Annotated in this window: 104 protein-coding genes (1 of these 104 cut by a window edge); 55 read left to right on the top strand and 49 right to left on the bottom strand. The window is 46.3% G+C overall.

Features of this window, described 5'->3' with window-relative positions; all coding sequences use genetic code 11:
- The first annotated feature begins 286 nt into the window (after positions 1-286).
- A complete protein-coding gene (locus tag K1Y79_RS26410) occupies positions 287-2,437 on the top strand; it encodes a carbohydrate-binding protein (RefSeq protein WP_220253214.1) in 2,151 nt (716 codons plus the stop codon).
- Between the two features lie 135 nt (positions 2,438-2,572).
- On the opposite strand, the gene K1Y79_RS26405 is transcribed toward K1Y79_RS26410, so the two are convergent.
- Positions 2,573-4,126, bottom strand: coding sequence for a S41 family peptidase (locus K1Y79_RS26405; RefSeq protein ID WP_220253213.1), 1,554 nt, complete (start codon positions 4,124-4,126; stop codon positions 2,573-2,575).
- 228 nt (positions 4,127-4,354) lie between these two features.
- Between K1Y79_RS26405 and K1Y79_RS26400 the strand changes: the two genes are divergently transcribed.
- From K1Y79_RS26400 to K1Y79_RS26390, 3 genes are all read left to right on the top strand, one after another.
- Positions 4,355-4,945 (top strand): Crp/Fnr family transcriptional regulator, encoded by a 591-nt coding sequence (locus tag K1Y79_RS26400; protein ID WP_220253212.1) that lies wholly within the window; start codon positions 4,355-4,357, stop codon positions 4,943-4,945.
- A gap of 133 nt (positions 4,946-5,078) precedes the next feature.
- Positions 5,079-6,248 carry an MFS transporter gene (locus K1Y79_RS26395; protein ID WP_220253211.1) on the top strand — a complete coding sequence of 390 codons (1,170 nt, stop codon included), beginning with the start codon at positions 5,079-5,081 and terminating at the stop codon, positions 6,246-6,248.
- A gap of 2 nt (positions 6,249-6,250) precedes the next feature.
- Positions 6,251-7,369: an FAD binding domain-containing protein gene (locus K1Y79_RS26390; RefSeq protein ID WP_220253210.1), complete on the top strand. Its 1,119-nt coding sequence runs from the start codon at positions 6,251-6,253 to the stop codon at positions 7,367-7,369.
- Positions 7,370-7,517: 148 nt separating this feature from the next.
- Here the strand turns inward: K1Y79_RS26390 and K1Y79_RS26385 are convergent, their stop codons facing one another.
- Both K1Y79_RS26385 and K1Y79_RS26380 read right to left on the bottom strand, forming a co-directional pair.
- Entirely contained in the window at positions 7,518-8,918 is a 1,401-nt protein-coding gene (locus tag K1Y79_RS26385) for a right-handed parallel beta-helix repeat-containing protein (protein ID WP_220253209.1), read from the bottom strand.
- Between the two features lie 493 nt (positions 8,919-9,411).
- On the bottom strand, positions 9,412-9,699 hold the full coding sequence (locus K1Y79_RS26380; RefSeq protein WP_220253208.1) for a putative quinol monooxygenase: 288 nt from the start codon (positions 9,697-9,699) through the stop codon (positions 9,412-9,414).
- Between the two features lie 201 nt (positions 9,700-9,900).
- Here K1Y79_RS26380 and K1Y79_RS26375 point away from each other — a divergent pair, with 201 nt between their 5' ends.
- Positions 9,901-12,342, top strand: coding sequence for a sensor histidine kinase (locus K1Y79_RS26375; RefSeq protein ID WP_220253207.1), 2,442 nt, complete (start codon positions 9,901-9,903; stop codon positions 12,340-12,342).
- Positions 12,343-12,390: 48 nt separating this feature from the next.
- Here the strand turns inward: K1Y79_RS26375 and K1Y79_RS26370 are convergent, their stop codons facing one another.
- A complete protein-coding gene (locus K1Y79_RS26370; protein WP_220253206.1) occupies positions 12,391-13,227 on the bottom strand; it encodes a DKNYY domain-containing protein in 837 nt (278 codons plus the stop codon).
- An 83-nt stretch (positions 13,228-13,310) separates the two neighbouring features.
- Positions 13,311-14,069: an MBL fold metallo-hydrolase gene (locus tag K1Y79_RS26365; RefSeq protein WP_220253205.1), complete on the bottom strand. Its 759-nt coding sequence runs from the start codon at positions 14,067-14,069 to the stop codon at positions 13,311-13,313.
- Positions 14,070-14,165: 96 nt separating this feature from the next.
- On the opposite strand from K1Y79_RS26365, the gene K1Y79_RS26360 reads away from it, so the two are divergent.
- Positions 14,166-14,528, top strand: a complete 363-nt coding sequence (locus tag K1Y79_RS26360; RefSeq protein ID WP_220253204.1) for a winged helix-turn-helix transcriptional regulator — start codon at positions 14,166-14,168, stop codon at positions 14,526-14,528.
- A gap of 31 nt (positions 14,529-14,559) precedes the next feature.
- On the opposite strand, the gene K1Y79_RS26355 is transcribed toward K1Y79_RS26360, so the two are convergent.
- Positions 14,560-14,766, bottom strand: a complete 207-nt coding sequence (locus tag K1Y79_RS26355) for a DUF3606 domain-containing protein (RefSeq protein WP_220253203.1) — start codon at positions 14,764-14,766, stop codon at positions 14,560-14,562.
- Positions 14,767-14,958: 192 nt separating this feature from the next.
- On the opposite strand from K1Y79_RS26355, the gene K1Y79_RS26350 reads away from it, so the two are divergent.
- The gene (locus tag K1Y79_RS26350; RefSeq protein ID WP_220253202.1) at positions 14,959-15,510 is read left to right on the top strand and encodes a DNA-3-methyladenine glycosylase I; all 552 of its coding nucleotides are present in this window, start codon (positions 14,959-14,961) and stop codon (positions 15,508-15,510) included.
- 232 nt (positions 15,511-15,742) lie between these two features.
- Here K1Y79_RS26350 and K1Y79_RS26345 read toward each other — a convergent pair whose 3' ends face one another.
- The 9 genes from K1Y79_RS26345 to K1Y79_RS26305 form a co-directional block, all read right to left on the bottom strand.
- Entirely contained in the window at positions 15,743-15,919 is a 177-nt protein-coding gene (locus K1Y79_RS26345) for a hypothetical protein (protein WP_220253201.1), read from the bottom strand.
- A gap of 264 nt (positions 15,920-16,183) precedes the next feature.
- Positions 16,184-17,440, bottom strand: coding sequence for an NAD-dependent dihydropyrimidine dehydrogenase subunit PreA (gene preA / locus K1Y79_RS26340; RefSeq protein ID WP_220253200.1), 1,257 nt, complete (start codon positions 17,438-17,440; stop codon positions 16,184-16,186).
- Positions 17,441-17,450: 10 nt separating this feature from the next.
- Positions 17,451-18,812 (bottom strand): NAD(P)-dependent oxidoreductase, encoded by a 1,362-nt coding sequence (locus K1Y79_RS26335; RefSeq protein ID WP_220253199.1) that lies wholly within the window; start codon positions 18,810-18,812, stop codon positions 17,451-17,453.
- A 20-nt stretch (positions 18,813-18,832) separates the two neighbouring features.
- Positions 18,833-19,699 (bottom strand): nitrilase-related carbon-nitrogen hydrolase, encoded by an 867-nt coding sequence (locus K1Y79_RS26330; RefSeq protein ID WP_220253198.1) that lies wholly within the window; start codon positions 19,697-19,699, stop codon positions 18,833-18,835.
- 38 nt (positions 19,700-19,737) lie between these two features.
- Positions 19,738-21,120, bottom strand: coding sequence for a dihydropyrimidinase (hydA, locus tag K1Y79_RS26325; protein WP_220253197.1), 1,383 nt, complete (start codon positions 21,118-21,120; stop codon positions 19,738-19,740).
- A complete protein-coding gene (locus K1Y79_RS26320) occupies positions 21,104-22,627 on the bottom strand; it encodes an NCS1 family nucleobase:cation symporter-1 (protein WP_220253196.1) in 1,524 nt (507 codons plus the stop codon). The genes hydA and K1Y79_RS26320 overlap by 17 nt, the downstream gene beginning before the upstream one ends.
- A 247-nt stretch (positions 22,628-22,874) precedes the next feature.
- On the bottom strand, positions 22,875-24,227 hold the full coding sequence (locus K1Y79_RS26315; RefSeq protein ID WP_220253195.1) for an aminotransferase class III-fold pyridoxal phosphate-dependent enzyme: 1,353 nt from the start codon (positions 24,225-24,227) through the stop codon (positions 22,875-22,877).
- Between the two features lie 27 nt (positions 24,228-24,254).
- On the bottom strand, positions 24,255-25,712 hold the full coding sequence (locus tag K1Y79_RS26310) for a CoA-acylating methylmalonate-semialdehyde dehydrogenase (RefSeq protein WP_220253194.1): 1,458 nt from the start codon (positions 25,710-25,712) through the stop codon (positions 24,255-24,257).
- 124 nt (positions 25,713-25,836) lie between these two features.
- Complete coding sequence (locus K1Y79_RS26305) at positions 25,837-26,874, bottom strand: S1 family peptidase (RefSeq protein WP_220253193.1); 1,038 nt, start codon at positions 26,872-26,874, stop codon at positions 25,837-25,839.
- Positions 26,875-27,333: 459 nt separating this feature from the next.
- Between K1Y79_RS26305 and K1Y79_RS26300 the strand changes: the two genes are divergently transcribed.
- The 6 genes from K1Y79_RS26300 to K1Y79_RS26275 all read left to right on the top strand — a co-directional run bounded on the left by K1Y79_RS26300 (position 27,334) and on the right by K1Y79_RS26275 (position 36,908).
- On the top strand, positions 27,334-28,434 hold the full coding sequence (locus K1Y79_RS26300; protein ID WP_220253192.1) for an NADH:flavin oxidoreductase: 1,101 nt from the start codon (positions 27,334-27,336) through the stop codon (positions 28,432-28,434).
- Between the two features lie 126 nt (positions 28,435-28,560).
- Entirely contained in the window at positions 28,561-29,580 is a 1,020-nt protein-coding gene (locus K1Y79_RS26295; protein ID WP_236059854.1) for a glycoside hydrolase family 43 protein, read from the top strand.
- 37 nt (positions 29,581-29,617) lie between these two features.
- On the top strand, positions 29,618-32,527 hold the full coding sequence (locus tag K1Y79_RS26290; RefSeq protein WP_236059853.1) for an exo-beta-1,4-galactosidase: 2,910 nt from the start codon (positions 29,618-29,620) through the stop codon (positions 32,525-32,527).
- Between the two features lie 346 nt (positions 32,528-32,873).
- Positions 32,874-33,782 carry an NAD(P)/FAD-dependent oxidoreductase gene (locus tag K1Y79_RS26285; protein WP_220253191.1) on the top strand — a complete coding sequence of 303 codons (909 nt, stop codon included), beginning with the start codon at positions 32,874-32,876 and terminating at the stop codon, positions 33,780-33,782.
- Positions 33,783-34,196: 414 nt separating this feature from the next.
- Positions 34,197-35,171 (top strand): ribonucleotide-diphosphate reductase subunit beta, encoded by a 975-nt coding sequence (locus K1Y79_RS26280; RefSeq protein ID WP_220253190.1) that lies wholly within the window; start codon positions 34,197-34,199, stop codon positions 35,169-35,171.
- A 39-nt stretch (positions 35,172-35,210) separates the two neighbouring features.
- Positions 35,211-36,908, top strand: coding sequence for a ribonucleoside-diphosphate reductase subunit alpha (locus tag K1Y79_RS26275; RefSeq protein WP_236059852.1), 1,698 nt, complete (start codon positions 35,211-35,213; stop codon positions 36,906-36,908).
- Between the two features lie 110 nt (positions 36,909-37,018).
- Here K1Y79_RS26275 and K1Y79_RS26270 read toward each other — a convergent pair whose 3' ends face one another.
- From K1Y79_RS26270 to K1Y79_RS26250, 5 genes are all read right to left on the bottom strand, one after another.
- The gene (locus K1Y79_RS26270) at positions 37,019-38,203 is read right to left on the bottom strand and encodes a zinc-dependent alcohol dehydrogenase (RefSeq protein WP_220253189.1); all 1,185 of its coding nucleotides are present in this window, start codon (positions 38,201-38,203) and stop codon (positions 37,019-37,021) included.
- Between the two features lie 40 nt (positions 38,204-38,243).
- A complete protein-coding gene (locus K1Y79_RS26265; RefSeq protein WP_220253188.1) occupies positions 38,244-38,957 on the bottom strand; it encodes a YgaP-like transmembrane domain in 714 nt (237 codons plus the stop codon).
- Between the two features lie 43 nt (positions 38,958-39,000).
- On the bottom strand, positions 39,001-39,549 hold the full coding sequence (locus K1Y79_RS26260; protein ID WP_220253187.1) for a hypothetical protein: 549 nt from the start codon (positions 39,547-39,549) through the stop codon (positions 39,001-39,003).
- A 125-nt stretch (positions 39,550-39,674) separates the two neighbouring features.
- Positions 39,675-41,090: a DHA2 family efflux MFS transporter permease subunit gene (locus K1Y79_RS26255; protein WP_220253186.1), complete on the bottom strand. Its 1,416-nt coding sequence runs from the start codon at positions 41,088-41,090 to the stop codon at positions 39,675-39,677.
- Positions 41,091-41,215: 125 nt separating this feature from the next.
- On the bottom strand, positions 41,216-41,833 hold the full coding sequence (locus tag K1Y79_RS26250) for a hypothetical protein (RefSeq protein ID WP_220253185.1): 618 nt from the start codon (positions 41,831-41,833) through the stop codon (positions 41,216-41,218).
- Positions 41,834-42,194: 361 nt separating this feature from the next.
- Between K1Y79_RS26250 and K1Y79_RS26245 the strand changes: the two genes are divergently transcribed.
- From K1Y79_RS26245 to K1Y79_RS26210, 8 genes are all read left to right on the top strand, one after another.
- Positions 42,195-43,973 carry an amidohydrolase gene (locus tag K1Y79_RS26245; protein ID WP_220253184.1) on the top strand — a complete coding sequence of 593 codons (1,779 nt, stop codon included), beginning with the start codon at positions 42,195-42,197 and terminating at the stop codon, positions 43,971-43,973.
- Positions 43,974-44,170: 197 nt separating this feature from the next.
- Positions 44,171-44,878, top strand: a complete 708-nt coding sequence (locus K1Y79_RS26240; RefSeq protein WP_236059851.1) for an SDR family NAD(P)-dependent oxidoreductase — start codon at positions 44,171-44,173, stop codon at positions 44,876-44,878.
- A 193-nt stretch (positions 44,879-45,071) separates the two neighbouring features.
- Positions 45,072-45,869 (top strand): helix-turn-helix domain-containing protein, encoded by a 798-nt coding sequence (locus K1Y79_RS26235; protein ID WP_220253183.1) that lies wholly within the window; start codon positions 45,072-45,074, stop codon positions 45,867-45,869.
- Positions 45,870-45,983: 114 nt separating this feature from the next.
- Positions 45,984-46,718, top strand: a complete 735-nt coding sequence (locus tag K1Y79_RS26230; protein WP_220253182.1) for an ImuA family protein — start codon at positions 45,984-45,986, stop codon at positions 46,716-46,718.
- Between the two features lies 1 nt (position 46,719).
- A complete protein-coding gene (locus K1Y79_RS26225) occupies positions 46,720-48,219 on the top strand; it encodes a Y-family DNA polymerase (RefSeq protein WP_220253181.1) in 1,500 nt (499 codons plus the stop codon).
- A gap of 13 nt (positions 48,220-48,232) precedes the next feature.
- Positions 48,233-51,379: an error-prone DNA polymerase gene (locus K1Y79_RS26220; protein WP_220253180.1), complete on the top strand. Its 3,147-nt coding sequence runs from the start codon at positions 48,233-48,235 to the stop codon at positions 51,377-51,379.
- Between the two features lie 130 nt (positions 51,380-51,509).
- Positions 51,510-51,893 carry a VOC family protein gene (locus tag K1Y79_RS26215; RefSeq protein WP_236059849.1) on the top strand — a complete coding sequence of 128 codons (384 nt, stop codon included), beginning with the start codon at positions 51,510-51,512 and terminating at the stop codon, positions 51,891-51,893.
- Positions 51,894-52,009: 116 nt separating this feature from the next.
- Complete coding sequence (locus tag K1Y79_RS26210) at positions 52,010-52,405, top strand: hypothetical protein (protein WP_220253178.1); 396 nt, start codon at positions 52,010-52,012, stop codon at positions 52,403-52,405.
- Here K1Y79_RS26210 and xth read toward each other — a convergent pair whose 3' ends face one another.
- Together xth and K1Y79_RS26200 are read right to left on the bottom strand one after the other, a co-directional pair.
- Positions 52,406-53,185 carry an exodeoxyribonuclease III gene (gene xth, locus K1Y79_RS26205; RefSeq protein WP_220253177.1) on the bottom strand — a complete coding sequence of 260 codons (780 nt, stop codon included), beginning with the start codon at positions 53,183-53,185 and terminating at the stop codon, positions 52,406-52,408.
- Between the two features lie 150 nt (positions 53,186-53,335).
- Positions 53,336-53,941 (bottom strand): hypothetical protein, encoded by a 606-nt coding sequence (locus K1Y79_RS26200; RefSeq protein WP_220253176.1) that lies wholly within the window; start codon positions 53,939-53,941, stop codon positions 53,336-53,338.
- 154 nt (positions 53,942-54,095) lie between these two features.
- On the opposite strand from K1Y79_RS26200, the gene K1Y79_RS26195 reads away from it, so the two are divergent.
- From K1Y79_RS26195 to K1Y79_RS26185, 3 genes are all read left to right on the top strand, one after another.
- Positions 54,096-54,944 (top strand): helix-turn-helix domain-containing protein, encoded by an 849-nt coding sequence (locus K1Y79_RS26195; RefSeq protein WP_220253175.1) that lies wholly within the window; start codon positions 54,096-54,098, stop codon positions 54,942-54,944.
- An 82-nt stretch (positions 54,945-55,026) separates the two neighbouring features.
- Positions 55,027-56,058, top strand: coding sequence for an alpha/beta hydrolase (locus K1Y79_RS26190; RefSeq protein ID WP_220253174.1), 1,032 nt, complete (start codon positions 55,027-55,029; stop codon positions 56,056-56,058).
- A gap of 127 nt (positions 56,059-56,185) precedes the next feature.
- A complete protein-coding gene (locus K1Y79_RS26185; RefSeq protein WP_220253173.1) occupies positions 56,186-57,388 on the top strand; it encodes an NAD(P)-dependent oxidoreductase in 1,203 nt (400 codons plus the stop codon).
- 655 nt (positions 57,389-58,043) lie between these two features.
- On the opposite strand, the gene K1Y79_RS26180 is transcribed toward K1Y79_RS26185, so the two are convergent.
- Genes K1Y79_RS26180 through K1Y79_RS26170 form a run of 3 tightly spaced genes read right to left on the bottom strand, consistent with a single transcriptional unit; the run spans position 58,044 to position 61,036 of the window.
- Positions 58,044-58,769 carry a tRNA1(Val) (adenine(37)-N6)-methyltransferase gene (locus K1Y79_RS26180; RefSeq protein ID WP_220253172.1) on the bottom strand — a complete coding sequence of 242 codons (726 nt, stop codon included), beginning with the start codon at positions 58,767-58,769 and terminating at the stop codon, positions 58,044-58,046.
- A 6-nt stretch (positions 58,770-58,775) separates the two neighbouring features.
- Positions 58,776-59,789, bottom strand: a complete 1,014-nt coding sequence (tsaD, locus tag K1Y79_RS26175) for a tRNA (adenosine(37)-N6)-threonylcarbamoyltransferase complex transferase subunit TsaD (protein WP_220253171.1) — start codon at positions 59,787-59,789, stop codon at positions 58,776-58,778.
- 32 nt (positions 59,790-59,821) lie between these two features.
- Positions 59,822-61,036, bottom strand: a complete 1,215-nt coding sequence (locus K1Y79_RS26170) for an ABC transporter permease (RefSeq protein ID WP_220253170.1) — start codon at positions 61,034-61,036, stop codon at positions 59,822-59,824.
- Positions 61,037-61,146: 110 nt separating this feature from the next.
- Between K1Y79_RS26170 and K1Y79_RS26165 the strand changes: the two genes are divergently transcribed.
- A complete protein-coding gene (locus tag K1Y79_RS26165) occupies positions 61,147-62,730 on the top strand; it encodes a peptide chain release factor 3 (RefSeq protein ID WP_220253169.1) in 1,584 nt (527 codons plus the stop codon).
- 190 nt (positions 62,731-62,920) lie between these two features.
- Here K1Y79_RS26165 and K1Y79_RS26160 read toward each other — a convergent pair whose 3' ends face one another.
- From K1Y79_RS26160 to porG, 4 genes are all read right to left on the bottom strand, one after another.
- Positions 62,921-63,412 carry a DUF6265 family protein gene (locus K1Y79_RS26160; RefSeq protein ID WP_220253168.1) on the bottom strand — a complete coding sequence of 164 codons (492 nt, stop codon included), beginning with the start codon at positions 63,410-63,412 and terminating at the stop codon, positions 62,921-62,923.
- The gene (locus K1Y79_RS26155; protein WP_220253167.1) at positions 63,384-65,309 is read right to left on the bottom strand and encodes a menaquinone biosynthesis decarboxylase; all 1,926 of its coding nucleotides are present in this window, start codon (positions 65,307-65,309) and stop codon (positions 63,384-63,386) included. The genes K1Y79_RS26160 and K1Y79_RS26155 overlap by 29 nt, the downstream gene beginning before the upstream one ends.
- Before the next feature lie 154 nt (positions 65,310-65,463).
- Positions 65,464-65,787 carry a hypothetical protein gene (locus K1Y79_RS26150; protein ID WP_220253166.1) on the bottom strand — a complete coding sequence of 108 codons (324 nt, stop codon included), beginning with the start codon at positions 65,785-65,787 and terminating at the stop codon, positions 65,464-65,466.
- Positions 65,788-66,106: 319 nt separating this feature from the next.
- The gene (gene porG, locus K1Y79_RS26145; protein ID WP_220253165.1) at positions 66,107-67,018 is read right to left on the bottom strand and encodes a type IX secretion system protein PorG; all 912 of its coding nucleotides are present in this window, start codon (positions 67,016-67,018) and stop codon (positions 66,107-66,109) included.
- Between the two features lie 375 nt (positions 67,019-67,393).
- Between porG and K1Y79_RS26140 the strand changes: the two genes are divergently transcribed.
- The 5 genes from K1Y79_RS26140 (at position 67,394) to K1Y79_RS26120 (ending at position 71,081) form a co-directional block, all read left to right on the top strand.
- Positions 67,394-68,320: a helix-turn-helix transcriptional regulator gene (locus K1Y79_RS26140; RefSeq protein ID WP_220253164.1), complete on the top strand. Its 927-nt coding sequence runs from the start codon at positions 67,394-67,396 to the stop codon at positions 68,318-68,320.
- Between the two features lie 56 nt (positions 68,321-68,376).
- The gene (locus K1Y79_RS26135) at positions 68,377-69,480 is read left to right on the top strand and encodes an AI-2E family transporter (protein ID WP_220253163.1); all 1,104 of its coding nucleotides are present in this window, start codon (positions 68,377-68,379) and stop codon (positions 69,478-69,480) included.
- 9 nt (positions 69,481-69,489) lie between these two features.
- Positions 69,490-70,044, top strand: a complete 555-nt coding sequence (locus tag K1Y79_RS26130; protein WP_220253162.1) for a GNAT family N-acetyltransferase — start codon at positions 69,490-69,492, stop codon at positions 70,042-70,044.
- 129 nt (positions 70,045-70,173) lie between these two features.
- Positions 70,174-70,665 (top strand): GNAT family N-acetyltransferase, encoded by a 492-nt coding sequence (locus tag K1Y79_RS26125; RefSeq protein WP_220253161.1) that lies wholly within the window; start codon positions 70,174-70,176, stop codon positions 70,663-70,665.
- Positions 70,666-70,667: 2 nt separating this feature from the next.
- Positions 70,668-71,081, top strand: coding sequence for an EamA family transporter (locus tag K1Y79_RS26120; RefSeq protein WP_220253160.1), 414 nt, complete (start codon positions 70,668-70,670; stop codon positions 71,079-71,081).
- Positions 71,082-71,407: 326 nt separating this feature from the next.
- On the opposite strand, the gene K1Y79_RS26115 is transcribed toward K1Y79_RS26120, so the two are convergent.
- On the bottom strand, positions 71,408-72,070 hold the full coding sequence (locus K1Y79_RS26115) for a helix-turn-helix transcriptional regulator (protein ID WP_220253159.1): 663 nt from the start codon (positions 72,068-72,070) through the stop codon (positions 71,408-71,410).
- Positions 72,071-72,162: 92 nt separating this feature from the next.
- On the opposite strand from K1Y79_RS26115, the gene K1Y79_RS26110 reads away from it, so the two are divergent.
- The 11 genes from K1Y79_RS26110 (at position 72,163) to K1Y79_RS26060 (ending at position 80,762) form a co-directional block, all read left to right on the top strand.
- On the top strand, positions 72,163-72,744 hold the full coding sequence (locus K1Y79_RS26110; RefSeq protein ID WP_220253158.1) for an NADPH-dependent FMN reductase: 582 nt from the start codon (positions 72,163-72,165) through the stop codon (positions 72,742-72,744).
- 56 nt (positions 72,745-72,800) lie between these two features.
- On the top strand, positions 72,801-73,130 hold the full coding sequence (locus K1Y79_RS26105) for a HesB/IscA family protein (RefSeq protein ID WP_220253157.1): 330 nt from the start codon (positions 72,801-72,803) through the stop codon (positions 73,128-73,130).
- Positions 73,131-73,176: 46 nt separating this feature from the next.
- Positions 73,177-74,622 (top strand): Fe-S cluster assembly protein SufB, encoded by a 1,446-nt coding sequence (gene sufB / locus K1Y79_RS26100; protein WP_220253156.1) that lies wholly within the window; start codon positions 73,177-73,179, stop codon positions 74,620-74,622.
- Between the two features lie 43 nt (positions 74,623-74,665).
- Entirely contained in the window at positions 74,666-75,430 is a 765-nt protein-coding gene (gene sufC, locus K1Y79_RS26095) for a Fe-S cluster assembly ATPase SufC (RefSeq protein ID WP_089814446.1), read from the top strand.
- A 14-nt stretch (positions 75,431-75,444) separates the two neighbouring features.
- Positions 75,445-76,764 (top strand): Fe-S cluster assembly protein SufD, encoded by a 1,320-nt coding sequence (gene sufD, locus K1Y79_RS26090; RefSeq protein WP_220253155.1) that lies wholly within the window; start codon positions 75,445-75,447, stop codon positions 76,762-76,764.
- Between the two features lie 95 nt (positions 76,765-76,859).
- Complete coding sequence (locus K1Y79_RS26085; RefSeq protein ID WP_220253154.1) at positions 76,860-78,107, top strand: aminotransferase class V-fold PLP-dependent enzyme; 1,248 nt, start codon at positions 76,860-76,862, stop codon at positions 78,105-78,107.
- A gap of 8 nt (positions 78,108-78,115) precedes the next feature.
- Positions 78,116-78,562, top strand: a complete 447-nt coding sequence (locus tag K1Y79_RS26080; protein ID WP_220253153.1) for a SufE family protein — start codon at positions 78,116-78,118, stop codon at positions 78,560-78,562.
- Positions 78,559-78,876 carry an iron-sulfur cluster assembly protein gene (locus K1Y79_RS26075; RefSeq protein WP_220253152.1) on the top strand — a complete coding sequence of 106 codons (318 nt, stop codon included), beginning with the start codon at positions 78,559-78,561 and terminating at the stop codon, positions 78,874-78,876. The genes K1Y79_RS26080 and K1Y79_RS26075 overlap by 4 nt, the downstream gene beginning before the upstream one ends.
- 374 nt (positions 78,877-79,250) lie before the next feature.
- Complete coding sequence (locus K1Y79_RS26070; RefSeq protein WP_220253151.1) at positions 79,251-79,772, top strand: hypothetical protein; 522 nt, start codon at positions 79,251-79,253, stop codon at positions 79,770-79,772.
- A 42-nt stretch (positions 79,773-79,814) separates the two neighbouring features.
- Positions 79,815-80,321, top strand: coding sequence for a BON domain-containing protein (locus K1Y79_RS26065; RefSeq protein WP_220253150.1), 507 nt, complete (start codon positions 79,815-79,817; stop codon positions 80,319-80,321).
- A gap of 18 nt (positions 80,322-80,339) precedes the next feature.
- Positions 80,340-80,762, top strand: a complete 423-nt coding sequence (locus K1Y79_RS26060) for an SH3 domain-containing protein (protein ID WP_220253149.1) — start codon at positions 80,340-80,342, stop codon at positions 80,760-80,762.
- Between the two features lie 78 nt (positions 80,763-80,840).
- On the opposite strand, the gene K1Y79_RS26055 is transcribed toward K1Y79_RS26060, so the two are convergent.
- Positions 80,841-81,362: a hypothetical protein gene (locus tag K1Y79_RS26055; RefSeq protein WP_220253148.1), complete on the bottom strand. Its 522-nt coding sequence runs from the start codon at positions 81,360-81,362 to the stop codon at positions 80,841-80,843.
- Between the two features lie 45 nt (positions 81,363-81,407).
- Entirely contained in the window at positions 81,408-82,115 is a 708-nt protein-coding gene (locus K1Y79_RS26050; RefSeq protein ID WP_220253147.1) for a hypothetical protein, read from the bottom strand.
- A 283-nt stretch (positions 82,116-82,398) separates the two neighbouring features.
- Here K1Y79_RS26050 and K1Y79_RS26045 point away from each other — a divergent pair, with 283 nt between their 5' ends.
- The 4 genes from K1Y79_RS26045 (at position 82,399) to K1Y79_RS26030 (ending at position 90,589) form a co-directional block, all read left to right on the top strand.
- A complete protein-coding gene (locus K1Y79_RS26045; protein ID WP_220253146.1) occupies positions 82,399-82,824 on the top strand; it encodes a hypothetical protein in 426 nt (141 codons plus the stop codon).
- A 157-nt stretch (positions 82,825-82,981) separates the two neighbouring features.
- Complete coding sequence (locus tag K1Y79_RS26040) at positions 82,982-84,097, top strand: efflux RND transporter periplasmic adaptor subunit (protein ID WP_220253145.1); 1,116 nt, start codon at positions 82,982-82,984, stop codon at positions 84,095-84,097.
- Between the two features lie 135 nt (positions 84,098-84,232).
- Entirely contained in the window at positions 84,233-88,852 is a 4,620-nt protein-coding gene (locus K1Y79_RS26035; RefSeq protein WP_220253144.1) for an efflux RND transporter permease subunit, read from the top strand.
- 156 nt (positions 88,853-89,008) lie between these two features.
- Positions 89,009-90,589 (top strand): hybrid sensor histidine kinase/response regulator, encoded by a 1,581-nt coding sequence (locus tag K1Y79_RS26030; protein WP_220253143.1) that lies wholly within the window; start codon positions 89,009-89,011, stop codon positions 90,587-90,589.
- A gap of 4 nt (positions 90,590-90,593) precedes the next feature.
- Here K1Y79_RS26030 and K1Y79_RS26025 read toward each other — a convergent pair whose 3' ends face one another.
- Both K1Y79_RS26025 and K1Y79_RS26020 read right to left on the bottom strand, forming a co-directional pair.
- The gene (locus tag K1Y79_RS26025; protein ID WP_220253142.1) at positions 90,594-91,160 is read right to left on the bottom strand and encodes a chemotaxis protein CheB; all 567 of its coding nucleotides are present in this window, start codon (positions 91,158-91,160) and stop codon (positions 90,594-90,596) included.
- Entirely contained in the window at positions 91,157-92,092 is a 936-nt protein-coding gene (locus K1Y79_RS26020) for a CheR family methyltransferase (protein WP_236059847.1), read from the bottom strand. The genes K1Y79_RS26025 and K1Y79_RS26020 overlap by 4 nt, the downstream gene beginning before the upstream one ends.
- Positions 92,093-92,226: 134 nt before the next feature.
- Here K1Y79_RS26020 and K1Y79_RS26015 point away from each other — a divergent pair, with 134 nt between their 5' ends.
- Complete coding sequence (locus K1Y79_RS26015; RefSeq protein WP_220253141.1) at positions 92,227-93,039, top strand: hypothetical protein; 813 nt, start codon at positions 92,227-92,229, stop codon at positions 93,037-93,039.
- A gap of 81 nt (positions 93,040-93,120) precedes the next feature.
- Here K1Y79_RS26015 and K1Y79_RS26010 read toward each other — a convergent pair whose 3' ends face one another.
- The 4 genes from K1Y79_RS26010 to K1Y79_RS25995 all read right to left on the bottom strand — a co-directional run bounded on the left by K1Y79_RS26010 (position 93,121) and on the right by K1Y79_RS25995 (position 97,290).
- Positions 93,121-93,888, bottom strand: a complete 768-nt coding sequence (locus K1Y79_RS26010) for a M57 family metalloprotease (protein ID WP_220253140.1) — start codon at positions 93,886-93,888, stop codon at positions 93,121-93,123.
- 200 nt (positions 93,889-94,088) lie between these two features.
- Complete coding sequence (locus tag K1Y79_RS26005) at positions 94,089-96,332, bottom strand: cation:proton antiporter (RefSeq protein ID WP_220253139.1); 2,244 nt, start codon at positions 96,330-96,332, stop codon at positions 94,089-94,091.
- A gap of 106 nt (positions 96,333-96,438) precedes the next feature.
- Positions 96,439-96,813: a hypothetical protein gene (locus K1Y79_RS26000; RefSeq protein WP_220253138.1), complete on the bottom strand. Its 375-nt coding sequence runs from the start codon at positions 96,811-96,813 to the stop codon at positions 96,439-96,441.
- 24 nt (positions 96,814-96,837) lie between these two features.
- On the bottom strand, positions 96,838-97,290 hold the full coding sequence (locus tag K1Y79_RS25995; protein WP_220253137.1) for a MarR family winged helix-turn-helix transcriptional regulator: 453 nt from the start codon (positions 97,288-97,290) through the stop codon (positions 96,838-96,840).
- Between the two features lie 163 nt (positions 97,291-97,453).
- Between K1Y79_RS25995 and K1Y79_RS25990 the strand changes: the two genes are divergently transcribed.
- From K1Y79_RS25990 to K1Y79_RS25980, 3 genes are all read left to right on the top strand, one after another.
- Positions 97,454-98,014 carry a YeeE/YedE family protein gene (locus K1Y79_RS25990; RefSeq protein WP_220253136.1) on the top strand — a complete coding sequence of 187 codons (561 nt, stop codon included), beginning with the start codon at positions 97,454-97,456 and terminating at the stop codon, positions 98,012-98,014.
- A gap of 18 nt (positions 98,015-98,032) precedes the next feature.
- Positions 98,033-98,521 (top strand): DUF6691 family protein, encoded by a 489-nt coding sequence (locus tag K1Y79_RS25985; RefSeq protein ID WP_220253135.1) that lies wholly within the window; start codon positions 98,033-98,035, stop codon positions 98,519-98,521.
- Positions 98,522-98,897: 376 nt separating this feature from the next.
- Positions 98,898-99,671, top strand: coding sequence for an SDR family NAD(P)-dependent oxidoreductase (locus K1Y79_RS25980; protein ID WP_220253134.1), 774 nt, complete (start codon positions 98,898-98,900; stop codon positions 99,669-99,671).
- 105 nt (positions 99,672-99,776) lie between these two features.
- Here K1Y79_RS25980 and K1Y79_RS25975 read toward each other — a convergent pair whose 3' ends face one another.
- Both K1Y79_RS25975 and K1Y79_RS25970 read right to left on the bottom strand, forming a co-directional pair.
- Entirely contained in the window at positions 99,777-100,586 is an 810-nt protein-coding gene (locus K1Y79_RS25975) for a phytanoyl-CoA dioxygenase family protein (protein WP_220253133.1), read from the bottom strand.
- 314 nt (positions 100,587-100,900) lie between these two features.
- Positions 100,901-101,287, bottom strand: coding sequence for a winged helix-turn-helix transcriptional regulator (locus tag K1Y79_RS25970; protein ID WP_220253132.1), 387 nt, complete (start codon positions 101,285-101,287; stop codon positions 100,901-100,903).
- Between the two features lie 269 nt (positions 101,288-101,556).
- Between K1Y79_RS25970 and K1Y79_RS25965 the strand changes: the two genes are divergently transcribed.
- From K1Y79_RS25965 to K1Y79_RS25955, 3 genes are read left to right on the top strand one after another with little or no spacing between them, the layout of a single operon-like run.
- Entirely contained in the window at positions 101,557-102,132 is a 576-nt protein-coding gene (locus K1Y79_RS25965) for a YceI family protein (protein ID WP_220253131.1), read from the top strand.
- A gap of 14 nt (positions 102,133-102,146) precedes the next feature.
- Complete coding sequence (locus K1Y79_RS25960) at positions 102,147-102,683, top strand: YceI family protein (RefSeq protein ID WP_220253130.1); 537 nt, start codon at positions 102,147-102,149, stop codon at positions 102,681-102,683.
- Positions 102,684-102,699: 16 nt separating this feature from the next.
- Complete coding sequence (locus K1Y79_RS25955; RefSeq protein ID WP_220253129.1) at positions 102,700-103,101, top strand: hypothetical protein; 402 nt, start codon at positions 102,700-102,702, stop codon at positions 103,099-103,101.
- A gap of 96 nt (positions 103,102-103,197) precedes the next feature.
- Here the strand turns inward: K1Y79_RS25955 and K1Y79_RS25950 are convergent, their stop codons facing one another.
- Positions 103,198-104,562 carry an acyl-CoA dehydrogenase family protein gene (locus K1Y79_RS25950; protein WP_220253128.1) on the bottom strand — a complete coding sequence of 455 codons (1,365 nt, stop codon included), beginning with the start codon at positions 104,560-104,562 and terminating at the stop codon, positions 103,198-103,200.
- Positions 104,563-104,607: 45 nt separating this feature from the next.
- Entirely contained in the window at positions 104,608-104,865 is a 258-nt protein-coding gene (locus tag K1Y79_RS25945; protein WP_220253127.1) for a hypothetical protein, read from the bottom strand.
- 134 nt (positions 104,866-104,999) lie between these two features.
- Between K1Y79_RS25945 and K1Y79_RS25940 the strand changes: the two genes are divergently transcribed.
- On the top strand, positions 105,000-106,367 hold the full coding sequence (locus K1Y79_RS25940; RefSeq protein WP_220253126.1) for a sensor histidine kinase: 1,368 nt from the start codon (positions 105,000-105,002) through the stop codon (positions 106,365-106,367).
- 45 nt (positions 106,368-106,412) lie between these two features.
- Here K1Y79_RS25940 and K1Y79_RS25935 read toward each other — a convergent pair whose 3' ends face one another.
- The 7 genes from K1Y79_RS25935 to K1Y79_RS25905 form a co-directional block, all read right to left on the bottom strand.
- On the bottom strand, positions 106,413-107,984 hold the full coding sequence (locus K1Y79_RS25935; RefSeq protein ID WP_220253125.1) for a sulfatase family protein: 1,572 nt from the start codon (positions 107,982-107,984) through the stop codon (positions 106,413-106,415).
- 32 nt (positions 107,985-108,016) lie between these two features.
- Entirely contained in the window at positions 108,017-108,280 is a 264-nt protein-coding gene (locus tag K1Y79_RS25930) for a hypothetical protein (protein WP_220253124.1), read from the bottom strand.
- A gap of 87 nt (positions 108,281-108,367) precedes the next feature.
- Positions 108,368-108,913: a hypothetical protein gene (locus K1Y79_RS25925; protein ID WP_220253123.1), complete on the bottom strand. Its 546-nt coding sequence runs from the start codon at positions 108,911-108,913 to the stop codon at positions 108,368-108,370.
- 383 nt (positions 108,914-109,296) lie between these two features.
- Positions 109,297-110,310 (bottom strand): zinc-binding alcohol dehydrogenase family protein, encoded by a 1,014-nt coding sequence (locus K1Y79_RS25920; RefSeq protein WP_220253122.1) that lies wholly within the window; start codon positions 110,308-110,310, stop codon positions 109,297-109,299.
- 90 nt (positions 110,311-110,400) lie between these two features.
- Positions 110,401-111,213: an MlaD family protein gene (locus K1Y79_RS25915; RefSeq protein ID WP_220253121.1), complete on the bottom strand. Its 813-nt coding sequence runs from the start codon at positions 111,211-111,213 to the stop codon at positions 110,401-110,403.
- A gap of 6 nt (positions 111,214-111,219) precedes the next feature.
- On the bottom strand, positions 111,220-111,996 hold the full coding sequence (locus K1Y79_RS25910; RefSeq protein ID WP_220253120.1) for an ABC transporter ATP-binding protein: 777 nt from the start codon (positions 111,994-111,996) through the stop codon (positions 111,220-111,222).
- Positions 111,997-112,013: 17 nt separating this feature from the next.
- A complete protein-coding gene (locus K1Y79_RS25905; RefSeq protein ID WP_220253119.1) occupies positions 112,014-112,751 on the bottom strand; it encodes an MlaE family ABC transporter permease in 738 nt (245 codons plus the stop codon).
- A 244-nt stretch (positions 112,752-112,995) separates the two neighbouring features.
- Between K1Y79_RS25905 and K1Y79_RS25900 the strand changes: the two genes are divergently transcribed.
- Both K1Y79_RS25900 and K1Y79_RS25895 read left to right on the top strand, forming a co-directional pair.
- Complete coding sequence (locus K1Y79_RS25900; RefSeq protein ID WP_220253118.1) at positions 112,996-114,618, top strand: TPM domain-containing protein; 1,623 nt, start codon at positions 112,996-112,998, stop codon at positions 114,616-114,618.
- 60 nt (positions 114,619-114,678) lie between these two features.
- Positions 114,679-115,343, top strand: the 5' portion of a protein-coding gene (locus K1Y79_RS25895; RefSeq protein WP_220253117.1) for an acyl-CoA desaturase. Its footprint extends 262 nt past the window's final position; only the first 665 of its 927 coding nucleotides appear in the window; it begins with the start codon at positions 114,679-114,681; the stop codon falls past the right edge of the window.

The following is a 115,343-nucleotide window of genomic DNA, read 5'->3' as shown; positions in this document are numbered from 1 at the left end:
TACTCAATACTATACAATAACCTATCATTTTGAATTTCCAGATGATCATAGAAAAGCATCAAAATCAACGTGAACAATACCCGTTAATAAATGATCCGCTATTGAAGAACATGTATACTAATAATCGACTCAACTCATGCCATCCTATCTATCTTTTTGGTAAATTAGTGTAGCTTTCACACTTGTTTTGTGGTAGCATAATCCCCGAAACCCTCAACTTGTCAGAACAACCAGCATAATGATCACTGTGCTACGCGACACAAAGCTTTTAAAACACATCCACGATATGAAAACACTGAAAAAAATTCTTCCTTCGTCAAGATTAAAAAGGGCCTTGTTCCGTCTCGGCATTGGCGGACTATTACTACTCACCTACCCTACCGCTGCACAGCAATTGGCCTTCCCTACAGCTGAAGGATTCGGACGCCTGGCATCCGGCGGACGGGGCGGGAAGGTGTATTTTGTAACTAACCTGAATGACGCCGGCCCAGGTAGTTTCCGTGAAGCTTTTAACGCCTATCCGGGAGAACCGCTGACTATTATGTTCAGAGTTGGCGGTATCATTAATCTGACCTCAGAACTCAGAATACGTAGATCTGATATCACCATTGCCGGACAAACAGCTCCGGGTGGAGGAATCTGCCTGAAGGGGCATTCCTTCATTATGAATGGTGCCAGAGCTGCTTCTCAAGGTGGTAACCATGGCAATGTTATTATACGGTATATAAGATCCAGGCCAGGCGGCACTTTGTCAACGGGCATCTACGGATTTAACATGGAGAACTGCCATAACGTAATCATCGACCATTGCTCATTCAGCTGGGCCAATGAAGAATGCGCTGCTATGTATGATTTTAAGAATGCAACTGTACAGTGGTGTATTGTGAGTGAAGGCCTCTATAACGCTGGTCATGCCAAAGGCGTTCGGGGTTACGGCGGAGTATGGGGTGGACAAAATGCTTCCTATCACCATAACCTGATTACTAATCAGAATAGCCGTGCAATACGCTTCGGTGGTGCCAGAGCACATGATACGCTTGCGTTGACCGATTACCGCAATAATGTCATTTATAACTCCGGTAGTGGAGGCGCTGCATACGGCGGAGAAGTTGAAATTACTGGCGGAAGGTCCCACATCAATATGGTAAATAACTACTACAAACCAGGACCTGCGAATGCAAACCTCAACTTCATACAGGTATCTTACAATGCGAAAGGCATTGGCAAATGGTATCTTACAGGCAATTATATGCATGGCAATTCAGGCAAAACTAACGACAACTGGACTGGCGTAGACCTCTCCAGAGTCCCTGCTGCGGAGCAACCTAATGCTAAGTCAAACACTCCGTTCAGCGTGGCAGGAGCAGCGATTAAAACACAATCAGCCGCCACTGCCTACACTGAAGTATTACAAAAAGCTGGTGCTACACTTCCTCAGAGAGATGTAGTAGATAGTCGCCTCGTAAATGAAACCAGTACTGGCACTGTTGCTGCTTCCGGAGGAAGCGCCAATAAACCCGGCATCATTGACTCTCCTGCCGAAGTAGGTGGATGGCCTGCTTACGCTGCTGGATCGGCACCGGTTGATAGTGACAATGATGGAATGCCAGATGCCTGGGAATCGGCCAACGGCACCGATCCTAATGCCGCGGATAACAATGGAGATCTCGATGGTGATGGCTATACCAATCTTGAGGAATACCTGAACTTCCTGACGGGTGAAAACCCCGGCAATGCCAGTAGCGGCCTTACCATCCAGGAAAATACAACAGGCTTCTGCAGTGTTGACGGTGCAGTCGAAAACGCTACTAATAATTTTACCGGAACTGGTTATGCAAATGTAAACAGTGGTGTCGGCGCTGGCATAACCTGGCGTATCAATGCACCTGTTGCAGGAAGCTATACGCTGACATGGCGCTATGCAAATGCCGGCGGACTTAATCGCCCTGCCAAACTACTAATAAACAATATCGCAGTTGTAAATAACATTGACTTCCCGTCTACTGCTGACTGGCACACGTGGCGCACAGTGTCAGTTACAATATCATTGGCTGCCGGGCAACAAACCATTCGCCTGGAAAGCACTGCGTCAAATGGTCTTGGGAATATAGACTACTTAAGTTTGTCAGGCAGCCCAACTGCTGTAAGCTGCGCCGGAGTAACAGGCAATGGAGATACGCCTGCTGCCCTGATACACGCAGCTCCTTCCAGGAACGGACACGCGGCAGTTGCATATCCTAATCCCAGTAATGGTACATTTAACATTCGCGCCAGCGGAAAATTCGGCTATGTAATCAGTGATATGCAAGGCGCGCAGATTGAGAAAGGTACTGGTGAAAATAGTCTAAGCATTGGTAGCAGATTGGCTCCCGGCACATACTTGCTGAGGGTGATGAGGAATGGTATACCAGAGACGATAAAACTTATCAGGCAATAACGGCTGATAAGGAGATATTAACTAGCAAGCATTGAAATAATAAAGCCCCTCTGACGCTGTGAATCAGAGGGGCTTCATTTATTAATAAAATAGCATTAAGGTATATTCGCGGATAACCATAGAAATCAAGAGGGATCATTTACCTTCTCGTATCAAACGTAGTACATACTCCATCTGCGTATCTCTGTTTTGCATAAAATCATCGAACGAAGGCCATACCGTGTAATCCGGAATGATACCACGCCCATCCGGCTGATCTGGCTTATAAGGCGCGTCCTGCAGTACATACACGATAGAGAATTTAGTCTTGATCTTTGAATGTGGCAGCTCATAGATCATAGGCATATGTCCATTGTGATAATAATAGCCCCCAACAGTTTCAACCCCTATGATTGTTAGATTGCGTGCATATGCTTTCACAAGAGAGGCCAGGTGAGAACCTGCTGAAGCTACATCTTCATCAATAAGCATATACAACTTACCTTTGAACCCAGGCTGTTTAGGATGATATACAGGGTTGTATTTTGCATTCTGTATATTACGGCCATCTTTCAGTAAGGGGAAGTAATCCTGCAACATTTGCTTTCCTGCTATCAATTCAGCAGAGTCCATTCTTGCAGCCGTCGATATTCCCCAAAAATATTGCTCATATGGAATCTGATCACCGAAGATGGTATAGGCCAGGGTGTTCTCTTTGAAATCTTTGTCGGTCAGATACATCATAGGCTGTTCAAAGTTAGGATCACTACCGCCGGGATTTCCACGGATATCCAGCACCAGATGAGGCACCTTATTGCTATCCAGTACACGAAATACACTATCTATAAAAGCTACATATACGGGGAAGGCCGGATCGTCAGCATCCCTTGCCATAGAGAATATCCGTAAGTTGAGGAGACCTGTGGAAGAGTCGATCATACGAAAACTATATGTAGGCTGCAGGTTGTAGTCTATTATACTGTCAACGGGCGCACTATAACGTGCTTTTACACTGGCTTTACGCTCCTCCAATGATATTGCAGGTGCGATCACTTCCTGTATATTATCCTGACCAGGAGCAGTAAATCTTATACGGAAGCTATCATTGACACCATATTCATACAGGTAACGCATGCCGTAGCTCCGGTTTACGCTACCCGATTGCTTTTGCGTCATTACGTAACCGTCGGCCGTCATGTATTTATAAAACGACTGCATCAGTGTAGTATCTCTTATGCCGTTAATACTCAGTACTCTCGCCCCGACAGGTATCTGACTGGTTTTACTGTTGAAGATCATCTTCCCGTCAATGTATTTCATAACATATGGGAAAAAGCCACGCTGCCTGTTGAGGTAGGCCACAAGGTCAGCATGCGGTTCCGTATAGTTATGGCAGCTACCTTCAAAATCAGTAAGTTGTAGTATTATTTTGAAGAAGTCCAACGTTGGCATGGGCTTTTTGACTTCTTTAAACGCCCATTTGTAAATACTATCTATTTGTTTTTTAGTACGATATCTGTACAAGCCTGAATTAGCTTTCTTACGGATATTCAGAAACAATTGCAGATCGTCCTTCATTGCAGCGGGCGTCAACACAGGATTATAAACCGAAAGACTGTCTGCCGGCATACCCGGGGATATGGCAGAAGAAGCAGATTGTTGTGCCCAGCCCTGCTGAACTAATAACAATAGAACGAGTAGTTTTCTCATGGAATTGGTTGATGTACCCCTAATCTACAAAAAGCCTGAGAATGTCTCACTATAAAGTTAGATAAATGCCTGAGGTAGTGACTGCCAGATGCATGCAATTATTAAGGTAAACGTTGCCATAATCCACGGCATAAAATCGACGATTGTACATTTATTATTACTTTTAAGCAGCTGTTGTCTGTGTTCAGGTCGCGCAGATAGATAGACAGATGTTAAAACTTATAGGTAATGTCAGATTATACCAGTTTCAAAGAACATATTCTTAAACGCCTTCCCTTGACAGAAGAAGAGCTTAATGAGTTCTGTAGCAGCTTCAAAGCAGTGAAGATCAAGAAGAGACAATTTATAGAACAACCGGGCTTCCTGGCTAAACACCGGTATTTTGTAGTGGAAGGCGCGTTCAGAGCATATGTAATTGGGGATGAGGGGCAGGAGCATACCATACAATTTGCTATTGAAGACTGGTGGATCTCAGACTACAACAGTTATATCTTTCAGCAACCTGCTACTATGTTTATAGTTGCCCTGGAAGATAGTCTGATATTGCAGATAGACTATGAAAGCGAGCAGCAGCTTAAGAAGAGCCGGTATAGCTTTGAGACATTCTTCCGGATCCTTGCAGAAAATACTGCTGCATATATGGCCCGCCGTGTGATAACAAATCTGACCAAAACAGCCGAACAACGTTATGAGATATTTCTGGAAAGATATCCTAACATAGTGAAAAAGGTACCGCAATATGCGTTAGCATCCTTTCTTGGGATGACGACCGAATACCTTTCAAAGTTGCGCCACAAAAGGATATCAAAGAAAAGTTAATCCAGTTCAACTATTTTTGTTGAACCAGTTAGCCCTGTTTTCCTATACCAGTTCATTGGACAAGGCCCGTAGAGATGCCAACTTTGTACTGTCTTAATAACGACAGACAAACAAGTAATTAAACTATATAAAAATGGCATCTCTTACAAAAACACAGGTATTTATCATGGCTACCACCGCAGGTATCAGCGTAGCCAATGTTTATTATAGTCAACCGATACTCAATGCAATTGCGCATACATTTCAGATAAACACAGAGAAGGCTGGTATTATCTCTGTACTTGCACAGGTAGGGTATGGCATTGGATTGTTTTTCCTAACCCCTATCGGGGATATGATTGAGCGAAAGAAACTTATATTATATCTGCAGGCAGGATTGTTTCTTTCTCTTTTACTGATGGCATTTGCGCCTACGCTACCGCTTTTATACGCCGGCAGTTTGCTTATCGGAGTTTTCTCAGTCGTAGCACAGGTAATACTCCCAATGGCTGCCAGTCTGGTGAAAGAAAACAGGGGTAAGATTGTTGCACAGATCTTTACAGGTATTCTGGTAGGGATACTTGTAGCGCGTGTATTCAGTGGGTTTGTTACTAATTGGCTGGGCTGGCAATATGTGTATTTGCTATCGGCTGTGATGGTCTTCTTTACAGGGGTTCTTATGCAGGCAGACTTTCCTCCTATCCATGAACGGTTTAATGGCACGTATGGCGGACTTCTTAAATCAACAATTGATCAGCTGCGCAGATTTCCGCTGCTGAGGCGTACCGCTCTTACTGGTATGCTGGCTTTTGGTACATTAAGCGCATTTGGGGTAACACTAACCTTTTACCTGAGTGAGCCTCCGTTCAATTATTCGGCATCACTTATTGGCATGTTTGGGCTACTTGCAGCGGCAGGCGCGTTCTTAGCTCCACTATTTGGTAAACTGGCAGATAAGGGTACGCATGGCAGGTCGCTGCTCTTTTCAACAGGACTTACGCTTATCAGTATCCTGATACTTAAACTATTTCCCGGATCAGTAGCCGGCATCTGGCTGACTGTCGTTTTACTGGATGTAGGAGTGCAGGCAACACAAGTGACAAATATCTCAATTATCTATTCCCTGGACCATCTCGCTAACAGCAGAATCAATATGATATATATGACCAGTTATTTCATCGGCGGAGCGCTGGGTACTTATCTGTCCATCCTGTTATGGAACGCCGGAGGATGGAGCTGGGCAACATCCTTTATGATTCTGCTCGGAATACTGTCAATCCTCAATGTTATAGGTACTCAGCGTATGCAAAAACAAATGAACTGATCATGAAAATAATAGTTATAGGTGGCTCAATCGGCGGACTGATTACTGGTATTGCCATGCTGCAACAGGGTTTTGATGTCAATATATACGAGCGTGCAGCGGCAGATATGAAGGACAGAGGCGCAGGTTTGGTGATACAGCCGGAAATGATTGACTATTTAATAGAATATGGTATTGTACCGTCTGAAGTGTTCGGAGTACCTGCCAGGCAAAGACAGATATTAGACGAACAGGGACGTCCCATCCTGAAATATCAGAATGATACAGTGTTCACGTCCTGGAATTACCTCTGGCGGCACCTCAAAGACTATTTTCCAAAAGAAAGATATTTCTTTGGATATGAGGTGGAGCATATTTCGCAAAACGCGCATGCAGTAAGTGCAACTTTCAAAAATGGCTCATCAGTTACTGGTGACCTGCTCATTGGCGCTGACGGTTACAATTCGACAGTAAGGAAAACTTTTCTTCCGCATGTTACTCCGCAATACGCGGGGTATGTAGCGTACCGTGGACTCATACCAGAGAAAGATATGACAGCCGCTGAAGGAAACTTCTTCTCAGACAAATTCTCGCTTTATCCTTACGAACAGTCACACATACTTTCCTATATGGTTCCCGGCCCGGGAGGAGAACTATCCAAAGGCAATAGATTGTTCAACTGGGTGTGGTACTTGAATAAGTCAGCCGCACTGCTAAACAAACTACTGACTGACAACAACGGCAACAAAAGGCGATACAGCGTGCCAGCAGGGATGTTAAATAATGACGCTAAGACCGCACTGAGGGAACTTGCAGATAAACATTTGCCCGCTATATTGAAAGACCGGATATATCAAACCAGGGAACCCTTCCTACAGGTAATATTTGACTTAGCAGTTCCTAAGATGTATGAGGGCAGAATTGCCATTCTGGGTGACGCAGCCTTTGTAGTAAGACCGCATACAGCGTCAGGAACCGCCAAAGCTTACCGTGATGCCGTTGTACTGTCACACAGCCTTGCAGATCATGACGACCTGGGAATGGCACTTGGCTACTGGAATGAGCAACAAACCAGATATGCCATGGCTATTATGAATCATGGTAAGCAACTTGCGCTAAGGAGTAATCTTGGAATAAGCTAATCTGCTAGATGTTATATCACTATCCGGAAAACCCACCACAAGTGAAGCGTCCCTGGATGCAAATCCAGCGGATGTTTCACTTTACTAATAAAAAAAGCCCATGGAATAACAATTCCATGGGCCTGATAATAGCAAATAGCATTCAATGTTAGTATGATTTCCTGTACCCGGCTACTCCCATCTGAGAACCTGTCAGCGGATAATACAAGTTGGCTATGTCAGTTTTTGATGACTGCACGGTCGGAAACTTCTTGTTTGCAAGTGAACCAGTACCTTCTGTAAAGGTGGCTCCCGCTTCAGCATAGATGTAGTTTCTGACAGAGATGTTTGGTACGCCGTTGATTGGTCTGATGAACGCATTACCATTAATAATCTGTGCAGCTTTCATACCGGTACTACCATTCAGACGCAGGCTGTTTCCTTTAGTCCAGGCAACAGTATTGTTTGTAAATCTCACAACAGCATTCGCAGTTCCTCTAAGGCTTACACCTTCAAGCTGACCGTTTCTGAAAAGGTTATTGTGAATGATGTGTGTTGCACCGTTCTGCCCTGAACCATAGAATTGCAGCAGCTCTCCCCATCCGTCATGAACATAGTTATCGTGAACATTTGTGTTCATAGTACGTCCTCCGATCAGGATACCTCCATTATGCGACCAGTCTTTTTGTAAGGCCCAATTGGTCACTTCATTGTTGTACACTTCAAGCTGGTCGATTGCTGCCGTCTGTATACCATCAAGTCCGATGTCCTTTATCGTGTTGTTGTAAATCTTCACATTGCGCCACATTACTGGCTGAACATACTGATGACCGGAAGCCATTGCAGTAGTTGATCCATAGTAAGGAGCGTTTGCTGTCAGATCCCAATAGGTAGCGGTATGACCGATATACATCGCTTCGTTCTTGGTATTTTTGATCAGCAGGTCATGAATCTTCAGATTTGACATGGTGGTATTAGGAAACGCGGTACTCGCATCACCCTTTACCGGATCTGTTTTCGCAACAATACCATTACCGCCATTCTGGATAGTCAGGTTACATATTTCTATGTTATCTGTCTTGTTTCCAAGTTGAAGGTCGAAGTAAGATGCTCTAGCAGTCTGCGTTGAGCCGGTTATCACCACAGATGACTGGCCTGATTGTCCGCCGAAACGAATGTAATGACAGTTCCAGAATACACATGCTACACCGTAAGCACCGCCATTCCAGGATGGATTTCCAATGTTGACAGTGGTTCCGGACAGGTTCCTGATTATAATAGGCGCTGATGCGTCTCCACTCAGATTAGAAACCTGGATTACTTTAAAGTTGCCTTTAAGATTAATAACGTCTCCCGGCTTGTAGTAGCCACTTGAATTGTCTAAAGCCAGACGGCCATTCACATCAGGAACGAGTGTAAATTGTCTACCTGTTGTAGTTGTGGTAGCGGCCAGATTGTTGTCTGTGTTTAGCTTTTCCTGAAATGCTTCTTCTTTTTTGCAGCTTACGGAAAGTGCAAGCATAGCTGCGCAGATCATTGACTGCGCAATGTAGGTGCGGTTCTTCTTCATGTTGTAGTTAAAAATATGGTTAAAATTTTCTCGCGTCGCAAATATATATAACGCGATGGTGATTCGGTAATAAAAAATTATTAACTAGGATATGATGTCTCGGTTTCTTTACTTCAGCAAAACACTTTACTTCTTCTGTCGTATTATTTTCCTGTAGATCTACGTTTACCCTTTATGCTAAATGGATGCCGGAAATCCTTACCCACATTACTTATTGAAATACAATGAGATAAAAATAAAACACCGGGCTTATCCATTCCATGAGGCGGAAAATATTTCCAGTCAGCGGAAAAAAAAACTTATCCACATGCATTATGGCTAACGGTTGTTCGTATATTCATCTTAACTGAAACGAGTATCGTATAAAAATACGATAAGGGAAAAACGAAGAGGCGCCTGTCAATGCAAACACCTCTCTATATATGTACACTCTTTGGTTATACTAATTACCTGAAAACGTAGCACCACCGCTGTAGATACCTACCGGTGGTGATTATAATAGTGTGCCTTTGATGATTAAGGGTGGTTCTTCCAATTGGTCCTCCGCTACTTTCACAAATTCCCGGATATAAGGTTGCAGGTTATGCATATCTAACCCCTCCTGATTTTCCCAGATCTCATAAAAGAAGAAAACGTTGTCATTCTCGGTTGACCGATGCAGGTCATATTGAAGACATGCACTTTCCTTCTTCGTATGCACTACCATATTCTGAAGCATTGACGCAATTGAAGCCGTATACGCACGTTTTGCTTTTATTACTGCCGTTAAATAAATCTTCATGCTGATTAGTTTTGATGTCATTATTATTACTATAACCAAAGTTAGCCCAGGCTATTGGATCAGAAAACTAAGATGAATAATATGCGCCTATCAGCATTCTAATAGCTCAACATACTGTAAGGTGTATTTATCTATACTATAATGGAATTTCTGTAGAACTTACCGGCATTTTGTATTTTAGTTCCCAAACCAAAATCCCCCATGTACCGACACATACTTTTTTGCTGGCTCTTACTGACTAGTGTAATATCGTCACATGCCCAGGTACTGCATAACCCTGTGCCACCCACTTATAATGCCGATCTGCAGCGCTTCCTGGTTCAGACTACAGCCAACTTCTTATATGCCGCCTGCCAGGGGCAAATGGACAAAGACAGTACAATGTTATATACCACTGGCATCTTTCGTCTAAGCAGGCTGACTCCGTACAATGAAGGTTATAAAACAGGAAAGGAATTTATAGGCAGAGATTTGATCGATTCTGGAAAGATTCAGGATGCTGAAAAGGCGCTGGCAAAACTACAAAGTATTCCGAGGCTGCAATTGCTGGCAGAACTGGCGAACTACTATCTGCATAAGCCAGGGGCAGATCCCAAAGACCTGGAAATGGCAGATCGGTATGCTAACATGTTACTTGAGGCAAGCAAAACCCTGAAAGACAACTTCTGGCTAATGCAGAGTTACTGGATACTGGGTGGTAAGGCCGCACAGGAGATGAACATCCCTAAGAGCCAGATCTACTTCAATGAAGCGGTAACACTTTGTAAACAAACTGATAATCAGCCACTACTGGGCGCATGCCTTTTGTATCAGGCAGATGCCCTTCCTCCTGGTATGCCGCAAAAAGATAGCTTATTTGGGGAGGCGACCGCCATCGCCCGAAAGAATAAGCTGGTCATACTCGAACATCGCATCATACAAGTGGCCTCATTTGAGCATCTACGGATGCGCCCAGCTGATGTAGAGAAAGAAATTCTGCGTGCATTGGAAATTCAAAAAGGATTGGGATTCCTTCACCACCAATATTGCTACTATACATTGTCCTATTTATATACCTTAAAAGCCGATGCCGTCTTAGGGCTGCGATATGCTGAGGAAGCTATAAAATATGCGACAGCGACGAAAGATACAGCACTAGCTACGCTCTACTATTTGCGTATTGCTCAGATGTATGGTAACGTAGACAATACCAGTAATGCCTTTTTTTGGATAGATAAGTCGCTACAGGGTCCGCTGACCCCGGAGACAAAAATACTCTGGTTCAAAAGCTTTACCTACAAGGTTGTCTTATTCCGCCGTGTAAAAATGCCTGCCCGGTCCCTCAAGTTAATAGACAGCATCAATACCCATCTGCCTCCTAATAATGCGTTAGATCGCATGCTGCTGGCCAGTGAGACTGCCGCTGCCTACGATGCCATGGGCAATGAACCAAAAGCCCTGGAAAGTTATCTATACTTCCTTGAGATGGCAAAACGCTTCCCTCCGCAATTTATGTTTGCCGAGACCCTAATGGCATATAACCAATTGGGTAACTTTTACTTCAAGACTGGTAAATATATACAGGCACGCGAGTATGCAACACTCACGCTGGCCCATCCCCTTGCAGGGGCATCTGCGGCTGATCTGGCACGCACGCACAACCTGCTGTTCAGAATTGACTCCGCGGAAGGGAATTATACGTCCGCTATTGGCCACCTGCAACAATATCACTTGTATACAGACTCTGTCTATAGCATTATTCAGCGTAAACAAATGGCCGATCTCACCGTCAAATATGAGACACAGAAGAAAGACCAGGACATACGAATCCTTAAACAGGATAGTCAGCTGCAGAAAGCGAAACTCTCCAGATCTTCAATGATAGGCAATATTACCCTTGGCGGTATCATACTATTGCTTATCATCGTTACGCTACTGTATAATCAGTATCGTATAAAGCGTAAAGCCAGCCAGGATGCATTATCCCGGAACAGGGTGTTGCAACAGTTGCTTAACGAAAAAGAATGGTTGTTACGGGAGGTACATCATCGTGTTAAGAACAACCTGCAGACAATAGTAAGCCTGCTGGAATCACAGTCCGCCTACCTTGAAAACGAGGCATTGCTGGCTATCCAGGAGAGCCAGAACAGGATACATGCCATGTCCTTGATACATCAGAAATTATATCACAATGAAAACGTGGCATCTGTTGACATGAGCACTTATCTTCCTGAACTGGTATATTACCTGCGCCAGAGCTATAACGTAAAAAACACTATCGGCTTCAACGTGCAGGTGGATGAACTGGAACTTGACGTTTCACAGGCTATCCCACTTGGATTGATCGTTAACGAAGCAGTTACGAATGCTATCAAATATGCCTTCCCAAAGGCTGAAACGGGTCAGCGCATACATATTACTTTGCGCTCAACTGAAGAAAGTGCGACATTAAGCATCCAGGACAACGGTATAGGTATTACCAATGAAGTGTTATATGGAAAAGTATGGGGGCTGGGGCTGAAGCTTATCCGCGGGTTGTCAAAGGATATTGATGGGGAGTTAGACATTAATAGTCGTCAAGGTACTGCCATCAATATCACTTTTGCGATCAGTGTACCACTTACTAATGCGGCTTCAGAGGTATCTTCAACCGCTGTAAACTGATCTATATAGAGGAATAGCTGCATCTGGAAACAGCTATTCCTCGTTTAATTACTTTTTCATTTTCTTTCCCTGCCGGTACCAGTTAACGCCATCGTAGCCATATCCTTTTTCATTTTCTACCTTGAATACAAATGCTGTTGTGTCCTTTACCCGAATCTTTTTCATCTCTTTATCGATCGTTCGTATGAACCAGGCATTTGTGCTATCCTTGGCATAAAAGTCTATATACCAGTTATCATAATAAGCCCGGTCAGCGTCTACACATGCTGGGAGGAATGTGAAAGTCCTGACATCTGCATCTGTCACGATCTGATCCCGAAAAAACACGTGGTTTTTATCCATCGCCACGTTCGGAATCAGCTCCGGATAAGGTATATGAAAAGAATCAGCATCTGCATCCATCAGCCGGGTATATGCCGCGTACACCCTGCCATCTGCCACAGCATACTGCTCATTGAGTAACCGGGCATCTTTTAGCTTGTAAGGCAATGGCTGGTCGTAGTAATATTCCCTATCCTTATCACGGCTGAAACCCTTACTGATATCAGTCACCTCAAAAGTAGCCGGATCTGCTCCAGGTATTGCTGTAAAACGGCACATAGAGCTGTCGATATAGACCTTGTGCGCGTCCCTAAAGTAGGCAGTCAGTGGTGCCTCATGCTCTGATATTACTTCAAATGTTTCCAGATCGATCTCCTTGTAATGACGGCTAAACACCCTGGAATTATGACAAAGAATACCTTTATGATCTTTAGAATAACTTTCGGAAAGGGGCTGCCAGGTTTCAAGATAGGCTTCAACTGGCGCAATATACTGCTGACCATTCAGCTTAACCGTGACATTCGGAGGATCAATACTGATCACTTCAACCTGTTTCTTCTCCATGATATGGTTATTTCAAACTTTACAGTGGGTAATGAACTATCGCTCCGGTTGTGCAAAATTGGTGCCACCAGTGCCCCTGTTACTTAAAACAGGAACGCTCCATCTTCTGGTATAAGACACCTGTCATTGAGTTGCTGACCAATCAACGCCTGAAGGATATCTCTTCGTGATTCAGTCGCATGATTCACCGCCTCCAGATGGACTACATATACCATTGCTGCCGGGGCATGATTACATACCTGTATGATGTCAGGTATATCCATCACAATAGGATCTCCCTGGATAAACCTGGCGGCTCCACCATTCACAATAATCTTCTCAGGATGATATTTGTCCAGTGCATCCTTCACTTCTTCACACCAGATAGTATCACCGGCAATATATACCGATCCTGTCCCATCATTGACTACATAACCGGATACAATGCCCATTTTCTCTCCTATTGCACCTGTACCATGTCTACCGCCTGTACGACTGATCTTAATTCCCTGCCAGGTTAATTCGTCTATAATCGCTGTAACAGCGGTAAAACCCTGTGCAGCAATTGTCTGCTCATTGTCTGGCTGACAAAATACCGGTATGTCCTTGGATAATAGTGCTATCGCCTGTGCATCCCAATGGTCCAGGTGAATGTGTGTCAGTAATACTGCATCTGTCGCAGCAACCAGTTCATTCAACTGCTGTTCACCTAATGGAAGATCTACTAATGGATTGCGGCGGCTGTTTCCTGTGAAATCAAAAGCATCATATGCTTCTTTAGGGGCAAAGAACGGATCAACGAGTATGGTCTTGCCATTGACTGTCAGCACCAGAGAAGCATTTCTCAGTAATTGCACATTCATGATAATTCGTTTAATTTTGGCTGTACGAAGATGAGGGATATCGCCCGAAATCTTAAGAAGGTAACTTATTAGTAACCTGTTTACATTCCGGTAACCATGAATTATAACGAGTTTAAATATTGCGGATTAAATGTTGCACTGGGGGCGCTATCTGGTAAATGGAAACCAATCATCTTATACTACCTTTTCCATCAGGAGGAGATCCGGTTTACAGAGCTGTGGCGTGCCATTCCCAAAGTGGCTAAAAAGGTACTACTGGAACAATTAAAACAGATGGAACAGGATGGACTGCTCCTGCGGGAGGAAAAGAATGGCTTTCCGCCCGAAGTATGGTACCGCATTTCGGAGAAAGGCAGAGCCCTTGGCCCTGCACTTGCTGCCCTGGAATCATGGGCAAATGAATACGCTGCTGAAGAAGTTGATCTGCTTAAAATCCGGCGGAAAGTAACGCTCAGTTAGACAAATAACTATCCTGCAACCAACTCAACATCTATACCTCATTCGTATCATCACTTTCGCTGTGGTTACGGCGGATAAACTCCTTCACTCTCACAGGGTCATCCCCTACTATTTCTACTGCCTGCTGCAACTCTTCTGTTGAAACGCCTAATTCAAGTGCCAGCTCATTCATCCTGAACTCCTGCGGTTGGGGAGCGTCTGTATTCTCTACACCACCAGGTAATTTATTATCTTCCATATTTTATTGTTTATGCTTTCAGAAGCATAAAACATGCCACCGGTTTTTCTTTCCGGAGGTATGGCTAACAGTACGACGGCGTATTCAATGCCCTCTGTAGCTGCGCGCGATGGATCAGGCTTATGATTGACTCGCCTTAATGTACTATCTTGTGCATCATTTCTACAACCCAGATAACAACACGCAGCTCATATGTCCTATTGCACCGCTATCGAGGTAATGCCCGCAGAGAAGAAGGCACTTCACAAAGCCTATCATGATCATCAGTATGGATTTCCTATTGATGATGACAACGAACTGTTCTGCCGACTTGTACTTGAGATCAACCAGGCTGGGCTCAGCTGGGAGACGATTCTAAGAAAAGAAGCCCAGTTCCGTAAGGCATACAGTCACTTCAATGTCAGTAAAGTGGCTGCCTATGCGACTGCGGATCGTGAGCGACTATTGGCGGATGCCGGCATCATAAGGAACAGACTGAAGATTGACGCGGCCATTGAGAATGCAAAGACAATCCTGCAATTACAGAAAGAACAGGGCTCATTTAAGGGCTGGCTTGAAGCGCATCATCCAAAGACCAAAGAACAATGGGTAAAGCTCTTCAAGAAAACATTCCGATTCACCGGTGGCGAGATTGTCAACTCTTTCCTAATGAGTATCGGTATGTTGCCTGGCGCGCACGATAAACAATGCGAAATACATGAGAAGGCAATTAAAGCCGGCGCACTTTGGGCAATAGTAGATTAACACTGAATCAATATCACTTACATCAAAAAGGTCAACAAACTGCTGCAAAGCGCGCTATTGCCATACGCTCACTATTGCCGCTTAACAATAGGGATCACCTGCCGCTATTCATGTCTCACGCCTGATCTACACCATCACTAAGTACGTCTCCCCTAACGTTCTTTTAAGTTCAAATGACCAGACGTAATGCGGCTAATAAAGATGCACATTCCAAGGTGAAGGAATCCTGTTGTCATGTTACAGCATCACCATTCTTCAACATCTTAAACATAGTGAAGCTGCGTGTACCATTCTCCCTCATGGACAACGGCATTGTAACTGTCACCTGCATCGTGTTGGTCAATACAGGCAGCGCACTTTCTCCGCCATCATTATATTTCTCTTCCGTAGCTATAATCCAATATAACAATGAACCAATGAAATTGACAGGAATCTACACCAGCCATCACACTTAACATACATTTCCTTCCGAAAATATTCGCTCTTTTAGAAAGGCCAAGACTACCTACTACCAACAACGCCTTACACTTAATCCACCCCGCTACTAATCACCTCTTCGCCGGCAGGCTTGTCAATCAAAATAGAATGATCACCCGCCCCTGTTAATACCTCACATCTAATCTACACCAATACCCTCCTGCTAACACAACTGCCACTCCCTGAATCCGTACCTTCAAACCCCACCCCTCCGCTGATATTCCTTCCAGTTCAGATATTCGTCCCCATGACGCTGCTCTACCATCGTGATACAATTATCTACCGGACAAACCAACTTACACAGATTACACCCTACGCATTCCTCCTCCTTGATCGTGTAGGTATTGTAAGGATTCCCGTAGGATAGGTTAATCGCCTGATGTGAACCATCTTCACAGCTGATATAACACAACCCGCAGTGGATACATTTATCCTGGTTGATGTTGGCTACTATGTGATAGTTCATATCCAGCTCTTCCCAGCTTGTCAGCGTAGGTACAGAACGGCCGATAAAGTCGTCCAGGGTACGAAAGCCCTTTTCATCCATCCAGTTATTAAGTCCGTCGCACAGATCTTCTATGATACGAAAGCCGTAACGCATAGCGGCGGTGCATACCTGAACGGTTGTTGCGCCCAGCAACATAAATTCTGCAGCATCTTTCCAGGTGCTGATACCTCCGATACCTGATACTGGCACTTTTGCTGTAACAGGGTCCTGCGCGATAGTAGTCAGCATCTTCAGGGCGATCGGCTTAACTGCCGGACCGCAATAACCTCCGAAAGTAGATTGACCTGCCACATTCGGATTAGGCACAAACGTATCCAGGTCAACGCCGGTTACCGACTGGATGGTGTTGATCAGCGACAGCGCGTGGGAACCTGCTTTCACTGCCGCCCTTCCTGTAGGTACGACAGAGTGAACATTGGGCGTCAGTTTTGTGATGACGGGGATAGTCGCAGCTTCCATCACCCATTCCACTAGTCTGGCAGCAATCTCCGGATCCTGCCCGACGGCCGCGCCCATTCCACGTTCTGTCATGCCGTGGGGACAACCAAAATTCAGCTCCAGCCCATGCGCGCCGGTATCCTCTACCTGTTTGATCAGTTCATGCCAGCTTTCGCGGTTGTTATCTGCCATCAGAGAAACAACCATCGCCCTGTCAGGGAACAGCCGGACACACTCTGCAATCTCTTTCAGATTGACAGCGAGTGGCCGGTCACTTATCAATTCAATATTATTGAAGCCCATCACCCGGCTGCCGTTGTAATCAACAGAAGAATAACGCGAAGACACGTTCTTCACCTGACTACCCAACGTCTTCCAGACTACGCCTCCCCATCCTGCTTCAAAAGCACGCAGCACATTGATCTTTTTATCAGTGGGTGGCGCGCTTGCCAGCCAGTAAGGATTAGGCGATCTGATACCGAGAAAATTAGCTGAGATGTCTGCCATAAAGATACGTTTAATGACTGCTACTGACATGGCAGTCTGCCTGCAAATACGCTAAAATTGCTGCTGCGCCTTCCTTGCCTGCCTGTACTGCATCCACTACTTCCTTTCCTCCATTTACACAATCTCCTCCTGCAAATACGCCATTGATACTTGTCACGCCATTGCCGGTAACCGCGATCTTACCTCCGTTATGATGCAGCTGGTTTTCATATATCAGTTGCTCAAAAGGCATTTGTCCGGCGGCTTTGATCACCATATCCACCGGTAGTACTATTTTCTCATCCGTAAGCACCGGTTGCCGGCGACCGGTATTATCTTCTTCCAGCCTCACGCTATGACAAATCAGCTGCGTCGCCTTACCGTTCTCCCCAATGATCTCTGCCGGCGCTGCCAGCCAGATAATCTTACAGCCATCCAATAGTGCAATGTCCATTTCTGCTACGGTACAAGGCATTTCCTGCTGTGTTCTTCTATATACCAGCGTCACCTCTTTTGCACCCAGCCGGCGTGCCTGCGTAGCGGCATCTATGGCGGTCATACCCATTCCGATGACTGCCACCTGATCTCCTACCGGCACTGCCGGAAACCCGCTGTTCCGGATGTCATAGATAAAGCTGATCGCGTCTACCACGCCCTCCAGCTGCTCTCCCGGAATATACAACTGCCGGGCAAGCCCGACGCCAAATGCCAGGTATACGGCATCATACTCTTCCTGCAAAGCGGATAACAGAATATCTTTCCCCAGCTCCTGGTTGTACCGGATGTCAATTCCTCCAATGCCGGTAATGAAGCTGACCTCTTCTTCACAGAATGCGGGCGTTACTTTGTAGGCGGCAATCCCATAGGTCATCAGCCCTCCGCCTTTCGCCTCCTTCTCGTAAATAGTCACGTCTACGCCTTCTCTTGACAATGCATGCGCACAGCTCAATCCGGCCGGCCCTGCGCCTATTATCGCCACCTTTTTGCCAGTTCGCTGCTTTCTCTCAAACATACGCCACTGCCCTTTGATGGCCGGCTCAGTAGCATAGCGCTGTAAACGTGCAATCGGAATCGCGGTTTCCTCCATCAGGTTATAAACGCAGGCACCTTCACAAAGTTTCTCCACCGGACAAACCTTCGCGCAGCCACCGCCCATGATATTAGACGAGAAGATGGTATATGCTGCTCCCTTGAGGTTATCTGTAGTGATTTGTTTGATAAACTTCGGCACATTAATACCTGTCGGACAGCTTTTTGTGCAGGGCGCATCGTAGCAGAAAAGGCAACGGTTGGCATCCACTAATGCCGCATCCCGGGTCTCAAACGGGGGATGTATATCACTGAAACGCTGTTCGTATTCTTCAGCAGTCAACCTGTTATTCTGTACTGCCATAAAGGTGTTTTAAATGAAACTTATAACTCTGTCAGCTTGCTATAGGTCTCCGGACGTCTGTCTCTGAAAAACTGCCATACATTTCTCACTTCATCTATCATACTAAGGTCAAAACTGGCGATGAGCAACTCATCCTTATCTTCTGAGGCGCTTGCGAATATCTGTCCGCGGGGATCTACAAAGTAAGACGAACCATAAAACCTACCCAGGTTCCAGGGCTTCTCCTCGCCTACCCTGTTGATGCAACCCATGAAGTAACCGTTGGCTGCTGCATGTGCCGGCTGCTCCAGCTTCCACAGGTACTGTGACAAACCTGCTACTGTTGCGGAGGGATTATATACGATCTCTGCGCCATTCAGTCCAAGCACCCGCGCCCCATCGGGGAAATGCCTGTCATAACAGATATACACGCCTACCTTCGCATACTTCGTCTGGAAAACCGGATAACCCAGGTTGCCTGGCTTGAAGAAGAACTTCTCCCAGAACCCGGAGGTATGCGGTATATGGTTCTTGCGGTATTTGCCCAGGTAAGTACCATCTGCATCAATCACAGCGGCTGTATTGTATAACACGCCCGCCTGCTCTTTCTCATATACAGGGACGATAATTACCATGTTGTACTTCTTAGCATACTCCGCCATCCGTTCGGTAGTAGGCCCCGGCACTGTCTCGGCAGAGGCGTACCATTTACTGTCTTGTCCCGGACAAAAATACGGGGTACTGAATATCTCCTGCAGACACAGTATCTGCACCCCCTTCCCGCCTGCCTCTTCGATGAGGGGAATATGCTTCTGAATCATTGCTTCTTTGATCTCATCGATGGTTCCTTCGCCTTCTGTTTTGGGAAGACTCATTTGAATAAGTCCGGATTTAATAACACGCGACATGGGGAACAATTTAAGCGTAATAAATATCAATAGTGATGTCAGATCTTCGCACTTACCTGGTTACGCCTGATAAACTGCCCATATCCGCTGGGCAACAGGCATTCGCCGTTATCAACAGCTACCTTTCCTCTTAAGATAACTGTCTTCACCTTCCCTGTTACTTCCCATCCTTCATAGGCGGAGTAGTCAACATTCATATGGTGAGTAGCTGCTGAAATAATATGCTGCTGATGTGGATCAAAGAGGATGATATCTGCATCACTGCCTATGGCAATAGTACCCTTGCGGGGAAACATTCCAAATATCTTTGCAGGATTCGTACACGCTACTTCTACGTACTTATTGAGCGTTATCCTGTTCTTCACTACGCCTTCACTGAACAACAGCTCCATCCTGTTTTCAATGGCCGGATGACCATTAGGTATCTTTGAGAAATTATCCTTGCCCATCAACTTCTGCTGCCACATAAACGGACAATGATCTGTAGCTACAATGTTCACCAGACCTTGGTTGATTCCGGCCCAGAGGGTTTCCTGATCCTTGACTTCCCGTAACGGCGGACTCATTACCCACTTGGCACTTTCAAAGCCCAGGTCATACTTGCTGGCATCGAGCGTAAGGTACTGTATACAGGTCTCTACATATACTCTTTGATTCCTGCGGGTAGCGTTACGTACCGCATTGAGTGCTCCTTCACAGGTGAGGTGTACGATGTATGCCGGACAACCGGTATAATGCGCCAGGTCTGTAAAACGCGCTGCTGCTTCTGCTTCCGTTACTTCTGGTTGTGACAGGTAATGATATAGCGGAGAAGTCCTGCCTTCCGCCAGGTGTTTGGCCACCAGGTAATCAATCACATCTCCGTTAGTCGCATGTACGGTAACCATACCGCCCTGTTGCTTTACTTCCTGCATCAACCCGGTCATCTGCCGGTCGTCAATCATCAACGCTCCTTTATATGCCATGAAAGTCTTGAAAGAGGTAATACCCTCCTGTACAATCATTGTCCGGATCTCTGCCTTTGTGGCCGCATTAAAGTCTGTGACGGCCATATGAAAACTATAATCGCCTACGGCTGTACCGGCTGCCCTGCTGTTCCATTCATCCAATGCTTCCTGCAGACTATGCCCTTGCTGCTGCAGTACAAAGTCAATGACAGTGGTAGTACCTCCATGCAGTGCCGCACGTGTACCAGTTTCATGGGTATCACTGGAGAAAGTGCCCATAAACGGCATGTCCAGGTGTACATGCGGATCTATACCTCCCGGCATCACCAATAGCCCTGTAGCATCTATGACTTGTGCATTATCTGCCGGCAGGTCTTTTCCAATAGCAACAATCTGCTCTCCTTCTACCAGGATATCTGCCTGATAGTCGTCTGTAGCAGTGATAACTCTTCCGTTTTTAATCAGCAGCGACATAGTTCACCTCCTGTTTATTGGTTCCTGTGTTGGTAATGACATGATATGAGCGCATGGAAAAATAGTAACTGGTACCTGATACAAAGAAACCTACAAACCACGCGTAACTGTATAGTTGTATGATCCAACCCGGCAGCGCGTCGGGCGGTATCCAGCTGATGGTGGCCAGAAAACCCGGAATATTCGGCACTATACCCAGCAGTAAAGCGACCATAGCATGGCGGTTGAAGCCATTTGAAAAACTATAACGTCCCGCCGGATCATATAGTTCACCTACTTCCAGCTGCTGCTTTCTGACCAGGTAATAATCAGCGATCATGATGCCGCCTATAGGTCCCAGCAGACTTGAATATCCTACCAACCAGGTAAATATATACCCGGTAGGATCTGCGACCAGTTTCCAGGGAAAGATCAGCATACCGATGATACCTGTGAAGTAACCACCGGTCCGGAAGGAGATCTTTTCCGGGGCTAGATTAGCAAAGTCGTTGGCCGGACTGATAATATTAGCCGCAATGTTAGTTGCCAGTGTGGAGATAGCAACGGCGATCATGGCGATACTGACAAGCAGCTTGTTCTCAAATCTTGCTGCCAGTACCACCGGGTCCCAGATGGTCGTGCCATATACGATAGTGGTCGCCCCGGTAACTACTACACCGATAAAGGAAAACAACGTCATGGAAGGAGGCAGTCCCAATGCCTGGCCTTTGATCTGCGCACGCTGACTTACGGCATAACGCGTGAAGTCAGGGATATTCAAAGACAGAGTGGCCCAGAAGCCGACCATACCTGTCAGTCCGGGGATAAAAAATGTCCAGAATGCCGCGTTAGAAGTAAACTTTGACGGCTGGTGCAGGATGGGTCCTAATCCACCGTCTACGGCATTGATAGCCCAGTACAATAAGGCCAGTACTGCTACTGGCAGGAAGATGGCCTTAAACACCAGCAGCTTACGGATACTTTCGATACCCAGGTATACGATGTACATGTTCAACAACCAGAATACCAGGAAGCAGATGGCAGGGCCGGTCGCAAGACCGAACGAAGCCGGAAATACTGCCGGCAGGGTAGCTAGTCCGGGTAGCCATAGCTGCAACATCTGGTACAGCGCGAAACCGCCTATCCATGTCTGGATACCAAACCATCCGCAGGCAACGATTGCCCGCAGCATAGCCGGGATGTTAGCGCCTCTGGTACCGAAACTGGCGCGGGCGAAAACCGGAAAAGGAATACCATATTTCGCTCCTGCATGTCCATTGAGTATCATCGGGATCAACACCACAGTATTGCCGGCAAAGATCGTCAGGATAGCCTGCCACCAGTTCATCCCACCTTCTATCAGCGAGCTGGCCAGCATATAGGTCGGAATGCAGAGACTCATGCTGATCCACAGACTTGCATAGTTCCAGGTATTCCAGGTGCGCTGATTAACCGGCACGGGTGCCAGGTCTTCGCTATACAGGCCGGAGCGGGAAATATGCGGGCGGATGTCATGATTATCTGTCATGCTTTCGGAATTACAGATTGTGAGCAGATCAGTCATTGAGGCTACCTCTTTATACCACATATTCATCTGCGGTAGACAATACATCATCTACTATTCCCAGTCCTTCATCAACCTATTTACTAGCAGATGATTCATTGATGCTACCCCTTTATACCACATATTCATCTGCGGTAGACAATACATCACCTACTATTCCCAGTCCTTCATCTACCTATCTACTAGCAGATGATTCACTGAGGATACCTCTTTATACCACATATTCATCTGCAATAGACAAGGCATCGTCTATCATTGCCAGTCCTTCATCCACCTGTGTACGCGTAATACTCAGCGGAGGTGCAATGAAGACGTAGTTCCAGCGTACGAAGGCGTACATACCCAGTTGCTTCAGCCTTGCCGCAAGCCGGTTCATGATGCTCATTTCTTCTGGTCTGGCGTTAAATGGTACCATAGGTTCCCTGGTCTCCCGGTTCTTCACCAGTTCAATACATCCCAGCAGACCGGTATTACGGAAGTCGCCGATACAGGGGTGATGCAGCCGCATGGCCGCTATCTCCTGTTCGATATATTGCCCCATGTTGGCGGCATTTGCTATGAGATGTTCGTCTTCATAAATATTCAGCACTTCTACGGCCGCTGCGCAGGCTACAGGATGCGCTGAATAGGTTAACCCCAGCCAGAGTGTTTTATCGTCAAAAAAGGACGCTATTGTGTCGCTAACAATCAATGCGCCGAGGGGGATATATCCTGCGGTGATTCCTTTAGCGGTAGCAATCATGTCTGGTACCACGCCATAGTTGTCACAGCCAAACCACTTACCGGTCCTGCCGAAGCCACTCATAACCTCATCTGCAATCAGCAGGATGCCGTATTTATCGCAGATAGCCCTGATTTTAGGCAGGTAATCTGCCGGATAGGTGATACACCCGGAACTACCACTTTCGCCTTCCATGAGGATGGCTGCCACGTTTTCAGGGCCCTCGAATTGGATCACCCGTTCTACGTGACTTACACATTCCCGGTGACAGGAATCCGGAGACTGGCCGAAGGGGCACCGGTAGCAGTAAGGGTCTTCTACGTGTATGATATTGGGTACCTGCTGACTGTCATGCGGCAGTTTACGCGGATCGCCGCCGGCAGTCATTGCCGCATAAGACGCGCCGTGAAAAGCCCGGTAACGGGTAATGATCTTATGTCTGCCGGTATATAACCGGGCTAGTTTAATAGCGTTCTCTATAGCGCTTGCGCCGCAGACGGTGAACAGCGTCTTTCTGAGGTTACCGGGGGAGATCGCTGCCAGCTTCTTACCCAGTTGTCCGCGGGCGGCTGTCACGCATCCCGGAGTAACATAACTCACTTCCTGCATCTGCTTCATGACGGCCGCAGCCACCCTGGGGTGACCGTGGCCGATGTTAACGTTGATCAGTCCTGATGAAAAGTCCAGATAACGTTTGTCATCATAGTCATAGAGATATACCCCTGCTGCATATTTCACAGCAATGGGGCTGATACCTTTCTGTTTGCTCCACGAGAATAACGTATAATCCAGGTTATCCTGGATGATCTCCTGTGCCTGAGATGATCTCTTTACTTCCGGCATAAACAGCCATTTTAGTAATCGTGAATGTTAACTCATCCAGTTAACGCCTTCTTCAGGGTTCCATTTGGTCGTACTCTTTTTCAGCTTTGTCCAGAACGCAATTGAGCTTTTTCCGGTAATATCGCCTACGCCGAACTTGCTTTCATTCCATCCTCCGAAGGAGAACGGCTCACGGGGAACGGGCACACCCACATTCACCCCGATCATGCCGGCGCTTGCTCTTTCTGCTATATAGCGTGCCATACCGCCGTTCTGTGTAAATACAGCGGCTGCATTACCATAAGGATTCTCATTCTCTATACGTAATGCTTCATCTACGGTACTGGTGCGCATGATACTGATAACGGGACCAAAAATCTCTTCCCGGGCTACGGCCATATCTGCAGTCACATAGTCGATCACGGTCGGCCCGACATAGGTACCGCTCTCTTTACCTGCTACCGTAGCTCCCCGGCCGTCCACAAGAATGCGTGCGCCCTGCGCTTCCGCTTCAGTAATATATCTCTCTATCCTTTCTTTTGACTCCTGATTAATTACAGCGCCCAGGTTCTGACCCGGTATAATCTTCCTGGCTTCCTGACATACCAGGTCTACAATGTGATCCACCTCTCCCACGCCGATCATCGCCGATGCGGCCATACAACGCTGTCCGGCACAACCACTCATCGATGCCGCCACGTTCTGCGCCGTCATATCCGGCTTTGCATCCGGTAAGACCAGCAGGTGATTCTTTGCTCCACCCAGCGCCAGGCACCTTTTCAACTGCTGCGTAGAACGCTGGTATACGATCTTGGCCACCCTGGTAGAACCTACGAAAGATATAGCGGTAATGTCAGGATGATCGCAGATGGCGTCAACAATCTCACTGTCGCCGTTCACGATATTCAGCACCCCGTCCGGCAAACCTGCCTCTTTCAGCAGCCTGGCGATGACGGACAGACTAAGCGGCACTTTCTCTGACGGTTTAATGATCATACAGTTACCCAGCGCTATGGCGTTAGGGATAGTCCAGTTAGGCACCATCGCCGGAAAGTTAAAGGGTACAATAGACGCTACTACGCCCAGCGGTACATAGGAAGTACGACATTCCACGCCTGTGCTGACTTCCAATACCTCGCCCGCCACCAACTGCGGCAAAGAGGTAGCAAATTCTGTCAGCTCAATACACTTCTCTACCTCAGCAACCGCCTCGCTGAATGTTTTACCATTCTCCTCGCTCACCAGCGCAGCAAGCCCTTTCAGGTGCTTTTCCAGCAGGTATTTATACCGGAAGAAAACCTGTACCCGCTCCTTGATAGGCGTTCTGCTCCAGGCCGGAAAGGCCGTCTGCGCCGCTTCCACCGCATGCTCCAGATCCGCAGCTGAAGAACAGGGTAGTTCGGCCAGCAACGTTCCGTCTACAGGTGAAATAACCGGCAGTGTACGCGCAGACGATACGTCTTTAAAGCTACCATTGATAAAATTCCTGACCCTTTCGTACTTCATGCGTTTTGGGGAGTTTGGGTTAATTAGCGTTGTGAAACTATACCCTTAATTTACTAAAAATTCCCGACATCTGAACAAAGAAAGAAGAAGAATTATTCAGCTGTAGTAAAGAACTTCCGGGTACCTATTCCTGGTTATACAACCGTATATTCAGGGCATTCAAAACATCGTCTATATGATTGGCCAGTGTAATCTGCGGCCTGGTATTTCCGTTGTTGGCAAAGAGCAAACCTACTATACGGTTATCCATATTCACGATGACTGCGCCTGAATCGCCCTTCTCAGAAAAGTGATGGGCCGGATCTACCGGCTGAATCGCAATCTGCCCCTTAAAAGTGTGCATTTTACCTTCAATGGGAAACGTCGTGGCAGGATAGTTGATATCTACCACGCGCCCTTCTGTACGTCCCGACACCTCGCCAACTTTAAACACCATCTGACCAGGTATAGCTGCTGCTGCACCCAATACTACGTTATACCTCGGGATGCCGTTTACACTTAGTCCATTGATCTCGTTACAGCTGGCCATATCCAACGCTGACGTATTGATCTCTGCAATGGCGGCATCAATCTTCTCATTGATAGTTCCCCTGATAATTCTCCCGATAGCATTCATATCGTCTTCCGGATGAAAAGGCAGATCTCTGTTATTCATCTCCGGAATCACTGCCGGTGCCGGCTGATAGATCCTGTCTCCCGGCTGCGCTGCATTCGCCATCAGCACATGACAGTTACTCAGTATAACAGTCCGGCCATCATCATTGCTGCGGGCAAGGCAACCCAGCGTGCCATGGGCCACTTCTGTACCAAATGTGTTCTCATCCCGGATGATAATACGGTTGGTGATCTGTATGCCTCCTTTAAGGGGCCGGTACCTGTTTTCGTCCACACAGGCACTGAAACCAGGTATAACATTTACATCCGTAGGAATACCATTGATCTCTGACGGCAATACTTCATGCGCATGCAGTGCGCTATGATGCTTCTTTTCCTGCACGTATATCCTGATGCATAACTGGTCTGTTATACGTCCTTCCGTTTCTTTCAGACCTACGCTGATGTGATGTACGCCTGCTATCTGCTTCAATACGTCTTCCACTCCATCCTTCAGCATATCGCACATCATTTCGTGCTCCCGTTTCAGCTCTTCTGTTGATTTCATACTATACGTGTTTTACAATTGCTGAAAATACGGAGATATATGCTTATTACTGCTATCATGAAAGCAGGTATTTTGCCATTCCGGCATTACAAACGTATGCGCATAACAGTGATGCGTAACATGGACTGACGAGGGGTTCATCTGTAAGTGATTTTTTTTGGGGTATTAACTGTTTCCGTATGAGGCTTTTTTAATGTTGATCCGGGGCTATGTCAAGCTAAACCAATATACACTTTTTTTCGCTATCCGGCAAGTTATACCTGCCCCGCACCCTTTTCCCCCACCGATTTACCTAGCACTTTTTTAACATTCCTGTGCTTCCCTCTCCCATATAGGTTTTTCAAGAGCCTCCCCCCTCCCCCTGTTACCCAACAGGGAAAATATAATTGGCATTTCGGAAATCTCCGATATCTTTGTGCAGGATATCGGTTGATATTGAAAATACAAACGAATACAATCATGAGTAACCTGAGCTTATTCGAGCCTTTCAGCTTTAAATCGCTGAACATAAAGAACAGAATTGTAATGGCCCCTATGACGAGGTCATTTTCACCTAACGGCGTACCGGGAGAAAACGTAGCGGCTTATTATCAGCGCCGTGCTGCGGGGGAAGTGGGATTGATACTCTCTGAAGGTACGGTCATTAACCGTCCGGCATCTTCCAACGATGCCAATGTACCCCGTTTCCATGGTGAAATTTCCCTGGCGGGCTGGCAGAAAGTAATTAATGATGTACACGCGGCCGGTGGCAGTATGGGCCCGCAGATATGGCATATGGGTGTGATGGATGATCATCACTCCGGCTGGAAACCACTGACGCCGTTTGAAGGGCCTTCAGGCATCAACAGACCAGGCAACACCAACGGACTGGCTATGTCAGAGAAAGATATTGCCGATACCATCAAGGCATTCGGCGATGCTGCGGCTGATGCTAAAAGACTGGGCTTTGACACCCTGGAACTTCATGGTGCACATAACTACCTGATAGATCAGTTTTTCTCTGATAAAACTAACCTGCGTACAGATATCTATGGCGGTAAAACACTGGCAGAACGCACCCGTTTTGCAGTAGAAGTGATTAAAGAAGTGCGGAAACGGGTAGGTGAAGACTTCCCGCTGATCATCCGCCTTTCTCAGTGGAAGCCCTATGAATATAACAGCAAAATGGCACACACGCCGGCTGAAATGGAAGCATGGTTACAACCGCTGGCTGATGCGGGTATCGATATCTTCCATTGCTCTCAGCGCCGCTTCTGGGAACCGGAATTTGAAGGCTCTGACCTGAACTTCGCCGGATGGGCTAAGAAACTGACCGGCAAAACCACGATTACCGTAGGGTCCATCGGATTATCCGGCGAGTTCCTGGCTGCCTTCAAAGGTGAAAGCTCTGAACCAAGCTCACTGGATGAACTGCTGCGCAGATTCGACAGGGGTGACTTTGACCTGGTAGCGGTAGGAAGACCATTACTTGCAGATCCTGACTGGGTATCAAAAATTAAAGAAGGAAGAACCGCCGAACTGAAAGGATTCTCCAAAGAAGCTTTAGCGGAATTGCTATAATTCGATTTTTAGGATAATAAGGGCGCTTGCGGGAAACTGCGGCGCCTTTGTTATTTCAGGATAAATTATTGTATATTGGACAATCATTTTTCCAAACCAGCGAACGCACTGTTCAACATAAATTCCATGATGAAATTTTCAGTAAAGAAGCACTTCCTGCTCAACAGACGAACCTTTACATCAGCTGTATGTACATTGATACTGGCGGCTACCTTACCTGCCGCTGCACAGCAACGCCGTGTAAAGAAAGCAGCCCCGGTATGCAGCGCCTATCTCTTCACCTACTTCACCGGCAACCAGCCCGCTAAAGAACAAATCTGCTTTGCAGTCAGCAATGACGGCTACCAGTTCCGCGCCTTAAACGGTAATAACCCCGTCATCAGTTCTCCCGCTATCAGTGAAACCGGCGGTGTACGCGACCCGCACATCCTGCGTGGCGCAGATGGCAAAACCTTTTATATGGTGGTGACTGATATGCTGTCTTCCAAAGGCTGGAACAGCAACCGCGGCATGGTACTACTGAAATCCACCGACCTTGTCAACTGGACATCTTCAGCCATTAATCTGCAAAAGAAATACGCCGGTCAGGATAGCCTGTTACGCGTATGGGCACCGCAGACGATCTATGACGAGCAGGCAAAAAAATACATGATCTACTTCTCCGTAAAACACGGTAATCAACCGGATAAGATTGTATATGCCTACGCCAACAAAGATTTCACTGACCTGGAAGGCGAGCCCAGACAGCTGTTCTTCAACCCTGAAAACGCTGCCTGCATTGATGGCGATATTCAACAGAAAGATGGCCGCTTCTACCTGTTCTTTAAAACCGAAGACAGGCGGCCGGGCATTAAAATAGCTACTTCAGATAAACTGACCAGCGGCTATGTGATGCAGAGCAACGACTATGTGCAACAGACAGACAGACCAGTGGAAGGCGCAGGCACGTTTAAACTGAATGACGGCAGCGGTTATATCCTGATGTATGATATGTATACCAGCGGTAAATATCAGTTCACCAAAACCACTGACTTCAAACATTTCAAGGCCATTGATGAACAGATATCTCTCGACTTCCATCCCCGTCATGGCACTATCCTGCCCATAACGGCAGAAGAACTGGCGCGGCTGACCGCTAAATGGTAAATGCCGGCTAACTAACATCTTCCACTATCCACGTACAATGAAACAACTACCCATGTTTTGTAATCCGATAAAGACATTCATATGCCTGCTACTATGCGGCATGCTTTCACACGCTCATGCACAGGAAATATCATTAGCCGGCCCATGGCGTTTTCAAACAGACAAGGAAGACAAAGGTATCAGTGAGGCATGGTTTCTTAAGGAATTACCAGGCACTGTGCGCCTGCCCGGGTCTATGACTGAAAACGGGCTGGGAGATGATGTGACCCTCCATACAAAATGGACCGGCTCCATCTATGACAGCTCTTTCTTTTTCCGGGCCAGCCTGGCGCGCTACCGCGAAGAAGGACAGCTGAAGATCCCATTCTGGCTGACGCCCCTTAAACACTATACCGGCGTTGCCTGGTATCAGAAGAGCATCACTATCCCCGCAAACTGGCAGGGAAAGAACCGGCAGCTGTTCCTGGAACGCGCACATACTCAAACTACTGTATGGATTGATAACACCATCATCGGCAAGGGTAACTCGCTGGTAGCGCCACATCAGTTCAATATTCCGCCCCATATCTCAGCTGGTAAACACGTACTGACCGTCCGTATCGACAACCGGCTGGACCAGATGAATGTTGGTCCGGACTCCCACAGCGTGACAGACCATACACAGGGCAACTGGAATGGTCTTACCGGTAAACTGGCATTACAGGCCACTCCGGCGCTGCACATGGCAGATATACAGGTATATCCTGATCTCGCCGCTCAGCAGGCAAGAGTGGTCATCACCACCGTTAACAACAATTCCGCTGCTATACAGGGCAGAATTGTATTGCAGGCGGCGAGTAAAAATACCGCGCGTAAGCATACCACAGCACAGGTAACAGTTGATGTAACTGCCAAACCAAACGATACAACTTTTACCGAAGCGATCCTGCCAATGGGCAACTCATTCCTGCCCTGGGATGAATTTTCTCCGGCACTGTATACACTCTCCGTATCGCTGAATGCTGCCACCGGTGAGCAAAAGCAGGAAGTACGCTTTGGTATGCGGGAAGTGAAAGTAACAGGACAGTCCATCCTGGTGAATGGTAATAAAATCTATTTACGCGGCGACGTTAACAACTGTGAGTTCCCTTTGACAGGCTACGCTCCTATGGATGTTGCTGCGTGGAGAAAATTATTTGCGGTAGCAAAGTCTCATGGACTGAATCACATGCGGTTTCATTCGTGGTGCCCGCCGGAAGCAGCATTTGCCGCTGCAGATGAAGCAGGATTTTACCTGCAGCCGGAAGGTCCTTCCTGGCCCAACCATGGTACCTCACTGGGCGATAACCGCTTCATAGATCAGTACCTGTATGAAGAGACTGCGCGCATCCTGAAAGCCTATGGCAATCATCCCTCTTTCTGCATGTTTGCAGCAGGCAATGAACCTGCAGGACGTAACCAGGTAAAATACCTGCAGCAGTTTGTCACACACTGGAGAAAACAGGATAACCGCCGTGTGTACGCGGCAGCCGCTGTTGGCATGAGCTGGCCTTTGTACAGCGATGCAGATTATATGATTAAATCCGGCCCCCGCGGACTTAACTGGCAAACCATTGCACCTGAGACAGTGAGTGACTACCAGGAGAAAATCAAGACATTTACCATCCCGTATGTTACCCATGAAATGGGACAATGGTGCGTCTTCCCCGACTTCAGCGAAATCAAAAAGTATACGGGCATTACACGTGCACGCAACTTTGAACTGTTTCAGTCAGAACTACAGGCACATGACATGGGAGACCGTGCAAAGGATTTCCTGATGGCCTCCGGCAAACTGCAGGCATTGTGTTACAAGCAGGAGATTGAGAAATCGCTGCGTACACCAAACGGCGCAGGCTTTCAGCTGTTGGGATTGCAGGACTTTCCCGGACAGGGTACTGCGCTGATTGGTGTCATCAATGCTTTCTGGCAGGAAAAAGGTTACCTCACCGCGAAAGAATGGAGCCGCTTCTGTAATGTGACCGTGCCACTTACCCGCATTGCAAAGTTCACTTACAGCAACAATGAAACGTTTGTAACGCCTGTTGAGATCTGTCATTACGGACCACAGGACCTGACAAACGCAGTGGTATCATGGCGTATCACAGATGAGGGCAACGCCGTACTGCAAAAAGGCACATTGCCGGCTACTACTATCAGGAAAGGCGGAAATACCTTCGTGGATAGTATCCGGTTCTCCACTGCGGATATAAAGAAAGCAGCCAGGCTGAAACTGACTGTCAGCGTCAACAATACAGCCGCTGAAAATGACTGGCACTTCTGGGTATATCCTGAAGTAGCGCCGGTGACAGGAAATGTACACTATACAGATACGATTGATGCCAAAACGATGGCGGTACTGGAACAGGGCGGTACCGTGTTTCTGCATGCAGCCGGCAAGGTGGTGAAAGGCAAAGAGATTGTGCAGCATTTTACACCGGTGTTCTGGAATACCTCCTGGTTCAAAATGCGTCCGCCGCATACGTTGGGCATTACCCTGGACCCTGCACATCCTGCATTTAAGTATTTCCCTACGGCTTACCACAGTGACCTGCAATGGTGGGAAATTGTTAATCAGGCGCAGGTGATGCACCTGGAAGATTTTCCGAAAGGATTCCGTCCGCTGGTACAACCTATTGATACCTGGTTTATGAACCGGAAACTGGCGCTGATTATGGAAGCGAACGTTGGTAAAGGGAAGATGATCATCAGTAGTGCGGATCTGACATCAATGCCCGACAAACGGCTGGCGGCACGGCAACTGCTGTACAGCTTACAGCAGTATATGGCCTCAGCTGCTTTCAAACCCGCAGGTACGGTAGACCTGGCAGTGGTGAAGGACCTGTTTGTTTCACCATCTAAAGAGCGTTGGGAGAACTTTACAAAACAGAATCCTGACGAATTGAAGCCTCAGCAGATCACTAAATAATATGTCGATTACCGGTGACGGTATTACCCGGCGTTACGTCTGGTAATACCGTTCTCTTTTCCAGGATGAACCGTTAAAATGATATCAGTTTTATGACCAGATGGCCATAGCGCTTGTTCGTCGCTTGGCCGTCGCTAATTCGTCCCTTGTTCGTCCGGGATTCGTTCGTTCGCCTCTTTTTACGCATTTCCTTACCCCTGGCGGCAAGGCGAAAATTCGACCGCCTATCGGCTGATAGTATTTTACCCGCCTACTTTCATTTGCAACTTAGTTGCAAATGAAAGTTTTTTTGCAGTACCTTTGGTATACCAACATATTATTCAAGTACAGCTAACAGGAAAGTATTATGACAGGAGAAAGGAGTTTTGATGTAATCATCGTAGGCGGCAGCTATGCCGGATTATCCGCAGCCATGGCCCTGGGCCGTGCATTGAGGAAAGTATTGATTATAGACAGCGGTAAGCCCTGTAACAGGCAGACACCGCATTCCCATAATTTTCTGACACAGGACGGCAAGACGCCCGCTGAGATAGCGCAGATCGGCAAAGAGCAGGTGTTGAAATACAGTACCGTCTCTTTTCATACCGGACTGGCAACAGCGGGTAGTAAAACAGCAGATGGCTTTGAGATTACCACTGCCGAAGGCGAAACATTTGCCGGCCGCAAACTGATCTTCGCCACGGGCATTAATGACATTCCGCCGGCGATTGAAGGCTTTGCTGCCTGCTGGGGTATCAGCGTTATTCATTGTCCTTACTGTCATGGGTATGAGGTGAAAGCGGAAAAGACAGGTATTCTGGCAAACGGCGATATGGCTTTTGACTTCAGTAAATTGATTTTCAACTGGACGAAGGATCTGACCATCTTCACGAATGGCCCGTCAACCCTGCAAGCTGCGCAACTGGAAAAACTGGCGTCTCATCATATCAATGTAGTAGAAAAAGAGATTAAAGCCATTGCGCATCAGGAGGGATATCTGCGTGAGCTGGTATTTGCAGACGGCACCACATTCCCTTTAAAAGCCCTGTACGCCCGTATTGGTTTTACACAGCACTGCCCTGTTCCTGAGCAGCTGGGATGTGAACTGACCGAGCAGGGCTACCTGAAGGTAGATGCTATGTACAAAACTTCCCTGCCCGGCGTGTATGCCTGTGGCGATAATACCAGCATGATGCGCTCCGTGGCAAATGCGGTCGCGTCCGGTACATTTGCGGGTGCGGTGGCGAACAAAGATCTGGTGGAGGAAACATTTTAACGGAAGATGATATAGGCAGGCAAAGGGGAGTTGACGGTGTTAGCTGTCAGCTCTCCTTTTTTATTTTTTTAGTCTTTCAGAACAACGCTTCATGTCAAGCTATTGAAAATCAATCCGTCTGTTATGGGTAATATGGCCATGCCGTGCGGCAGTGAACAGTTCCGTCCGGCGACATTCCTGTAACCGGCCCCCAGTGAGCCTTCTGTTATTTTCCATATTAGTTTTCCACATGCTGTTAGTTCCTTTATTTTTTTATTCTCCGTCGCAATGTCACTTTTGTAATCCGGCAGCATATGAAAAGTACTTTATATACGTGACCCGTATGCTGTCCTCCAGCGCCGTTTTTAGGGGAATTACATTGTGAACTCCGGCGGTTGTAACAGCAGCAAAGCATTTACTATAAATATAGAAGGTATGGGAATTTTTGATAAGAGATTACAGTATAAGCCGTTTGAATATCCGGAGGTATTACAGTTCACCGATGCGATCAACAAATCATTCTGGGTACACTCAGAAGTTGACTTCACCGCTGACACGCAAGACTTCCATTCCCACCTGAACCCGGCAGAAAGAACAGCAGTAAAAAACAGTCTGCTGGCCATTGCGCAGATCGAAGTAGCCGTAAAATCCTTCTGGGGTAACCTATACAATCATCTGCCTAAACCGGAAATGAATGGTCTGGGATCTACTTTCGCGGAATGTGAATTTCGCCACTCCGAGGCATATTCCCGCCTGGTAGAAGTACTGGGGTATAACAACCAGTTTGAAAAGCTGGTAGATGTTCCCGTAATCCGTCAGCGTATCGAATATTTATCCGATGCCCTGAGCAGTGCAAAATCAACTAACAAGAAAGAATATACCATCTCACTGATCCTGTTTTCTATCCTGATCGAAAACGTGAGTCTGTTCAGCCAGTTTGCCATCATCCTGTCATTCACCCGTTTCAAAGGGCTGATGAAGAATGTAAGCAATATCATTGCCTGGACATCTGTAGACGAGCAGATACATGCAAACGCAGGTATTTATCTGATCAACAAAATCAGAGAAGAATACCCTGACATCTTCAATGAGGAAACAATTGCAAAAGTAACCAGGCTGGTAAGAGAATCTATTGAAGTGGAAAGCAGGATACTGGACTGGATATTCAGCGAAGGTGAGATTGATACGGTGAGTAAAGAGAATCTGGTAAACTTCATGAAATACCGTGCAGACGACAGTCTGAAAAAGATCAACCTGCCTACACAGTTTAACATCAGCACAGAAGATAATAAACCGATGCTGTGGTTTGAAGAAGAAGTGTTTGCAAACAGTCTGGATGACTTCTTTGCGAAACGCCCGGTTGATTATACAAAACATGACAAGAGCATTTCTGCACTTGATCTGTTCTAACATTTTTATTGGTAACACAAAACGGAAAAAGCATAAGTCATGGCGATAACAGAATTAGCACAGCTGGCAGGTGTGAAGGAGCAATACGAATTGCCTAAGTTGTGGTGGAAGAACTCAGAGAGTGAACAGATCCTTAACAGAGGATATCTGCTGAAAGGCGAAACCGTTGAAGGAGCAATCGACAGAATTTGTACCGCTGCAGCACAGCGTCTTTATAAACCCGAACTGAAAGAAGCATTTGTAGAGATGATAGAAAGGGGCTGGATGAGCCTCAGCTCTCCTATCTGGGCCAATATGGGTACAGAACGCGGACTGCCTATCTCCTGCTTCAACGTGCACATACCTGATAATATAGAAGGTATTACGCATAAACTGGGCGAAGTGATCATGCAGACGAAGATAGGCGGAGGTACTTCTGCTTATTTCGGCGGACTGCGGGCACGAGGTAGCGCTGTAACGGATAATGGTAAAAGCAGTGGCGCTGTTAGTTTCATGCGCCTGTTTGATACCGCTATGGATACCATCTCTCAGGGTGGCGTACGCCGTGGTGCATTTGCTGCCTACATGGATATTGACCATGACGATATACAGGAGTTCCTGTCCATCAAAGACATCGGCCACCCTATTCAGAACCTCTTCTACGGTGTATGCGTGCCAGACTACTGGATGCAGGATATGATTGACGGCGACATGCCGAAACGTGAGATATGGGCAAAAGTACTGGAGAGTCGTCAGCAGAAAGGATTACCCTACATCTTCTTTACTGACAACGTAAACCGTAACAAACCGCAGGTATATAAAGACCTTAACCTGAGCATCAATGCCAGCAATCTCTGCTCAGAGATCATGCTGCCTTCTACAGAAGATGAGTCATTCATCTGCTGCCTGTCTTCCATGAACCTCGAACTGTACGATGAGTGGAAAGACACTGACGCAGTGAAACTTGCTATCTTCTTCCTGGATGCCGTGCTGCAGGAGTTTATTACCAAAACAGAAGGCAATCACTTCCTGGCTGCGGCTAACCGCTTTGCAAAACGTCACCGTGCACTGGGTCTTGGCGTACTGGGATGGCACTCCTACCTGCAAAAGAACATGATCGCCTTTGAAGGCATGCGTGCAAAGCAACTGACGTCTATTATATTTAAAGATATTGCTGACAAAGCAGAGAAAGCTACCAAAGAGCTGGCCTGGATATACGGAGAGCCGGAAGTACTAAAAGGTTATGGCCGCAGGAATACCACCCTGATGGCAATAGCACCTACCACTTCTTCTTCTGCTATATTAGGTCAGACATCTCCGGGTATCGAGCCTTTCAGCAGCAACTACTTCAAAGCAGGGCTGTCTAAAGGTAACTTCATGCGTAAGAATAAATACCTGAAAGATCTGCTGGCACAGAAAGGACTGGACAATGAAGATACCTGGCGCAGCATTATGCTGAATCACGGTAGTGTGCAGCATCTCGAAGAGCTGACGGAGCATGAGAAAGACGTGTTCAAAACCTTTAAGGAGATCAGTCAGCTGGAAATCATCCAGCAGGCCGCTATCCGCCAGCAACACGTTGATCAGGCACAGAGTCTGAACCTGAACATTCCTTCCAACCTGCCGGTGAAGGAAGTGAACAGGTTACTGATCGAGGCCTGGAAACTGGGCGTAAAAACACTTTACTACCAACGTAGCCAGAGTGTGTCAAAAGAACTGGTGAACAGCCTGGTGACATGTAAGAGCTGCGAAGGATAATATTTCAGACAGATACTATAAGGGTGGGTACATGGATATGTACCCACCCTTTGTTTTTGCTAAAGATCCGTTACGCATAAAAGACTTTGTAAACCGGTTGCGGCCTATCCTTAGTATGAGCTGAGTGACGGATCAAAGACTACTCTCATACAGTTATCAGCTTTGTCGTTAAACATGCTGTATCCTTCGGGACCATCATCCAGCGACCATTTGTGCGTGAGGATGTAAGAAGGATCCAGCTTTCCCTCCTGGATAAGATCCAGCAGATGAGGAATATATTTCTGTGCATGCATCTGCCCTGATCTGACCGTCAGTGCTTTGTTCATGAGGATGCCCATCGGGAACTTGTCAACAAAGGAAGAGTATACCCCTACCACAGACAGCGTACCTCCTTTTCTACAGGCGAGAATGGCCTGGCGTAATACGGAGGGCCTGTCGGGCTGCATACGCAGATCCTGTTTGATCTTATCATATGCATGTTCCAGTTTATTACCGCTGCGGGCTTCCATACCTACCGCATCAATGCATACATCAGGGCCTCTCCCGCCGGTTAACGCTTTCAGTTCCTCCAGCACATTCACAGCCGCATAGTTGATGATCTCTGCTTTACCCTGGGACTTTGCCTGTGCAAGGCGGTAGTCAAATCTATCGATAGCGATCACCCTGGAGGCACCCTTCAGCCAGGCACTCCGGATGGCCATCTGACCTACGCCGCCGCATCCCCACACCGCAACGATATCTCCTGGTTTAACAGCCATATCAGCCGCCATATATCCCGTGGGGAGTGCATCTGAAGCAAAGATGCTCTGCTCCCAGGTAACACCGTCCGGAATCTTAAAACAGCCATTATCAGCATAAGCCACACGGATGTATTCAGCATGGCTGCCTGCGTAACCGCCAAACAGGTGTGAGTATCCGTAGATCGCAGCAGTGGGATAACCGAACATTTTCTCCTGCATTTCCGCATGTGGATTTGAGTTGTCGCACAGGCTCCATTCGTCATGCTGGCAATAGTAACATTCGCCACAGCCAATGACAGAACCTACTACAACACGGTCGCCCTTTTTCAGCTTCTTAACTTCAGGTCCGACTTCAACAACTTCACCGTTAAATTCATGACCGATAATATCGCCGGCTTTCATCGTCGGGATATAGCCGTTCACCAGGTGCAGATCCGATCCACAGACAGAAGACAGCGCTACACGTATGATAGCATCTTTAGGATTTAAAATTACCGGGTCTTTTACTCGTTCGATACTTAAATTGCGTGTTCCATTCCAGCAGAGCGCTTTCATATGAACTGGGTTTTATTGGGTTGACAATAATATCAGCAGACTAAACACCAAGCGGTTCTCTACCTGATGGCTGTCCCTGGATGGTCGGTACTTCGCCTGTCTCCATATAACGTTTGAAGTTGCGGAGTTCCTCTTTGATCAGCGATTCAAACAATGGATTCAGTGCGCGGGCTACTACCCTTCCAGCAGGACCGAGTGGCGCGCGGTAGGTAATAACGATGTGCAGCTCTGTGCCATTCTCTCCCGCATCCGCGAAAGTGACTTTTCCTGCATTGTCAATATCAGAACCAGGTAGCGCATTCCAGCCTAACAATACACCTTCTTCCTCTTTTACAATTTCAGCATCCCAGCTCACATTGCCGGGCAGGCCGGGCATATTAGCTACCCAGTTATATTTCCCTCCACCGAGGTCAGTCACTGTTTGCAGATGTTTCATAAACAGCGGCAGATTGGTCAGGTTACGCCAGAAAGCATACACTTCCTGACGTGGGCGGTTAACTGTTAATGTAGCCCTCACATTGATATTTCTTGCCGGATCGGGCATACGCTTTTTGCGTAATACACTATACACCGGACAGTTACCCGTTACCGCACGGTATAACAGGAATGCGCCGGCACCGGCTTTTACGAAACGGGCATTACGTCCTGCAATAGCGTTATACAGCAGAAAGCCGCCTGCTACCGCTGATATGATACGTTCTGTTTGTCCGACGTTAACGTCAGGTTTATTGCCTGTTGAAGAATTTTCGTTCATGTGAAGATGGTTTATAGTTGGTGAAGAGAATATTGTGAAATGATCAGGCATCGTTGGTAACAGGACCGTCAGAAATCCGCTTGCCAAGATGTGCAGGTTTATCTTTTGTCTGATTGATCTTACCAGCGTAAGAAGACACGATACAGATGAAGGAGCCTACACTGAAGTTAAGTACAAGCGCGTTGATAACGATCATAAACAGCCAGCCTTCCGGTCTTTGGCCCTGCGTGTTAGGAGGTGCGCTTTCCGGTCCCAGTACAGATGGTGTGGAAGAAAAGATCTCAGGCATGATGGCCGTCATGAGCAATGCCGCAAAGATCATTGACAGTATTGTTCCGATCAGTGTAGCCAGGTGTGCAGCGATCAGCATGGACACTGTCCGTTGCTTCTCATAAGGCCGGTAGATCAGCTTCAGGTTGTACAATAGAACAGGAATACCAAATGCCGCATTACCAATGTACAACAGGTACATACTTTCATAAGTTCCGTCAGAAAGATGGAAAAAAAGTAATACGCAGTAAAAGACGGCCGCCAGGCAGCCGTACATCAGATATTCCAGCCAGTGTCCTTTTGCAAAAACAGGATTTTTCATGTATTACTTTTAGTCCTAACCGTTGAAAAATCGTACCAGGGGCAAATACTGTCACCGGGGTGTATTTCCACCAGAAAGTGAGCGCTAGTGGCACCACCAGTGTAGCGACTGATCCTCACGTCTGGTCATCCGAGCGCTTCTTTATGTTTTAAGCGTTTCACCACCTTTTGGGGCAGCTTGGCAGCTGGTATCAGTGTGACCAGCATCAGTACGGCAGTGAAAAGAAATCCGTCCCTCAGCGCATAGTGTTCAGCAAGCATACTCTCGTACCCTTTCCCCGTGTAGTGATCATAAATGTAGCTGTGCATGGAACCGCTGACCGCAATACCGATGGAACCGCCCAGCTGCAGGATAAGGCTGTTGAGGGATGTGGCAGTAGCCGTTTGCGCCGCCGTAACAGCGTTGAGCATGGCTGTGGATACCGGCGCTATCAGGAAGCTGATACCCAGCCCCCGTACAATCATAGCTGCTACGATAAACCAGGCAGGCGTGCCGGTGTTGATCTGGGCAAACAGGAAGAAGGAAGCGGATACCAGCACGATACCGAATATGGAGATGTTTCTGATCATCCCATTATCAGCCATCTTACCGGCCACAGGCCGGGTTAACAGCATCACCAGCGCATTGGGTAATAGCAGTAAAGCGCTCTGTATTTCAGTATACTTGAGATAACCCTGTAGTAAAAAGGGCAGGAAAAACATACCGCCAAACAATGCCAGTGAACGGAGCGCTACAATGATAAAAGCCCTGTTGAAAGCAACAATACCAAATACAGAAAGATCCAGCAGGGGCTGCGGCTTGCGGGAAGACCGGATAAACAACCACAGGAAAAAGGCAGTCAGCAGCACACCTGTCATAAACTGCCAGGAAGTAAAGCCGAACTTGTCGCTGGTACTGGTCAGGGTAAACTGTAATAAGACTATGAAACAGACAAATAACAGGTAGCCTTTGAAATCGAATGGCGGATTACAACGCTTGCGCGCCTTGAGAAATCCGAGGTAGCGCATATTCATTAACACAGCAACAATCCCGATAGGTATATTGACATAAAAGATAGCTTGCCAGCCGAGGTATTCTGTTAATACACCACCAAGTGTAGGCCCCAGTGCAGGCCCCATCACGTTGCCGATGCCCCACCATCCGATAGCGCTGCCACGTTCTTTTTTCGGAAAGCTTTCCGAGAGGATGGCCAGTGATGTAGGCGCAATAGATCCGCCGCCTACCGCCTGCACTATTCTGGACAGTACCAGCATCTGTATGCTGCCTGATATACTGCACAGCAGTGAGCCCAGCACAAATACAGCGATACTGGTCATGTACAGGTGGTAATATCCTATCCGGTTCTTCAACCAGTTGGTTAAGGGAATAAACAGCAGGAAAGTGATCATATAGGAGGTGATAACCAATGACACCTCATCAATATCTACATCAAACTGTCTTTGTATGACCGGCAGGGATACATTGACGATACTACTGTCGATAGCTGCCATAGAGGTGCCTATCATCAGTGTGATCAGGACGTGTCTTTTGTCTCTCAACATAACAATCTTGTTTTTCGTACCATACAGCGGGGTGGTATCGAAGGGGCATTAAGAAGGGCGCCTTATCGCTAAGACGCCCTGTTATAAATCATACCGGTTAAAGCTTATAATTGCGCTGGCAGAAGCTATTGCTCTTTGATAGCCTGGAAACCGTTTTCGCCGGGACGTAACACATAGCGGATTGTTTTACGCTGGGGTACTGCGTCGCCTTTATCCGTAGAGAAACTGCGCACCAGGTAGTTCTTGTCGATATAGATGGAATCATGTCCCATATATTCTTTTGACTGTTCGGGCGTCAGATCAGGAAAACTGATTTGTTTACCAGTCTGCTTGTCAAATGCGTAGGCATACACTTTACTGTAGCCGGCACTGTCTTTACCCCTGGTGAAGGCATACACTTCAGGTTTACCATCGCCATTGAGGTCGGCGGTAGACGCGTAATAGATGTCGCCTTCCAGCGGCATATTTACTTCATCAAAGTCGCTTGCGCTGTCACGACCAGTGATGGTCAGTTTTCTCAGCGCACCCTCTCCTTTTGAGTTCACGGAGAATGAGTACTGTTTGTAGGTCAGCTGCTGACTGTAACCACCTTCATCTGCCGAACCGGCAATAGTATCAGTGCCTTCAACAGGCATTGCTTCAGCAGTGCTGTCTCCGCGCTGATCTGTTGATTGTCCGCTGTTACATGCAATAAATGGCGTTAACATACATCCGCACATACCGAGAATAAGTAACTTCTTCATAACTCTAAGTTTTAAACATTCTGAAATCGCTGAGGAGAGAAGGACAAAATGCGTTCCCTTAATGCCAGCTACGCAGAAGAAGTGTTATTTACAGGTGTACAGTTGACCTTTTTCCTTTAAATGTCCTGCGCGTTCCACAGTAAGTTGTCATCTTTCGTGATGATGCCCCTTGCCTGCTCATCTATTGTGCAGATAAATATTGTATATATCTGTACTTGTACGAATCATCGTTTTTATTTCCATTCGATAACTATGACAACGATTGGGTTCATTTGCCGATTGCCTTGAGGTGAAGAGCGACCTAGCTTTGCAATAGTAGAACAGGAACAGCTCTTTGCAGCTTCATTTTAAAAGATAAGATATGAAAAAAACGATGCGATCACTTGTAGCACTTTGTGTGGGAATCACTTTCTCAGCGCAGGCGCAGCAACGTCCGACACTCATCATCCACAATGCCAATATTATTACCCTGGATGATACAAAACCACAGGCACAGGCAATAGCAATAGCAGATAACAGGATCATTGCTGTGGGAAATGACGCCGATATACTGAAGCTGAAAACAAGCCGTACGAAAGTTGTGAAGGCAAACGGCCGCACCCTGATACCTGGTTTGTATGATTCCCACCTGCATGTGATCAGAGCAGGAAGATTTTATAACACAGAGCTAAGGTGGGATGGTGTAAAATCGCTGAAACGGGCACTTCAGATGCTGAAAGAGCAGGCAGCAAGAACACCGGAAGGACAATGGGTAAGAGTAGTAGGAGGCTGGAACGAATACCAGTTTGAAGAAAAGCGCCTGCCCACACTGGAAGAGATCAATGAGGCAACAGGCAATACCCCTACCTTTATACTGTACCTGTATGCGCACGCTTACCTGAATAAGGCAGGCGTCAAAAAACTACAGATCAATGAACATACACCTAATCCTACCGGCGGACTGATTCAGAAAGATGCGGAAGGACAACCTACAGGTTTACTGGTAGCAGAGCCTAATGCATTCATCCTCTACTCTACCCTCGCCAGGTTACCAGAGCTGACGCCAGCAGAAAAGGGTAATTCAACACTGGGCTTTATGTCTGAAATGAACCGCCTGGGTGTAACCAGTGTCATGGATGCAGGCGGTGGATTTCAGAACTTCCCCGATGATTATGGCATTACCGATTCCCTGTTTAAGCTGGGTCAGCTGACAGTACGCCTGCCTTATTACCTGTTTGCGCAGAAAGCGGGCACAGAGCTGCAGGATTACCAGAAATGGATTAGCATGGTGGATATAGAACATCAGCATGGAGAAGAGGCAGAAACAACGTACTTCGTAGAAGGTGGCGGAGAGAATTTAGTAGCTACAGGCGGCGACTTCGAGAACTTCCTGAAGCCCCGTCCTGACCTGCCGGCAGTCATGGAAGCACAACTGAAAGTTGTGATATCAGTACTGGTAAAAAACAAATGGCCTTTCAGGCTGCATGCGACGTATAACGAATCCATCACCCGGTTCCTGAATGTGATAGAAGAAGTAAATAAGGAAACGCCGCTGAACGGACTGCCTTGGTTCTTTGACCATGCAGAAACCGTTTCTATAGAGAACCTGCAGCGTATCAAAGCACTGAATGGCGGTATTGCTATTCAGCACAGGATGGCTTTCCAGGGAGAGAACTTTGTAGGCCGCTATGGTAAAGAGGCCGCCAGGAATACCCCTCCTATCCGCCGGATGCTGGATATGGGACTGAAGGTAGGTGCAGGCACCGACGGTACAAGAGTTGCCAGTTATAATCCATGGGTCGCTCTGTCCTGGCTGGTGACAGGTCAGACAATTGGCGGGCATGAATACACAGCTGATGAGAATAAACTGGATCGTATTACCGCTTTGAAGCTTTACACACAGGGTAGTGCAAGTCTGATCAACCAACAGGGCGACAGAGGTACCCTGAAAAAAGGTTACCTGGCAGATCTGGTGGTATTGAGTGATGATTACCTGAAAACAGCAGCCGGGCAGATTAAAGACATCCATGCACTGCTGACTATCCTGGATGGTAAGATTGTATACGGCGAAGGAGAGTTCAAAGATATATCGCCGGCGTTACCCAAAGCGCTGCCTGAATGGTCGCCGGTCAATTACTACGGAGGATATCAATACAAATAAGACAATTGATAAAAAGAGATCTGAAATGAGTTCAGGTCTCTTTTTGTTTTAGGAGCAGGAGGACGCCTTAGATGGCATATTACCCGTACCGGAAACAACTTTTTTGATGACCTTTACAGCAAAGTAAATTGACCTCTGCAACAAAGCAGCCGCACCAGCAGCCACCTAACTTTGTATCAACAAAAAAAATAAAGGTTATGCAAAAGGTATGGTTTATAACAGGAAGTGCAAGAGGTCTGGGTAAAAGTATTACAGCGGCGGTACTGGCAAAAGGCGATCTGGTAGTGGCCACCGCCAGGAATCCGGCACAGCTGGAAGCATTTGTGCAGCAATATGGCGGGAACATTCTTCCCCTGCAGCTGGATGTAACAGATCATCAGCAGGTGCGCGCAGCAGTAGCAGCAGCAATTGACCGTTTCGGCAGGATTGATGTACTTGTAAATAATGCAGGATTTGGCATTATCGGTGCAGCGGAAGCTTTTACAGATGAACAGGTACGTAGTCAGCTGGAAACAAATCTCTATGCGCCGATAGAGATCACCAGAGTGATATTACCTTATATGCGCAAACAACGCGCTGGCAGGATCATACAGATCAGTTCCATAGGAGGCCGTATTACCAGCACAGGCATCAGCATTTACCAAAGTGCGAAATGGGGCTTATCTGGTTTTGCGGAAGCGCTTGCAAAAGAAGTAGCGCCATTAGGTATCAAAGTCACGTCAGTAGAACCAGGCGGTTTCCGGACTGACTGGGCCGGAGACTCTATGTCTTATGCGCCGGCAATTGAAGGATATGAAACCACTATTGGCGAGCGTACCGAGATATTCCGGACAGGTAAATTTGTACCTAAAGGTCATCCTGACAAAGCAGCTATTGCGATTACTAACCTGGCAGATCATCCGTAACCACCTGTACACCTGGTACTGGGCAGTGATGCAACAGGTCTGCTGCAACAGGTGAATGCAGACAGACAGGAAGAATTTGAGAAATGGTTAGCAGTAAGCGAATCCACAGATGCAGAATAACCGTGATATTCATTATTTTCAGCATAGCTGTGCAGATAACAGCTATGCTATTTTACTTTAACCAGGTATGGGTATGAGCGCTAATAAACAGGCAAAACAGATCAGCTATTCCTGCTATCATACAAGAACAAAGGAAGGAGAACAGTTTGTTGCAGAACATGTATTCAGTTACCAGCTGGCAGGTACCCTTACTATGAATGATGGCGAACGGGAATATGTGTTCCGCGAGAATGAATTTAGGTTCAGCAGACGGAATACGCTGATGAAATTCACCAAACAACCTCCTGCTGGCGGCGACTATAAAAACATATCGGTATTTCTGGATCAGGAGACGCTGAGACGTTTTGGAGAAGCGTATGGTTACTCCGCAGAGAAAGCAGCAGCAGGTCCGCCATTTATTACCCTGCAACCACATGCACTGCTGAAAAGTTATATGGACTCACTGCAACCTTATGATCAGTTTTTGCAGGCAGGTAATGAAGTGCTGCTTTCACTGAAAGTGCAGGAAGCCATTGCTATATTACTACAGACAAATCCACAGTTAAAAGATATACTATTTGACCTTTCAGAACCGGGGAAGATAGACCTGGAAGGCTTTATGAACAGCAACTTTCATTTCAATGTTCCGCTGGACAGATTTGCTTATCTGACAGGTAGAAGTCTTTCTACCTTTAAGCGTGATTTTGAAAGAACATTCAGTACGCCACCCGGAAAATGGCTGCAGCAAAAAAGATTACAGGAAGCATATTACCGTATCAAAGAAAAAGGTGCAGCGCCTTCTGATGTATATCTGGATGTAGGATTTGAAGATCTCTCACATTTTTCTTTTGCTTTCAAAAAGATGTACGGGGCCGCGCCCAGCAAGATCTGAGATCGTATTTCAGCAGAATGTGCATAAAAATAGCTGACACCATACTAATATAATTAGTAATATTGCTAAACAATTTAGCGATAAAAGTATTAGTTCGTAATCAGCCGTCAGCTTATGTCAGGAAAAGCAGATATTATTTCCCAACTGCAAAGGGACATTCTCCGTTTGCAGGGTTTCAGGTCCGCACAGCGTGATCATTCGCCTGTGATTGACCTGGGACAGGTGAATAGCGTTTTCCCCGATCAGACATTTCCTGTTGGCACTATACATGAATTTCTTTGTCCTGTTACAGAACATGCTGCAGCTGCATCAGGATTTGTCAGTGCACTTACTGGTACACTGATGCAATATGGAGGCGCATGTATCTGGATAAGTGTGGCGAGAACGCTTTTCCCCCCTTCTTTAAAAACATTCGGCATAGAGCCTGATAAAGTAATCTTCATAGATCTGCAACGTACCAAAGACGCCCTCTGGGCATTGGAAGAAGCGCTCAAATGTGAAGGCCTTGCCGCTGTTGTAGCAGAGATTCCTGAAATAGGGTTTACACAATCGCGCAGACTTCAGCTGGCGGTAGAACAAAGTCGCGTTACCGGATTCATTTTACGCACTTCTTCCCGACCTGTCAGCGCCACTGCCTGTGCTGCACGTTGGCAGATCACATCCCTGCCCAGCGGTATAGAAGATAATATGCCGGGAGTTGGTTATCCACGCTGGCAGGTGGAACTACTGAAAGTACGTAACGGCCGTACCGGTTCCTGGAAGATGGAATGGTCAGAAAGCAGGTTTACGGTACTCGTAGATCAACCTGTTTCCCTCAATATACCAGATCATCAATTAAAAACCGGGTGATATGGCCGCACGTTTTGTAACAATATGGTTTCGTCATCTATTAACGGACTGGCAGATCCGCCGTCAGCCGGAACTCCAACAGACGCCCTTTGTTTTTGCAGCACCGGTACATGGCAGGATGGTGATCACCGCTACCAGTATACCCGCTGAACAACAAGGCATACGTACCGGCATGCCTGTAGCAGATGCAAAAGCTATTGTACCGGGCCTGCAGGTATTCGATGAACCACCTGGGAAAGGTACACAATTACTGCATGCATTAGGAGAATGGTGCATCCGCTATACGCCACTGGTAGCAGTAGATCTTCCTGATGGACTCATTCTTGACAGCAGTGGCTGCGCACATCTATGGGGAGGAGAAACCGGATATCTGAAAGAAATCATTACCAAACTGCGGGCAATAGGCTATGATGTACGCGGCGCTATGGCAGATACTATCGGCACTGCCTGGGCCGTGAGCCGTTACGGAAGGATTGAACCAATCATAACAAGCGGAGAAGAAGCAGCAGCCCTGATGTCATTACCACCTGCGGCACTCAGGCCAGAACCTGCGGCACTGGAACGCCTGCACAAACTAGGGCTGCATCAGATAGGTAGTTTTATCGATATGCCTGGCAGGATACTACGCCGGCGTTTCGGTCCTTCGTTGCTATCCCGTCTTAGTCAGGCACTCGGGTATGAAATGGAAGGTATACAACCACTCTTTCCTCCGCCTCCGTATGAAGAAAGACTTCCCTGCCTGGAACCTATCGTTACTGCTACCGGTATTGAAATTGCCATCAGCAACCTGCTGGAAAAGTTGTGCAGCCGTTTGCAGCAGGAAGGCAAAGGACTGCGCACCGCTACACTGAAAGCATATCGTATTGACAACAGGATGGTACAGGCTACTATCGGTACTAACCGTGCCTCTCATCATGTAACCCATCTTTTTAAACTATTTGAGTTAAAGATACCATCCATAGCACCCGGACCAGGTATTGAACTCTTTACACTGGAAGCTGAGAAAACAGAAGATGCTGCTCCTACACAGGAAGCACTGTGGACAGCAGGTCCGGGATTAAACAATCCTGCAGTAGCCGAACTGCTGGATAGACTTGCAGGCAAAATAGGCGCTGGCAACATCCGGCGGTATCTGCCAGAGGAACATTTCTGGCCAGAACGTTCTATCAAACAAACGCCTTCCCTGGAAGAAAAACCTGTAACACACTGGCGTACGGATAAACCAAGACCGGTACAATTACTGGCTACACCAGAACCAGTTGAAGTCGCAGCCCCCATTCCTGATTATCCGCCTATGCTGTTCCGGTATAAAGGAGAACTGCATGAAATCAGGAAAGCAGATGGCCCGGAGAGAATTGAAAGAGAATGGTGGCTGGATGGAGGCGAACACCGGGATTATTACACCGTAGAAGATAAAAAGGGACAGCGCTATTGGCTGTTCAGGTCAGGGCATTATTCCGGTCAGCAGTCCCAATGGTTCATTCACGGATTTTTTGCCTGAAAAATAATGTGATATGGAATATGTCGAATTACAGGTCACCAGTAACTTCAGCTTTCTGCGGGGAGCTTCTCACCCCGATGAACTGATTGAACAGGCAGCCTTGCTCGGATACAAAGCGATTGCTATCACTGACCGTAATACCCTGGCTGGCATTGTGAGGGCGCATGCTGCTACCAGGAATAAAGACATCCGTATTATACCTGCCTGCAGACTCGATCTGCTGGATGGTCCTTCCCTGCTAGCCTACCCTACTGATAAAGCCGCATACAGCAGACTATCAGGCCTGCTCACCACCGGTAATCTCCGGGCAGAAAAAGGCGAGTGCCATCTGTATAAAAAAGACGTCTTTGCAAATGCCACTGATATCATTTTTATAGTCATCCCTCCTACTGCACTCAATACACAATTTGACTTTGATATCGCTTTCAAAAACGACTTAAAAGAGTATAAACATGCATTGGGGGACCGGTTATACCTGGCTGTAACCAGGTCATATCTGGGCGATGATCTGAAAAGAATGTACCGGCTATCACAGCTCTCTTACCTGTTTGATATTCCGCTGGCAGCCACGAATGACGTACATTATCATCAGCCGGAACGCCGGCAGCTGCAGGACGTACTGACCTGTGTACGAGAAAAGTGTACTATCTACAACGCCGGCTTTCGCCTGCATCAGAATGCAGAGAGATTCCTGAAACCGGCAAAAGAAATGCACCGCCTGTTCCGGCAATATCCTGAAGCAATCCATAATACCCAGATGATTGCAGATGCCTGCGGCTTCACGCTGGATAGTCTGCAGTATGTATACCCGGAAGAAATCACTTCGGAAGGCCGTACGCCACAGGAAGAACTGGCCTATGTAACCTGGGAAGGTGCAAAGGAGAAATTCGGAGAAGAGGTACCGGCACAGGTATCCACTGCTATCGACTATGAACTGAAGTTTATAGAAGAGATGAACTATGCCGCTTACTTCCTCACTGTATTTGACATCGTACGCTTTGCCAGGCAGCAGGGCATACTATGCCAGGGCCGTGGATCAGCCGCTAACTCGACTGTCTGCTACTGCCTGGGTATCACTTCTGTGAACCCCGTGAAGTTTGACCTGCTGTTTGAACGCTTCATCTCTTCCGCACGCAACGAACCACCTGATATTGACGTTGACTTTGAACACGAGCGCAGGGAAGAAGTAATGCAGTACATCTACAATAAATACGGGCGTGACCGCGCAGCAATAGTTGCCACCGTTACGCAGCAACATCAGAAAGGCGCTATCAGAGATGTAGGTAAAGCAATGGGATTATCTGTAGATACTATTAACCGCCTGTCTTCCTCTATATGGCATTATACAGAAGAGTGGTTTGATGAGCAGCGCGTTGCAGAGCAGGGACTGAATCCGGAAGATCCGCATCTGCAAAAAGTACTGGACCTGACCAGGCAGATGATCGGTTTTCCCAGGCAACTCGGACAACATACAGGCGGCTTTGTCATCACACAGGGAAAGCTGTCTGACCTTTGCCCTATTCTGAATGCACGTATGGAAAACAGGACCTGCATAGAATGGAACAAAGACGATATTGATACACTGGGCTTTATGAAGATAGACATACTCGCACTGGGTATGCTGACCTGTATACGCAAAGCCTTTGACCTGGCAAAGCAGCACTATGACAAGGATTATACGCTGGCCAACATTCCGCAGGATGATCCCAAGGTCTATGATATGATCAGTCATGCCGATACCATCGGGGTATTCCAGATAGAAAGCCGCGCCCAGCAGTCCATGTTACCACGCCTACGCCCACAAAGCTTCTATGACCTGGTCATTGAAGTAGCCATTGTACGCCCCGGCCCTATCCAGGGAGACATGGTACACCCCTACCTGCGCAGGCGCAACGGGCAGGAACCCATTGAATATCCTTCTAAAGAGCTGGAAGACATTCTGGGTAGAACACTGGGGGTACCACTATTCCAGGAACAGGCTATGAAGATAGCTATTGTAGCAGCAGGGTTTACTCCTGCGGAAGCAGATGAACTGCGGCGCAGCATGGCCACCTTCAAACTGAAGGGCGTCGTCGCAAAGTTTGAAAGGAAACTGATAGAAGGGATGGCCAGGAAGAATTATCCGATAGAATTTGCCAAGCGCATCTTCAGGCAACTGGAAGGCTTCGGCAGTTACGGCTTTCCGGAAAGTCATGCCGCCAGCTTTGCCCTGCTGGTATATGTCTCTTCCTGGCTCAAATGTCACTATCCGGATGTATTTGCCTGCGCATTGCTTAACAGTATGCCGATGGGCTTTTATCAACCCGCCCAGATTGTCAGCGACGCGCGTAACCACCATGTAACGATCCTGCCTGTAGATATCAATCATTCCCACTGGGACAATACCCTGGAAGCGCCGGTCGGCAAATTCAGGGCTTTACGCCTTGGCTTCCGGCAGGTAAGTGGTCTGCGCCGGGAAGACATGGAAACACTGTTATTGGCCCGGAAAAACGGCTTTAAAGATATTCTATCACTCAGAGAGGCAGGTGTGCCCCATGCTGCACTCGAAAAACTGGCAGATGCAGATGCATTCAGATCCGTAGGCCTGGATAGACGAAAGGCGTTGTGGGAAATATCCTCCCTGCATGACAGACCCATAGGTATGTTTACCGGACAAGCATCAGAAAGCGCCACAGAACAACCGGTGCTTCTGCCTGAAATGTCAGCACCCGAACATGTAGCCCAGGACTACAGCGCGCTATCTCTTTCCCTCAAAGCACACCCCGTTAGCTTTATAAGAGAAAAACTCAGCCTGCTGCATATCTCTTCCGCCAGCGACCTGGCCGGCATCAAAGATGGTATGCCTGTAAAGATTGCAGGACTGGTACTCGTCAGACAGCGCCCCGGCACCGCCAAAGGCGTCTGCTTCATCACTATAGAAGACGAAACCGGCTGCGCTAACCTCGTTGTCTTTCACCAGCTTTTTGAGAAATACAGGAAAGAAATACTACAGGCCCGCTTACTCATGGTAGAAGGTAAACTACAACGGGAAGGTGAAGTAGTGCATGTCGTTGTGAAACAATGTTATAACTTCAATAAGATGCTGCACCAGGTGATCACTGCCAATGAGCCTGCAGCTACTGAAAGTATCAAAATACCCGGAGCGCGCAACTTCAAATAACACGATAACCTATTACTGTACAATAAGTTGGCATCCCCTTTACTTATGGACTACTTTTTGAGATGTATATCACCATATTAGCCAACGTAATGACAGAATCAGGCAAACTATTTACTTTAAACCTTTGATGATGAAAACAAAAATATGGGCCAATTTCGGTGTCAGCGATCTGCATCGTACCACCAGCTTCTATCAGGCACTAGGGTTTACATCAAATGGGGCCTTAGACCAGCTTACCAGCTTCTTCTTCGGGGAGAACAATTTTGTGATTCATTTCTTTCTGAAAGAGATACTGCAGCCTGCCATGCAAGGACCTGTCATTGATACTGCTACCGGAAATGAAATCATATTTACCCTTTCTGCGGATAGTATAGCTGCAGTAGATGAATGGGAACAAAAAGTAGTACATGCCGGTGGTACCATTATCTCCAGGCCGGCAGCTTTTGGCGAAGGATACTATGGATTTGTATTCGCTGATCCCGACGGGCATAAGTTTAATGTATTCCACATGTAATGCAACGCCGACTCGTCCACTCAGTCTGGCAGATCCGCAGAGAAAATAACAATACATTATGTTCTCACGGGCGCTTCTTCATACAGAAATTTGTACTTTACACTAAATACCTGACCATGAAACGTCTTTTGCTTGCTGCCCTTTTCGCCCTTCCATTTCAGGGGAGATCACAGGCTATACAATCTCCTTCATTCAATGATATGATTGCAAAAACATGGAAATTAGAATATTATGGAGATAATGGCACAAAGATGCCGCCATCCCCTGAGCAAAAACAGGACAGGATGATTTTCTATAAAGATTACCGGGTAGTATCTATTGAAATGGGAAAAACACAACAAGCCACCTGGAAATATGACACAGCCACAAAAAGACTGACAGTCATTGATAACCAAAGCAAAGGAAAAACTGACCTGCAGGTACTGAAACTGGACCAGCAGCGCTGTGTGCTTAGTTACAAAGACCCGGCAGGCAGCGAGCTTGAAATACACATGCTGGCAGTAGAGAAATAGCTATTTACCTTTTATTTCAATCCAGACCGGCGCATGATCGCTGGTCTTTTCCCATCCCCTTACCTCGCGGTCTACTCCCGCAGCTTTCAGGCGCTTATCAAAATGAGGGCTCAGCAGAAAGTGGTCAATACGAAGACCGGCATTGCGGCCATAGGCATTCCTGAAATAATCCCAGAATGTATAGATCGTCTCGTCGGGATACAACTTGCGGATAGCATCCGTCCAACCCAGTTCCACCAGCTCCTTAAATGCTGCTCTGGTTTCCGGTCTGAACAGTGCATCATCCACCCAGCGCTCAGGCTTATATACATCCCGCTCTGTCGGCATCACATTATAATCGCCCGTCAGGATAACGGGCAGGTCCTGATCCAGCAGCTCTTTCGCGTGCACAATCAGCCGGCGGAACCAGTTTAATTTGTAGTCAAACTTAGGCCCGGGGGCCGGATTACCATTTGGCAGATACAGACATCCCAGCAGAAAATCGCCATTGACTACCGCTTCTATATAACGGCTGTGCGCATCTTCAGGATCTCCTGGCAGCGCCCTCCTTACTTCTTCCAGCTGCAGATTCTTAGACAATATCGCCACTCCATTCCAGCTTTTCTGTCCATGCCAGATGGCATTATAGCCAGCGTCCTGAATGGCCTTCTCCGGAAACTTTTCCTGCGGGGCCTTCAGCTCCTGCAAACAAACAACATCAGGAGCAGACTCTTCCAGCCAGCGCAACAGGACAGGTAAACGCCCATTGACGCCATTTACATTATATGTAGCTATTTTCATGGCAGCCTATGTATTTAATAGTGGATACTGTATCAATATCATGCCACTTCGTGGCAGCTGCAATTTATTATTTTCAGGATAACCCGGTCTAAAATAATACAGGCATTGTACCGCAGTCAAACGGTACAATGCCTGTAACATCAGTTGAAATTAGTGTAGCTTGACCTTCACTACCTCACCAGACTCTTTCACTTCAACAAACTCTTCTATTCTGTCTGAATGACTTACATTGTAATACGACCGCGTATAATAGTCTGTGCGCCCGTACCCGTTATAGCCACTACCGGAATATACATTCTGCCCATGCGTGGTAGACCATCCAACTATCGCCTGAAGGAAATACCTGCCGGGTTTCATCTCCGTAAAGGTAAAGTTGCCGTAGCTGTCTGTCCTTGTCTCCAGGCGGAAGCGGTATGCCTCATCAGACATATACACGTAGGTACGTTTACCTTCTTTTTTACGACGCATCTGGTACCAGGCATCAAAATAAGGCGTTACGGGAAACAATATAATTTTGGTGTTTGTCGCATAGATCTTCTCAGCCAGCAGGGGCTTGACCCCGAAACTGTTCTTCTCTTTAGTAAACGCAATCCCCTGAATCGTTCCTTTACCCCTTTTCAACTGTTCACGGGCTGTTAAGGAGTCAAAGGCAAATTCAGGATACAACACCTTCGGCGGTTTAGGTCCGCGTTGAGCAAAAGACATACCTGTCAGGCATACGAATGCCATTGTCATGAAAGAAATCGCAATTCTCATTATAATTAATCGTTGGTTAGCATATGGCTATTAAAACACTCTTTATCAGGGTGTTCAGGTCTTTCTATCAGGGTCTTTGCTGTGCATTGTGTTTACGACAGGCGCTAAGGTATGGCATTTTCTGTTATTTTAAAAAAGGCAATACATTTGTTGTATGGAAAATGTACTCAAACAATACTTCTCTAAAAAGTTCGGATATATTGACTTTGATGCCAGCTCCGCAGACGATATCGCTTACGAAACGTATAATGCTTACATTAAGGTCTTGTTCCTGGAAGCAGGAGCAAGTATAGTAGTTGATTTTAAAGAATATCATCTTCAGCAGGATGCGCTGTTCTTCGTCAACGCCGGACAATGGTATAAATGTGCAGGAAACGGGGCACTCCTGTATTATAACCGTGATTTCTATTGCATACAGATACACGACAAGGAAGTAGCCTGTGATGGATTACTATATAATAATGTATACGACATCCCTGTAGTATACCTCGACCAAACCGCTTCCATGCAGATGCGCCATATCTTGCAGGAAATCAAAGCAGAAGCAGTCAGTGAAGAAAGCAATACGGAAGAAATGATCAGAATCTTTCTTAAACAACTGATCATCCGTTCTACCCGTATGTGGAAGAAAACGCACGAACTGTCAGAGAATAGCGCTACACAGGAAGTGGAGTTCATCCGCAAATTCAGTCAGCTGGTAGAAACCCACTATGTTCAGCACCACAATGTAGCTGAATATGCGACCTTATTAAACATTACCCCCAAAGCGCTCAGCAAAAAGATATCCAAGCATAGTACAAAAAGCCCCAATGACATCATTAAAGACCGCATCATCCTGGAAGCAAAACGCCTGCTGATTCATACCGACCTGAGTGTGAAAGAGATCGGTTATAAGCTGGGCTATGAAGATCCGGCTTATTTTGTACGCCTGTTCACCAATCAGACGGACACCTCCCCCCTCCTCTTCAGAAAAAAATACGCAGAAGGGGAAAAAGTACAATAACTGTCGTTATTCGTGCATTGATAAGGCGCATTAGCCGTAGTAGTTTTGTGTTATCAAATCAAACAACTATAATCAACACAAGATGAAAAAGCAAATACTCTCTCTCGCAGCTGCTACCATATTAAGCGCAGGCGCTTTCGCCCAGGCGGTTAATCCTGACAATGATCCGAACATTGACCGCAATACCAAAGCGTTCCTGCATGCTTTAAATACCAGTGGCGGAGCACCTTTGGAAACACTAACTCCGAAGGATGCACGTGCAGTACTGGTGGGTGCGCAGAAGAGTGTGAAAGTAGATATATCCGGTATCACTGTTACTGAAAAAACAATCACCCAGGATGGTCAGACAGTGAAGCTGCACATCGTTCGTCCGGAAGGCGCAAAAGGTATCTTACCGGTGTTTATGTTCTTCCATGGCGGCGGATGGGTACTTGGTGACTTCCCGACTCACCAGCGCCTTGTACGCGACCTGGTAGTAACTTCAGGAGCGGCCGCAGTATTTGTAGATTATACACCATCTCCTGAAGCACATTACCCTGTTGCGATTAATCAGGCGTATGCTGCTACCAAATGGGTGGCCGCTAACGGTAAAGAAATCAATGTAGATGGAAAACGCCTGGCTGTTGCCGGCAACAGTGTAGGTGGTAATATGGCTGCTGTAGTAGCACTGATGGCAAAAGACAAAAATGGTCCTGCTATTAAACTCCAGGTACTGCTGTGGCCTGTAACAGACGCTAACTTTGAGACTGGCTCCTACAATCAGTATGCAGAACAGCGCTTTCTGACTAAGAACATGATGAAGTGGTTCTGGGATAATTATACTACTGACGCTGCCGCCAGGAAAGAGATATATGCTTCTCCGTTACAGGCATCCGTAGAACAGCTGAAAGGCTTACCTACAGCGCTGGTACAGGTTGCAGAGAATGACGTATTGCGTGATGAAGGCGAGGCATATGCCCGTAAACTGGATGCTGCCGGTGTAAACACTACCCTGGTAAGATATGAGGGCACGATCCATGACTATGGTCTGCTGAATCCTATCGCTGAAAATACATCTACCCGTGCCGCCATGTTACAGGCAGGTACTGAGCTGAAAAAGCACCTAAGCAAATAGTAAAAAACGAACAATCAGTAATAAAAGAAGCATGCAGCGAAGTCCTTTGCTGCATGCTTCTTTTATTACTGATTTCCTGATTACTGATTCTTTATTTCCCTATATTTGGTTACACCAAAACCCAGATATGCTACACTTAGGCCTCATACGTGAAGAGAAACACCCCCACGATAACCGCGTGGCCTTCACCCCACAACAATGCCAATGGATTAAAAAGCATCATCCACATGTCGATATTACGGTACAGCCATCCCCCTGGAGATGTTTTACCGACGAAGAATATAACGCTGCCGGCATCACCGTTGCTGAAGACCTGTCCGACTGTAACGTGCTGCTTGGTATTAAAGAGGTGCCGGCAGACCAGCTGATGCCACATAAAAAGTACCTGTTCTTCTCGCATACGCGCAAGAAACAGCCGCACAACAGGGAAATGCTGCAAACTATTCTGCAGCAACACATCACGTTAATTGACTACGAATGCCTGGTACACGAAGATGGGGCCCGCATCCTGGGATTCGGATTCTTCGCCGGTGTCGTAGGCGCACACAACGGATTACTGACCTACGGCAAAAAGACAGGCGCTTACTCCCTGGTACCCGTACACCGTTGCCATGACTTCAAAGAGCTGATCAACCACTATTTCGGCGCGAAACTGCCTCCGTTAAAGATCGTTATCACTGGCTCCGGCCGTGTAGCCGCTGGCACACTGGAAGTAATGGGACTACTCGGCATTAAATACATCCCGCCGGAAGAGTTTCTGATCAACTCCTACACCTACCCCGTATATACCCAGCTGAAAGCCGGAGAACTATATCTCCGCAAAAGCGATAAGACCTACAGCAGAGAAGATTTTCACCTGCACCCCGAGCAATATGACTGCCGCTTCCTGCCTTTTGTAACCGCCGCAGACATTCTGATGAACGGTATTTATTGGGATGAACGCATCCCACCACTGTTCACCTGGAACGATCTCGCTAAAGACAATTTCCGCATTAAAGTCATTGCCGATATCACAGACGATACAAACGGCTCTATTCCCTCTAACCTCGGCGACTGCACTATTGATGATCCGGTATACGGTGTGGACCGCCAAACGCGTGAGCGTACCGCTCCGTATCTATCTGATACCCTGGATATGATGTGTGTGAGTAACCTGCCGAATGAACTGCCCAGGGACGCATCTCAATACTTCGGGGACCAGCTCATGAAGTATGTATTTGACGAATTGCAGAAGGAGAATAGTGTAACCATCAGCAATGCCACCATCGCAGATAATGGTGCATTGACAGCACGGTTTGCCTACCTGCAGGACTATGTGGAAGGCAGGTAAGTGTTATCGGAGAAGTAACAACTAGTTTGTAACGATAATATATAACTTACTGCCATTGAATGCATGGTTAGCTTTTCTCGCAGATCGCCCTCTGCGCTGGGTATTCCGTACCATTAACATCTCTACCTCACCATCAGCTTTTCATAAACAGGAAGATTTTTCTGCCCGGTGATATTATCCCTGGTGCATTTTTATGCCAGGAACTGGTTGCCTGGCCAGTGTCTTATCCATCCAAAGAAAGTAACATCATATATAATTGACTTATAAATCATGCTGATAGCACACTAAGCGGGCTACCAAGCGAGGTTTGATTGATTATCAAGCCGTTACCACCCCGTAGGAATAACTCTTTATCCTGCCCGCCCTATCTCTGCCGGAGACAACTGCTATTCTCCGTAATAGCTGGACCAATCGTGCCGAAACTACCATCCGCTATTGCTCTGACAAGGCTTTGATCTTTACTCCAAATGAGTACTAATACATCACCATAAGGGCACCTCAATATCCCTTCGATATACAGATGCCCTTTTAGTGCCCTTATGGTGCCATGAAAATATGAAGATCAAAGCCTTTTTAAAGGCTGGAAATGACGTATTCAGAACGGCAGTGCGATAACCCAGGCCATTCTGTTTAAGAATAATAATACGGGAGAGCTTTACAGGAACAGATAGTACGGCTGCAGAAGCCTGGCGAACTCGGTGGTATAAGTCTTTTTATCTGCCTGGCGGATGGATAGGAACTGCTCTCCGAGCGGGGCAGTATGGCGTCCGAATATACCTACACTGCGGAAATAATCATGCTGTTCACTCTGCTTCACATGTAATACATCCTGAAGTACAAATCCGGCTTTGGCCGCCAGTTGCACAAAGTCGGCAAATGGCCGGTAAGGAAGCAGCACAGAGAATTGGCCGGTGGCAGATAAGTGCCTGTCTATTACCTGCAGCAGCTCAATGTAGTCCAGTGTGGTAGCATGCATAGCCTGATTGCGTAACTGATTCACACTTTTCAGGTCAGACTCGTAAAAGGGAGGGTTTGTGATGATAAAGTCGTAAAGAGTCGTCGCAGCCAGGTCCTTGGCATCGGTAGCAATCACCTGCAACCTGTCGGACCAGGGGGAGGCGGCAAAATTGGTACTGGCCTGAGTGGCGGCAGCAGTATCCAGCTCAATACCGGTGATAGTGGCAGCAGGTACCTCCTGTGCCAGCATAAGTGATAGCAATCCTGTCCCTGTACCAATATCCAGTATACGGTGTACAGGTGGACGGGTGGAAAGATAAGCAGCGGTATATGCGCCTTGTACGCAGGCATCTGTGCAGACTTTCATCGCACAGGCGTCCTGGTATACGGTAAATTGTTTGAAACTGAAGTAGTGATTGGCCATGGTTTATTACTGATGATCAAAACCGGCCCTTGCTCCCGGAACAGCATCCAGTCCGACGAACTCGCCTGCCTGATACTTATACCAGGCGGTAATGGCGATCATGGCAGCATTGTCTGTGCAATACTCAAACTTCGGGATATAAGTCTGCCAGCCATGCTTTTCTCCATACTGCTGTAATGCGTTGCGCAGGCCTGAGTTAGCGCTTACCCCACCGGCAATACCGATTTGTCTGATACCTGTCTCTTTTGAAGCTTTGACCAGTTTATTCATCAGAATACTGACGATTCGGTGTTGAATGGAAGCACAGATATCGGCCATATTATTTTCTGTAAACTGCGGATCTTTCTGCTGCTGTTCCTGCAGGAAATACAGGATAGAGGTTTTCAATCCGCTGAAGCTGAAGTTAAGGCCGGGGATCTGCGGTTCGGGAAATTTGAACCTGTCCGGATTACCTTCGCGGGCGTATTTATCGATCAGCGGACCACCGGGATACGGCAGTCCGAGTAACTTTGCACTTTTATCAAAAGCCTCACCGGCAGCGTCGTCCAGTGTTTCTCCAATTACTTTCATCTGCAGGGGACCGTCGCAACGTACGATCTGGGTGTGGCCACCGGAAACTGTCAGGCAAAGGAAGGGGAAAGAGGGCTTTTCATCACCGATGAAGTTAGCCAGCACGTGTGCCTGCATGTGGTGTACAGCGATTAGCGGGATATCCAGGGCAAGCGCCATGGATTTGGCAAAGCAGCTGCCTACCAGCAGGGAGCCTATGAGGCCGGGAGCCTGGGTAAAAGCGATAGCATGGAGTTCTTCCTTGCGTACGCCGGCCACTTTCAGCGCCTGGTCTACTACAGGAACTATGTTTTCCTGGTGTGCACGGGAGGCCAGTTCGGGCACTACACCGCCGTATTGCTCGTGAATAGTTTGATTAGCAATAAAATTAGACAGGATCTTTCCGTCGGCCAGTACCGAAGCACTTGTCTCATCGCACGATGACTCTATGGCCAGTATTTTTACAGACATGCCTGCAAAGGTAGGAAATTATTCACCTTTTATCAGTTGCTCCGGATAGCCACTACCGGGTCGAGTTTGGACGCCATGTAAGCCGGGATGAAGCCTGCGATGATCCCTACGATAGAAGATACGGATAAGCCGAGAATGATATTATTGATAGTGAGGGTAAATTCAAAGAAATCAAAACTGTTGACTACCACGGTAATCAGGTATACGAGTAACAGGCCCAGTAAGCCGCCGAGGATACATAGTATCATGGATTCCAGCAAAAATTCCATCAGGATCACCTTTTTGCGTGCGCCGATGGCTTTTTTGAGTCCGATGATATTGGTACGTTCTTTTACCGTTACGAACATGATATTCGCAATCCCGAAGCCACCTACGATCAGGGCAAATCCGGCTATCAGCCATCCGCCCATATTTACCATACCAAACACTTTATTGAGGTCGCCGCTTACTGCGGTAATTTCGTTCAGCGAAAAATCGTCTTCTTCCTTCGGGCGCAGTCTGTGCATGCTGCGCATTACGCCCCTCAGTTCATCTTTGAGTTGCAGGACGGTACTGCCCGGGGCTGCCTTGACAAGAATGAAAGGGTCTGCGAAACGGCGCTCATCTACGATGGTACGGCCATAGAGGTAAGGCACGATGACACAGTTATCATAGTTTACGCCATCGACCAGGCTGGCTCCCTTTTTCTTCAGGGTGCCGATTACCCTGCAGGGGCGACCGGAAATAGCGATTATTTTTCCCATGGCCTGGTCAGGTGTACCGAACAGTCCTTCCCATATATTAGCGCCCAGAATGGCTACATTAGCGCCGTTTTCATTCTCTTTACCGGCAAAGTACCGGCCGGAATTGAATGCTAGCGACTGAATACGGTCATAGTCTCCACTTACGGCGAAGAGTTCTGTGCCCTCCATATATCCGTCTTTATACTCTACTCTTTTACCGCTGGAAGAGAAGGCAAATGCGGACAGGCCGGCGCTCTGGACCTTCTCGCGGATGGGGTTCATCTCCTGATATTTGGGCAGGGGGCGGTTTACATACTTCCACCAGGGAAAGTCCGGCCCTCCGTCCCAGGGCCATTTCTGAATATATACAACGTCGCTGCCGAGGGATTCTACCTCATTGCGGACATTTCTTTCGAGACTATTAGTAGCGGTGAGTACGGCGATGATACAGAATATACCAATGGTGATACCCAGTAGGGATAAAAACGTGCGGAGTTTGTTAACCCGCAGCTCAAGAACTGCCATCTTGAGGCTGTTCCATAAAATTTTGATCGTGGCAATCATAGATACATGTAAATTAATGATTAAACGTGACAATTCCGTACCTTTGCACACATTTTCGGTCATAATCTAATATGAAGTACGCAAACGAGATCAATAAAAGAAAGACATTCGCCATTATCGCCCACCCGGATGCCGGTAAGACTACCCTGACGGAAAAGTTCCTCCTGTTTGGGGGCGCTATCCAGACGGCAGGCGCTGTTAAGTCAAATAAGATCAAGAAACATACGACCTCTGACTTTATGGAAATAGAACGTCAGCGTGGTATCTCCGTGGCAACTTCCGTAATGACCTTTGAATACAGGGATGTACTGGTTAACCTGCTGGATACACCCGGTCACAAGGACTTTGCTGAAGATACTTATCGTACGCTGACAGCGGTGGACAGTGTCGTACTTGTAATTGACTGTGTGAAGGGGGTAGAAACGCAGACCGAACGACTGATGGAAGTCTGCCGTATGCGTGATACACCAGTTATCATATTTGTGAACAAACTGGACCGTGACGGTAAGAATCCGTTCGACCTGCTGGACGAACTGGAAGAAAAACTGGATATACGTGTACGTCCGCTGAGCTGGCCTATTAACATGGGTACAGACTTCAAAGGTGTATACAACCTGTATAATAAGAGCTTTGTATCTTTTGCGCCTAACAAAAAGGCGACAGATGAAGATGTGGTAGCCCTGAGTGATCTGAGCAGCAGTTACGTGGATGAGCACTTCAATGCACAGGATGCCGCGCAGCTGAGAAACGACGTGGAACTGATTGAAGGTGTCTATGATACTTTTGATAATACAGATTATCTGCAGGGTAAGATGGCCCCTGTATTCTTTGGTAGCGCCGTAAACAACTTCGGTGTAAAGGACCTGCTGGATACCTTTGTGGAGATTGCTCCGATACCTCGCGACAGGCCGGCCAGCACCCGCGAAATCAAAGTAGATGAAGAGAAGTTCAGCGGTTTTATCTTTAAGATACATGCTAACCTCGATCCACGCCACCGTGACCGTATCGCCTTCCTGCGTGTATGTTCCGGCCGTTTCGAGCGTAACAAGTTCTATAAGCACGTACGTCTGGAAAAAGACATGCGCTTCAGCAACCCATATAGCTTCCTGGCGCGTGAGAAAAACATTGTAGATGACGCTTATCCGGGCGACGTGGTAGGTTTGTTTGATACCGGTAACTTTAAGATCGGAGATACCCTTACAGAAGGTGAAAAGTTCTATTTTACAGGTATTCCAAGCTTCTCTCCTGAGTTATTCAAAGAGGTGGTGAACAAGGATCCGATGAAAACGAAACAGCTGGAGAAAGGTTTACGTCAGCTGACAGATGAAGGTGTAGCCCAGTTGTTTACCCAGCACAATGGTAACCGTAAGATCATTGGTTGTGTAGGAGACCTGCAGTTTGAAGTAATTCAATACAGACTGTTGCAGGAGTATGGCGCATCTTGCCAGTTTAATACCCTGCCTTTCTATAAGGCATGCTGGATCACAGGCGATAAGCAGAAAGTGGAAGACTTTATCCGCTTCAAACAATCGAACGTTGTGGAGGATAAGGATGGCTTGCTGGTATACCTGGCGCAGTCAGAATGGTATCTGAATACGGAACGTACCAACAATCCGGACATTGAGTTCCATTTCACTTCTGAAATACATAAGTAAAAAAACAGCCGCTTCCTGTGATCAGGAGCGGCGTATTAAGTAATTGTACGACCAACTCAAATCGAAGTACAATTGCAGACTGTCCTTAGTATGTAAAACAATAACGCAAAGCTATATCAGCTTTGCGTTATTGTTTTATGCATTTGGGAAATTGATTTACGCGATAGGGAAATCAATTATAACAGTAGCTTTACTTCCTGACATATTGCAGGATGATCTCCCGGGTAGTTTTACCTTCCTTACCTTCAAAATGTGCATCCATATGTGTTTCGTCTTTCCAGCGGTAAATAATTTTCTGCGGATAACGGCTCTGCAGGTTTTCAGCTACAAACCCAACAGATTTCAATACACGTAATTTAAACCTGACAGGTTCACCTGTTTGCTCATCTCTTACAGCAGCGATAGTAAAGTAGAGGCTATCTCCTTCCTGGAACAGCTGCATATCATCTATCTTGGTACTGTCGCCTCCCTGGATGCGCATAGTACGTCCTTTCCAGCTATGATCCCCTGTTTTTTTCCATTTCTCAGCATAGATACCCAACTTGGTCTTCATGGTCCAGTACCCTTCTATCCTGTTGAGGTAGTGTACGTCTGCTAAACGAACCTGTGCGCTGGCCAAGGCAGCCGCGCACAGGAAAAGTATTGTAAGAACATTACTGCGGAACAACAGCCTCTTCCCCATACATCTGAGATTTATACTTATGAGAAGGGGAAGCGATGAATGGTCCGATGTTGAGTGAAGCCCATTTCTCATCCACCTTTCTGATCGTCTCATCATCAGCAACAATGATATTAGGCCAGTCACGTTCAAAGTTGTCAAGCGCACGTGTTTTCAAGGTACCATCCATACCGATACCAGCGCCTAGTTTACCCGGGTGACCATGAATGGCAGGACGTACGACGAAGCTATCGCGGCGAGGGTCCAGGTTATTACAGAAGCGCCAGAGGGCTGACGGCAGGTCCTGTACATCTACAGTATGCTCAACAAACAGTACCATCTTTATACCGCCCAGATCAGGAAGGTTATAGAGCTGTTCGTTCAGTTCTTTTACATGCAGCGGACGGGCTTTTTCAACAGCCACCAGGATCACCGGAATACCCTCTTTCAGCAGAGAGTCGTTGATATCTTTGATTTCAGGGAAGCGTTTCATTACACCCTCCCGGTTGAAGATGTGATTGGTAGTGATCAGTTCACCATTACCTTCCAGCTCTTCTTCATACTTACGGGTACCATCAATACACATCTTTCCGCCAAAGCCCATTTTAGAACACGAGTGGTCCAGCACATCCATCGGTCCCTGGCTCAGATAGATATCTGTGGCCGGGTTGAGGTGTCTGAATACATATTGTGCCAGTTGCTTATAGTTCTGGATATTTGTGCCTTCATCCGCTACAACCAGTATTTTGTTGAACATCATTTGTCCGGCACCCCACATAGCGTTCATTACCTTCTGGCCCTGACCCGGATAATCCTTTTTAATCTGAGCGATTACTAAGTTATGGAATACGCCTTCTACCGGCATTTCCATATCGATCATCTCAGGTACCATTGTCATTTTGATAGGAGCCAGGAACACTCTTTCAGTCGCCTTGCCGATCCATGCGTCTTCCTGCGGAGGAATACCGACGATGGTGGAAGGATAGATAGCGTCTTTCCGGTGCGTGATAGCTGTAACATGAAAGCGGGGGTACCAGTCGGCAAGGGAGTAATATCCGGTATGGTCACCAAATGGGCCCTCCCATATCAGGTCTTCCTCAGGATCTACATACCCTTCAATTACGAAGTCTGCATCCGCAGGTACTTCGAGTTCAGGCTGGGAGATACATTTTACCAGTTCTACTTTCTGTTTGCGCAGGAAGCCGGCCAGCATGTATTCGTCCACATTCTCAGGCAGTGGTGCGGTGGCAGAATAGGTGTATGCAGGGTCCCCACCCAGGATAACGGCAACCGGCATGCGCTTTTTCAGCTTTTTATATTCCATGAAGTGCTTCGCAGACACTTTATGTTTATGCCAGTGCATACCCGTCAGGGTTTTATCGAATACCTGCATACGGTACATACCCACGTTGCGGGTACCACTGTTTGGATCTTTGGTATGGATGACAGGCAGTGTAATGAATGGACCGCCGTCTTTGGGCCAGCACTGCATTACCGGAATCTTGCTCAGGTCAGGTTCACTCATTATTACTTCCTGGCAGGCCCCTCTGCCACTGACAACTTTAGGCATCCAGGAGGCGAACTGTCCTAATTTAGGCAGCATGGATAACTTATCCAGCAGGCCTTCTTTAGGTTTGGACAGCAGTTTAATGAGCGATTCGATCTCATTCGCCACATCATCCAGCTCCTGTACGCCCAGGGCCATGCACATACGCCTGTAGCTACCCATGGAATTGATCAGCACAGGGAAATCATATCCGGTATTCTCAAAGAGCAGCGCTTTACCTCCGTTGGGTGATTTACTTACCCTGTCGGTGATTTCAGCAATTTCCAGCTTCGGGTCTACATAAGTCTTGATCCTTATCAGCTCTCCTGCCTTTTCTAATGTATCAATGAAGTGTTTCAGGTGCTTATATGCCATATTTCTAAATGCTATAAATGCGAATGACGAATTACAATCGGTGCAAAGATACACACAATCGTAATTCGTCATTCTTAATTCCGGTTCCCTTCAGACCAAAAGCATCTTTAGACGCTTTCCCGGCAGCAACTGCCGGCTGACTGGAACAATTATTTTATAGTCCAACTACAATCGGACCGGTAGCGATCACTACTTTCGGAGAACGCTGGTATACCACTCTTGGACGTGGAGGCGGTGGAGGAGCGGGTACATACACTACCTGAGCGGGTTGTACATACACCACCTGCGCAGGAGCCGGTGCCGGACGGCAACCATAATACGCGCCTCTGTAATCCCTGTTACAATCGTCCCAACGACCCTGGTGTACTCTGTATTTTTTAGGATGACAGTCATTGCGGCCATGTCCTCTTTTGCCTTGAGCCTGTGCACCGAGTATACCTCCCCCTATCAGCAGTAATACTAATACTATCTGTTTCATACGTTGTTCGATTTTAGTAGTTGAATGGAATTAAATTAGATTGGAATAGTTGTCCGCTTGTTGAATGAATAATTTGATAACTAAAGATAATGGTGTTTCGTGTTTGCTATTAAACGGTGTTTTTTTGTGTCTAGTATGTGTATTCGTCGAAGACGGTTTTTTGTCCCGTCTGCTATATACTTTTTCAATAAGCATGCCAGAATTTCTTTGTAGAAACAAATAGCCGTTTTCAGCGAGACGGCTGTTAGGATAAAAACAGAACGACCGGTACTAGGCAGCACCGGTCGTCTGTAACTTGAAACCTATACAACAGTATTATTTAAAAGAACCTCGGACACTGAGAGGCTTTCTGCCGCTTCCAGTGATTGTATCCGCCACTGCCGCCACCGAAACGATAGCTAAGCGTAAAGCCGGAGAACATATACCAGTCCTTGTATTTATCAGAACCACGTGTTGTGCCGTCTGGCGGGTAAGTACTCCGCGACACGTGCGTACCATTTACTTCATCGCCACGAAATGCATAGTCTACAGCCTGGCGGCCGCGAGACCTTAACAGGCTGTTCCTGTCAACGTAGGTCAGACTCACATCATCCAGGTAGTCGGTAAATGTTTTACGCAGGCCAATTTCAAATCCTGCCACCAGGTTATCCCGCAAAAGCACTTTTACACCAGCACCAAACGGAATAGAAAACTGGCGGATATTATAAGGCTTGCGGGTTGGATACTGGCTCATGCCCTGCCCTTCTGTAGAGAGTGGCCTGAGTTTTACAGTATTCCCGTTGGCATCTTTGGTGGTAGGGTAAAAGCTGTAGAACCCTACGCCGCCATGAATATAAGGTGTGATCTTTTTTTCATCCAGGTCCAGGAAGTTGATTTCCACGCCTACCTGTGCTTCAAACACGGGCGAGCGGAAGCTCAGATTCCTTCTCAATAGGAATGTATCAGTATTTGTGCTGTCTGCACCGGCAATACGGCCGTAAGTTAATCCGGCGCGCAGGGTAAGATAACGATTGATATCCCTTTTTACGTGAAGTCCGACAGCATAACGGGTGTAACGCATATCCACACGTTTCTGGGTAAGGTCTCCGCTGTAATTGGATATACCAAGGAAACCTCCTGCCTGCCAGTATTGGCTAAAAGCGGTAAAAGGGGCGCACAGCAGTACAATAACAACCACGCTTTTCCAAACAGCACCAGGTACATGATTCTTCAATAAACTTAGATTTGGCATCAATAAAGGGGATTGATTAACGATCTTATTTTATTTGTTCCGGAGACGCCCGGACGTACTTCAGCAGGTATAAGGGGTAAACAGGCAGAACAATAGCAATAATTGTACTAATTCTACTTAAACGCCGGAATTACATAAAAATTGTTAAAATCCGATATTCCGGGGGGTGCGAAACTAAGTATTTTCTCCCTCTCCTCACAAAAAGTACTCAATAACATTAATTGTTAAAATGTTTTTTTCCTGTATATGGACCCAAAACCTTAAATTCGACTACTATCGCTTAATGATTTATGTATATGTACTACTAGCTTGTAAGTAAACGGCAGCCTGGAAAAACCCACAGACACCAATTAACACCTCAAATTAATATAATCTATGACCCACAACCCTCCGGCTCGTGAAATGGAGCTGATGGCCCTCAAAGCATTAAGTTATGCAGATGATCATATGTCTGACTCATTCGAGATGAAAGACGTTGCCGATCACCTGGGTATATCCTACTCTTATTTCTATCATAGTTTCACAACCGTTATCGGTGAACCGTACTGGCAATATGTGAAGCGCCATCGCCTGGAAGTATCTGCAGGATTGTTAAGACATAGTGCTTACAACATCAGCGAAATAGGTGACAGAACAGGATATGCTACAGTAGCCGCCTACACCAAAGCCTTTACTCAATTATTCGGTAAAAGTCCCCGCAACTTCCGCAAGATCGACACACTGCCCAACGAACAGCGTACGCTCGAAACCATCAATCATATTGTACAGGCTTTTGATAAAAAAGGTACACTCATCACTCCCCTTTTCAGCTTTGAACGTACTGAAACTGATCACCTGCCTGACAGCACCCTGTTTTACACGTTGTTGTCCCGCGGCCAGGACCCGGTTGCCCAGATGATTATGAAGATGAACCGCGAAGAACAGCGTATGCGTGAGATCATCAGTAATAATTACCTGGTCAACGCAAAGGTGATTACCAGTACATTGGATTCTGTACCGGTTACCGAGTACGAGCGAATGAGCATGTACGCAGGCATTCTCATACCCAATAAAGATATTACACCTGCACTGGAACATACGATGGCTGCTGAAAAGCTGATGATCAAGCGCATGCCTGGTGGACATTATATAACGTTGCCGGTGCCAACCGACTTCGCAACAGCAGGCATCCCGATGTACGAGTTTATGGACAGAAATATCAAGCAGGGCGTCTTTAAAATGAGCGGTACGCACTTCTTCATATCAATACTGTCGCCTAACTCCTGTGTGATCTATATTCCTCATTTCAAACAACTCATATAATACAACTTTTCTATTTCCCTCTTTAAAATCTATATTTGAGGGAAATAGATCTGTCCATGAATGAAGTAAAGCTGCCGTTTAATGCCAGGCTGGCGTTTACCCTGTTATGCATAATACTCTTGATTTATATTGCCCGGCTGGGGCATGAGTTAATCGTTCCCCTGGCTTTTGCCACACTGGTAGCTATCATGCTCTTACCCATGGCTAGTCAGCTGGAGAAATGGCGTTTCTCACGGGGCATGGCTGCTTTTACAGTTATCCTGTTGTTCGTTTTTTTACTGGTAGGGGTAATGTTGCTGGTGGCAACACAAATGGGGTCTTTTGTGGCGGATTTCCCACAGTTGCAGCAACAACTGTTGCTATCACTGGACTCCTTACAGAAATGGGTAAACGTAAAGTTCCATATTGACGCAGCCAGGCAAATGGATTACCTCGAACAGATGGCCATGGGCACATTGGGCAGCGCAACTTCCTTTATCAGCAGCACCCTGTTTTCACTATCCTCTCTGTTGATTTTCATTGTATTCGTACTGTTATATACCTTCTTCCTGCTATTTTACCGTACACTGATCATTACCTTTCTGATACGTTTATTCAGAGAAAAACACCGGGATAAACTGCTGGATGTAGTTATGCAGACACGCTATATTATCAAGGGATATGTCTCCGGACTGATGATAGAAATGGTGGTAGTTGCCATCGTCAACTGTGCAATGTTGTGGGTGTTTGGTGTAAAGTATGCCACACTGCTCGGTATCATGGCAGCGTTGTTTAATCTCATTCCCTACTTCGGTATTTACGTCGCCACCATACTCTGTATGCTGCTTACCCTGACCAATAGTTCACTGGCAGCTGCTATACAGGTAGGAGCCGGATTATTACTGGTACATTTTGTGGACAGCAACATCCTGCTACCGCGCATTATGGGATCCAAAGTGAAAATCAATGCGCTGGTAACTGTACTGGGCGTAGTCTCCGGTAACCTGATATGGGGCGTACCGGGCATGTTCCTCGCTATTCCATTTATCGCTATCCTCAAAATCATCTTTGAGCATATTGAATCCATGCAACCCTGGGCCATATTGCTGGGTGATGTGACTTTAAAAAGAAAGAGCGGAACGGTCGCGACGCCAAAAGGACCAAACCCCGTCAGTGAATAAACCGTTACGATGGAAATACCCACGCTTACAACCGGCGATATCAGTCTCCGGGCAATTGATGAAAGAGACATCGCAGCGCTCTTCTCCCTCTTTTCTCATGAAAAGGTTGTCCGCTTTATGGATATTGAGCGATTCGCGAATGTTTCTGAAGCAGTACAGCTGATCTCTTTTTTCAGAGAAAAGCTGGCCAGCGGAGAAGGCATGCGTTGGGCGGTGACCATCAATGGCCGTAATGAACTGATTGGCACCTGTGGCTTCCATCATATCAATCGTACTCACTATAAAATGGAGCTAGGTTACGACCTCCTGCCCGCTTACTGGGGCAAAGGTATCATGACCGACAGCATTCATCGTTTACTGCAATTTGGTTTTGAAGACATGCAGATCAACAGGATCGAAGCATATGTAGATCCTGCAAATCTCAATTCCTGCAGACTACTGCAACGCCTGGGCTTTGAGCAGGAAGGACTGATGAAAGAAGCCTTCTATCAGAAGGGAATATTCGTAGATGCGCTGGTCACCAGTCTGCTGCAGAAGAACTACAAATACGATATGCAGTTCTGACAACGCCTATAAATTTCCGGACGCCTTTACCTGCTGAAATTGTCTTGTTACATTGTCAATCGTATTAAGTGCCATGTACAATTATTGCAGCTGTTTTATTACGTTTGTAATCAGAAGATCATTACACTAATGAATTACAGGAACGCTACGCTGGAGGACCTTCCGGAAATTGTCGCTATTTACAATACTACTATTGCGGGCCGGATGGTTACCGCTGATACAGAACCCGTAACTGTTGACAGCAGGATGCAGTGGTTCAATGTGCATTCACCTGAAAAGCGGCCGTTATGGATGGTCGAGGACAACGGCATTACTATAGGCTGGGCGAGTTTCCAATCCTTTTATGGACGCCCGGCATATGACGGTACTGCGGAGATCAGCATTTATCTGCATGAAGATCACCGGGGTAAAGGGTATGGAAAAAAGATCCTGACTTATGCCATGGAACAATGTCCGGCAATAAAGGTTCACACCCTGCTGGGGTTCATTTTTGCGCACAACGCTCCTAGTCTCAGGTTGTTTGAACAGCTGGGATTTAAGGAATGGGCGCACCTGCCCAATATTGCAGTACTGGATGGCGTGGAAAGAAGTCTGAATATTCTTGGGAAAAGAATCTACTGATCATGTGGTGGATATATGCTTTACTCTCTGCTTTATTTGCTTCGCTGACAGCCATCTTTGCGAAGGTGGGCATCAGTGGCGTTAATTCTGACCTGGCGACGGCCATCAGAACCGTCATTATTCTGTTGATGGCCTGGGGAATTGTTATTTTCCGGGGAGAGGGCAAAGGACTGCAGCATTTATCCAGGTTCAGTCTGACATTTCTGGTGCTGTCAGGTATGGCTACCGGATTATCCTGGATCTTTTATTTCAAGGCGTTGCAGATGGGTAAGGTATCCCAGGTAGCCCCGGTAGATAAGTTAAGCGTTGCTCTAACTATTATATTATCGGCCATCTTTTTACAGGAAGTACTCACAATTAAGACAGTTATCGGGGCAGGATTGATCATAGCCGGAACGCTGGTGCTGATCTTATGACGGATGGTCAATTTAGAATAATTCCCACTGCCAATAACGTACAAGTTATTGATTATGAACTCCTGTCACAAGAATCATTTTAATAGATCATCGAAACCTTGCTGAGGATCGCACGCCATTTTGTCCCGAATGCCCCCTAAGGGCCTTTAATTATAGTTTGGACGAACAAGCGACGAAGACGCGACGAACAAGCGACGAACAAGCGACGAACAAGGGACGAACAAGGGACGAAGACGATACAAAATGGAATACTCACATTTTTATAAAAACCAAAGGGCATGTCCTGGTTGGACATACCCTTTGGAACTATGACATATGGCAATTAGCTACCGGCTTTCTGCCAGTGCAGTTGCTTTTGTTATTTTATATACACAGCGGCGGTTACCGGCGATAATATGATCTACCCGGCTGACGTTCACGTCTTCCCCCATGAGTGCGCGGAAGGTATTGAGTTCTGATTCGCAGATATTAGCACACTGAGTGGCTGCGCAGCATATAGGACAATGATTTTCAATGAAAACAAAGCCATCTTCTTCTGCTTTCCATTCTGCGAGGTAGCCTTCGGAGGATCGGATACTGGCAAATTTGGCTAATCTTTCAGCCAGGCCAGTAATACCGGTCATGGCTTTCATATATTTATCCTGCTGCTGGTACTCGCGGGCAGCCACTACTTTTTCAAGGGCAGCTTCTCCAAGTTCCTGGCGGATAGTTTCTATTAATTGTAAAGTCAGCTCAACATGAGTATCAGGAAAATGGGCATGGCCAAGTGGCGTAAGATCCCATATCTGTACAGGCCGGCCTACTCCCCTGGCGGATGTAGCCGATACCACAAGCCCGTCGTCGGCCAGCTTCAACAGCTGAAGCCGGGCACCCTCTCCTGTTATACCTAATGCGGCTGCCAGCGTAGCGGCCGATTGAGGCCCCTTCGTCTTCAGTAACTGCAGAAACTTGTCGGCAGTTGCTTTTGTGATGGGTCTATAATTTTCCAAGTTATTACTTGTTTTATTCTCAAATGTCGTAATTTTGTAGGAGTTAAAAAAATTTGTTGCCAGAACAACAGCTTAAAAAAGAGGAACATTCAATGAACGTCTTGATCTTCAACGGCACAATGGACAGCAGCCCTTATACAACTGCCAATCAGTTGACGGGCTACTTCGAGGAGCAATTCCGACAGAAAGGATTTTCTACGGAGGTGTTCAGCCCTGTTGACGGCCATATACCGTTTTTTGCATATCCAAAGGGAGAAATGCCTGATTCCGTTAAAAAGATGTGTGATGCTTTCTGCAAGGCGGACGTGCATGTGTGGCTCACTCCGCTTTATCACGGCAGTATGACCGGCGTTATGAAGAATGCGTTGGACTGGCTGGAGATGACCAGCAAGCTCAGTAATCCTTATTTAACCGGAAAGGTTGTAGCTTTGGTGTGCTGGGGGGATGGTTCCCAGGCCATGCAGGGGATTAACGCCATGGATTCGGTAGCAAAGGCACTCAGGGCATGGGTACTGCCTTTTTCAGTACCTATTATGAAAGAACATCTGTATGACCAGGAGACGAGAACATTTACCCAGTCATACAAGAACAAGTTCGACAGAATGATCTCTCTCTTAGGGGATGCACGGATCGGTGAAAGAGCGCCGGTAGCAAACGTGAATGTTAATCTCTGAGAATGAGGCAACTTGCATAATCACACGATGGTGAAATCTGTATAAAAGGAAGCATAATGATAACAGTATCAGAAAAAGCAGGCGAATATATAAAAGACCTTATGGTCAAGGAGAATCATGCTCCCGGTACTTTCGTACGCGTAGGCGTAAAAGGTGGCGGTTGCTCAGGACTGGAATATGTGTTGAAATTTGAGAGTGACGATCATCAGGAAGGAGACCAGACCTTTGAAGATAAAGGTGTTAAAATTGTGGTGCAGATGAAAAGCCTCCTGTACCTGTACGGCACTGAACTGGATTATTCAGATGGTCTCAATGGTAAAGGGCTTTATTTCAATAACCCTAACGCTACCCGTACCTGTAGCTGTGGGGAAAGCTTCGCGGTATAATTAATTATTACCAACAGGCTTCTGCATTACTTAATTAACTCGGAAAATGAGAAACAGCAACGAAATAATAGATGATATAGCCAACCGGGAATACGAGTTTGGCTTCACTACCGACATTGAGATGGAGATGGCGCCGGTGGGTCTGAATGAAGACACCATCCGTTTTATCTCTGCTAAAAAAGAAGAACCGGAATGGATGCTGGAATGGCGTCTGAGAGGGTTCCAGGCATTCAAGAAAATGCAGTTCCCGAAATGGCAGCATTTTGAGATGCCGGAGCTGGACCTTCAGAAGCTGTCTTATTATGCCGCTCCGAAGAAAAAGAAACAGCTGAACAGTCTGGACGAAGTTGATCCGGAACTGCTGGCTACTTTTGAAAAGCTGGGTATTCCTATCAACGAACAGAAAGCACTGGCCGGCGTTGCTGTAGACGTGGTGTTTGACAGTGTTTCCGTTGCTACTACCTTCAAAGAAAAACTGAACGAACTGGGTATCATTTTCTGCTCATTTGGTGAAGCCGTAAGGACGCATCCTGAGTTGGTGAAGAAATACCTGGGTACTGTCGTTCCTCATTCCGATAACATCTTTGCCGCCCTGAATGCTGCAGTATTCTCCGACGGCTCATTTGTATACATTCCTAAAGGCGTACGCTGTCCGATGGAACTGAGCACCTACTTCCGTATCAACGCGGAAAATACCGGCCAGTTTGAACGTACCCTGATCATTGCTGATGATAATTCCTACGTAAGTTACCTGGAAGGCTGTACCGCTCCCAGACGTGATGAGAACCAGCTGCACGCAGCAGTAGTGGAACTGATCGCACTGGAACAAGCAGAGATTAAATACTCTACTGTACAGAACTGGTACCCTGGCGATAAAGATGGTAACGGCGGTATCTACAACTTCGTGACTAAACGTGGTATCTGTAAGGGTAAGAGCAGCAAGATTTCCTGGACACAGGTAGAGACAGGTTCTGCTATCACCTGGAAATATCCGAGTGTGATCCTGCAGGGTGATGATGCTGAAGGTGAATTTTACTCAGTAGCAGTAACCCGTAACAAACAGATTGCAGATACCGGAACGAAGATCTATCACCTGGGCCGTAACACCCGCAGCCGTATCATCTCCAAAGGTATTTCCGCAGGAAACAGCGATAATACTTACCGTGGACTGGTACAGGTTGGGCCACGCGCAGCTAATGCACGTAACTTTACCCAGTGCGACTCCCTGCTGATAGGTGATCGTTGTGGCGCACACACCTTCCCGTATATTGAGTCAAGGAACAGTACTGCTACCGTTGAACACGAAGCAACTACTTCCAAGATCGGGGAAGACCAGATTTTCTACCTCAATCAACGGGGTATAGAAACAGAAAAAGCAGTAGCACTGATCGTAAATGGTTACGCGCAGGAAGTACTGAACCAGCTGCCAATGGAGTTTGCCGTAGAAGCGCGCAAACTGCTTTCTATCACACTGGAAGGTAGCGTAGGATAATAAAACAATTTACAAAGCAAAAACAACAGAGAAACATACAATCATGCTGACGATTAAAAATCTGCACGCAGAAGTAGACGGTAAAAAGATCCTGAAAGGCATCAACCTGGAAATCAGGAAAGGTGAAATGCACGCCATCATGGGCCCTAACGGCTCAGGAAAGAGCTCATTGTCTTCTGTGTTAGCGGGTCGTGAAAATTATACTGTAACAGAAGGTGAAGTGATCTTCGAAGGAAAGAACCTGCTGGACCTTTCTCCGGAAGATCGTGCACGTGAAGGCCTTTTCCTGGCGTTTCAGTATCCGGTAGAAATCCCGGGTGTATCCAACCTGCACTTCCTCAAGACTGCCTTGAATGAGATCAGAACTTACCACAATCTGCCTCCGCTGGAATCCAAAGAATTTCTGAAGCTGACGAAAGAAAAGCAACAGCTGGTAGATTTTAATGCTAATCTGATGAACCGTTCTCTGAACGAAGGCTTCTCCGGTGGTGAGAAAAAGAGGAATGAAGTATTCCAGCTGGCTATGCTCGATCCGAAATTAGCGATCCTGGATGAAACTGATTCCGGCCTGGATATCGATGCACTCCGTATTGTTGCTGCGGGCGTAAACAAATTGCGCAATGCAGATAAGGCTTTTATGGTTATTACCCACTACCAGCGTTTGCTGGAATACATCGTGCCTGACTTTGTACACGTACTGTATAATGGTCAGATCGTAAAGACCGGCACCAAAGAACTGGCGCTGGAGCTGGAAGAAAAAGGCTACGATTGGCTGAAAGAAGAGGTACACCAGAAAGAATCTGTATAACGCAATAAGAAACCATGACGAGCGATAAATCATTTTACGAATTTATATCCAACGGGGTACCCGGACCGGAGCAGAAAGTGGATGCAGATAACGCAATCATGCCTGCGCGCAAGCTGGCTTTCAGCCGCTTCAAGGAACTGGGACTGCCTACCGTTAAAACTGAAGAATGGCGCTATACTAACATACAGCGCTTTCTGAAAGACGCTTTTACCCTGGCACAGGAAGAGCAGGGCGCTGTAACAGCAGAGCAGCTCAGCAATGCCGGTATCCCTCAACTGGACAGCTACCGCGCTGTACTGGTGAACGGACGCCTGCAGGCTAACCTGTCTACGCTCCCATCCGGTGGCAAAATTACCGTTTCAAAAATCAGCGATGCAGCAGGCAATACACAGCTGCAGGCATGGTTTGACAAACACCCGCACCTGCAGTCGCAGCCTTTCGCTGCACTGAATGCGGCGTTGTTTGCTGATGGTCTCTTTATAGAGGCAGGCGTTAATGCCGCCCTGGATAAACCAATCCATATCATTCACGTATATACAGCTTCTGCTAACGCTTTCATTCAGCCACGCCACCTGGTATTGCTGCATAAGAGCGCTACGCTGGAGATCATTGAAAGCGCCATCGGCCTGAACGATGCTGCAATCACTTTTGTAAACGGAGTGACTGAAGTGGTACTGGAAGAAAATGCGGAACTCTGGCATTACAATATCCAGAGCACCATTAAAAACAGCCGCCACATCTATCATACTTCTGCTACTCAGAAAGCAGACAGCCGCTATCATCACTTTAACTTTACCCTGCCATCTGCAGAACTAACCCGTAATAACCTCAGCGTAGCGCTGACAGGTAGTAATACGGAAACTAATCTGCACGGCCTCTACCTGGCTACAGGCTCTCAGCATGTTGATAACCACACCTTTGTGGATCACCTGGTGGCAAACTGTAACAGTAATGAGCTGTACAAGGGCGTACTGCTGGACGACGCTAATGGCGTATTCACCGGCAAAATCCATGTACACCAGGATGCGCAGAAAACAAACGCTTTCCAGCAGAATAATAACCTGCTGATGAGCGAAAAGGCTAACATCAACTCTCAGCCACAGCTGGAAATATACGCAGATGATGTGAAGTGCAGCCACGGTTTTACCGTAGGTCGCTTCAGTGAAGAGTCTCTCTTCTACCTGCGTTCCCGTGGTATAGGTGAAGAAGCCGCCAAATCACTGCTGGTGAATGCATTTGCATTTGATATTACCGACCAGGTACACATACCGGCATTACAGGATTTCCTCGCAGATAAGATCCGCCAGTATGTAGCCGGCGCTATAAATAATTAATTCGATCAGAAATTCCGATCTTTGCACGAGGTCATCCAGGTTCATCCCGGATGACCTCTGATGCTTCAGAGACGAATGATAAATAATAGAGTATTATGCAACACGTACCAGATACTACTGTTCCGGCAATAGATGTAGAAAAGATCAGAAAGGACTTCCCGCTGTTACAGGAGAAAGTATACGGCCAACCACTCGTATACCTCGACAACGCGGCCACTACCCAGAAACCGCAAGTTGTACTGGATACGCTGATAGAATACTACACCCGCATCAACAGTAACGTACACAGAGGTGTACACCACCTGAGCCAGGAAGCTACCAATGCTTACGAAAACTCCCGTAAGACCATTGCCGGATTCCTGAACGCACGTAAACCCGAAGAGATTATCTTTACCAAAGGTACTACCGATGGTATCAACCTGATCGCCTACGCATTCGGCCGTGGCGAGATAAAACCAGGCGATGTGGTACTGGCCTCCGCTATGGAGCACCACTCCAATATCGTTCCCTGGCAGATGATGTGCGAAGACCGTGGCGCTACACTTCAGATCATCCCTATGGATGATAAAGGAGAGCTGATGATGGACCAATTCAGCGCATTACTGACAGATAAAGTGAAGATCGTCGCAGTTACCTACGTGTCCAACGCACTCGGTACCGTTAATCCTGTACGCGATATTATTGCCCAGGCACACGCACGCAATATTCCGGTGTTGCTGGATGCAGCGCAGGCTGTTCAGCATATGCCGGTAGATGTGCAGGAACTGGATGTAGACTTCCTGGTATTCTCAGGCCATAAGATCTACGGACCTACCGGCTCCGGCGTACTCTATGGTAAAGAAGAATGGTTAGACCGTCTGCCGCCTTACCAGGGTGGTGGCGACATGATCAAAACAGTTACCTTCGCAAAAACTATTTATAACGTTCTGCCTTATAAATTTGAAGCAGGTACCCCCGATATCAGTGGCGCTATCGGACTGGAAGCAGCTATCAAATACGTACAGCAGATCGGTGTTGAAAATATACAGGCATGGGAAGAACAACTGGTGGAATATGCAATGCAGCAATTCCAGCAGATAGATGGACTACGCTTTATCGGTAACCCACGCAACCGCTCTGGCGCTATCTCTTTCCTGATACAGGATATCCACCCGTACGATCTGGGTGAATTGCTGGACAAACAGGGTATCGCTATCCGTACCGGTCACCATTGTGCAGAACCAGTAATGGACTTCTTCTGCATTCCTGGTACTGTACGCGCTTCATTTGCCGTATATACAACCTTTGAAGATATAGACAGATTAGTGGCCGGTATTAAAAAAGCCGCCGCTATGTTAAGATAACCAGGATTATGACTATCAAAGAAAAACAGGACGAGCTGATATCAGACTTCTCCTTTATGGAGAACTGGATGGATAAATACGAACATATTATTCAACTGGGTAAGGAACTTCCGCTGATTGACGAAAAATATAAAACACCGGATCACCTGATCAAAGGATGTCAGTCGCAGGTATGGCTGCACACCGACATGCAGGACGGTAAGCTGATATTTACAGCAGACAGCGACGCCGTAATTACCAAAGGGCTGGTTAGCCTGATGATCACGGTTTTCTCCGGACAAACGCCTAAAGATATTGCAGCAGCTGAAATATATTTCATAGATGCTATCGGTTTAAGCAATCACCTCTCTCCTACCCGCTCCAACGGGCTACTGAGTATGCTTAAACAGATAAAGCTATACGCAATAGCGTATGAGGCGAAATCTCAATCACAAAAAAATGGCACAGAACTATGAGCGAAAATACAATGACACTACGCGACCGGATTGAAGAAGTGCTGCGCACTGTATATGACCCGGAGATTCCGGTAAATATCTTTGAGCTGGGCCTTGTCTACGAGATCAGAATTGGTGACAACAACCGTATTGGTATCATCATGACGCTGACAGCGCCGGGTTGCCCGGTAGCCGGCGACATCATTCGTGAAGTTGATGAAAAGGTCAGAGCTATCGAAGATGTCTCTGATGTGGATGTCACCCTTACCTTTGATCCACCGTGGAATAAAGAAATGATGAGTGAGGAAGCGCGGCTGGAACTCGGATTTATGTAAATAGAATAGATGTCCGGAACTTATGGTAGTTGATGCGTTGTTTCCGGAATATTGATTTAATAACAGGAACTAAATATTGGAATATGCGGATAGCTTCGCAAGAGTTTCAATAATTAGTTCCTGATTTTTTTTGTTTGAAGTATGTGTTAATAGCCCTGTTACTCCCCTTTCCTGCTGCTCTCAGAGATCTCATTTCTGCACATTACGTTGGCCTTTTCCGCACCTGAAGCCGCTACACTCAATATATAAATACTATTTTCTTATTGCTGATTCTTAATTGTCTGGCTACATATTTGCTTTGAACCAACCGGTCGTTAAGATTGTTAAATGGTTCCATACCTTTGTCATTCTTATTTACCTTATAAAACTCATTTATGTTAGAACAATTAACACAACTGATTCAACAAAGTGGTCTGCAATCTGTCATCAACAATCCACAAGTACCTAATCAGTACAATGACGGCGTGATAGCAGAAGCACAAAATTCCATTCTTTCCAAGTTTGGTCAGCTGAATGCCAATGGAGAGACACAGCAGGTGAATGAAGCCCTTCAATCTGCTGATCATCCTGTTACACAAAACATTCAGCAGAACTTCGCCGGCAACATTATGGAGAAGTTTGGCATCAATAGTGCAACAGCTGCAAGTATTGCAGCAACCCTGATTCCAGCAGTATTAAGTGCGCTGAGAGGCGGACAAGCTGGTGCCGGACAAGCTGCAGGTGGTGGGTTTAATATCCAGGATATTCTGTCATCCATTGCTGGCGGCAATTTAGGCGGTGCTTTGGGCGGCGGTAATCTGCAAAACACTATCAGCAACATCGGTGGTAAACTTGGTCTTGACAAAGACGGAGATGGCGATGTTGACCTGAACGATCTGAAGAAGATGTTCAGATAAGTACATTCCCCGGACGATTTCTAACAACTCCAATCGATAATTATGAGAAACAAACACTTGAGTACTGCTATCCTCTGTCTGGCCCTCGCTGCCATGGTTGCCTGTAAAGGAAAACCTTCTGATTCACAGATTCAGACTAAAGTAACAGAACAACTCAGTACCATGCCTGAGGTAACTGCAGATGTAAAAGACGGTGTAGTTACATTAGCAGGTAATGCACCGGACGAAGCGGCAAGAGCTTCAGCAGAAACGGCCGTAGCCGGCGTAGAAGGCGTAAAGAGTATTACCAATAACATTATGGTAACTCCTCCTGCCGCCCCCGCGCCTGTAGCTACAGATACAGCTGCAATGGCAAATCCTGCTGATGAAGCACTTCGTACCGGTGTTGCCGATATTACAAAAGACTTCCCTGGCGCTAATGTAAAAGTGGAAGCCGGCGTAATTACGGTTACCGGAGAATTATCTGCAGCAAAATGGAAAACACTGAAACAGGCGCTGGATGGCCTGCATCCTAAAAGAGTTGATGCATCAGGTCTGAAAGTAAAATAACCTTCTAAATTCATTGGTATGTCATTACAGGACAAATACAAAGAACTGATTGATACCGCCAGATCTGCCGGTACAAACAATCTTCAGGTGAATGAACGGGAAGGCGTACTGCACATCAGTGGAGAAGCTCCTACCGGCTCCGTAAAAGACAATTTGTGGAGTATTTATGGTAAGATTGATCCAAATTATCTCAGCGGAGATGTTGTCATGGACATACAGGTAGCTACAGCTGTTGAAGGAGCTAAACTGGAAGTCATCACACAATCATCTAATCTCAACGTAAGGAGAGGTCCGGGGACTGACGAACCTATTATCGGGAAAGCAGCGCATGCTGAGATTGTGACCCTGATCAGTAAACACAGTGATCAATGGTGGCTGATCAGGACAAAAGACGGTCAGGAAGGATATGCGCATGCGCAGTATCTGAAACCCGTTGAATAAACCTGATAGTAACAAACTATTAATAATAAAGCCGGATGGGATTCCATCCGGCTTTATACGTAATATACAGCAGCAATTTCAGTTCAGCACAGTCCCTATCTGTATATCTTTAACTTCAAGTTCTTCCGGCGTGAAAGTTTCCTGGAACGTACGATCGCCGACTTTATAATTTACCACTACATGAAAGTCTTCCTGGCGTAAAAGATTAACCTTGGTCCCAGGAATGATAAGACCTCCGTAGCGACGTTCAACACTCTTTTTACCTTCTACGTTGATCCCTGGCGGTAAAGGATTGCCTTCAAACTTCACCATGAACCTGGTGAGACTGAATCTGCCGGCAATAGCTATATCCGTTACGGTCTTTGTTATCGCAGAGGTGTTAAAGAACTTCAGGACGATTTCCGCCCGGGCTATGGTATATCCGCTTCTTATCAGCGAATACTGGGTATCATGCCCATATAGGATCAGTCGCTTTTCCTGCAGCCTGACCTTTCCTCTTCTGAAAAACCGGCTGAAATATACGCTGAATATACGTACCAGCGAAGCGCCCACAATCAGCCCTGCCAGGCCCCATAGTAAGTTTTCAGTATCACAATCCATAATAAACGCTGTTATAGTTACAGTAAAGTAATGCCTGGGCAGCGGCTACTTTGCTTCTTTAAGCATATAGCCATTCGCCTGCTTAGTCAGCTTATATTTGATAACGCGTTTACCACCGGAAGGAGTTGCATCAGTATCAGTCTCTCCATATACAGGGTAAGAGCGTACCACGTGAGGCTTTTGAATGTAGAATGAATCTCTGCCGCGATAACCTTTTAATTCTGGGTTGTCAATATCGCCTGAAAATATCCTTATAGCCTTACCATTCTCGTAAGTTACACCGTATACACTACCTGTACGCTCAGTACCCTGTGAATAGGTGAACATGTAGATTTCAGGGTTCTTATCATTGTTCAGATCTTCAATTGCCGTCTTTTCCAGCATACCTTTTACATCATGCAGGGTTGTACTATCCGCCTTTAAAGAATCTATGCGTGTGTCTGTATCAGCAATAGTGATAGAACGTCCGGAACCATCTCCCTTGGAGACAATAGCATATTTGTGATCTTTAAAGCGGAGTAAATTAGAAACGGGCTCGTTTCCGCCTTTTGTGACATTTGAGTTCTCCTCTCCCGGAGCCATTCCGCTACCTGCATTCGCAGTACCGCCACTGGCATTCTCACTTGAGCTATTTGCCGCATTCTCTGTTGCATCCTCCTGTGTATTATTGGAGTCAGACATCTCCTGGCCATTTTTCATAGGAGAATTACAAGCGATACCACCAATCAACAGTAAATAAATAATGGGTCTCATACAATCTTCTTTTAGTTTTTTATCAATCTGACAAAATTTCTAATGTGTCTCATAATGTGTTCATTATAAATCCAAACAAGGAATGTGCCTGAACGGCACTCCGCTTAGGTGCACATACAAAATGACGTGTCATTCTGCAGCTTAAATGGGGAAAAAATGCTACAAAAAATGAAGGTAAAGGCATTAACAAATAATAAATTTTTGCCGTTCGTCAAATCGACATTTGGAATAAGCAACCATGATTTTTATATTTGTGATACCAACTTAAGGGTGGACTTAATTCATGGAACTCACGACAAAGCATATCATGCGCAGGTTTTTGATATATTCCCTGCTGATATGTGGCCTGATTACAGGCCACGCCGGCGTCGTGTACGCTAAATCGCCGTTGAAGAAAAGCATCTGCTTTGAGCGCCTTTTCGACCATGAGAAGATCCACATCCGCTGCATTGACAGTGAAGACCTGGGTATAGAGGAACCGGACGATGACATGTATGTGTTCCTGAGAGTTACCAAAGTTCCACGGAAGAAAAGATATTATCTCAATACTACCACTCAACAATCCAGCTACACTACCCGGTTTTCGCAACTGGAACATAATCTTGAATTTTATATACCTAAGCAGGAAAACAAGACTGGGGTGTATCAGCAGCAACATGCTTTTCTGCCCGCCTATTACAGTTTTCTGTCGAGGTATACGCCTTTCTGAATAGTTTAACCCTTTTCTACAACGTACCCGTTTTTTACAAAATAACATACAGCTGCTAAACAGCTGGCAGCCTATTATTGCTTGTCGGCTGGAGCTGTGTGTATTCATGCAATACGGACCATTCTGAGATGGTCCTGTTAAACTATTCACTCCTATCATGCGAACGTCAAATACGATATATATACTGGCAATGAGCGCTGCCCTCGGTGGTTGTATTACCAGAGGTGAGAAAATGAACAATGAATCAGAATTAAACACTTATCCCGTTCTGCAATTGTCGCTTTGTGATACCGTTCTTCACAAAAACTACGTAGCCGATATACAGGCGGTACGTAATGTGGAAATACGTGCACGTGTTAATGGCTTCCTGAATAAGATTTATGTGGATGAAGGGCAACGTGTTCAGCAGGGGCAACTCCTGTTCTCGCTGAATGACGAAGAATATCGCTCTGAACTGACGAAAGCTAAAGCTGCACTTAGTAGCGCTATTGCAGAGGCGAAAGGCATGCAACTGGAACTGGACCGTGTGACAGTATTGGTAGACAAAAAAGTAATCGCAAAGAGCGAGGTAGAGGTAGCCAAAGCAAAATTGGCTGCGGCAAATGCCAGGATAGAAGAGGCACGCTCAGCAGAAGCCAATGCTGCCACCAGGCTGTCTTATACAGTTATTCGTGCACCATTCGACGGATATATTGATAGAATACCTTCTAAAACCGGAAGTCTCATAGGCGAAGGAGAACTGCTCACCTCCGTATCCGATATCAAGGAAGTGTATGCCTACTTCAACGTATCAGAGACGGAATACCTTCAACACAGCAGGTCTAACAAAGGAAAAGAACATCCTGAAGTAAGACTTGTGCTGGCTGATGGTACAGATTATCAATATGCCGGAAAAGTAGAAACTATAGAAAGTGAATTTGAAGAAACTACAGGGTCTATTGCTTTTAGAGCCCGCTTCCCTAACCCACAGGCTTTATTAAAACACGGTGCCAGCGGTAAAGTATTGCTGAGCAATGAGATGAGCGATGCAATGCTGCTGCCACAGAAAGCCGTGTTTGAGATGCAAGACAAAAACTATGTATTCGTCCTGGACAAAACCAACCAGGTAAAAATGAAAAACTTTGTACCAGGTGCCAGACTGGCTAACTGTTACATCGTACAGTCCGGATTGAATGAAGGCGACAGAGTAGTATACGAGGGTGTACGTAACCTGCGGGACGGGATGAAGATCAATCCTGCAGCTATAACACTTGATAGTATCAAGGCGCTGTAAGACGATTGTGCATCTAAAGCACATTCACACACTGTACAAGGTGTGGTGCTGACGGTCATATGCGTATGCTGCAGTAATTGCTGATGCCGGCTCTTCAGCCGGGAGTAGATTTTTCATTTTTTATTACACTGTTTTATGTTTGATACTTTTATAAAACGACCAGTATTGTCGCTCGTGATCTCCTTGATCATTGTTCTGCTTGGCTTGCTGGCTTTATTTACCTTACCAGTTACACAATTCCCGGACATCGTTCCTCCATCGGTGACGGTAACTGCAAAATATACAGGTGCAAATGCCGAGGTATGTGCGAAAGCGGTTGCAACACCGCTGGAACGTGCCATTAACGGTGTGCCCGGAATGACCTATATGTCTTCCGTTTCAAGTAATAACGGTATTACCCTCATACAAGTGTTCTTCAACGTAGGTACTGACCCCGATCAGGCGGCAGTGAATGTACAGAACCGCGTAGCTACCATCATCGATGAATTACCCGAAGAGGTGATTAAAGCAGGTGTAACCACTGAAAAAGAGGTGAACAGTATGCTGCTTTACCTCAATGTAATGAGTGAAGACACCACGCTGAATGAACAGTTTATCTACAACTTTGCTGATATTAACGTATTACAGGAACTGAAGAGGATTGATGGCGTAGGTTTCGCAGAGATCATGGGTGCAAAAGAATATGCTATGCGTGTCTGGTTGAAACCAGATCGTATGCTTGCTTATAACCTGTCTGCCGATGAAGTAATTGCAGGCATCCGTAAGCAGAATATTGAAGCGGCTCCTGGTAAAACAGGGGAAAGCGCCGACAATGACCCACAGGTATTACAGTACGTATTACGTTATACGGGTAAATTCTTCGACCCTGCACAATATGAGAATATCATCCTCAGAGCAAACCCAGATGGTTCAGTACTCAAGTTGAAAGATGTATCTGACGTTACCTTCGGCGCTCTTAGCTACGGCATGGTGTCTAAAACGGATGGTAAACCATCAGCATCTATCATGATGAAGCAGCGTCCAGGCTCCAATGCCCAGGAAGTAATTGCCAACGTTAAAAAACGTATGGCAGAGCTGCAGACAAGTTCTTTCCCGCCGGGCATGAGCTATAACTTTAACTATGACGTATCAAGGTTCCTGGATGCTTCCATCCATGAAGTATTAAGAACCCTCGTAGAAGCATTTATATTAGTATTTATTATTGTATACCTCTTCCTGCAGGATTTCCGGTCTACATTGATCCCTGCACTGGCTGTGCCGGTAGCACTGATCGGTACCTTGTGTTTCATGCAGATGCTCGGATTCTCGATCAACCTGCTGACACTATTTGCACTGGTACTTGCAATTGGGATAGTCGTCGATAACGCCATTGTCGTCGTCGAGGCTGTGCACGTGAAAATGCAGGAAACGCATATGCCGGCAATGGAAGCTACTATCGCAGCTATGAGAGAGATCAGTGGCGCACTGGTAGCCATTACACTGGTAATGTCAGCAGTGTTTGTACCGGTGGCCTTCCTGTCAGGTCCAGTGGGGGTATTCTACCGGCAGTTCTCGCTGACACTGGCTATTGCCATTGTGATATCAGGTATCAATGCAGTAACCCTGACGCCTGCACTTTGCGCTATTATGTTACGCCATCATGATACTACCGGCAAACGAAAAAACCTGTTACAGCGCTTCTTCGATAAGTTCAATTTTGGATACAACAAGACAGAACGTAAATATGCCACGCTGGTTGGCTACATTGCAGGACGTAAGATGATCACCATTGTATTAATGCTGGTATTCTTTGCCGCTACATGGGGAGCAAGTGCCATACTACCAGGTGGTTTTATTCCTTCTGAGGATCAGGGTATGATCTATGTAAACGTAACAACGCCAGCAGGTGCAACTGTTGCCCGTACCGAAGCAGTTCTTGATGAAGTACAGCAGGTAGCTGCCAATCTGCCGGAAGGAGAATCAGTATCTACACTTGCTGGATTCAGCCTTGTAAACGATGTTGCCGGGGCATCTTACGGCATGGGTATGATCAACCTGAAGCCCTGGGAAGAGCGTGAGCGTTCTGTGAAAGAAATCATAGCTGCGCTGGAAAAGGAAACAAGGAATATTGCCGATGCTAGTATAGAATTTTTCCCTCCTCCTACTGTACCCGGTTTTGGTAACTCCAGCGGTTTTGAGCTACGTGTATTGGACCGTACGGGAAGTGGAGATCTGAGGCAAACCTCTGACGTAACTAATAACTTTATCAATGAGCTAAAGAAGCGTCCTGAAATAGGTAGTGCATTTACCAGCTTTGACCCTGACTTCCCACAATACATGATCCATGTGGACCAGGCTATGGCGGCAAAGAAAGGTGTCAGTGTAGAAAATGCAATGTCCACGCTGCAAACACTGCTGGGTAGCTTTTACGCTTCCAACTTTATACGTTTCGGACAAATGTACAAAGTGATGGTTCAGGCATCCCCACGTTACCGTACAAAACCGGAAGATGTGATGCACCTGTACGTGAAAAATGATGCAGGAGAGATGGTGCCATTCTCTAACTTCATCAAAATGGAAAGAGTATACGGACCAGAGCAGCTTACCCGGTACAACATGTACACTGCTGCCATGATCAATGGTGATGCAGCTCCAGGTTTTAGTAGCGGCGACGCCATCAAAGCCATTGAGGAAGTAGCGGCTAAGTCGCTACCCCGTGGTTATGCTTTTGAATGGAGCGGTATGACGAGAGAACAGATATTGTCAGGTAACCAGGCGGTATATGTATTTGCACTTTGCCTGCTGTTTGTATACCTGCTGCTGGCTGCGCAATATGAAAGTTTCCTGTTACCGCTACCAGTGATATTGTCACTTCCCGCGGGTATATTCGGGGCCTTTATCACATTAAAAATGGCAGGACTTGAGAACAACATTTATGCACAGGTGGCGCTTGTGATGCTGATTGGTTTATTGGGTAAAAACGCAATCTTGATTGTAGAATTTGCGATCCTTCGTACTAAACAAGGCCTCTCTGTGCTGGAAGCAGCGAAAGAGGGTGCTGTATCACGTTTGCGCCCAATCCTGATGACCTCTTTTGCATTCATCGCTGGTCTGATACCGTTGTGCGTAGCCAGTGGCGCGGGCGCTATGGGTAACCGCTCTATTGGCACTGCGGCTGCAGGAGGTATGTTAATCGGGACTATCTTCGGTGTAGTGATCATTCCGGGGCTTTTTGTCTTGTTTGCTTCTATCGGTAAAAAGAAGGTCAATTTACAGACTCCTAAAGTAGCCGGTGCTATGAGCATATTATTGATCGCAGGTGTTCTTACAGCAGGATTATCCGGTTGTTATTCGCCATCAAAGGTGACTATCCCGGAAGCACCTGCACCACCTGAGACATTCGCTGCGCCAGGAGATAGTACCAATACAGCCGCCATCACTGATAGTACTGCAGTAATCGCCGATAGCAGCAGTATTGCTCAGCTGTCATACAAACAATTCTTTACAGACCCGCTGTTACAGCAGCTGCTGGATTCAGCGCTTCGTCAGAATACGGACATGCTGATCGCCACCCAGCGTATGGAGACGGTGCGTGCACAGCTTATGGCTTCGAGCCGGGCATGGCAACCGCAGCTCAATGCGGTAATAAGTGCCGGCGTTGACCGTTGGGGTGACTATACATTGAACGGGGTCGGTAACTTCGATACCAACCTCTCTCCTAATATTGATGACAAACGAAAAATACCTGGACCTACACCTGATTACTTTGCCGGCTTGCGCAGCTCATGGGAACTCGACCTATGGGGCAAAATGCGCAGCCGGAAAAAAGCCGCATCTTTGCGATTCCTTTCAAGTCAACAAGGTCGCCAGCTAGTTATAACTCAGTTGGTGTCACAGGTGGCAGGTATGTATTATCAGCTGATGGCGCTGGATTACGAACAACAGGTAATTCGGAGAAACATCCTGTTGCAGGAGTCGGCCCTGGCCACGGTGCAGATACAGCAGGAAGCTGGTCGTGCTACACTCCTGGCTGTTCAGCAATTCAATGCTCAGCTGCTGAATACAAGGAGCCTGGCGCTGAACCTCAGACAACAGACGCTTGAACTGGAAAACCAGCTCAACGCACTGCTGGGACGTTTCCCGCAAACCATTAAAAGGGATTCTTCCCTACTCAATACACCGCTGCCTACATTTGCAAAAACCGGCGTTCCTGCTGGTATGCTGGCATTAAGACCAGACATTCAACAAGCATCGCTGGAACTGGCAGCGTCTAAAGCAGATATAAAAGCAGCCAAAGCAGATTTCCTTCCCTCGCTGAACATCACTCCTTATTTGGGCTTTAATTCATTTAATGCCGGATTGCTGTTTAACACACCTGCTTCTTTAGCTTACGGTGTACTTGGGGGATTATCTGCTCCGATCCTGAACAGGCAACAGCTGCGTTCACAATACAATGTGACCACAGCGGCAGGTATGACGGCCTTTTATCAATATAGACAAAGCATTATTAATGGTTATCAGGAAGTGATCACCGCTCTGGGCAAACTGAAAAACGGACAGGAAGCATTTGCTTTGAAAGAAGCAGAAGTAGATATGCTGAGAGCTGGCGTTTCCACAGCTAATGACCTTTACGCCACAGGTTATGCCAATTACCTGGAGGTGATTACTGCACAAAAAAGTGTACTGGAAGCAGAACTGGCATTAGCTGGCAGTAAGAAAGACCTGCTACTGGGGGCCATTACTCTCTACAGAGCATTAGGTGGCGGAAGACAATAATTGTCAGTAGCTTAGCTACCAGATATACAATGCGGGTGTGGGAATGTACGAATAAGAAACTCAATTATTCGACATTCACACATCCGCATTTTGCATAAATATACCCGGGCGGAACGATTTTTGAGGTATCCCTATGGCCATTTATATTAAATAAGAATGATATTAATTGTAGATGATAAGCCGGAAAACATCCTATCCCTGCGGAAGATTTTAGAATTACATGATTTTGAAGTTGATACGGCGTCTTCCGGAGAAGAAGCATTGAAGAAGATCCTTAGAAACAACTACGCACTGATCATACTGGACGTCCAGATGCCCAGTATGGACGGCTTTGAGGTAGCTGAGACGATTTCAGGATATAGCAAGGCAAAAGATGTACCTATTCTTTTTCTTTCAGCTGTCAATAAAGATAAAAAATTTATTGCCAAAGGCTATGCTTCCGGCGGATTGGATTATATCACCAAACCTGTTGATCCGGATATACTACTGATGAAGGTGAAAACCTTCATTAAGTTATATGAACAGAACAGACAACTACAGGTTATGCATGCCTCCCTTCAGCAGGAAGTGGAAGTACGTAAACGTGCCCAGGCTGCATTAAATGCAAAAGTTCAGGAGCAACACTCCATTCTCGAATCATTGCCCCAGGTAGCCTTTACTGCCAGGGCTGACGGCGCTGTGGAATACGCTAACCGCTTCTGGTTCCATTACTCCCCTTCTCTTAGCCAGTTTCCGGTTACTTTTAATGATGACCGTGAACCTGTCGGCGTATGGGAGCAGGCGATCCAGGCCGGCTTGCCGCTGGAAAAAGAGGTATATCTGCTTCATCGCCTACATAACCACTACCGTTGCCACCTTCTCAGGGCAATTCCCCTGGAGGAAGATGGACAAATTATAAAATGGATTGGCACCTTTACAGACATTGCCCACCAAAAACAGGCAAACGAAATTCTTGAACAAAGAGTAGTAGAACGTACTCAAGAGCTGCAGGAAATGAACCAGGCGCTTGAGGCCAGTAACCATGAATTGCAACAGTTTGCTTCCGTAGCCTCACACGATCTTAAGGAGCCACTTCGCAAAATCCAGCTATTTGGTACCATTCTCCGTGACCGGCACATAGGCGGTAATCCAGATGCTATGCAATATATGGAGCGCATTGTCAGCTCCTCTGAGCGAATGACGCGTCTGATCAATGACCTGCTCCGTTACTCAAGGCTCTCTGCCGATGTCTCCTTCGAACCAGTAGACATTAACCTAATTATCAGGGAAATACTGGCAGATCTTGAGCTATCTGTCAGAGATGCCTGTGCAGAGATCACTGCCAGCGAATTTCCACTATTAGAAGCCGTACCCGGCCAGATCAGACAAGCATTGCAGAATATTATCAGCAACGCCCTGAAATTCAGCCGTCCGGGCGTAGCTCCTTGTATTCATATACAGGCGGAACGTGTCAGAGACCGGGAGTTTGACAGCATCCATGATGAAAACGGGCAGTATTGCCGTATAACAATCAGTGATAATGGTATTGGATTTAATGAAATGTATCTACCAAAGATATTTACACTATTCCAGCGATTACACAGCCATGAGGTATACGAAGGTACTGGTATTGGTCTAGCTATCGCTAAAAAGGTGGTAGAACGACACCAGGGCATTATTGGGGCCAGCAGTAAGGAGAATGAAGGCGCCACCTTCATTATTGTATTACCATTAGAGCAAAAGCAGGTACTTGTGTAACAGGTTAACGTAACGACTGTACAAAGGCAATCATCTCACGGATTCCCAGCACCTTATCAACACCTACTGTATTCAACGCATACTTAGGCATAAATGATACCTCTGCCTCAGTGGGATCCTGCACAGCAGTGAAACCACCCAATTCCCGGACGGTCTGTAAGCCTTCAGCGCCGTCCACATTCGCACCCGATAAGAGTATGCAGTATAGCCGATTGGTAAATACCTCGGCTGCAGACATAAAAGTTACGTCAATGCTCGGACGGCTATAATGTACTTTTTCAGAAGCATCGAGCGTCAGGGATCCATCCGGTTCTATAAGCAAGTGGTAATCGGAAGGAGCTATATAGATACTTCCCGGTGCCAACACATCTTTCTCTTCAGCATCTTTTACAGGTAGCAGTGTTTTGGCCGATAACAACTCTGCCAGCAGCGCATCATTATCGTTTTTGCGATGTAAAACAATGATCATTGCCAGTGGCCATCGGGGATCTAGTGTTGGTAATAATTGCAGCAGTACATTCAGACTGCCTGCGGAACCGCCTATAACCAGCAGTTTGGGTAGAGAGGTCATGTTGATATTTTTCTCCAGATCTTTTCTCTGTTTGCAAATGGTTTAAACAATGGGGCTACTGTTGTAAACCTGAGCGTTTCCTTTGCTCCAAGCGCCAGGAACCCTAATTGCTCCAGACTATCACTAAACAGATGCAATACCTTGTCCTGTAAGTCTTTATTAAAATAAATCAGTACATTCCTGCAGATAATCAGCTGAAACTCATTGAAGGAATGATCTGTCACCAGGTTATGTGCAGCGAAGATGATCTTTTCACGCAGCCGCTCTGAGAACTTCGCATATTCATAGTTAGCGGCATAGTAGCCTGAAAACTCCTGCTGACCGCCCGAAGCCATGTAGTTTTGCGAGTACTGCTGCATATGCTGTAGCGGAAATATACCTTTACGCGCCTTTTCCAGCACACTCTCATTAATATCTGTCGCATAGATCACTGACTTATGAAGCAGATTCAATTCATTCAGCAGGATAGCCATGGAATACACCTCCTCTCCTGTCGAGCAGCCAGCATGCCATATACGGATTAACGGATAGGTGGCCAGCACAGGCAATACCTGTTTACGCAGCAGTTCAAAAAAATGAGGGTCTCTGAACATTTCTGTTACATTGACTGTAATCTGCTCCATCAGGTAAATAAGATAGTCTGGATCAGACTTCACCCGGTACCGAAATTCAGCAAAACTAGGAAATCTGCCTGCACTATAGACACGCTGTAATCTGCGTTTCACCGAGGCAAACGAGTAATCCGTAAAGTCATATCCATACTGCTCCAGCAGGTCATTTAACAGTACTAAAACATCCTCATCCTTCAAATGGCGTAGGCTATCCATCATTGCGTAGTCGTTCTGTTTTGCCGCTGTAAGTTCGCAAAGTTTTCTGGCATTTCCATAGTCATATACCAGAATGGGCTCATATTGGGATATTAAGTCAAACAACAGGCTGTTGTTAGCAAACTACCTAAATCCAACGGCCAGCATTCATCGTAGATAATAGGCAGTTACTATTTTTAGTAAGCCTTGTCATCGTGATGCTTTAGAGTTTATATTCCGTACCGGATTAATGCCAACTTATGCCACTTAACATTATCAGAGGCTGTATTGCTACGGCCTTAATGCTGACAGGTATTACTGTCAGTGCATTCCATTATCCCCCAGACAAAGGAAAAATGCGATTGCTTGCTATTACTACGTCAACAGACAAGACACTTATCTCCTACAATGCTGATAAAAGCGTCTCAGAACTGCTGACTATTTACAAAACAGCAGAAGGTAGCTATACCACTACCCGTATTCCTGTTTATAAGAACGGGAAACTGGTTAAAACATACGTAACAGACGATGAGTCTTCACACGCACCTACCCTGTTTGCCGCCTATGAATATGCAGACAAGGGCAACATCCGAAGAATTGTCTACTACCTGCATGGTCAGGTACACGGTTATGACTCGCTCGCCTATAACAATACAGGTAAGATTACTGCACGGTATTCGTTCATTGAGACGCAGGATGGAATTGCATTTGAAAACAATAGTTGCCAGCATTATACCTGGGATAATAAAGGCAATATCGTACAGATAGAAAATATGGGACGTGTAAATAGAAAACTGCCTTTCACACTAAGTTCCACTACTACATATACCTACGATAATCATCCCAACGCTCAACAAAGCATTCCGGTACTGGCTTATATGGTAGATATAGCAGCGGTAAATCTCTCCGCAAATAATATTGTAACAGAAACCATCACACCGGTTACGGGCAACGGGAATATTGTAAACCGTTATACCTATGCGTATAACGAAGCAGCATACCCCAGGCAGATTACTACAACATATGCAGCTGGTGGCGAATCCATCATAACTGAGCTGGAATGGACCTGGTAAAGGTCAACACGTAATAAGAAACACCCGACGGACTATTGCCTGTCGGGTGTTTTCATTTAAATCTCTTGTATACACAACTTACTACTGTGGATACAAAATCTGAGTTGCCAGTACATCACCTGCAGTGAATCCGTTCCATGGCAATACAAAAGAGTTCATTACAGAATTAGCATCAACGCTAGGAGTACCCTGGATGAATACACCCTGATTCTGATTAGTGTGATAGAAGCCAATTGTATGGCCCAGTTCATGCGTGATAGCAAACAGTTTCTGACTTGCTGCCAGGCTGTTGTAATTGCTGTTGATTTCAATACTAACACCTGGACGTCTGTTTGATGATGGCAGGTAAGCACGTGCAATCCAGCTGGCTGATTCAAAACCCATAAACACACGGGTGTCAGAATTAGCCTGAGATGTCACGATGGACATACCTAATCTTGTTCCATTGATGGCATTCCAGTTGGCTACTGCACCCTGGATAGCTGTTCTCCAGGCGGCCGGTACTGCCGGATCAATGTACAGTCTTACGTTAGAGTTGTAGGTGTTACTGATGATGTAGGTACCTCTCCAGTGTTCTGTATCCGGAGAACCATCGGATTTGTCTGCTGCTGCTGCGCGTTTCGCCAGTTCAGCTTTTGTAATCAGCACATCGCCATCGATGATGTACGTGTCTCCTTTCAGCTGAACGTTTTCCTTCTTGAAACCTAACGTTTCCAGGTAACTTACTAATTTGTCTGATTCTGGTTGAACTTCTGTTACTGCCTTTTCTTTGCTACAGGCGAACAGGAATACGGACAATGCCAAGAAAAGAAATGAACGCAGAGAGATTGACTGGGTTTTCTTTTTCATACTAAAGTGGTTTTTGTTTGAGGGTAAAAAAAAAGAGCTCACTGACAGATGGAATGAATTTACAATAAAAATAGAATGCGAAAATAAAATATTACTATCACTGCTAAACACGAACCGGGAAATACGCAGTGGCTGAAAACAAGACAGGGTAAGCATTTTAAGCTTACCCTGCTGCAAGTATGTTGCGTCGTAACAGACTGTTAATTAGCACCCTGTTGCTCCTTTATAAATGCATTTAGTTTCTTTCCACTACCGGCAACCCATACAATATCTCCTTCCTGCAAATGCATGCCTGACTCAGGATTCAAGATCCTCCGGCCTTGTCTTTCCACTCCTAATACGATTCCACGGGTGCGTTCACGTATGCCCAGCTCACGTATGGTTTTATTAGACAAGCGCGATTTGTTTCCTATCAGGAACTGCCTCAAAGCGATCGGATCCGTGTCCTGCTGCTGTAGATCTACATCTACCGATATAGGTTCGAGAAAACTGTTGAATTTTTCCAGTTGTTCATCGGTACCAATTCCCGTGATAATATCACCTGGAAACAGACGCTCATGTTTATCCGGTGCATAAATCTTCTGTCCACTTCTGTTGATTAACGCAATGTTAATTCCGAAGTTTTCACGCAAAGCTAATTCAAGCAAAGTTTTACCTGCCACAGGCGACAACGGACGTACCTCTGCTACCGCCAGATGGGCATCCCACGGGGCCAGTACATACTTATTAATGTTGCCCACTTTAGCTTCACGCGCATTAAAGTTGGAAAAGAAACGTTGCTCAATCGTATTATAAAACGTCTGTATCTTATGCCTTAATACAAATATCAATACAATGATCGCAGCTGTTACGATCATTGCGACAGAATAAGAGAAGAACCGGTCCATGAAAAAGCCGATCAGGAATACGGCAAGTATCATCCTGGAAAATCTGACCAGCAATAAAGGCCCGCGGTACTTCTTTTGTTCCCAAATATTAGAGGAAGCCTGACTACTGATATTACGGAATGCCAGCGCCCACAGGAACGGCATTAGCAATGCCAGGGTAATCAGCGCACTCGCTACCCGGCCCCAATTGTATCCGTTAATCTTGATGTTAATTAGTGGTAGCAGGTAGTAGTATGACAATAACGTAATTGCCAATATCACTACCGAGTATATGGTCATATTTACCACATACGACCGTAATAGCTGCTTCCAGTCGCTTACCACCGAGATTGTCTGCGCCGCCGCGCTATAACGGTTCAGCGCCGTTCTCCACCTATGTGGAAGCAATGCGGATATTTTCTCGTAAAAAGGCGCTGACATACGTATCATATACGGCGTGGTGAATGTCGTAACCGCAGATACGGCTACCGCCACCGGATACAGAAAGTCGCTGGTTACCTTGAGCGAAAGGCCCAGCTGAGCAATAATAAAGGAAAACTCACCTATCTGTGCCAGACTCATACCTGCCTGTACAGATGTTTTTAATGGCTGTCCTGACAATAATGCCCCTATACAGGTGCTCAATGTCTTACCGGCCAGTGTCACCAGTGTAATAATCGCAACAGGAAGGGCATATTTGACTAGCATCGCTGGATCGATCAACATACCCACTGAGACAAAAAACACAGCTCCAAAGAGCTCTTTTACCGGTTTAACGAGATGTTCAATCTTCTCTGCCTGGGTAGTCTCTGCCAGAATAGACCCCATAATGAAAGCTCCAAGCGCCGGAGAAAAGCCGGCCTGAGTAGCCAGAACCACCATCAGCAGACAAAGACCTATCGCTGTCACCATCAGGGTCTCTTCATTCATCAGCTTCTTAGTCTTACGCAGCAGCGTTGGAATAAAGAAGATCCCTGTAACAAACCAGGCGATGAGAAAGAAAACCAGCTTAATGACAGAACTAAGCATCTCGCCGCCGGCAAATTGCTGGCTGACAGCCAAAGTGGACAACAATACCAACAACACGATCGCTACCAGGTCCTCCACCACAAGTATCCCGAACACAAGGCCCGCAAACTGCTGTCCCTTGATGCCTAATTCCTCAAAAGCACGTATAATAATGGTTGTAGAAGAAATAGAAAGTATCCCTCCCAAGAAAATGCTATCCATAGATGACCATCCCATCAACTGCCCCACAAGATATCCGAGTGACAACATGAATATGACCTCTACTATAGCAGTAATAGAAGATGAGCCGCCGACTTTTATTAGTTTCTTAAAACTAAATTCAAGCCCGAGGCTGAATAAAAGAAATATAACACCAATCTCTGACCAGATCCTTATATTCTCTTCATCAGAGACTGTCGGGACCAGGGATACATGTTGTCCCACCAGTAGTCCGGCCACAATATATCCAAGCACCAGCGGCTGCTTCAGTTTTTTGAAGATAAGTGTGGTGATGGCAGCTGCAATTAGGATCAAAGCCAAGTCGGCAATCAACGGTGGTAAATGTATCATTCGCTATTTCCAGTTTAGTAGTTCATATAATCTAATAACGCAAAATGCTCCGCATAGGTTAAACATGCAGGCTATAGGGCACTAAAACAAAATAAGATCAATTACTTCACCAGAAAATATGCTTGGGATAAATCAGCGACCGGATGATCGCATGCAGGTCCGGCAACAGGCGGGAAGCCTGCACCTTACAGGTAAATACAGTAGTGCGCGATAGAAACTGCTCCCTATCGGAACCGGTGCCTTCACGCGTTTCTGTCTTTACAGATACAATAAATGATTGATGAGAAGCTGTACATACTGCATCAGGAAACGGAAAATTCCTGTTATGCTTCAACTGCTGATCACATGACAATACTTTCAGATATGGCTGAACCGCGGCTTCAATAATACCGTCTTTCGGACATCCCGTCATTGCTGCGTTGACACTCAGTCCGCAGCAGAACAGTATGGTGGAAAGGCTCAGATATATTAAAGTCCTCATACGGACAAAGATATCGTTTTATCCTTATCCTCGTACCTTATCGAGCAGATCGCTGAGTAGAGCCGCCTCTCCGGCCGTTATTCTGTCCGCCAGATCATCATAGAAGGTATCCATTAGTACATCGACGTCTGACAGTAATTTTAATCCCTGGGGAGTAATGTTAATGTCCATCTTTCTCCTGTTGTGCGGACAAAGGCGACGCTGGACGTACTCAAGTTTCTCCAGTTTGTCCAGCAAACGGGTCACATCGCTGGCCTTATCAAGCATGACGTCTTTGATATCTCCGGCCGATACAGGCTCCGGATGACGACCTTTAATAATGCGCAGCGCATTATAGTGCTGCGGCAGCAGCCCGTGTTCTTTCAGATTTGCCCCAAGGGCATCACGCAGCCAGTTTCCTGTATACAACAGGTTCACGACGATTTTGTGATAATCGTCCTTGAACTTGCGCTGATTAATAGCTTGCTCAATCTTCATACCCCAAATATAATAAATATGCGTGTTGCAACATATTTGCTTTAATGTATTCTTTTAACAGTCTGTGGATATTTTAAATAAGCAGCGATTACTATATTTGTACCCCGCCATATTTCTTCATTGCACTACCTGCCATTTCTTAATATCCTCAATTCGATTGTCTATGAATATTCTGACATCTCCCTGGCCCTGGTATGTTGCTGGTCCGCTGATCGGCCTCACCGTACCACTGCTGCTACTACTGGGTAACCGGCATTTCGGGATCTCTGCCAACCTGCGGCATATTTGCGCAGCCTGCATTCCTGGCAAGGTACCGTTCTTTTCCTACGACTGGAAAAAAGAATCCTGGAACCTCTTTTTCGCTGCTGGTATCCTTGTCGGAGGTGCAATTGCTGCTACATTACTAGCTGCGGCTTCACCTTCCGGTATTCATCCGCAGCTGGAAAACGAATTAGCCTCCTATGGCCTCTCCTACTCGGGTTCGCTCGTTCCGGAAGACCTCTTCAACTGGCCGGCATTGCTCACTCTCAGAGGTCTGCTGGTAATGGCCGGTGGCGGCTTCCTTGTCGGCTTCGGAGCCCGTTATGCCGGCGGCTGTACTTCCGGACACGCTATCATGGGGCTATCCAATCTGCAATGGCCGTCCCTTGTCGCTACCTGCTGCTTCATGGCCGGCGGCTTCATTATGGCCAACCTCATCCTTCCTTTTATCCTGCACCTTTAACACACTAATCGTTTTACTATGCCTTCCATTAACACACAGACTGACTTTGAAGTACAGCTATCGCCCGATAAGCATACCACAAAAAAAGCGCCGTGGTGGCATCAATTGCAATACCTGGCAGCGGGCATGTTCTTCGGCATACTCCTGGTGAAATCTGAAGTACTCTCCTGGTATCGCATACAGGAAATGTTCAGACTCCAGTCTTTTCATATGTACGGGGTAATTGGCTCTGCCGTACTCACCGGAATCATTTCCGTGGCTATTATCAAAAAAGCCGGCATCAAAACATTTTACGGTGAACCTATTACTTTCCAGCCTAAAACATTCAATAAAGGACAAATATTTGGCGGACTCCTGTTCGGATTTGGCTGGGCTATCACCGGCGCATGCCCTGGTCCATTGTTCGCCCAATTAGGCGCTGGCTTTTCTGTTGTAATCGTTACATTGTTCAGCGCTATTTTAGGTACCTGGACATATGGCAGACTCAGGGAACGCCTTCCGCATTGATCGTCTAATGACGAATTTCTGGCCCTTCAAACATAAGCACTTTCCAACAGAAATTACTTGTTCCAACAAGGATAAAAACGACGCTTATCCACTACTAGCAAGCGAAACGGATAATCAAACGATTACTCCGTTGTTAATTTTTGGTTAACAGAAGAGTATTCGTCACGTTAACCAGATAAAATACATCCTTTACAAAAATACGGCGGGATGCTGCAAGCGCTCACCTATCTTTGTATTAGGTTTTTCATAGGATATGGTTAAAAAATTTAGGGCGGTATTCTTACTGCCCTTTTCATTTTCTTACTTTTCTTTCTCCTTTCGTATCTTCTTTCCCCATATATATTATCTTGAGCTTGTTTAAAGCTTCTATATCAGGATGACATACGCACTAATCACAGGTGCCAGTAAAGGCATAGGTTTATCAATGGCTCACCAGCTTGCTGCAAGAAAATATAATCTGTTACTGATTGCACGATCAGAAGAGGAATTATCTGCTGCTGCAGCATCATTGACTGCCAAATGGCAGGTAAAGGTGTTCTGGCTGGCTATAGATCTTTCCAAACCGGAGGCTGCCGCCACTATTGCAGATTGGTGTAAGGAAGGTCAATATCCTATATCGGTACTCATTAATAACGCCGGATATGCTGTATGGGGCAACTTCACAGATCGGCCACTGACAGAACATCAGCAAATGATCCAGGTCAATGCGGAAGCGCCCGTGGCACTGTGTCATTATCTGCTGCCGGTACTCCGTCAGCAAAAACAGGCTTATATCCTGAACGTGGCAAGTACAGCAGCTTATCAGGCAGTGGCTACCCTCAGTCTTTATGCTGCTACAAAGTCATTTATGCTGCTATTTTCCCGTGGATTAAGGCAGGAATTAAAAGATAGTAACGTTTCTGTATCGTGCCTCTGTCCCGGACCGGTTAAAACAAACTTTATCGACAGAGCAGGTATGCAGGCAATAAAAGAAACTGCGGATAAATACGGCATGATGCCGGATGATGTAGCCGAAACTGCTATTAAAGGTATGTTCAATCGAAAGGCTGAAATGATCCCCGGTATGACCAACGCTGCAACTGCTCTCCTTACTCGTATTGTTCCCAAGAGTATCGTGGAGAAGATAGCGGCCGGACTCTATAAAAAATAAGCCTTCAACTATAACCTGCCTTTAAAATATACACACGAAAAAGGCGGACCCATTCAAGTATCCGCCTTGTTATATGAAAGAAAGCAAATGATCATCTATTGTCGTTTATTTAAGGATAACGCCAGCCAGCCGCTGGTATAATAAGGTCGGACTATTTTCATGTTTCGGCTCGTACTTGCCGGCAATAATCGGCACATAAATCACCCTGCGGCGGCTTGCCTCTCCTACTACATTGGACTTTGCCACCCGATGCCACAAGCGGCCATCATGCACCGTCAGATCACCCGCATTAGGCGTAATAGCCAGCTCATTCCTGTCAGGCTTATGCCCGATGAAGTATTTCTTCCTGAACAGCATGCTGAATATGTTTTGCTTATGTGTGCCGGGAATAATACGTAATCCTCCATTCTCAGGCCGTAAGGTACTCAGATGAATCCCTACATTCAGCATCGGATTCAGCTTGCCACTCAGAAATATATCCCGCAGGCCATCAGTATGCCAACCCATCTGCGTGAAGGTACTTTCAGGACCATTCACATAATGATTCAGCACCATGCCGTCCTTTTCATTCTCTCCGATACGGGCACCCGGACCAATCAGTTGCAATAACGCCTGCAACCGGTAATCTTTCAAGAGATTTGACAGCACACTCGTATGCTGGTTGATAAAGGCAAAGCGCTGCACAATAGGCTGACCATTCAGGTCCTTACCATATTTAACAGGCACCCCGTTTACTTTATCGATATTTCCGGAGATCCACTTCTGCTGCACCTCCTCCGAAGCATCTACAATATCCTGCACTTCCGCAGGTGTAAGAAAGTTGGAAAAATGAATGTACCCATTCTCATCAAAAAAGGCTTGTTGTTCTGTAGTAAGTGTGTTGCCGAGCGTAAAGGTTGGATAACTGACAGACATAGATGTGTAGGTTTAAAATGTTTGTATAAGCTGTATGAAAGGACCATAAAATGGAAAAGCGAGACTTTGCTGCTGTTTGTGGTGAAAGACAGCGCATGATGATTCAGCAACAACAATAAGGGCACCTTTTGCTTGTAGGAAAGCAGGAAGAGTGAAATTGATATGTGCCAGATTTGAGACGCATTTTATTAGTCTACTAGTTTTGTAGGCTAAAGATAAGCAGTATTTCTTTTCAAACAAAAAAAATCCTTTGCCTCCCCCTTTTTTCGTCAATGGCCAGATACTATTTCTATCAGCATTCAACAAGCAAAGCGCTAATTCTTCTCCATCCTCTTCGCCTCAAATAGCCTTCTGTTTTCCATAATCGTGGCCATATGCGCCTGCCCCCAACCGGTAAGTTGCTCTATATGTGGTACCAGACTTCTTCCCAGATCCGATAACTCATACTCCACCCTCGGTGGTATCTCCGGATAAAACCTCCTGGTGACCAGGCCATCCGATTCCAGAGAGCGCAACGTAACAGTCAGCATCTTCTGCGAGATATCTCCGATGGTCTGAGCAATCTCACTGAATCGTAGTTTCCCTTCCTGCGATAATAACTCTATTATTAGTATAGACCACTTGTCTCCGAATCTGTCCAACACCTGCCTGATTGGACAGGTTTCACCCATCCACACATTTCCTAGTCTTTTTTTACTCATAACAAATTGATTTCCACGATTGTTACTAAAAGGTAAGTAAGTTGCGCCGCCGAAACGTTCTTGTTTCACACGCTCCTACCCTATACCTTTGACTTTCTGATAGAAAGTAACTCTCTGCTAAAAATACAATTATCATAAATATCTAAGGCAATGATTTATCAATAATAGCATATTTCCTTAACCTAGTTTAAGATTTCTTCAACAATATCTGTTGAAACATCTATTATCAGAAAAAAGGTATACTTTTAAATCCTAAAACAAGAGCAAACATGAAAAAAATCTCCATCATCGCATCAGCTTTACTGGCATTTTCCGCATCTACTTTCGCACAGACTACCTGGTCTGTAGATAAAGCACATGCAAGACTGGGTTATTCTATCACTCACATGACCCTCTCTGAAAATGAAGGTAACTTCAAATCATATGATGCGAAGATCAAAGCTACCAAGCCTGATTTCTCTGACGCTACTTTTGAAGTAAGTATCGATGTAAACAGCATCAATACTGACAACGAAATGCGTGACAAACATCTGAAAAGTGCTGATTTCTTTGACGCAGAAAAATACCCTACTATCACCTTCAAAAGCACGTCTTTCAAGAAAGTAAATGGTAACCAGTACAAACTGACCGGCGACCTGACTTTCCACGGTGTAACTAAACAGGTTATCCTGAACGCAGTATACAACGGTACACAGGAAAACGCTCAGAGCAAGAAAATGGTAGCTGGTTTCACTATCTCAGGCTCGTTCAAACGTAAAGACTTCGGCTTTGCTACTGAAGCTCCTGCAACTATGCTGGGTGAAGACGTGAAACTGAGAGCAAGCGGTGAATTTGTTAAAGAATAATCTAACATACGGCAATGAAAAAATTAGTTATATTTTCATCAGCACTGCTGCTCACAGCAGCAGTGCTTGCCTTCGCCGTTCTGGCACAGGCATGGACTATCAGCGGCAAATACAATATTGCCTTCTCCAGTAATGAAGCAAGCGGTATCTTCAAAACCTTTAAAGGTTCTATTGCTTTCGATGAGCAAAATCCTGCTGCTTCCAATTTCAGCTTATCTGCTGATGTAGCATCCATCAATACCGGTAACGCTTTGATGAATAAACATGCAAAAAGTGACGAATGGTTCGATGCTGCCAAATTCCCTGAAATCAAATACACTTCCAGAAAGATTGTCAAAGCAGGTACTGGTTACCAGGTAACCGGCGACCTGGAAATCCGTGGCGTTAAGAAAGAATATACTATACCTTTCACCTTCAAACGCACCGGTAACAACGCTACTTTTAACGGTACCTTCAAAGTGAACCGCAACGACTTCCATATTGGTAAGCCAGGCGGTGACGTCTCTGACGTAATTACCGTAACAGTTGCGGTACCTGTCGTGAAAGGCTAATTCTTAAATAACATATATGCTTAAAAAAATATTACTACTGGCACTGCTTGCAGTATTAGTAGGTGTACTTTCCGGTGTGGCTGGTATCGTTTACCAAAAGGTGTATATAGAAACTGTTGGAGAAGGATTTGTCGAAATCGCCAGTGTAAAAAATATTATAGGCGCTTCTCTGCTGGGCGCATTCGTAGCCGCCATTGGTTACTTCTTACTAAGTCTGGTATTGAAAGGTAAAACAGAAATGGTGTTTAACCTCCTGTTTGTTATCCTTTCCTTTGCAAGTATCCTGGGGCCTATCGGCTTCAAACTGCCGCTGGAACAGGAAATGCCTGAATTGTTCCCGGGTCTTGCCGTGCCAATGCACTTCTTCCCGGCACTCGGATGGTTTGCTTTAAAGCCGCTATTCGGTAAGTCAATCTAAAAAGCCATTTACTACAATTATACTTACAAGGGCTGCCCGGAATATCCAGGCAGCCCTTGTATCTTACCGGCTGAATGCCGCTTATTATCATACTGTTTATACAAACGCACTGAATCCGGTAATGGCCCTTCCCACAATCAATGAGTTGATCTCCTTCGTGCCCTCATATGAATATATCGCTTCGGCATCTGCCACAAAACGCGCTACATTATACTCCAGCAATATACCATTACCTCCCATTACCTCTCTTGCCCGGCTTACAATATCCCGGGTACGCAGGGAACAAAATACCTTGGCAATAGACGCATGTTCATCCGCCAGTAACCCCTGGTCCTGCAGCTCTGATAACCGGTATACCATTGTCTGCATCGCTGTCAGATTGGACAACATTTCCACCAGGTGATTCTGTATCAGCTGAAACGACGCTATAGACCTTCCGAACTGTTTCCGCTGCTGGGTATATGCCAGTGCATTCTCATAGGCACCTCTTGCACATCCCACTGCCAGCCATGCCACACCTGCCCGCGTCATGCGCAACACTTTAGCCGTATCTTTAAAGGATAACGCATGTTCAAGCCGGTCTTTTTCCTCTACTACACAATCCTTGAGCGTGATAATACCATTCTGCACAATACGCAGCGCCATTTTATCATGCATCTTTTCTACACTGAAACCAGGCGTGCCCTTTCTTAACAGGAAGCCTTTCACCTCATTGTCATCCACATCTCTGGCCCAGATCACCAGCACGTCGGCAAAGGTTGCATTGCCAATCCACTTCTTCTGTCCATTTAATATCCAGGTGTCACCATCCCGCTTCGCGGTAGTAGTCAGGCCACCTGCTGCCCCCGACCCTACTTCAGGCTCTGTCAGTCCGAAAGCGCCTATCTTCTCCAGCCGCTGCATTCCAGGCAACCATTCCTGCTTCTGTGCTTCTGATCCCAACAGGTAAATAGAGCCCATCGCCAGTCCGCTCTGCACGCCAAAGAATGTCGCCATAGAACAGTCCACCCGGGCTATTTCCATCGTAACGATTCCCTCCATCAGGAAAGACTTACTACTGCCTCCATACCCTTCATAGGTAGCACCACAGATATTTAACGCTGCCATCTTCGGTAGCAGGTCGTGCGGAAATTCCGCTTTCAACCAATAGTCGTTCACTATCGGCTGGATCTCCTGCTCCATAAATTCACGGACTTTCAGTTGCAAGGCGCGGTCTTCCGGACTTAACAATCCGCTCAAATCGTAAAAATCGCCATTTACAGGCGGTAATTCCTTCTTTTTTCCACCTCCGCTGCTCTGCAGCATCCGCATCAAACCAGAAAGCTGCTGGTCATTCATTTTGCCTACAGTGGCCATTACTTTTGGCAGATCTATCTTCTCTGATAAACGCCCCAGTTGTTCGAAGTCAATATTCTTCACTAAATGGAAGGCCTGCCTGATCGCTGATAATTTTACTGCCATGGGATTATGTATTAGTCCCTTAATTTAGCCAAAACTGTTAAATGATCACTCCACCTGGAACAATAATTTAGAAGAATCTGAAGATAAACGGATATGCGCAATCTCCTGTTCAACCTTTTCTTCGACCTTTTTACGGGCAAATAAATTATAAGGAAAACGTAACCAGATCTTAAATTTGATGGCGGGTTCTTCATTATCAAGGCGATAGCCGAAACGTATCTGCCTCACCTTACTTTTACCCAATGCATTAGTCAGATGACGGACTACTTCCGCCGGATTCTCCAAAGTTGTGAATTGTTGCATGATTAGATGGCTTAGGTTTAACTCTCTTAAAAGGCATTTCAATAAAAAATCTAACTCTAAAGGTCATTTCATTGTACTCCCGGGGATAAGGACGGTAGACTCAACAATAATTTTCTGGATCTAATAAGGTATCTTTGAGCGGACACACATTCCACTATGCTATTCGGATGATACTATACCTGTTCTCCCCCATCGATAGAAAATACAGGGGGGAGTTTAATCAACATACAAAACAGCAGAATATCAAAGTAACTGCTTACATAGCATTGATAGTCACCCTGGTGACGGTCAGTACCCGCGTTGCGTCATGGATCGTCCCTTACCAGGATATGCTGTTACCTGAACAATATACGGAGTATCTGCTTATCAACAATGTTATGATCAGTGTCTCTGCAATATTTACCTTTCTGCTGTTCCTAATTAAGAAAAGGCCTGATCCAAAGCAGCAAAATCGATACCACTTTGTCAGCATTATCTATACGCTTTTATTTACAGGCAGTTGTATGGCCCTGACATTCGTAGCGCAACACAACCCCAAAAACACAATGACCATGCTGTTGCTTGGATTACTCAGTGTGGGGGTACTGCTAATCCTGTCCATCCGCAATCTGTTGCTACTCTCCGGATCAGCTATATTTACCTTCGTCCTTTTCTTCGACCTTTTCCAGGTGTCTCCCGAGACCCGGGCGCTCAATTATGTAGCTTTCTGGCTCATTATCACCTGCTTTATTTTCATCTCCCGGCTTATATATTCGTATCATGCCAATTACTTTATTAAGATCAAAGTGATAGAGGACAAAAATGAAGAAATCGAGAAAGCTAATCTGCTAAAAAATGAGATCCTGGCCATCGTGGCACATGACCTGCGCAATCCTATATCAGGCATCAGGTCCGTCACACATCTTATGGAAGAATATCCCTACTCTCCCGACCAGGAAAATAAATACCTGTACTGGATCAAAGATGCCTGTGAATCGGCTGACCAGATCATTGAAGAATTACTCCTGGCAGCCAAACAAAGAGATGCCGGCATCTTGCAGACTGACTACATTTCGCTGAATATATGGCTGCAGGAAGTACGGGATAACTGGTTGCAGAAATCCGGCTTTAATCACCGTATAGCATTGGAGCTTCCGCCCCGCGAACTGAAGGCCCGGATACATACCGGTAAAATGCAGCGGGTAGTTGATAATTTACTCCATAACGCCGCTAAATTTACGCCGCTGGAAGGTGATATCACCCTCGGTATGAGACAGCACCGGGGTGGCGTGCGTATATCCATTTCAGATACGGGTATTGGTATACCGCCGGCACTGTTGCCTAACCTATTCGACCAGTTTACCAGCTCAAGCCGTGAAGGATTGAACAACGAACCTTCTAATGGCCTGGGATTACATATCTGCAAACAACTGGTACAGGAGCATGGTGGAAAAATCCTTGTGTATTCGCAGGAAAACAAAGGCACTGAATTTAGTATTGACCTGCCCTTTACCCTTTTCTAAGCCCCAAACCGGCAACACCACTTTTCCAGTCAGCAGTTACCACACCTATTTGTTAGCCGCTTGCAGTAGCTGCTGCGCCTCCTTATCATCATATTCCCTGGTAAGCTGCAAAAGCCGCTTCTTAAGCGCCGCAATGGTCTTCTTCTGCATGGCTTCATTGTAGATATTATGAAGTTCCTGCGGATCTGTGTCCAGATCATAAAGCTCCCAGTAATCAGCCGGTCCGTAAAAGCGAATTAACTTATATCTTTCGCTACGAATACCGAAATGAGGAGGTACACGATGCGGCTCAGGATATTCGTAGTAATGATAGTATACATCTTTACGCCATTGACTGGTGTCAGCTTTACCATCTACAAGGGGCATAAACGAGACACCCTGCATGTCAGCCGGCGTATGCACATCCGCAATATCCAATAAGGTAGGTGCCCAATCTATATTAAGCATAAATCCTGCTGTAACAGACCCTGGCCTGATCACACCAGGATACCGCATTACAAAAGGCGTATGCAGTGATTCTTCATAGATAAAACGTTTGTCAAACCAGCCATGTTCCCCCATATAAAAACCCTGGTCGGATGCATAAATCACCACAGTATTGGCTGCCAGACCCGTGCTGTCCAGATAGTGCAGTATACGGCCGATATTTCTATCCAGTGAGCGGGCTGTGGATAGATAATCCCTCATATAACGCTGATACTTCCACTCCGCCAGTGCCTGTCCGCTGAGTTGAAGTGAATCAAATTCCCTGCTCACCTTTCCCTCATAATACTGATAAAAAGGAGTATGCTGTTCAGGAGTAAATCGGGCATATTCACCATAGGCATCTTTGCCGTAGTCCAGATGTACCTTTAAGTCTTCTTTCAGGCGCATAGTACCAGCAATGGTCATGTCCTGATCCATTGCAGCTTTTCGTCCTTTATAGCTATCGGTAAATGTAGGCGGCAAGGGGAATTGTATGCTGTCATATGCACCCAGATCGGGCAGGTCAGGCAGCCATTCCCGGTGAGTTGCTTTTTCGCCGACAATCAGCATAAAAGGGCGGCTGGTATCCCTGCCGTTAAGCCAGGATACTGATAAATCAGTGATCACATTGGTGACATACCCATTCATCCGGACGGTGTCATTCGGTGTTGAAATGAAATCCGGATTATAGTATTTACCCTGCCCTGGTAAGACGCTGAAGTAGTCAAATCCCCGGGGCAATGTACCGAGGTGCATTTTCCCTATCCAGGCAGTCTGATAACCACTTTTCTGGAGGATACCCGGGAAGGTCTGCTGCGTATTATCAAACTTTTTTTCATTCAGTGGATATCCGTTCTTGTGACTGTATTTCCCAGTCAGTAACGTGGCTCTGCTGGGACCACAAATGGAGTTTGTGACCATGGCATGGTTGAATCTCACCCCTTCACGGGCAATCCTGTCGATGTTTGGCGTTTGCACATACCTGTTACCGTAGGCGCTGATTGCCTGGTACGTATGGTCATCTGAAAGAATGAAAATGATGTTTGGTCGTTTCGACTGTGCACTCAGTTGAGATGGTGCAAGAAGTACAATTAGTGCGACAACTACAGATCTGATACTGGCATTTTTCCCCATAATGACTAAGATACTCAAATAGTGAGTTTATCCCAGGCCTTGCTGATGAATCATATGTAAGATGTGGCCCCATTTCCACGGTCCGACACATGTACCACCTGTAATATACGCGTAGCGATGGCATTTACCAGCTGTGGATCTGCTGCGTAGTCTGCATTAGGCTGCAGATAACCATTTCCCTGTAACAGATAATCAATGGAATGATCCTCGTCAAGTACTGCTTTATAGTGCTCAATGCCCATTGATTCATGAGGCTGTACAACTACGATATAGTTGTTTCCTTTCAGATCAAAGTCTAATGTAAAATCTTTCATACGGCATTTTGTTTAGGAAGAACAGTTGTATGTAATCTAAATATAACAAAATTAAGGCCATGTAGTTGCAAAAAGATTTACTTTCCGTTAGTCTTCTTTTGCTCCCTTCTCCCCCGTAAACCAGTGCTCCTTTTGCTTGAACAGGACATTAAAAGTTGTGAGCGATCCATAGATTCTGGTGATGTATTGCTGTAAATTTACCTTATCCTCATCACTCAGCTGTTTATGACTATTGATCTGCTGCTCCAGCACGCGGAGGCGGTCTCTTACCATAACTACTTTATGGAAAAACGCCTCAATAGGTATCTCTTTGGGCTTCAATGAAGCATCCTTCGGCTGCAGTATCAGGGTACCTCCCTCCCAGCGGTCGCCTAAGGGCACAACCTCTGACATATCTCCCCATAACCTTAGTATCTTCAATAAAGATGTTTCAACAGCAGATACCGTTTCTACTTCGGCAGTCCTGTTTTCCATGTGCAGTATCTCAAACAGCGGATCAGTTTTGTCTACTTCGATTACCCCCTGATCCATAAAAGTGACAACGTACTGTGCATATTTTACATCAATGATGACGCCTGGTCCATAACGTGCATGCTGTACTCTCGAGCCTTTTCCGGCAGTTAATTCCTCCATTCCGTATTCAGTTTAACTAACAAAATAGCTAAAAATCAGGAATTAGAAATCAGGAATTATGATTTGGCTATCGGCTTATTGTTAATGCCTTACAAATGAACGAATGTTGCCCCACTTACTTAACTGATTATGTGTGAACACCTGCTGCTACCATCGTTATCTCACTTCCTTTCAGATAGTCATCCCGGCTGACATTGACTGCCGCCAGCCGGGATGAACAAGCTTCGAACAAGCGACCTGCTAGCGACGGCCAAGCGACCTCCAAGCAACGAACTAAACGTGGACTTGAAACCTCCTAGCGACGAACAAGCGACCTCCAAGCGACCTGCTAGCGACCTCCAAGCAACGGCCAGCACATGTACCTCATTCCTGATATATGTTATTTACAAGCTTACCACCGCTTTAATCACCCCGTTTGCAGGATCCAGCCAGCCTTCAAACTCATCTTTCACCTGCTCAAAAGTGACCCTGTGCGTGATATAAGTCGTCGGATCTACCTGCCCGTTTTTCATATTACGGATTACATGTTCAAAGTCTTCACGGGTAGCATTGCGGCTGCTCATCAGCGTACCCTCCCGTTTATGAAATTCCGGGTGACTTACCATCAGTTCCCCTTTCTGCAGACCGACCAGTACATACCTCGCCCCATGAGCCATGTAATTGAACCCGTTATTAATAGCCTGCTGGCTGCCTGTAGCGTCAATGACAACGGTAGGCATATCTCCGTTGGTAATTGTGCGTAGCCTTTCCAGTACATCCTCTTGTTTGCCGTTAATTGTATGCGGAACGCTTAATTTCTCCTTGCAGAAAGTCAACCTTGCATCATTGATATCCATGGCTATTACATTGGCTCCGGCAATTCTAGCAAACTCCATTATTCCAAGTCCGATAGGTCCTGCGCCGATGACAAGTACAAATTCACCTGGCGTCACTCCGGACCTGCGTACCCCATGTGCACCGATAGCCAGTGGCTCTACCAGTGCCAGTGCATCCATACTCAGCCCTTCCCCGTGTACCAGGGCGGCAGAAGGTACTAGCAGGTATTCTGCCATCCCACCGTCTATATGCACACCACAAACCCTGATGCTGGTGCAGCAGTTAGGTTTACCACTACGGCAGGCAATGCAGTTACCGCAATTGAAGTAAGGAATAAATGTAACCGGCTCTCCTACGCTAAATCCAGGTGCGTTGTCAAATGCTACCAGTTCGCCCGCCAGTTCGTGCCCCAGGATGCGGGGGTAACTGAAATATGGCTGTGTACCCTCAAAAGCATGCAGGTCGGTTCCACAGATACCGATCCGCTTAATACGTACAATGGCATGGTTGGCTGTCAGCACAGGCATGTCCGCTTCACCGTATTCAAATTGTCCGGGAGTGGTACAAGTCAGTATTTTCATAAGTGCATTTTCTTGTAAGGGACTAAAATAGTAAAAAAAAGGCCGCCTGGTATAGGTACCAGACGGCTACATATGCAAAAACCAATTTGTTTAGTCTTCTTTAGACATTTTCAGGCTGGAAGAATCTCCACTTTCTCCTTTCTTACGCGACTTTTCCTTCTTTTCGGCCTGTTTTTCAGCCTCTTTTTCCTTTTTCTCCGCTTCTTTTCTGGCAGCTTTTTCTTTCTTCTTATAATAACCACGCAACAGGAAATTATGTTTTAAAGCTTCCATATTTTCTCCAAAACCATCAGAGCCCCTACGTATGGACTTTACCGTTTTCTGCGCTTCGGTAACGGTTCCTTCCAGGCTGGTAGCCAGGCTGTCACTATACAACAGGCGGCCAATACTGCCTTTACCCTGATTGATCTGAGTGGCTATCCCGGCAAGTTGCTCGGTAATGATCTCTGCATTGGTAGCCACGCCTGATACACGGCTCAATACCACGTCATAATCCAGTGGTTCAACCGCGTGGATAGAATCACCGTCTTCTACGGGAGCCGCATTTTCCCTGCCGGAACTGATGGTGATCAGTTTATCTCCCATCAATCCGTCAGAACTGATACCAGCTACAGCCCCTTTTTTGATAAACGGCTGTACTTTTTCTTTGATGCGCAGGGCTACACGCGCGGTGGTATCTGACAGGATCTCAATACTTTCCACGGTTCCCACATCAATACCTACGAAGCGAACGTTGTTTCCGGCCTGCAATCCGCCCACATTTTTAAATGTGCCATACAGCAGGAAGGTGCTGCCAAACATATTCTTATTCCTTCCGATCAGGAAGATACCTATCAGTAACAGTGCAAAGGCTACCGTAGCAAAGATGCCTACCTTTATTTTCTGTTTTGATTTCTGCTGCATGCTTTACTATTTAAAGAAGTTATTAATGAGTTCATCAGGTGAATTTGCAAGTTCGTCATATGTGCCGGTTGCTATGTATTTACCATCATTCATGACTACTATACGATCTGCTACAATGCGGGCACAGTTCATATCATGGGTAATAATGATGGACGATGTTTCGTATTTCTCCTGCAACTGAATGATCAGTTCACTGATCTCGCGGGAAGTGATCGGGTCCAGTCCGGTTGTTGGCTCGTCATACAGCATAATTGCGGGCCGCATGATCAGTGTACGGGCAAGTCCGACCCTTTTACGCATACCGCCTGAAAGATCAGAGGGCAGTTTATCAATGGCATCTTCCAGCCCCACACTTGCCAGTACGTCGGTAACCCGCTTTTCTATCTCAGCTTCGTCGGTCATCTTCAATACCCGCGTCAATGGGAATGCCAGATTTTCTCTTACGGTCATTGAGTCGTACAGGGCACCGCTCTGGAACAGAAATCCGAGTTTCATTCGCATTTCTTTCAGTTCTTCGGAAGAGAGTTCTCTTACCTCCTTACCCAGCACTTCCAGTTTACCTTCATCCGGCTCCAGCAGTCCGGCAATACACTGTATAGTTACAGACTTGCCTTGTCCGGAGCGCCCAAGTACCACTATATTTTCACCTTTGTGTAGTTCGAGGTTGATATCTTTCAATACTTCATTATCACCGAAAGATTTCTTCAGATGTTCAATGCGGATGACCACCTCTTCATCAGTAGCCGTCGCTGTGTTCTTTTCCTGTACCAGTGTATCGTCCATAAGTATCGGCTTAAAGGTTAATAGTAAATCAGGTTTGTGATCTGTACGGCCACCGCATCTATCAGGATAATCCAGAGGGAAGCGCTCACTACCGCCGAGTTGGCCGCACGACCTACGCTTTCTGTACCCCGGGAGGAATGGTAGCCCTTATAACATCCAACAAAACCGATCGCATATCCGAAGAAGAATGTTTTTACGACGGAGGGTACTACATCACTAAATTCAAGAGCGGCAAAGGACTTGCGGAAGAAGAGTGTTGCACTGACATTATCCTGCACGTTCACGCCTACCCATCCTCCGGCCATGGCGAGTGCATCCGCCATAATAGTTAGTAGCGGTACCATTATCGTGCAGGCCAGAATACGTGTCACGACGAGGTATTGGACCGGGTTGGCGGCCGAAACTTCCATCGCATCTATCTGTTCGGTCACCTTCATACTCCCCAATTCCGCCCCTATACTTGACGCTATTTTACCCGCACAGATCAGGGCAATGATCACCGGACCTATCTCCCGGATTATAGAGATGGATACCATCCCCGGCACATAACTTTCTGCGCCAAATTCCTTGAGTGTAGGCTGCGTTTGAAGTGTAAGTACAAAGCCGATTATAAACCCGGTTATACCAACAAGACCAACAGAGAGATAGCCGACGATAAAACATTGCCGTACAAACTCTCCCCATTCAAATCCTCCACGGAAGATGTTTTTGGCAAAGCGACCTGTAAACACTACCTGGTCACCGACCAGTTCCATATATCTGTTAAAAGTTGAAGTAAGCGCACTAGCCATAGTTATAAGCATTGGGTCATGTACAGTGGAAAGCGGACATCCGCTGTTATATAGCAGATGGAATTTCATGCCATCACCGGAAACAATGATTTTCAGGCGGAAACAGCAATAATATAGTATAGGACTGGGTAAAATATTACCCAACCTGTGCTGTAAATAGTATTTACAAAACCAGTTTATTATTTTTGACCGGAATACATACGATTCTATGACTCATATCAGAACGTGGCGATTGTGCTTGTTGATCCTATTGATTGTAAGCGCCTGTAAGCAGAAGAAGACAGCTGAGTTTTCGGTGGACAAGATTCCGGATCCGATGCAGCACAATGGTTATGTGAGTAATCCCGATCATCTTATTAGTGATGAAACAGTATCTCAAATAAACGGACAACTGCGGCAACTCGATCAGTCAGGTCGTGCACAGGTAGCAGTTGTACTATTAGAGACAATTGGCGAGCGCGTACCCAAAGATGTTGCACATGACCTGTTCCGGTTATGGCAACCAGGGGATAAAGTGAAGAATAACGGTCTGGTGGTTTTATTGGTAAATGATCAGCGTCGTATAGAATTTGAAACAGGCTATGGCCTGGAAGGCGACCTGCCGGACGTGGTGTGTTACCGTATCCAGCAGTCTGAAATGCTACCCTCGTTTAAACAGAATGACCTTGACGGAGGAATGTCTAAAGGTATTGCCGCAGTAATTGATGTCTTACGGGTACCTGATGATTCAACGCAGGTAGCAGCAGATAATGATAGTACCAGTCATGCAGAAGAAGTGATGGTAAGAGTAGACAGCTTTGTAAAGGCGGATAGTGCAGCTTTTGCAAATATGTTTGGCAGTGCAGGTATAGCGGCAGACAGTGCCGTTGCTCACAATGCACCTTATTTCGAGGATTATTCACCAACGGATACCAATGACTATCCTGACAATGATACAGACGATAGTATAGGTCTGGGTACAATCATCCTGTACATGTTTTATGCCTTCTTCTGTACCATCTTTGTGGTGCAAACTACTGCGGCCAAACGAAGGAAGAATAACAGCGCGCTTTTTAGCATTAATATATGGCATAAGATCTGGCTGTATGGCGCACCTTTTATACTGATTTTGATACTGGTGAACCTATTCAATGTGAGATATCGGTGGTGGCTGCTGCCGCTGGTCATGTATGGCAATGTGATGGGCTATATGATTTACCGTACCCTGGTGATCCACGCTAAAGCTGCTTGGCTGGTAAAAGGTAATGACAGGCACCGGCTATACGAGGCCATGAATATCGCCAATCATGATATCTGGCTGGTAGCTGTTTTCTTTCCACTCCCCTTCCTGCCATATTACAAGTGGCATAAAAAACGGTTGGAGAAGCTGCGTTATGAGCCGTATGCCTGTGATGGTTGTCAGCAGCAGATGACAATACTGAAGAAGGGCGAAAAGCAGAAGGCGTTAAGCCCGGTGCAGCTGACAGAAGATAAGGTTGGCTCCATTGTATATGATGTATGGCGTTGCAAGCCGTGTAATACAAAAAAGGTCTTCGGATACCGGAGTCTGGATACAGATGTCGAGGAATGTCCGTCATGTATGGCTATTACATTAGTTCCCGGAAAAAAGAAGGTACTGCGTCGTGCTACCAGTAGCCGGGAGGGAGAAGGTATCCGGTATTATGAGTGTAAGAACTGCAAGCATACAAAAGAGGAGTATTATGCCATACCTAAGCCATCTTCTGGCAGCTCCGGCAGTTCCAGTTCTTCCTCTTCATCTTCGTCCTCTTCTTCGTCTGGTAGCTGGGGCGGAGGTAGCTCAGGGGGAGGTGGCGCAGGCAGCAGTTGGTAAAATTACGAATGACTGACGTTGATCATTGTTTATTGTCCGGAATAGGAATATTTTTGCATTATGAATTCTGAAAAACAACTGAGGAAAGGACCCAACTGGTGGCGTCAATTCGATTTTCTGGGACTGCATTTTCTGCCTATTCTGGCAATATTCACGCATGTCACAACATTTGACTGGATCTTATGTGCCGTATTGTATGTAGTACGTATGTTCTTCGTTACAGGCGGTTATCACAGATATTTCTCACACCGAACGTTCAAGACCTCGCGTGTTTTCCAGTTCATCCTGGCCGGAGGTGCACAGAGTAGTTTGCAAAAAGGCGTATTATGGTGGGGTGCTAATCACCGTGTTCACCATAAACATAGTGATACACCTGACGATCCTCACTCAGCTAATATTTATGGTTTCTGGTATGCGCATATGGGCTGGATTATGGGCCCTGAGTTCAAGCCAACCCGCTACGAGCTGATCAAAGATTTCAAGCAGCCGGAACTGTACTGGCTCAATAAACACCACTGGATACCAGGTGTAGTATTAGGTGTCGCCTGTTATTTTGTTGGTAACAAGGTGAACGGTGCTGGCTGGTTCGACTGGGGTGCAGGTCTTTCTACCCTGTTGATCGGTTTTGTACTAAGTACTATCTTCCTGTATCATGGTACATTCACCATCAACTCATTGATGCATAAATGGGGTAAACCACGCTATAAAACAGGCGATTTCTCCAA

Source organism: Chitinophaga rhizophila (assembly GCF_019492185.1).
GTDB lineage: Bacteria > Bacteroidota > Bacteroidia > Chitinophagales > Chitinophagaceae > Chitinophaga > Chitinophaga rhizophila.
This window is presented reverse-complemented; position numbering and strand designations above follow the sequence as displayed.

Bases quoted from the DNA above. Each gene is read 5' to 3' on its own strand.
- K1Y79_RS26055 (WP_220253148.1), bottom strand. From the start codon at position 81,362: ATGGATTGTGATACTGAAAACTTACTATGGGGCCTGGCAGGGCTGATT.
- K1Y79_RS26085 (WP_220253154.1), top strand. From the start codon at position 76,860: ATGCAACACGTACCAGATACTACTGTTCCGGCAATAGATGTAGAAAAG.
- K1Y79_RS26065 (WP_220253150.1), top strand. From the start codon at position 79,815: ATGAGAAACAAACACTTGAGTACTGCTATCCTCTGTCTGGCCCTCGCT.
- K1Y79_RS26355 (WP_220253203.1), bottom strand. From the start codon at position 14,766: ATGGAAGATAATAAATTACCTGGTGGTGTAGAGAATACAGACGCTCCC.
- K1Y79_RS26185 (WP_220253173.1), top strand. From the start codon at position 56,186: ATGCTACACTTAGGCCTCATACGTGAAGAGAAACACCCCCACGATAAC.
- K1Y79_RS25945 (WP_220253127.1), bottom strand. From the start codon at position 104,865: ATGCAACAATTCACAACTTTGGAGAATCCGGCGGAAGTAGTCCGTCAT.
- sufC (WP_089814446.1), top strand. From the start codon at position 74,666: ATGCTGACGATTAAAAATCTGCACGCAGAAGTAGACGGTAAAAAGATC.
- K1Y79_RS26400 (WP_220253212.1), top strand. From the start codon at position 4,355: ATGTCAGATTATACCAGTTTCAAAGAACATATTCTTAAACGCCTTCCC.
- K1Y79_RS26075 (WP_220253152.1), top strand. From the start codon at position 78,559: ATGAGCGAAAATACAATGACACTACGCGACCGGATTGAAGAAGTGCTG.
- K1Y79_RS26120 (WP_220253160.1), top strand. From the start codon at position 70,668: ATGTGGTGGATATATGCTTTACTCTCTGCTTTATTTGCTTCGCTGACA.
- K1Y79_RS25995 (WP_220253137.1), bottom strand. From the start codon at position 97,290: ATGAAGATTGAGCAAGCTATTAATCAGCGCAAGTTCAAGGACGATTAT.
- K1Y79_RS25980 (WP_220253134.1), top strand. From the start codon at position 98,898: ATGACATACGCACTAATCACAGGTGCCAGTAAAGGCATAGGTTTATCA.
- K1Y79_RS26395 (WP_220253211.1), top strand. From the start codon at position 5,079: ATGGCATCTCTTACAAAAACACAGGTATTTATCATGGCTACCACCGCA.
- K1Y79_RS25930 (WP_220253124.1), bottom strand. From the start codon at position 108,280: ATGAAAGATTTTACATTAGACTTTGATCTGAAAGGAAACAACTATATC.
- K1Y79_RS26280 (WP_220253190.1), top strand. From the start codon at position 34,197: ATGGGAATTTTTGATAAGAGATTACAGTATAAGCCGTTTGAATATCCG.
- K1Y79_RS26240 (WP_236059851.1), top strand. From the start codon at position 44,171: ATGCAAAAGGTATGGTTTATAACAGGAAGTGCAAGAGGTCTGGGTAAA.
- K1Y79_RS26215 (WP_236059849.1), top strand. From the start codon at position 51,510: ATGAAAACAAAAATATGGGCCAATTTCGGTGTCAGCGATCTGCATCGT.
- K1Y79_RS26060 (WP_220253149.1), top strand. From the start codon at position 80,340: ATGTCATTACAGGACAAATACAAAGAACTGATTGATACCGCCAGATCT.
- K1Y79_RS26105 (WP_220253157.1), top strand. From the start codon at position 72,801: ATGATAACAGTATCAGAAAAAGCAGGCGAATATATAAAAGACCTTATG.
- sufB (WP_220253156.1), top strand. From the start codon at position 73,177: ATGAGAAACAGCAACGAAATAATAGATGATATAGCCAACCGGGAATAC.
- K1Y79_RS26335 (WP_220253199.1), bottom strand. From the start codon at position 18,812: ATGGCAGTACAGAATAACAGGTTGACTGCTGAAGAATACGAACAGCGT.
- K1Y79_RS26035 (WP_220253144.1), top strand. From the start codon at position 84,233: ATGTTTGATACTTTTATAAAACGACCAGTATTGTCGCTCGTGATCTCC.
- K1Y79_RS26305 (WP_220253193.1), bottom strand. From the start codon at position 26,874: ATGAAATCAACAGAAGAGCTGAAACGGGAGCACGAAATGATGTGCGAT.
- K1Y79_RS26190 (WP_220253174.1), top strand. From the start codon at position 55,027: ATGAAAAAGCAAATACTCTCTCTCGCAGCTGCTACCATATTAAGCGCA.
- K1Y79_RS26225 (WP_220253181.1), top strand. From the start codon at position 46,720: ATGGCCGCACGTTTTGTAACAATATGGTTTCGTCATCTATTAACGGAC.
- K1Y79_RS26385 (WP_220253209.1), bottom strand. From the start codon at position 8,918: ATGAAGAAGAACCGCACCTACATTGCGCAGTCAATGATCTGCGCAGCT.
- K1Y79_RS25985 (WP_220253135.1), top strand. From the start codon at position 98,033: ATGCCTTCCATTAACACACAGACTGACTTTGAAGTACAGCTATCGCCC.
- K1Y79_RS26295 (WP_236059854.1), top strand. From the start codon at position 28,561: ATGATGAAATTTTCAGTAAAGAAGCACTTCCTGCTCAACAGACGAACC.
- K1Y79_RS25990 (WP_220253136.1), top strand. From the start codon at position 97,454: ATGAATATTCTGACATCTCCCTGGCCCTGGTATGTTGCTGGTCCGCTG.
- K1Y79_RS25965 (WP_220253131.1), top strand. From the start codon at position 101,557: ATGAAAAAAATCTCCATCATCGCATCAGCTTTACTGGCATTTTCCGCA.
- K1Y79_RS26150 (WP_220253166.1), bottom strand. From the start codon at position 65,787: ATGAAACAGATAGTATTAGTATTACTGCTGATAGGGGGAGGTATACTC.
- K1Y79_RS26410 (WP_220253214.1), top strand. From the start codon at position 287: ATGAAAACACTGAAAAAAATTCTTCCTTCGTCAAGATTAAAAAGGGCC.
- K1Y79_RS26005 (WP_220253139.1), bottom strand. From the start codon at position 96,332: ATGATACATTTACCACCGTTGATTGCCGACTTGGCTTTGATCCTAATT.
- K1Y79_RS26290 (WP_236059853.1), top strand. From the start codon at position 29,618: ATGAAACAACTACCCATGTTTTGTAATCCGATAAAGACATTCATATGC.
- K1Y79_RS26195 (WP_220253175.1), top strand. From the start codon at position 54,096: ATGGAAAATGTACTCAAACAATACTTCTCTAAAAAGTTCGGATATATT.
- K1Y79_RS26390 (WP_220253210.1), top strand. From the start codon at position 6,251: ATGAAAATAATAGTTATAGGTGGCTCAATCGGCGGACTGATTACTGGT.
- K1Y79_RS25970 (WP_220253132.1), bottom strand. From the start codon at position 101,287: ATGAGTAAAAAAAGACTAGGAAATGTGTGGATGGGTGAAACCTGTCCA.
- K1Y79_RS26080 (WP_220253153.1), top strand. From the start codon at position 78,116: ATGACTATCAAAGAAAAACAGGACGAGCTGATATCAGACTTCTCCTTT.
- K1Y79_RS26110 (WP_220253158.1), top strand. From the start codon at position 72,163: ATGAACGTCTTGATCTTCAACGGCACAATGGACAGCAGCCCTTATACA.
- K1Y79_RS26370 (WP_220253206.1), bottom strand. From the start codon at position 13,227: ATGGAGAAGAAACAGGTTGAAGTGATCAGTATTGATCCTCCGAATGTC.
- K1Y79_RS26360 (WP_220253204.1), top strand. From the start codon at position 14,166: ATGAATTATAACGAGTTTAAATATTGCGGATTAAATGTTGCACTGGGG.
- sufD (WP_220253155.1), top strand. From the start codon at position 75,445: ATGACGAGCGATAAATCATTTTACGAATTTATATCCAACGGGGTACCC.
- K1Y79_RS26050 (WP_220253147.1), bottom strand. From the start codon at position 82,115: ATGAGACCCATTATTTATTTACTGTTGATTGGTGGTATCGCTTGTAAT.
- K1Y79_RS26045 (WP_220253146.1), top strand. From the start codon at position 82,399: ATGGAACTCACGACAAAGCATATCATGCGCAGGTTTTTGATATATTCC.
- preA (WP_220253200.1), bottom strand. From the start codon at position 17,440: ATGGCAGACATCTCAGCTAATTTTCTCGGTATCAGATCGCCTAATCCT.
- K1Y79_RS25960 (WP_220253130.1), top strand. From the start codon at position 102,147: ATGAAAAAATTAGTTATATTTTCATCAGCACTGCTGCTCACAGCAGCA.
- K1Y79_RS26245 (WP_220253184.1), top strand. From the start codon at position 42,195: ATGAAAAAAACGATGCGATCACTTGTAGCACTTTGTGTGGGAATCACT.
- K1Y79_RS26405 (WP_220253213.1), bottom strand. From the start codon at position 4,126: ATGAGAAAACTACTCGTTCTATTGTTATTAGTTCAGCAGGGCTGGGCA.
- K1Y79_RS26235 (WP_220253183.1), top strand. From the start codon at position 45,072: ATGAGCGCTAATAAACAGGCAAAACAGATCAGCTATTCCTGCTATCAT.
- K1Y79_RS26210 (WP_220253178.1), top strand. From the start codon at position 52,010: ATGAAACGTCTTTTGCTTGCTGCCCTTTTCGCCCTTCCATTTCAGGGG.
- K1Y79_RS26275 (WP_236059852.1), top strand. From the start codon at position 35,211: ATGGCGATAACAGAATTAGCACAGCTGGCAGGTGTGAAGGAGCAATAC.
- K1Y79_RS26220 (WP_220253180.1), top strand. From the start codon at position 48,233: ATGGAATATGTCGAATTACAGGTCACCAGTAACTTCAGCTTTCTGCGG.
- K1Y79_RS26255 (WP_220253186.1), bottom strand. From the start codon at position 41,090: ATGTTGAGAGACAAAAGACACGTCCTGATCACACTGATGATAGGCACC.
- K1Y79_RS26015 (WP_220253141.1), top strand. From the start codon at position 92,227: ATGCCACTTAACATTATCAGAGGCTGTATTGCTACGGCCTTAATGCTG.
- K1Y79_RS26040 (WP_220253145.1), top strand. From the start codon at position 82,982: ATGCGAACGTCAAATACGATATATATACTGGCAATGAGCGCTGCCCTC.
- K1Y79_RS25905 (WP_220253119.1), bottom strand. From the start codon at position 112,751: ATGGAACTGGTCGGTGACCAGGTAGTGTTTACAGGTCGCTTTGCCAAA.
- K1Y79_RS25975 (WP_220253133.1), bottom strand. From the start codon at position 100,586: ATGTCTGTCAGTTATCCAACCTTTACGCTCGGCAACACACTTACTACA.
- xth (WP_220253177.1), bottom strand. From the start codon at position 53,185: ATGAAAATAGCTACATATAATGTAAATGGCGTCAATGGGCGTTTACCT.
- K1Y79_RS26260 (WP_220253187.1), bottom strand. From the start codon at position 39,549: ATGAAAAATCCTGTTTTTGCAAAAGGACACTGGCTGGAATATCTGATG.
- K1Y79_RS26230 (WP_220253182.1), top strand. From the start codon at position 45,984: ATGTCAGGAAAAGCAGATATTATTTCCCAACTGCAAAGGGACATTCTC.
- K1Y79_RS26320 (WP_220253196.1), bottom strand. From the start codon at position 22,627: ATGACAGATAATCATGACATCCGCCCGCATATTTCCCGCTCCGGCCTG.
- K1Y79_RS26165 (WP_220253169.1), top strand. From the start codon at position 61,147: ATGAAGTACGCAAACGAGATCAATAAAAGAAAGACATTCGCCATTATC.
- K1Y79_RS26125 (WP_220253161.1), top strand. From the start codon at position 70,174: ATGAATTACAGGAACGCTACGCTGGAGGACCTTCCGGAAATTGTCGCT.
- hydA (WP_220253197.1), bottom strand. From the start codon at position 21,120: ATGTCGCTGCTGATTAAAAACGGAAGAGTTATCACTGCTACAGACGAC.
- K1Y79_RS26300 (WP_220253192.1), top strand. From the start codon at position 27,334: ATGAGTAACCTGAGCTTATTCGAGCCTTTCAGCTTTAAATCGCTGAAC.
- K1Y79_RS26380 (WP_220253208.1), bottom strand. From the start codon at position 9,699: ATGAAGATTTATTTAACGGCAGTAATAAAAGCAAAACGTGCGTATACG.
- K1Y79_RS25910 (WP_220253120.1), bottom strand. From the start codon at position 111,996: ATGGACGATACACTGGTACAGGAAAAGAACACAGCGACGGCTACTGAT.
- K1Y79_RS26140 (WP_220253164.1), top strand. From the start codon at position 67,394: ATGACCCACAACCCTCCGGCTCGTGAAATGGAGCTGATGGCCCTCAAA.
- K1Y79_RS25900 (WP_220253118.1), top strand. From the start codon at position 112,996: ATGACTCATATCAGAACGTGGCGATTGTGCTTGTTGATCCTATTGATT.
- K1Y79_RS26365 (WP_220253205.1), bottom strand. From the start codon at position 14,069: ATGAATGTGCAATTACTGAGAAATGCTTCTCTGGTGCTGACAGTCAAT.
- K1Y79_RS25915 (WP_220253121.1), bottom strand. From the start codon at position 111,213: ATGCAGCAGAAATCAAAACAGAAAATAAAGGTAGGCATCTTTGCTACG.
- K1Y79_RS26330 (WP_220253198.1), bottom strand. From the start codon at position 19,699: ATGTCGCGTGTTATTAAATCCGGACTTATTCAAATGAGTCTTCCCAAA.
- K1Y79_RS26070 (WP_220253151.1), top strand. From the start codon at position 79,251: ATGTTAGAACAATTAACACAACTGATTCAACAAAGTGGTCTGCAATCT.
- K1Y79_RS26375 (WP_220253207.1), top strand. From the start codon at position 9,901: ATGTACCGACACATACTTTTTTGCTGGCTCTTACTGACTAGTGTAATA.
- porG (WP_220253165.1), bottom strand. From the start codon at position 67,018: ATGCCAAATCTAAGTTTATTGAAGAATCATGTACCTGGTGCTGTTTGG.
- tsaD (WP_220253171.1), bottom strand. From the start codon at position 59,789: ATGTCTGTAAAAATACTGGCCATAGAGTCATCGTGCGATGAGACAAGT.
- K1Y79_RS25925 (WP_220253123.1), bottom strand. From the start codon at position 108,913: ATGGAGGAATTAACTGCCGGAAAAGGCTCGAGAGTACAGCATGCACGT.
- K1Y79_RS26250 (WP_220253185.1), bottom strand. From the start codon at position 41,833: ATGAAGAAGTTACTTATTCTCGGTATGTGCGGATGTATGTTAACGCCA.
- K1Y79_RS26270 (WP_220253189.1), bottom strand. From the start codon at position 38,203: ATGAAAGCGCTCTGCTGGAATGGAACACGCAATTTAAGTATCGAACGA.
- K1Y79_RS26170 (WP_220253170.1), bottom strand. From the start codon at position 61,036: ATGGCAGTTCTTGAGCTGCGGGTTAACAAACTCCGCACGTTTTTATCC.
- K1Y79_RS26315 (WP_220253195.1), bottom strand. From the start codon at position 24,227: ATGCCGGAAGTAAAGAGATCATCTCAGGCACAGGAGATCATCCAGGAT.
- K1Y79_RS25920 (WP_220253122.1), bottom strand. From the start codon at position 110,310: ATGAAAATACTGACTTGTACCACTCCCGGACAATTTGAATACGGTGAA.
- K1Y79_RS26025 (WP_220253142.1), bottom strand. From the start codon at position 91,160: ATGACCTCTCTACCCAAACTGCTGGTTATAGGCGGTTCCGCAGGCAGT.
- K1Y79_RS26350 (WP_220253202.1), top strand. From the start codon at position 14,959: ATGTCCTATTGCACCGCTATCGAGGTAATGCCCGCAGAGAAGAAGGCA.
- K1Y79_RS26130 (WP_220253162.1), top strand. From the start codon at position 69,490: ATGGAAATACCCACGCTTACAACCGGCGATATCAGTCTCCGGGCAATT.
- K1Y79_RS25955 (WP_220253129.1), top strand. From the start codon at position 102,700: ATGCTTAAAAAAATATTACTACTGGCACTGCTTGCAGTATTAGTAGGT.
- K1Y79_RS26010 (WP_220253140.1), bottom strand. From the start codon at position 93,888: ATGAAAAAGAAAACCCAGTCAATCTCTCTGCGTTCATTTCTTTTCTTG.
- K1Y79_RS26000 (WP_220253138.1), bottom strand. From the start codon at position 96,813: ATGAGGACTTTAATATATCTGAGCCTTTCCACCATACTGTTCTGCTGC.
- K1Y79_RS26030 (WP_220253143.1), top strand. From the start codon at position 89,009: ATGATATTAATTGTAGATGATAAGCCGGAAAACATCCTATCCCTGCGG.
- K1Y79_RS26310 (WP_220253194.1), bottom strand. From the start codon at position 25,712: ATGAAGTACGAAAGGGTCAGGAATTTTATCAATGGTAGCTTTAAAGAC.
- K1Y79_RS26285 (WP_220253191.1), top strand. From the start codon at position 32,874: ATGACAGGAGAAAGGAGTTTTGATGTAATCATCGTAGGCGGCAGCTAT.
- K1Y79_RS25950 (WP_220253128.1), bottom strand. From the start codon at position 104,562: ATGGCAGTAAAATTATCAGCGATCAGGCAGGCCTTCCATTTAGTGAAG.
- K1Y79_RS26160 (WP_220253168.1), bottom strand. From the start codon at position 63,412: ATGGGGAAGAGGCTGTTGTTCCGCAGTAATGTTCTTACAATACTTTTC.
- K1Y79_RS26135 (WP_220253163.1), top strand. From the start codon at position 68,377: ATGAATGAAGTAAAGCTGCCGTTTAATGCCAGGCTGGCGTTTACCCTG.
- K1Y79_RS26265 (WP_220253188.1), bottom strand. From the start codon at position 38,957: ATGAACGAAAATTCTTCAACAGGCAATAAACCTGACGTTAACGTCGGA.
- K1Y79_RS26200 (WP_220253176.1), bottom strand. From the start codon at position 53,941: ATGAGAATTGCGATTTCTTTCATGACAATGGCATTCGTATGCCTGACA.
- K1Y79_RS26180 (WP_220253172.1), bottom strand. From the start codon at position 58,769: ATGGCCAATCACTACTTCAGTTTCAAACAATTTACCGTATACCAGGAC.
- K1Y79_RS26155 (WP_220253167.1), bottom strand. From the start codon at position 65,309: ATGGCATATAAGCACCTGAAACACTTCATTGATACATTAGAAAAGGCA.